Raw genomic sequence first — 111,540 nt, 5'->3', positions numbered from 1 at the left:
GGGGTGCGGGCACCGCGCTGCTGGACGTGGACCAGGAGGCGGCCGAGCAGGTCATTCGGAATGACGCGGTCCTCGACCAGCTTCGTTGGGACATCGAGGCGGCCGTTCCGGAGCTGCTCGCCCGGCAGCAGCCGGTCGCCTCGGACCTGCGCCTGGTGCTCTGCGCCATCCGGATCGCGGCCGACCTTGAGCGGATGGGCGACCTCGCCGTCCACATTGCCAAGGTCGTGCAGATGCGGTACCCGGTCATGGTCGTCCCTCCGCCAGCGGCTGCCGTGGTGACGGAGATGGCCGAAGCGGCGGCGCGGATCGCGGAGAAGGCCTCGACCGTGCTCGCCACCCGTGATCCGCTGACCGCCATGCAGATCGGGCTCGACGACGACGAGGTCGACACCGCCCAGTCGCGTCTGTTGTCGCTCCTGTTGGCCAGTTGGCAGTACGGGGTGGAGAGCGCCATCGACCTTGCCCTGGTCGGCCGCTACTACGAGCGGTACGCGGACCACGCGGTCAACGTGGCGCGTCAGGTTGTCTACCTGGTCACCGGCACGATTCGGCTCTAGGCCGGTCGCGCGTCGGCGCCGGTCTCGCAGACCCGTTCGCGCGTCGGCGCCGGTCTCGCAGACCCGGGCGGGCGCAGACCGGGCGGGGCGCTTGGGCGTGCCCCGGACCTTGGGGCTGCGATAGGGACATCTGGGGAGCCGGTGGTCGGAACGTCACAATACTGATGTTCCCGGCCACGATTTTCGTCGTGGAGTTCACTTTTCGTTCACTTAGCGCCGGTCGCGCGGCTACCTGGGCCTTCTACCTTGACTTCTCGTACGGCCCGGACGGGCTGGCACACCCCGATAGAGAGGCTTTCTGGTGAACCGCAACGTGCTTTCGCGGCGTGTCCTCGCCGGCACCGCGCTCGCCGCGCTCGCGCTTACCGGCTGCAGCAGCAACAACGAAAGCGCCGATGGTGGCGAGCAGCTTTCGGGTGAGGTCAAGGTCAACGGCTCCAGCACGGTCGCTCCGCTGAGCGAGGCCGCGGCCACCTTCTACCGGGAGGTCCAGAGCGGCGTCAACGTCTCCGTCGGCACCTCTGGCACCGGTGGCGGCTTCGAGCGGTTCTGCAAGGGGGAGACCGACCTCTCGGATGCCTCCCGTCCGATCAAGGAGTCGGAGATCGAGGCCTGCGAGGCGGCCGGGATCCAGTTCAAGGAACTGGTCGTCGCCAACGACGCCCTCACGGTGGTCGTCAGCAAGGAGAACGACTGGGCCGACTGCCTCACGGTTGACCAGCTCAAGGCGATCTGGGAGCCGAACTCCAAGGTCGCCAACTGGAACCAGGTCGACCCCAGCTTCCCGGACGAGCCGCTGAAGCTCTTCGGCCCGGGCACCGACTCCGGCACCTTCGACTACTTCACCGACGAGATCAACGGTGAGGAGGGCGCCAGCCGTACCGACTACACCGCGTCGGAGAACGACAACGTGGTCGTGCAGGGCGTCGCCGGCACCAAGGGAGGCCTGGGCTACTTCGGCTTCACCTACTTCGAGGAGAACGCGGACAAGCTCAAGGCGCTCAAGGTTGACGGTGGCTCCGGCTGCGTCGAGCCGAGCCTGAAGACCGCGCAGGAGAACTCCTACCAGCCGCTCTCCCGGCCGCTGTTCATCTACGTCAGCGACACCGCTGTCCAGAAGGAGCAGGTCGCGGACTTCGTCAACTTCTACATCGAGCGGATCGACGACATCGTCCTCGAGGCGAAGTACGTCCCGCTCACCGAGGAGCAGAAGAGCACCCTCCAGGCTGAGTTCGACGCCCTGAAGGCTGCGGCCTGACGTGTCCACCAGCACCTCGAACGCCGGTTCCGCCGCGGGCAGCGCCCTGCGGCGGGGCCGGCGTCGCCCCGTTGACAGCACCGTCAAGGTCCTGCTCGTCGCTGCCGCGTTGGTCTCGGTCGCCACCACGATCGGGATCGTCATCGCGTTGGTGCAACCGACGATCGGATTCTTCCAGCAGGTCAGTGTCGTTGAGTTCATCACCGGCACGAGCTGGACGCCGACCTTCGCGCAGAAGGCCTACGGCGTCCTGCCCCTCGTCGCCGCCACGCTGACGGTGACCGGCGTCGCGCTGACCATCGCCGTTCCGCTCGGCCTCGGCTCGGCGATCTACCTCTCGGAGTACGCCAACCCGCGTACCCGCAAGGTACTCAAGCCGATCATCGAACTGCTCGCCGGCGTGCCGACGGTCGTGTACGGCTTCGTCGCGCTCTTCGCGCTCAACCCGCTGCTGCAGAAGTGGTGGCCGACCGACAACGGGCCGGCCTTCCAGAACCTGCTCATCGCGGGTATCGCGATGGGCATCATGATCGTGCCGACCATCGCCAGCATCTCCGAGGACTCGATGGCCGCCGTTCCGCGCAGCCTGCGCGAGGGCGCGTACGCGCTGGCCTCCACGAAGATGCAGGTGTCCACCCGGGTGGTGGTGCCGGCGGCGATGTCCGGCATCGTCGCCGCGGTGGTCCTGGGGATCTCCCGCGCGGTGGGGGAAACCATGATCGTGACGATCGCGGGTGGCCTCACCTCTGACCGGATCGTCCTCAACCCGCTGGAGGGGGCGGCGACCATGACCGCCTTCATCGCCAACATCTCCTCGGGCGACATCCCGGTCGGGTCGCTCGACTACGACTCGGTCTTCGCCGTTGGTGCGCTGCTGTTCCTCATCACCTTCGCGCTGAACGCGGTGTCGATCCGGATGGTCCGTCGTTTCCGGGAGGTCTACGAGTGAGCACCCCCACCATCACCACCGAGACCCGACCGGATCCGTCCGCGTCGGGTAACGCGTTGACCCAGCGCCGGAGCCGGCCGGGCGAGGTCGCGTTCCGGCTGGCGATGCAGGCCTGCCTGCTGATCGCCTTCGGTGTCCTCGCCGCCCTGCTGACCTGGGTGCTCGTCAAGGGCTGGAACCGGCTGGATTCCCGGCTGTGGACCGAGATGCCCACCGGTCTGGTGAGCCGGCTGGACGGTGCTGGCGTACAGTCCGCGCTGGTCGGCACGCTATGGATCATCTCGTTGGTCGCGCTGATCTGCCTGCCGATCGGCATCCTGTCCGCGATCTACCTGGAGGAGTACGCGGACAACACCCGTTGGTACAACCGGCTGCTGGAGCTCAACATCCAGAACCTCGCCGGCGTACCATCGATCATCTTCGGTATCCTCGGCCTGGGGATCATCGCCCGGGCGCTCGGCCTCGGGTTCACGGTCATCACCGCGGCGATCGTGCTGTCGCTGTTGGTCCTGCCGGTGGTCATCATCGCCACCCGGGAGGCCATCCGGGCGGTACCGCAGTCGATCCGGCACGCCTCCTATGCCCTTGGTGCGACCAAGTGGCAGACCGTGTCGCGGCAGGTGCTGCCGTCGGCGGTTCCGGGGATCGCCACCGGGTCGATCCTGGCCCTGTCCCGTGCGATCGGGGAGGCCGCCCCGCTGATCGTTCTGGGCGCGGTCACCTTCATCACCTTCAACCCGGATGGGCTGGACAGCGGGTACACCGCGCTGCCGATCCAGATCTACACCTTCATCACCCGCTCGCAGTCGGAGTACACGGAGCTCGCTGCCGGTGCCATCGTCCTGCTGCTGGCGATTGTGCTCGCGATGAACTCGATCGCGATTTTCGTTCGTAACCGGTTCGAGAAGCGCTGGTGAGTAGTCCGATGACGGACCACCGGCTCCACCGTCCCACCCACCCCATCCAGAGGTGAGCACCGTGAACCCCACCGACACCACCAACCGGCCCGGCGTCAGCATCGCCGGCGTTGGCGCCCAGTCGACCGGAGCCCCCACGCCTGACGTGGCGGACCCGGTGATGGAGCTCTCCGGCGTCAGCGTGTACTACGGCGCCTACGAGGCCGTACGGGATACGTCAATGCCGATCCAGGAGAAGCAGATCACGGCGATGATCGGCCCTTCCGGGTGTGGCAAGTCGACCATCCTGCGGTCGTTGAACCGGATGAACGACCTCATCCCCGGAGCCCGTGTCTCCGGCTCGGTGACCTACCACGGCCAGGACCTGTACACCAAGGACGTTGACCCGATCGAGGTCCGGCGCCGCATCGGCATGGTCTTCCAGAAGCCGAACCCGTTCCCCAAGTCGATCTACGACAATGTGGCCTACGGGCCGCGGGTCACTGGTATGAAGGTCGCCAGCATGGACGACCTGGTGGAGAAGGCGCTGCGGGACGCCGCCCTCTGGGACGAGGTCAAGGACAAGCTCAAGACCAGCGGTCTGGCCCTCTCCGGCGGGCAGCAGCAGCGGCTCTGCATCGCCCGGACGATCGCCGTCCGGCCCGAGATCATCCTCATGGACGAGCCCTGCTCGGCGCTCGACCCGATCGCCACGGCGAAGATCGAGGACCTGATGTCGGAGCTGTCGAACGACTACACGATCGTCATCGTCACCCACAACATGCAGCAGGCAGCCCGGGTAAGCCACTACACGGCCTTCTTCACCGCCGAGGTGGACGAGCGGCAGGAGCGGCACGGTCGGCTGGTCGAGTTCAGCCAGACAGGCAAGCTCTTCACCAACCCAGCGGACAAGCGCACGGAAGACTACATCACCGGCCGCTTCGGCTGATCCCGCGGCCGGTGTCGATGAATAACGTCGTCGAGAACACCAGGGGTGACTACCGAGCGGAGGGACGCTTTCAACTGTTTGTGGTGGATGACGACACGGTTGCCGGCCCAGAGTTGGTGACGGAGTTATCTGCCCTCCGGGTGCACGGGCGCTACTTCCCGCACGCCGCCGAGGCGCTGCTGGCCGCTGGTGCCCTGCAACCGGACGCGGCTGTCGTGTCGGCTGGGATCACCACCATGGCCAGCACGGAGTTGGTCCGACTGCTGGTCGGGCAGGCCGGCATCCCCACCCTGGTCGGGGTGGGGGATGACGACGGGTCGGTGGTCGTCGGGGCGCTCCGGGCCGGCGCCACCGCCTGCGTCCGGCGGCCGTACCGGGTGGACGAGGTGGTGCCGATCCTGCGTGGGATCCGACCGGAGACCGCCGGCAGTCTGGATCCGCCGGTCGAGCTGGGCGGTCTGCGAATGGACCCGGCCACCTATGAGGTGACGCTGCACGGCCGGCCGGTGTCGTTGCCGTTGAAGGAGTTCCGGCTCCTGTACTTCTTCATGACGCATGCCGACCGGACGGTCAGCCGGGAGCAGCTGTTGTCGGCGGTGTGGGACGGGTCGACCGGGCAGAGCTCCAACACCCTCACGGTGCACATCAAGCGGCTTCGCAGGCGACTGGAGGCGGAGGGGGAGCCGCAGCCGCTCATCATCACGGTGCGAGGGCTGGGCTACCGGTTCACCCCACCGGAGCGTTAGCCCAGTTGGTAGTTGACATGCGCTGACCAGCGGGCGAAGCCGAGCCGCTCGTAGAGGGCCACCGCGGCGGTGTTGGACTCATCCACGTAGAGCATCACCCGGTCCAGGCCCCGCTGGTCTCGTAGGTATGTCAGCCCGGCCGCGGTGAGCGCTTTGCCGAGCCCTCCGCCGTGGGCGGCCGGGTCAACGCCCACCACGTACACCTCGCCGATGCGGGCGGAGCCGGGCCGGTCGTGGACCTTGGTCCAGTGGAAGCCGAGTAGCTGTCCCGCCCGGTCCACGGCGAGGAGGAAACCGGCCGCGTCGAACCATGGCTCGGCGCGGCGGGCCTGCAGGTCGGCGGCGGTCCACCGGCCCTGTTCCGGGTGGTCGGCGAAGGCCTTGGCGTTGAGCGCCAGCCAGGCGTCGTCGTCGGCCCCGGGCCGGTACGCGCGCAGGGTCACCCCGTCGGGCAGGGGTGGCTCCGGGATCGGGGCGGTGAGGGGCCGGCGGAGCTGCCAGAGCACCCGGGCTCGCCGGTAGTCCAGGTCCACGGCGAGCGCCGCCGCGGAGGGGTGGTCGCCGTGCGCCCAGGCGCGGAGCGGGCCGGTGACGGCCGCGCGTACGCCCCGGGCCAGGGCTCGTCCGGTTCCCCGGCGTCGGTACGCGGGGTGGACCGCCAACTCCACCCCGGTGCCGGCGGCGGGGTCGCTGGTGTCCAGGTGCGCGTACCCGGTCAAGGTGCCGTCAGCGGCGCGGGCGGTGAGGTGGCAGGTCGGTGCGTGCGGATCGCGGAGCCGGAGCAGGGTGTGCTCGTCGAAGGGGTCCGCGCCGTCGGCGTCCCCCGCGGCTCGGGCGAGTGCCAGCACGTCGGTGATCTCCGGTGGGTCGAGCCGGTCGGTCCGGACCACCCCGTCGGTGGCGGTTTCGGTGCTGTTCATCCGGTCACGTTAGCCCGGGCGCCGGTCAGGTGGCGTCGGGTGTAAGCCCTGTTACCAGGAACCGGGCGGTGAGCTCGGGCAGGATCCGGTTGAGGGCGTCCACGGTGTCCTCTCGGGGCCCACCCGCATCGTGCAGCAGCACGATCGAGCCGGGTTCCACCCCGTCGAGCACGGTGGTTGTGATGTGATCGGCGCCGGGGCTCTCCCAGTCCCGCGGGTCGATCGTCCAGTGCAGCGGGATCATTCCCAGCTCCTCGACCGCGGACACGATCGAGTAGGTCCAGGCGCCGCCGGGCTGGCGGTAGTACGTGATGGGGGCGTTGGGGACGGCGGCGTGGATCGCGTTGCTGGTCCGGATCAGGTCTGACCGGATCTCGTCCGGCGACCGGGAGCCGAGGGCGATGTCGTGGTTCCAGGTGTGGTTGCACAGGGTGTGCCCGTCGGCCACGATCGCCTGTACCAACTCCGGGTAGGCGCTGGCGTTTTCGCCGGTAACGCAGAAGGTGGCGGTGACCCCGTACGCCCGCAGGGAGCTGAGGACGTGTGGGGTGTACTGGGGGTCCGGCCCGTCGTCGAAGGTCAGGGCCACGGCTGAGGTTTCGGTGGTGCGCTGGGTGCCCTCGTCGTAGTAGTCGCTACTCGGGGTGGGCTCTGGAGCGGCTGCGGTGTCGCCGTCGCGCTCCCGCGCTGTCGTGGTGCCGTCGTCCGACGGGGCGGGCTGGTCGGGCGAGTGCGGCGTGGTGGCGTTGCTGGTGTGCGGGTCTCCCGTCGGCGCTAGGCCGCGCCCGATCGCGAACGCGGAGCCGAGCAGCGCGATCACGACGACTGCCGCGATGGCGAGGGAGCGGGTGGCTGGGGTGAGCTGCCTCAGCCCGCCCATTCGGGTGGGATCGCCGCCTTTCATCTGCACCGTATGTACCCCCGTACTTATCGGTAAGCGGGTCTAGAACATGAGGATAGTCCCGATTATTGGTAATAACCGGGCAAATAGTTAATAGAGGATCAGACGGGAATCGGGGCGGGCTCCGACTCCGGTAGCGCCCGGGCGGGCGGAACAACGAACTTGTAGCCGACCTGGCGGACGGTGCCGATCATCGACTCGTACTCGGAGCCGAGCTTGGCGCGCAGCCGTCGCACGTGCACGTCCACGGTGCGGGTCCCGCCGAAGTAGTCGTAGCCCCACACCTCGCGCAGCAGCTGGTCCCGGGTGAAGACCCGCCCCGGATGCTGCGCCAGGAACTTGAGCAGTTCGAACTCCTTGTATGTCAGGTCGAGGGGGCGGCCCTTCAGCTTCGCGGCGTAGGTGTCCGGATCGATGGTCAACTCGCCGGCCCGGATCGAGCTGTCGGTCCCCGTGGTGCTGTCCGCCAACCGGCCGATCACTAAGCGTAACCGGGCCTCGACCTCAGCCGGGCCGGCTGAGGCGAGGATTACATCATCGACGCCCCAGTCGGCGTTGAGTGCGATCAGCCCGGCCTCGGTGACGACCGCGAGCAGGGGCGCGTTGAGGCCGGTGGCGTGCAGCATGCGGCAGGTGTCCCGGGCCTCGCTCAGCTCGGAGCGGGCGTCGATCACCACGATGTCCGGGCTGGGGCCGGCGACCAGGGTGCGTACGTCGCGGGGGGCGGTGCGGACCGAGTGGGGTAGTAGGTCGAGCGCTGGCAGCACAGCGGATGGTTCACCTGCGCGTGCCGTCACCAGAAGCAGGATCTCCACGATCATCTCCGTCCCGGCGGCGCGGTGGCCGCGCGCGTCACCCAGCGCACGCTCCGCACTGAGGGCACTGGGGTACTGCGTGGTCCCGGCGTCACTGACGGGCGGGTAAACAGGTTGAGCCTAACCGATCGCCATGCGTCAACCTTCGGTGCAAATCTGTTTTGTCCGTTATACACATAACTGAGGGGTAGGTTTTAACGCCGCCGAAACCGTGCGCCCGCGGCGCCGGTGCGGTCTGGCACGATCGGTGGGTGCTTCCCTCCAGCAGGCCCGAGACCGGCCGTGAGCCCTGGCCCGAACAGCCCTCCAGCGGTCCGCCCGCGCCGCGGGCCGGGGGTGACGACGGGCGGCCGGAGCGCGGCGGCCCACGCCGAGCTCGACGGGACGGGGACCCGGGCCGCCGGGCACCGGGCGATCCCGGCGACGGCCTGGAGCAGGACGTGGAGGAAGTCCCGCCGATCGCGGTGCGTCGGTCGGTCGCGCTGGCCGTCGCCGGCTTCGCGGTGCTGCTCGGGATGGGCCTGGTGCTGGCGGCGCAGACCAGCGGCCCGGGGCACCGGCTACCGTTCACGGTCGTCATCGTCGGCGTCCAGGCGCTCTCGTTGCTGGCCTGGACGATGGCGTTTCGCCCACCGGCGCTGATGACGGTGGCCGGGGTGGGTGCCGCCGCCGCGATCGTCGCCGACACCGTCGCCGTCCGCAGTGATCCGGCCCGGCTGATGCCGCTGGTACAGGTCCTGCTGGTCGGCCTGGTCACTGCGGTCGTGGGGCAGTTCGTCCGGCGGGTTGACCGGGCGCAGGTTCTCGAATCGCTGCGCGGCACCGTGCTCATCGTCGCCGGGTCCGTCGCCCTCCCCACCATGATCGTGCTCACCCGGATCCCGATGGGCACCCAGGTCATCACGGTCTGCCTGGTCGCGGCCGGGGTCGCGCTCGCCGTCGCCCGGATCACCGACGCGTTCGCCGCCTGGCCCCGGCTGGCCCCCCAGGTGCCACGGGGCGCGGTCGGCGTGGTCGGCGGCGCCATGGTCGGCACCATGGTCAGTGCGCTCCTGGGTAGCTATCTCGTCACCCCGTTCACCCCGACCCGGGCTGCGATCATGGGGCTCGTCGCGGCGGTCGTCGCCGTCCTGGCCGACCTCGCCGTCGGGTTTGCGGAGGTGGGTCGGGAAATGGCCGGCGAGCCGACCCCCGGGTGGGCGATTCAGTACATCCAGGGTCCACTCACCGGCTTCGCCCTCGCCGCGCCGGCCGCGTACGTCCTGTGCAGGCTGGTCCTCTGAGCGGTCGGAGCGCCACGGTCCGGGTAACCTCGCCGCAGCGACAGCGGTGACAGGAGCGATGGCGGTACCGAGAGAGCGACGGCGGTGCCGGGGAGGACGACGGCGGTGACAGGAGCGATGACGGTGCCAGGAGGAGCTGTGACGACCGACGAGCGCCCGTACCAGGACGAACGCCCCCGATCCCGGCGTGGGCGGCGCATACTCGTCGTGCTCCTGGTCCTGCTTCTGGGCCTGGTCGGGCTGGTGGTGGTGGCCGACCGGGTGGCGGCGGGGGTCGCCGAACGTGCACTGACCGAACAGGTCCGCGAGGAGCTCGTCAAGGAGGGTGTTCAGGCCGGGCCGCCCGAGGTCGAGATCGGCGGCTTTCCCTTTGTCACCCAGGTCCTCGACGGCCGTTACGAGCGCATCTCCATCCGGCTCACTGAGGTCCGGGGATCAGTCCAGGGCAATGTGCTGGCCCTGCCGACCCTCGACATCGACGCCTACGACGTGACGGCCCCGCTGGACACCCTTCGGTCCGGACGGGGCGGGGTGACCGCCGGGAGTGTCACCGGCACCGGCACCATCAGCTACGAGAGCCTCGCGGCCCGGCTCGACCAGGAGGGGTTGCAGTTGGGGGAGCGGGACGGTCGACTCGCGGTGACCGCTCCGGTGGAGCTCCTCGGGCAGCGCGTGCCGGTCAGCGGTACCGCCGACATCACGATCGACCAGGGCCAGGTGTCGCTGCGGTTCACCGACCTGACCGCCGACGGCCTGCCGAACGGGTCGCTGGTCCGGGCGTTGCTGAGCACCTTCGCCGAGGGCATCTCCGTTGACCTGCCCCTGCCGGTGCTCCCGTTCGACCTCACCGTCAGTGAGGTCCGGCCGCTACCCGAAGGGCTGCAGGTCACCGCGGAGGCGGCCGAGGTGCCGATCCACGCGGCGAGCTGAGTCGAGTACGCGTCCCGGATGGTGGTTGAGCTGTGGCACGCGGCGACATCGCTGGTAGTCTCTCTGCCCATGGGGATGTTCCTCACCAAACGGCGCGCGGTCGACCTGTGCCGTGTGGCCGCCTGCCTGTGTCGCCCCGTCCGGTTGACGGCGGGGCTGTTCTCGGCCGCCTAACGCGGCCCCCCGGTGCCCAGGGTCTGCGCACCTGACTGGTGCCCCCTCCTGCGCCAACCCGTTTCGCCGTCGCACGAACCCGTGATCCCGATCCGAGCCATGGGTCCCGCGCGTGGTGGACCACTGAGGCACCATGACTTCCGCGCGCTGGCTCACCATCCATCCTCACCAGGAGTGATCTGATGAGTCGTGACACCGCACTCGTCTCGGCCGACTGGGCCGAGAAGAACCTCGAAACCCGGGGTGTCGTCTTCGTCGAGGTCGACGAGGACACCTCGGCCTACGACACCGGCCACCTGCCCGGTGCGATCAAATTGGACTGGAAGACCGACCTACAAGACCAGGTCCGCCGGGACTTTGTGAACAAGGACCAATTCGCGGCGCTGCTCTCCGAGCGGGGCATCGCCAACGACGACACCGTCGTCCTCTACGGCGGCAACAACAACTGGTTCGCCGCGTACGCGTACTGGTATTTCGCGCTCTACGGCCACCGTGAGGTCCGGCTGCTCGACGGCGGCCGCAAGAAGTGGGAGTTGGACGCCCGCCCGCTGACCACCGAGGTGGTGTCCCGTCCGGCGACGCGGTACGTGGCGCAGGAGCCGGACCACACCATCCGGGCGTTCCGCGACGAGGTGGTCGCCGCCATCGGTACGAAGAACCTGGTCGACGTGCGCAGCCCCGACGAGTACGCGGGACGCCTGCTCGCCCCCGCCCACCTCCCGCAGGAGCAGGCGCAGCGCGCGGGCCACGTGCCCACCGCGATCAGCGTGCCGTGGTCCAAGGCGGCCAACGAGGACGGCACCTTCAAGTCCGACCAGGAGCTGCGCGAGATCTACGCCGCGGCGGGGCTGGACGACAGCCGGGAAACCATCGCCTACTGCCGGATCGGTGAGCGCTCCTCGCACACCTGGTTCGTGCTCCAGGAGCTGCTCGGCCACCGGAACGTGAAGAACTACGACGGCTCCTGGACCGAGTACGGCTCACTGGTCGGCGTGCCGGTGGCGCTCGGCGACGAGCCCGGGGAGAAGTGAACGCCATGACTGCTTCGACTGCGGCCGGGTGCGCCGCCCCAGATCAGGCCGCCCCGCTGCCGGCCAGCCTCGACCTGGAGAAGGAGACCGTCATCACCGGCGTTGTCCGCGACGCTGCGGGTGAGCCGGTGACCGGTGCGTACGTCCGCCTGCTCGACTCCACCGACGAGTTCACCGCCGAGGTGGTCACCTCGTCGGCCGGACAGTTCCGCTTCTTCGCGGCGCCAGGCACGTGGCGACTGCGTGCGCTGTCTCGGCACGGCAACGGCGACCTCATCGTCACCGCCAGCCGGGGCATCAACGAGGCGATCGTCCCGGTCGCCGTCGACTAACCGACGCGTTGTCCGACTGCGGCCCGCTACCTTTGGTGGCGGGCCGCAGTCGTCCGGTCGCGTCGCGCGCGGCCGACGATGGGCTGGAGGAACCGTCGGGAACAGCCACCGTCGTGCTCGGGCCGCAGCCGGCAGCGCCAGCCGTGTTCCAGTAGCCGGTCGCAGAAGACCTGATGGTGTACGTCGGGCGCGCCGGTGACGGAGACGGTCGTCTCGCCGAGCACCAGCTCAGGCAGGAAGCCCAGGGAGCGGGCCAACGAACGGGCGAGTAGGCGTGCGCCGGCGAGGTCGTCGGCGCGCAGGGTCAAATGGACGACGAAGTGTGGTCGTTCGTCGGGGTCGGTCGCGGTCATGCCCGCACGCCCGGGGTGAACCGGGACTGCCAGTCGCGCAGCGCCCGCTTGATCCGGATGTTCTCGTCCCGGGTACTCCTCAGCTCGGTCTGCAGCGCGGACAGGTCCGCTGCGACCCGATAGAGAAAGAGTTCCACCTCGGACGCGTCGAGCCCCCGCCGGACCTGTGGGAACTGCTGCTGGCGTACCTGTTCGGGGGTCAACGGCCAGCGCGTCGTCGACCGGTGGTGCCCGCCCGCGTTGCCGGCGAACGACCGGTGGCGGTCCGCATCGCTGTCGGTGCCGGTGGGACGACCTACCTTCGCACCGGTCAGCGAGCCGGCGCGAGTAGCGGGCTGGCTCGGGGCGGGGCGGTTTCGCCAGTGACGGAAGCGTCGGAACGGGTTATGCACGTCAACCACCTCTCCGGACCGGACGGGCAGGGGTGAGCCGTGTCCAGCCCACCCCGACCGGGGAATCGGGCCTACTCGTTGCCACGCGAGGAGGACCTGTCGCTCAACTTATACAAGGAAGCCAAGATAGGCAAGGAACACCTTGAACTTGTCGTCCTTGTCTTTCTCGTGATCGAATCGGAGGTGCCACGCGAGGAGTGACATGCCAGCGACACCGGACTACATCCGGATCTCCGATGAGATCATTGATGACATCAGGTCGGGCCGATACACCGCGGGGGACAAGCTGCCCTCGATCGCTCAGCTCTGCGAGCGGTACCACGTAAGCCCGTCCACGATCCAGCTCGTCAACGTGCGACTGGAGGCACTGGAGGTGATCAACCGTCGCCAGGGCAAGGGCGTCTTCGTGACCGATCCGAAGACGTGGCTCCGTAAGCCCTGAATCACCGGGTTTCCCGGCCTTGGGTGAGGCGCGCGCCTTTCCGTCACCAGCCTCCAGCCCTGTAGGGATCGGGATCTGGAGTCAAGGCTCCGGTGAGCATCGGTTTGTGCGGTGTGGGATGCGTGATCGAATCAACGAGCCACGCGAGGAGCGCCATGCCTGCTGTACCGGATTACCTGAGAATCTCTAACCGAATCATGACGGAGGTCGAGAGCGGCAAGCTCAAGCCGGGTGAGAAGCTTCCGTCGATCGCCCAGCTCTGCGAGCTGCATCAGGTCGGCGCGTCCACGATCCGCCAGGTGTTCATCCGACTGGAGGCACTGGAGGTGATCAACCGTCGCCAGGGCAAGGGCGTCTTCGTGACCGATCCGAAGACGTGGCTCCGTAAACTCTGACCCGCAGGTGTCGCCGGCCGTCCCGGCGATAGTCAGGGCCCTGCTGGTGCCGGGTTCCTGCGGGGCCTGACTGCCGAGGCCAGACGGGCGTTCACCGCCGGTAGCGGCTCGTCGATCTACCGCTGGCGCGCGAGAGCGGCTCTGCTCACCATCCGAAGGCCCGAAAAGGTTCCCGTCCCGCGCCGGTGGGCGCGGGACGGGAAACCACGTGATGCCTGTTCAGGTTTTACCCGGCGCAGCCGGGCACGTCGCCGGAGCAGTTGTTCGGTCGGTTCTTGATCACGACAGTGCCGGTAGCGGTGTTCAGTACTACCGTGCCGTTCGCTTCGTTGAAGATGCCGCCGCCGTCGGTGATGGCGATGTTCTTGACGATCTTGGTGGTGAATAGGGTGAGTATGCCGTTGTCAGTGTTGTAGACGCCGCCGCCCAGGTCGGCCTGGTTGCCGGTGACGGTCGTGTTCCGCAGTACCAGCTCGGCGTCGTTGTAGATACCGCCGCCCTCGATGGTGGCGTAGTTATTTTTGATGACGCTGTCTTCGACGACCACGGCGGCATTCACATTTGTTGCCAGGCCGCCACCACGGGCTGTACTGGCCGTGTTGTTGGCGATGGTGACGGAATTGAGGGTGAGTTGGGTGTTGGTGTTCGCGAGGACACCGCCAGCCTCCCCGGCGTGGTTATCCGTTATATGGGTGGCCGTGACGATTCCGGTGCCAGCGCCGATGAACAGGCCGCCAACAGTGTCCTGGGCCTGATTGGCGACAATGGTGCTGTGATTGATCCGGACTGAGCCCAAGCTTTCCACTCCAGCCACAGCGACGGCGGTATTGGCGTGTACGCGGGACTTGCTGATTTCGAGCACGCCGGAGCTCGTGATGCCTCCGCCGTTGACGCCAGCAGAGTTGCGTCCGATTTTGGAGTTCTTGATTCGGGCGGTGCCGTTGTTGGCGATACCGCCACCTGAGGCATTGGTGATGTTGCGGGTGACGGTGCTGTGGTTGGTGGTCAATGCTCCGCCGGCGTTGACCAGGATTGCTCCGCCCGCACTGTCGGTCTGTCCGCCGGTGATGGTGAGTTTGTTGAGGGTGAGCTCGCCGCCGGTGTCAACGGTGATGATGCGGAATGGGTCGACGGCGGCGGCACGTTCGATGGTGGTGTGTTTGCCGCCGTTGAGGGTGATGGGGGCGGTGATGGTGGGTAGGCCGCTGCCGTCGAGGTCGGCGGTGAGTAGGTAGGTGCAGTCTTTGGCGAGGTCGAGCACGGCACCGCCGCGGGCGTTGGCGAGGGTGATCGCAGCGATGAGGGCGTCTGGGTCGCAGGGGATCGGGGTGCCCTTCGGCCTTGCCCCCTTCCTTCCCTCCTTCTTGTCGTCCTTGCCGCTGCCCCGATTGTCATGCTTGCCGCCGTCGCGTTTGCCGCGTTGGTCGTCAGCGGAGGGCCGTTCGTCCGCGGTACTGGGGGCGTGTTCGGCGTCGGCGGCGGCGGGGGCGGCAGCGACGCCGACGGTGGTGAGGGCCAGGCCGGTCATTGCGACCAGTCCGAGCGCCCACCATCGTGACCTCAACCGGTGCCCGTCGGGCCGAACAGAGTCGAGTTTGTGGGTGTGGTGCTGATGGTTCATCGCGGTCTCGGTGTCCTTCCCCGTCAACGACGAGGAGCCATCGACCCCGCACCTCGGGGCGGTGCTCCTCGGCTACCAGGCCGGCGGTAGCAACCACCTTGAGCTAACCCGACAACAAGTCACATCAAGACATGAAACCGTACAAACTACTCAAATGATTGCGGTGGCCGTCGCTGGCCACAGACCGCCCTGATGATCCACAACTACCTGACTCGCTGTCCGCATCATGCTCCCCGCCGTAGTCAGGGCCCTGCCGGCGCGGCTGGCATCGGTAGCCGAGTTCGTTCCTTCGTTGACGCCCTGCCGACCGCGGAACCCGGTCCTGCGTGGCCGTGGCACCGACCGGGTGGCCTGGACTCGCCCGTACGTCTACTCGGCTGACGTGTGCCGCAGGCCTACCGGGCGGCTGTGTCGCCCGACCAAGGGCCGGCGACCTAATGACTGGCTATGTCCGAAAAATAGCATAGAGATTGATAAGCGGACTCTAGTGGTAATGCCGGGGCGCTGCCCTCGGCGGCGGTCTATCGGACCGTTGCCGAGGAGATAGTGACAAATCGAACGTCCGTTTGAACATTGTGTGCTGCTTATCAGTGTGATCGTTCGCTACATTCACAGCCCTGACATTGATTTAGCCTCGGTCGGGGCTCTAGGATTTCGTCGACTTCGGTGTTCTCCCGTAGCTTCCGGTTGCCAGCGGCCAACCGCCGGCCAACCGGTGGAACAAGGAAGGGGGCGGCTATTGTTCGCCTATGCCGTTCGAGCCCCTTTCCACTATGGAGTCAGCCCTCTGGGGGCTGCTAGGTAGCTTCATCGTGGAAGCACTCGAACTCGGCGCTGCGTTGCGACGTGCGAAGACCCTGCCCTGGAAGCGCCCCGACGAACCAGGGCTCCCCGCCTACCTGGCCTCAGTCGTGCTTCGGCTCGCCGCTGGCGCGGGACTCGCCGCCCTCAGTGGAGCGGACGGGCGCCTGGCCAGCCCCTTAGCCGCCGGGCTCCTCGGCATCACCGCACCGCTACTGATCGAAAAAATTCTGCGCCAAGTTGACCTGGCGCCGACCGAAGCCGCCACACCACACCACCACTCGACATTACCCCTCAGTCGTTCCTTACCACCCCCGGTAGCAAAGGACCAGAAGCTGGCCTCAGGAGATGCGGATTCTTCCGATGTCGACTGACTCCTTCCGCCGTCAACTCGTGCTTGCGCTCGGTCGTTCCACCCCCGCCTTTCACGCACCACGAGTAGCCCGACCTGGCCGTCTAAGAAACCTCCTGGCTGCCCTGGCCCGACGTACCCCAGCCTTCACCAGCCAACAACCCGGTAGCCTGCCCAGCGCCGATCTCCGCCAGGACGACTCTCGTGTCGCCGACCTCCGCAAGAACGACCTGGCTGGCGCCGAGCCCAACAACAGGGATCTTCGCGAGGCCGACCTGGTCGGAGTCAACCTCGCCCGCGCCAACGTCGCCGGAGTCAACCTCACCGGTGCGAATCTCGCCGGTGTTGATCTTCGTGGCGCGGACCTCACCGACGTCGACCTCACCGGTGCGAATCTCGCCGGTGTTGATCTTCGTGGCGCGGACCTCACCGACGTCAACTTCACCGGCGCGCTCCTCATCGGTGCCAACCTCGCCGGTGCCAACCTCGCCGGTGCCAACCTCGCTGGGGTCGACCTGACCGCCGCCAACCTCCGCGGTGTTGACCTAGCCGGCGTCGACCTCGGTGGCGTCGAACTGGCCGCCGCCAACCTCACGGCGGCCGACCTTACGCAGGCCGATCTCACCGGCGCGTTTCTCATCGGTGCCGACCTCACCGGTGTTGACCTTGCCGGCGTCAACCTCGCCGGTGTTGACCTTCGCGGAGTCAATCTCACCGGCGTCAACCTCACCAGCGCCGACCTCCGTGAGGCCAACCTCGACCGCGCCAACCTCACCGGCGTCAACCTCTGTGAGGCCAACCTCTACGGTGCCGTTCTCACCAGCGCCAAACTTGCGGGGGCGCGGTGGGATTGGGCCACCATCTGGCCGCCCGAGCGGGCGGCGGAGATCTGGTTCCGGTCGGCGGAACGACCGGACCAACCGGGTGTCTACGTCGTGCTACCAGAAGCCGGCGGCCGGGATCGCCCACCCGTTGCCGTGGGACCGGGCACGTAGGCGTCGGCGTGGTCGCTGCCGCCGTCACAGACCGGCCTATCGAGGGGTCCGAGGCTGCGGCGGGCGGAAAAGCTGACCTCCCGATCCCTCAAGACTATTTTTGGTCGATACCGTCACCTGAACGGTACGACGTGTACAATGAGCCGGATTCGCTCACAATCGGACAGGTGTCCGAATCTTGGGCCAATCTTCGGGGAATGCTTGAGGATGACTCGAAGACTCTTGGTTATGGGCTTGTTTGGCTCGCTGATGTTCTGCGGGCAATAGGTGATGAGGCTGTGGGCTAACCACAAGCGAAACGACTGTTGACTTCGCAATCGTCAGTTGCGTGGGCGGCTCTCCTTCCGAAGTGGCACCCAGTTAGGAGTGGTGGCGGCTCTACTGGCCAGCCCGCGCCAGCCCGTCGGTGTCGGTGGCCGGCGACCCGCTCGGGCCGCCGGCCACCGACCTACTCAGATGCCGCTTGCCTTCGTGCAGTCCGACGACGGTTCCAGGCTGAAGTCGAGGGTTGCGACGAACCCGGCCTCAACCCGGATGCGGTCGAACTCCGGCACCCAACCGTCCTTGGCGACGATCACGTCGTAGCGGCCTTTGGGCAGCCAGACCGTGTACGTGCCGGAGGCGTCCGCCTTCAGCGTGAAGCCGGCGCCGCTGCCGGTCGCGTTCACCCGGACGGTGGCCGGTACGCCGACCGTCTCCCCGCCGCAGGTCACCCCGGTGACCGTGCCCTGGAGCTTGCCCCAGCTCCTCGGTGGAGACACGTTCATCTCCACCTTCACCGGCGCGGTCGGGTACGGCACGTCGGCCGCGAACGCCAGCTCGCCGCTGTAGCGACCGGGCTGCTCAACCCCGGCCTCGGCGGTGGCCGTGAGGGTCACCTGCACCTGGAGGGACTCGCCCGGCTCCAGGGTGAAGTTGGCCGGTGAGGTGCTCAGCCACGGCAGCTCCGCATCCTGGATGCACAACTCCAGCCCGCTGAGCCGTTCGGCCTCCGCCGATCCGACGAACGAGCTGGGTGAGCCGCCGATCCGGTAGGCCCCACACGCCGCGGCCCCCCGGTACCGGGCGAACTCGGCGTTCGGCAGGTCCTGCCAGGTGCCGGTCGCCGGGTCGTAGGCGATCGTCTGGTTCGTCACCGCGGTGGAGTCGTTGGTGACCCCGCCGGCCAGCACGAGCATCCCGCCGGCCGCGGCGTACGACGAACCCCACAGGTCCAGCGGCATGTCCGCGATCGGAGTCCAGGTGTCCGTCACCGGGTCGTACCGGTGGGCTACGGTCTCGGCGCCCGATCCACCGGCGCAGTACACCTGGGTGCCGAGGCCACCGCAGCTCATCCAGGAGACCGGGTGCGGGTAGGGGGCAACAGTGGCGAAGGTCGCGGCCTTCGGGTCGAACACCACCGTGTCGTCGGTCGCGGTGCAGCTCGAGTCGGTGCAGCCGCCCACCAGGTAGATCTTGTCAGCGACGACGGCGGTTCCGGGGGCGGCGGTTGGCGCGGGGTTGGTGACCCCGTCCAGAGTGCTCCAGGTTTCGCTGGCCGGGTCGAAGACATTCACCGTGGGGTCCGGGTCGGAGGTGCTGCCCCACCCGCCGGTCACGTAGATCTTGCCGCCGACCGTCGCGACGCCCGGCTTCGCCCGGGAGGTGGGTAGCGCCGGCAGGTCCAACCAGGAATCAGTGTCCGGGTCGTAGACCCAGGTCGCGCGCTCCGTGCCGGTGGCGCTACCGCCGCCGATCGAATACACCTTGCCGTCCAGGATGGTGGCGGAGTTGTCGAAGACCTCCGCCGGTAGGTCCGCTACCCGGGTCCAGCTGTTGTCCGCCGACTCGCCGACCTCCGCCGGTGCTCCGCCGTACGTGGTCCCGGTGCGGGCTGTGCTGAGGCCCTTCACCGTGACCTCGCGCAGCGGGGCCCCCGGCGCCTCCAACAGATCAAACCCGCCCGTCCGCTCCAACACCTCGACGTCGGCCGGGGCGGTACCGGTGTTCTTCACCGTCACCCGGGTGCTCCGGGTACTGCCGTACGGCTGGTGTGACTCCACCTCGGTCGGGGTGACCGTGAGTCTTCCGGCGGCGAGCGCGAAGTCGGCCCGGCGTACGTCGTCGGCGACGACCGTCACGTCCTGGTTGGCCACCGGGTACGGCGTCCGTTCCGCGGTGAACGGGTGCGTTCCGGTGAGACTGGAGAAGAGCCAGTAGAAGCCGTCCGACTCCGCCGGGTCGTCCGGCGTGCCGGCCGAGACAGCGCTCTCTTCGGGCTGATCAACGCTGGTCACCGTGACGCCGTTGAGGGGTGCGCCGGTGTTCTGGTCGCTGGTCGTGCCGACCACCAGGCCGCCGGGCACCGGAGTGCAGTTCCGGTTGGCCAGGATGACATCGTCGACCTGCCACCACCAGGCGAAGGTACCGGCGAAGCGGAACCGCACCTGGGCCTCCGACGCGCCGGCTGCCGGCGTCAACGGCACCTCCTCGACCCGCGGCCCGCGCAGGCTGCTGGTCTGGTGCCAGACGTTGGTCCAGGTCTCGCCGCCGTCGGTGGTGACGTCGATGTCGGCGCTGTCGTTGAGGCCGAGTGCCCGCCAGTCACTGTTGAAGCGCAGCACCGGTGCGGGGGTCCCGGAGAGATCCACCGTCGGGCTCACCAGGTCGGTGTCCTGACTGTTGCCGAGGCCGAGCTCATCGCTGTCGATGATCGCGAAGCCGCCGCTGCCGCCGGTCAGGTTGCCCCGTTCGCCGAGGTCTTCGAAGGTCCAACCGCCCTCCTCGGTGCGGTTGACCACCGACCAGCCCTCCGGCGCGGTGCTGTCGGCGAAGTCCTCCGTCAGGAGCGGGTCGTCGTAGCTGCCGCTGTAGCCGGCCGCCGTGCAGGATTCCGCAACCCGAACGGCCATGTCGACAGTGGTGGCGTCGCCACCGACCGGTACCTCCCGGGTCACCGTTCGGTAGTCCGGGTACTGCGGGGTGGCGGTGATCGAGTAGGTGTTGTCGCCGGCCACAGTGGCCGACCACTCTCCCGTTACCGGGTCGGTGAAGACCGGGTCGCCCGGCTTGCCGGCGATGTCGATCTTCGCGTAGAGCGGCCAGCCGTGTCCGGAGCCGTCGGTAACCTGACCGCTCACCGTGACCATGGGGCTCGCGACGAGCGTGAAGTCTCGGGTCACGGCCCCGCCCTCGTCCACGGTGAAGGTGTCCGACTGCGACTCGTAGCCGTACAAGGTGGCCGTCACCGTGGTCTCACCGGCCGGAACGGTCAGCGAGTACCGGCCGTCGGCGCCGGTGGTGGTGTCGCGGGTGCCGTCGTCGATGGTCACCCCGGCGATCGGCTCGCCGTCAGCGGCTGAGGTCACGGTGCCGGTGACCCGCCCGACCGGGCCGCGGGGGGCCTCGTTGACCGCCGTGTACGCGTCGAGTCGGCCTTCGCCGAAGACGTTGTTGTCGGCCGCGGTCCCGCCGCAGGTGGTGTCATCGACATCGCGGGCGGTACGGTCCAGCAGCGCCTCGGTCGCCGGCAGGTCCCCACGGAGGCTGGGGGCGACCGACCAGATCAGCGCGGCCGTGGCGGCGACGTGTGGGGCCGCCATCGAGGTGCCGCTGAACGCGGAGTATCCGCCGCCGGCGACGCTGGAGCGCACGGCCACGCCTGGCGCGGCGATGTTCGGTTTGATCAACTCGGTGCCGGAGCCACGGCTGGAGAAGCCGGCGATGGCGCCGTTCGACCCGTACGCCCCGACGGCGTACGAACTCTCGTAGTCCCCGGGGGAGCCGGCGGTACCGCAGCTCGGGCCGCTGTTGCCGTTGGAGAAGACCGGGAGGATCCCGGCGGCCCGCCACGCGTCAACGGTCTGCTGGTACCAGGGGTCGTTGCCGCCGCCGCCCCACGAGTTGTTGACGATGTCGGGGCGCAACTCCGGGCGGGGGTTCTCGCCGTTGGCGTCGGTCGGGGCCAGGATCCACTGGCCGGAGGCGAGTAGCGCTGGGTCCGAGCAGGTGCGGAACTCGCAGCCCTTCGCCGCTATCCACCGGGCACCCGGTGCGACGCCGATCTGGTTGTCGGCCCCGTCGTCACCGACCATCGTGCCCATCGTGTGCGTGCCGTGGTCGTTGTTGTCGCAGGGCACCGAGTCGGAGCAGATGTCCGTCGGGTCGAACCAGTTGTAGGCGTGGTCGAAGCTGCCGCCGCCGAGGTTGCCCCGGTAGGAGTTGACGAGGGCGGGGTGGTCGTACTGCACGCCGGTGTCGATGTTGGCGATCACGATGCCTTCGCCGCGGTCGCCGAACTCGTCCCACACCTGGGGGGCGCCGATTTCGGCGACGCCCCACTCGATGGCGTCGGTGCGGGCCTCGGCCTCGGCGGGCGTCGGTTCGACCAACTGGCGGCTGCGGACCGGCTCGATCCGCTCGACCTCGGGTCGGTTCGCGATCTCGTCGATCAGGGCCCGGTCACCGTGGACCTGGATGGCGTTGGCGATCCAGTAGGAGGTGTGCGCCGCCTTCCGCGCGTCGAGCAGCCGCAGCAGGTCGGCTTGGGTGCGTTCGGCGGTGTTGGTCAGGAGTTGGTGGACCGCACGGGCCCGGTCGTCGGGCGTTTGCAGGGTCGCGGTGCCGGCGAGCGGTGCGGTTTCCCGTAGGTAGACCAGGAAACTGGTGCTGTCGCTGGTCTCCAGCAGTTCGGACGCGACAGTTGCCCGCTCCGATGCGCCAGACGGCGACGCAGCGAGCGCTGGCTGGGCGCTCAACCCCAGCAACAGCGCCCCGAACGCGACGGCCAGACGCCCCAGGCGTGACCGCGCGGATGGTCGTACGAACACGTGTCCTCCCCACGTCCGCGGGCCCGGGCTGTTCCGAGCCCGCGCCAGCCATGCTCGTGAAAACACCGACACTGATCAATACATTGTCTCAGTCAGTATTCGATCAGTGACTGGGCGCGCTTCTGGCCGTACGCTGACTCGGTGTTCAGCCGGACAATTTCTCGGCGGGTGATGCCCGTCGGTCAACGCGGGTGCCTGGGGAGGCAGCGTGTCTGAGCGGAAAGGTCCGATCGTGGTCTGTGTGAGCCCCGACATGGCTGTGCGCGAGCGCGTGCTGCGCCGCCTCGAAGGGGTGGGGCCGGTGTTGAGCTGTGCTGATCTCGCGGAGCTGCGGGCGATGCTCTTTCCTGAACCGTCGGTCACCGAGGAGCGGGGCATCGGTCCACCGGAGACCCCGGTCCGCTACGGCGAGCTGGTGGTCGACCCGCCGGCGCACCTGGTCACCTGGCGGGGGCATCCACTGGCGTTGACCCGTACCGAACGGCGGTTGTTGACCCGGTTGGTGACCCCGCCGGTCCGGCTCTGGAGTTACGAGCGACTCTTCGCCGCGGTCTGGGGCGGCGCCTACCTCGGCGACACCGCGATCCTGCACTCGGCGGTCAAGCGGCTCCGGCGCAAGCTGCGCCTGCTCTCCGGCGGCCCACGGGTGCTGACCGTGCGCGGGGTCGGCTACCGGCTCGTCCTGGGCTCCGACGACTCGGGCGGATAGTGCGGTCGCCCCGGCGGCGGCTGGCCCGCTCCGGGACATGACACGATGGCGCGGTGAGCGCAGTCCATCCGGGGTACGCCCCACCCTCCGGGCCTGATCGCCCGCCGTCCCGGTCGTGGATCCGGCGCTGGCTGCTCGTGGGCACGGCGGCCTGGGCGGTGCTGCTGGCGGGGCTGGCCTGGTGGTCGGCCCGCACCGACGAGCCCACGGTGCGGGAGCAACGCACGATTGAGCAGGCGTCGTCGGTGGTCAACGCGGCGGTCGGTCGGCTCGTCGCCGAGCTCGACGGCGCGGCGTGGGCGATGACCCCGTCCCGCGTGGAGCGGGGCTGCCGGGTCACCCCGGTCAGCGCGGGCGCCGAACTGACCCGCGGGATCGACGTCCTGGTCGCCGAGGGGGGCGAGCGCGAGCTGCTCAGCAAGGTCGCCGACGCCCTGCCGGCGCGATGGCGGGCCGGCGTTCGGGATGCCGCCGAGGGCCCGCTGCTGCGCGCCGACGCCGGTGAGTTCGTCCTGGTCGAGGGGGAGTCGACGAGTCCGGGTCGGGTTCGGTTCGCGGTGCTGACCGGCTGTCGCCCGACCGAGGCCGCGTTCGGCAACCTGCTACCCGAGACCCCGCCCGGACCAGCGCTGCGGGCCGCGTTGCAGGCGCTGGGCCGTCCGGTGCCAGCGCAGGTGGATCGGATTGGGACATCCTGCCCCGGCGGCGCGAAGGCCTGGACCGAGCGGGTGGCGGCCGGCCCCGAGCCGGCAGCACTGAGCGCCCTGGCCCCGTTGGCCGCCGCCGGCACCGTGGTGGTCGACACCCCCGAGGTGTACGCCTACCGGAGCGGCAGCGACCTGATCGTCGCCGACGCCACCGGCGACCAGCTGCACCTGGCGTTCTCCACCGGGTGTTCTGACTGACGAGGGCGTTTCCGCCCGGTACGCGGCGTCGGAGATTCGGCGGCTCACCTGAGGCCATGCGCGCGTCAGCCGCCGTGGGCGCTGTCGCGTGTCCTCATCACAGTGTGGGAAGTCGTCACTATGTGTCGGCTGAGTCTCCTAGCCTTTCGCGGATGACCAGCGATAATCTCCAATTCACGGTTCTGGGTTGTGCAACGCCATACCCGAGTGTGGACAATCCCTGTTCCGGCTACCTGGTGTCGGGTGGGGGCGCCCGGGTGTGGGTGGACGCGGGCAGCGGGACGCTGGCTCAGCTGCAACGACATGTCCGGCTGGACGAACTGGACGCGATCTGGATCTCGCACCTGCACGCTGATCACAGCGCCGACCTCCTGACCGCCTACTACGGGGCGCTGTACGCCGATATCCAGCTTGCGGCGCCGATCCCGTTGTACGGCCCGCCCGGCATCGCCGACCGATTGGCGCACTTCCTGACCAACACCGCGACCCGCAGCCCGATCGAATCCGCATTCGCCGTCGAGGAGCTACACGACGGGGATCGGGTGGCGGTCGGCGCGCTTACGTTGACCAGCCATGCGGTGGCACACGGTATCCCTGCCTTCGCTCTGCGTGTCGACGTTGGGGGGCGGTCGTTGGTGTACTCCGGGGATACAGCCCCCTGTCCTGGCCTGACGAGTCTGGCCAAAGGCTGCGATGTGCTGCTGTGTGAGGCCGAGAGCGCGCAGGCCCCGAGCGCGGGAGAACGGGTTCATCACACACCGGAAGATGCCGGTGACACTGCACGAGCGGCTGGGGTAAGGCGCCTGATCGTCACGCACATCGGGAGGTTCCTCACCCCACAACAGGCGGTGACACGTGCCTCGACTCGGTTCGACGGTCCCATCGACCACGCCGCCCCCGGTGCCACCCATTCGGTCGACTGAGCCGGCTCGCCGCGGCCCAGTAGGCGAGACCTCCGCTTTCGCCGCGGTTCCTCGTGCTGGCCACTGTCTTCCTGATCCCGGCCGTCGTCTGACGAAACCCGGACGTCCTACTCTGCGAGGTCGAGGGGGACCGTTATCGCCTGCGCCAAAGGATGACGTGACGCGGTAGGACGGCGTCGTGGAGCGCTAGTAGACGAGCGCGCGGGTCTCCTCGGCCATTACCTCTTCGACGAAGACCGCCGAGCCGGCGATCCGGACACCTGGCAGCACGTCGCCGGTTCCGATGTCCCGGCGGGCCGCGCACTGCGTGCAGGCGGTCACCCGGCCCGTCGCCAGGATCACGTGCAGTAGCTCGCCCAGCGGGGCCGAGTGCGGCAGCTCGAACTCCTGCGCCCGGCCGGGCAGCGCGAACCAGGTCGCCTCGCCGGTCAGCCAGAGCGAGACGTCAACTCCGGCAGCGGCTGCGGTGGCCGCAACCGTGAAGGCCTGCGCGCACCGCTCCGGGGAGTCCGCTCCGGCGGTGACCTTGATGACGAGGGTTCGGCCCACGAACGCCAGCATAGGATAGTCGCCGATGGTCACCGAGATAGGGTTCGTCAGTTTGCTGGTCGCCGCGCTGGGTGGGCTCGCCGGCGGCTTGGTCTACCTTGCCGTACGCATTTCGAGAGGGCAGTAGTGAGTGACGAGAATCCGCTTCAGCCGCCGTGGCTGAACGCGCCTCCGGTGGACCCGTACCCCTACGAGGAGAGCCACGACCTGCGTACCGGCCCCAAACTGCATCCCGCTCTGGACGGCCTGCTGCCGTACATCGGGGTGTGGCGGGGTCGGGGCCGGGGCGGCTATCCCACCATCGAGGATTTCGACTACGCGCAGGAGATCCGGATCAGCCACGACGGCCGACCGTTCCTCTGCTACGAGTCGCGGGCGTGGCTGCTGGACGAGCAGAGCCGCCCAGTCCGCCCGGCCGGGCGGGAGATGGGTTGGTGGCGGCCGGTGCTCGACCGTAACGGCCGGGCGACCAACGAGTGGGAGGCGCTGATGAGTACGCCCACCGGCGTGATGGAGCTGCACCTCGGCAAGCGCACCGGCACCCAGCTTGAGTTCGCCACCGACGCGGTGGTCCGCACCCCCACCGCGAAGGAGGTGACCGCCGGTCATCGGCTCTTCGGCATCGTGGAGGGTGCCCTGCTCTACGCGCAGGAGATGGCCGCGGTCGGCCACGGCCTCACCCCGCACCTGTCCGCCCGGCTGATCCGGGTGGGCGGCTAGGTCAGTCCGGCTGATCGGGGTGGGCGACGGAGACCAGCCGGCTGATCCGCGGCGGAGGTCATTCCGGTTGGTCGTCGTCGGGCGGGACGGGGAAGCCGAGTAGAGCCTGTAACCGCCGGGTGTAGGTCGACCGGGGCCGGCCGATGCCGTCCAGGACGCGGACCTCGACCAGGCCCCGGACCGACGAGCTGAACCAGACCGCGTCCGCGGCATGCAGCTCGGGCGGAGTCGCCAGCTGCTCGTGCGCGCCCAGCCCCACCTGTTCGGCATTGGCCAGCAGCCAGGCGGCGGTGGTGCCGGGTAGGACGCCGGCCGCGGCGGGTACCGTGCACAGCGCCCCGTCGGCGAACCAGAGGACGTTGGCGGTCGGCCCCTCCAGGACGTACCCGTCGGTGGAGGTCCAGAGCGCGTCGTCGACGCCGTTGCGGGACGCCCACCGGCGGGCGGCGTTGTGCACCGCGTACGACGTGGTCTTGCTGCCGGTGGGCAACCAGTCCAGGCCGGCGCGGCCGCGGGCTGGCACGCCCAGCGGCAGTGTCGCCACGGTGATCCCGTCCCGGCGGGCCGCCCGAGCCGATGGCGGTACCGGGGCCAGCGTGGCGTACACGGTGGGGGCCTCGCCGTCGGCCACGCCGCGGGTGCAGACCAGCCGCAGCGCCCCCTCAACCTCGGTGGGCCAGTCGAGGCAGATCTCCTCAAGCAGCGCGACCAGGGCATCGGTCGGCGGCAGGGTCAGCCCCATCACCGGGGCCGCCCTGGTCATCCGTTCCAGGTGCGCCTCCCGCAGCCAGGGCCGGCCCGCCCGCAGGTGCATCGTTTCAAAGAGGCCGTCACCGTGCAGGACGCCCAGGTCGTCGCCGCGCAGCACTGGCTCGGTGACCGGCACCTGGCCCCGCCCGAGCACCGCGATCCTCGCCGTCGTCATGGCCGCCGAGCATAGGGCCCAGGCGGGCTGCGCCGGGTGGGGTCCGGCCCGGCACCACCGACACGGGCGCCGGCAGAACGGGCCGGTAGGACGGGAGAGTGCTGTTCGGCCCGAGCGAACTATGCTTGGACCGTGTCCGAATCCTCCCTCGCGGAACTCCTCCGGGCCCGTGGGCTGCGCTTGACGGCGCAGCGGCAGCTTGTCCTCCAGGCGGTTTTGGATCTGGGGCACGCCACCCCGGAGCAGGTCCACACGGCCGTCCGGGAGGTGGCCGCCGGGGTCAACATCACTACCATCTACCGCACGCTGGAGCTGCTGGAGCGGCTCGGCCTGGTGACGCACACCCACCTCTCGCACGGCTCGCCGACCTTCCACGCGGCCGGCGAGGACCAGCACGTGCACCTGGTTTGCCGGGAGTGCGGCGCGATCGACGAGATCGATCCCGCCCTGCTGCGCCCGTTGGTCGACCAGCTTGCCGAGCAGCGGGGGTTCCGGGTGGACGTCGGCCATGTCTCCCTCTTCGGCCGCTGTAGTCGCTGTGCGAACGGGGAGCAGGAATGATCGACATTGCGGGCGCGGTCTCCGTCGAGAGCATCGACGAGGACAGCCGGGACCAACCGGAGCCGGCGCACGCCGCGGCGGGGGTCCGCTCGGTGGCGGCGCACTACGGGGATCCGCTGCGCGAGCAGCGCACCCTGGAGACGGCGGTCGGCCTGGTCGACCGTTCGCACCGGGGGGTGATCGCGGTGCCGGGCGAGGATCGCCTCGGCTGGCTGCACACGCTCACCACGCAGCACCTGGCGGACCTGCCCGCTGGGCAGGGCACCGAGTTGCTGGTGCTCTCCCCGCACGGGCACGTCGAGCAGCACGCGATGGTGGCCGAGGAGGGGGGTACGACCTGGCTGGACACCGAGCCGGGCGACACCGGTGGGCTGCTCGGGTATCTGGAGCGGATGCGCTTCTTCAGCAAGGTGGAGCCGCGCGACGTGACGCCGGAGCACGCCCTGCTCTCGCTGGTCGGCCCAGCGGCGGTGGACGCCGTGGCGACGCTCGGGGTCTCCGGTCTGGCGGAGCCGGATCTGCTCGAGGTGCCCGGCCCGAAGTTCCGGGCCGGCTCGGTGCCGCCCCGGTCGACGGTGCGCTACGACGTCCGTGCGCTACCGATCGGGGGCTGGGCCCGCCGTGGCCCGCTCGGCGTCGACCTGCTGGTGGCTCGGGAGGCGATGGGCCGGGTGGTGGCCGAGCTGCGCGGTGCGGACGTGCCGGTCGCCGGGCTCTGGGCGTACGAGGCGGTGCGGGTGGCCGCCCGTCGCCCTCGGGTCGGGCTGGACACGGACCACCGGAGCATTCCGGCGGAGGTGGGCCTGGTCGGGCCGGCCGTCCACCTGGAGAAGGGCTGCTACCGGGGGCAGGAGACGGTGGCCCGGGTGCACAACATGGGTCGGCCGCCGCGTCGACTGGTTCTCCTGCACCTGGACGGGGTGACCACGGACCAGCCACCGTCGGCCGGCACTCCGGTGACGCGGGATGGGCGTACGGTCGGCTTTGTCGGCACCGCCGTACACCACCACGAGCTGGGCCAGGTTGCCCTGGCGGTGGTCAAGCGCAACGTGCCCGACGACGCCCGACTGCTGGTCGGAGAGACCGCCGCGATGATCGATAGCTAGGGAAGCGCCCCGGTCGGACGTCGGTGACGGCGGAAGGGTTCAGGTCTACCGGCCGGCCAGCCGGAAAACTTCCGGCCGGCCGGCCGTCGATCGGGCGACTAGGATCCGGGCATGACGACAGGGACGTTGATCACGGTTGCCCCGACCGGGGCCGAGTCGGCCAAGGCCGAGGTGCCGGCGCTGCCGGTCACCCTCGATGAGCTGCTGCTGACCGCGAAGGAGTGCGAGGCCCTGGGCGCCTCCGTGGTCCACGTCCATATCCGGGACGGTGCGGCGCAGCCGACCCTCGACCAGCGGCGGCTGCGCGAGACCGTCGCGGCGCTTCGGGAGAGCACCGACCTGGTGGTGCAGCTCTCCTCGGGTGGCGCGGTGAGCGACCCGGAGGCCGACCGGCTCGCCGTGCTCGATGCCGCTCCAGACATGGCCTCCTGCACGATGGGCACGGTCAATTTCGGCACCGACGTGTTTCTCAACCGGTGGGAGTTCATCGTCGAGTTGCACACCCGGATGCAGGAGCGGGGCATCGTCCCGGAGTACGAGATCTTCGACCTGGGGCACCTCACCGCCCTGCAACGCCTGCTCGGCAAGTACGGCCTGCCGGCCGGTGGGCATGTGCACGTCGACCTCGTCCTGGGCGTGCCCGGCGGAATGCCCGGCACCCCCGCGGCCCTGGTGGCCGCCGAGCAGATGCTGCGGGACCTACCAGCCGGCACCACCTTCTCGGCGACCGGCGTCGGTCGGAGCACGATCCCGGTTCTGCTGGCCTCGCTCTCGGCAGGCGGACACCTCCGGGTGGGCATGGAGGACACGGTGACCTATGCCAAGGGGCAGCCGGTCGAGTCCAACATGCAGCTGGTGGCCCGCGCGGTCAGCTTTGCCCAGCTCGCTCAGCGCCCTCCGCTCACCACCGCCGAGGCCCGGGAACTGCTCGGCGTGCCCGCCCTTCGCCGGTAAGTGGCGTGTTGGGGGTCGCCCCCTGACGTCGCGTTCCTGATTCCCTGGTCACCCATCGGCTGGACGTTCCCGAAGGGCGGTAACGTCCAGCCCGTGGGAAAGACGTACGAGGGCGGCGTGCCGCTCGCTGAGGTGATCCGTTCGGGTTTCGTTGAGGGTGTGCATCGCGGGTCGGTGGTGGCGCTCGACGCGACGGGCGCGGCGGTGGCGAGGGTGGGGGATGTGACGTCGCCGATCTTCCCCCGATCGTCGAACAAGCCGTTGCAGACGGTGGGAATGATCCGGGCGGGCCTGCGGCTGGGCGACTCCGCTGACCTCGCCCTGGTCTCGGCCAGCCACGAGGGGGAGGACTTCCACCGGGCTCGGGTCGGTGGGTTGTTGGCGCGGGCCGGGCTCGACGAGTCCGCGTTGCACTGCCCGCCCGACCTGCCGGCGGACGACGCGGCGCGGGCGGCGGTGCTTCGCGCCGGCGGTGGCCCGACCCGGATCCAGATGAACTGCTCCGGAAAGCACACCGGAATGCTGCTGACCTGCCAGGCGGCGGGCTGGCCCGAGGAGGGGTACTGGCGCAGCGAGCATCCGTTGCAGGAGCGGTTGCGCGCGGCGGTGGAGGAGTTCACCGACGAGCCGCCGGCGGCGGTCGGGATCGACGGCTGTGGCGCGCCGGTGCTGGCCGTGTCGCTATCCGGCCTCGCCCTGGCATACCTGCGGCTGGTGCAGGCGGAGCCGGGCTCGCCGGAGCGGGCGGTGGCGGACTCGATCCGGGCGTATCCGGAGATCGTCGGCGGTACGCGGGCCGACGACAGCCGGGTGATGCGGGCCGTGCCGGGGCTGCTCGCCAAGATTGGGGTGGAGGGGGTCATCGCCGCGGCCGCCCCTGGCGTCGGTGCGGTGGCGTTGAAGATCGACGATGGCGCCGGCCGGGCCCGGATGCCGGTGCTGGTCTCCGCGCTGCGCCGGCTCGGGGTGACCGCACCGGCGTTGGCGGAGTTCGCTGAGGTCCCGCTCCTCGGCGGGGGGCGGCCGGTAGGCGCCGTCCGGTCGCTCTGGTGATCCGCCGGGGCGGAGGTCAGGGCGCTGCGGCCACGCTCGGGTGCTAACTCTGGCTAGCATTTTGCTTGCAGGAGTTAGCACCGCGAGCTAGCGTTGAGTTATGGCCAGTGGTAAAGACCTTCCCAACATCGGCGGGTTCATTCGTGACCTGCGCCGGAGTGCGAAGATCTCCCTCCGGCAACTGTCCGAGCAGGCGGGAGTCAGCAACCCGTACCTGAGTCAGATCGAGCGCGGGTTGCGCAAGCCCAGCGCGGAGGTGTTGCAGCAGCTCGCCAGTGCGCTGCGGGTCTCCACTCCGGCGATGTACCTGCGGGCCGGGTTGCTGGATGACCGGGAGGGGCAGGGCGTTCTCGCCGCGATAGCCGTGGACCCCGACCTGACCATGGCGCAGAAGCAGTCGCTCACCCAGATCTACGAGACGTTCCGTCGCGAGAACGCGCGGCTCGCGGAGGCGACCGCCGCCGCCGACGCGGCGTCGGCAGAGTCCGCGACCGGGCCGGTCACCACCGAGTCCGCGACCGGCCCGGTCACCACCGAATCGGTCGCCGCCGTACCCACCGTCGAGGCCGCAACCGGCACGGTTACCACCGAATCGGTTGCCAGCCCGCCCACCACCGAACCGGAGTCGAGCCCGGCTCGGCCGTCTGGGGCCTCCGCCGACCTGGCCAACATCGCGGTCACCGGCCCAACGACCACCGGGGGTACGCCGACCGGCGGTGCGTGAGTCGCACCGGCATCGACCCCGACTCCATTCCTGTCCCGACGCCAGTGCAGCAGTCCGCCCCGAAGGGCGACCCCGAAGCCGCCGACGCGGTCGAAGAGGAGAAATGATGACCAGTCAGCCTAAAACCAGTCGTATCCCCGCCCCCCTCTACGCCGCCGCCGGTGCCGGCGATCTGGCGTACCAGCAGCTGCGAAAGCTCCCCGCCGCGGTGAGTGAGCTGCGCAACCGGGTCGCTGCCGACCTCAGCACGGTAGACGGGGCCGAGCTGCGTCAGAAGGCTACCGAGACGTTGCGTACGGCGACCACTACCGCTGAGAACCTGCGCCGGCGGGCCGCCAGCGACCTGGACCTCAGCCGGCTTCGGGAGACCGCCACCCGCAACGCCGCCGTCGTGGTGGCCAGCGCTCAGGCTGCGCAGGAGCGGGCGGTCACCACCTACGGCGCGCTCGTCGGCCACGGGGAGCGGGTCGTCGGTGCTGGCGTGCTCGAGGCCGCCGACACGGTGAACACCGACATCGAGACGACCGAGCAGGCCCCGGCGCCCACCCCGGCGCAGCTCGCCGAGGCCGCCGAGGACAAGCCGGCGGCCGTCACGAAGCGTGCCACCAAGGCGGCCGGCAAGTCGGCCTCTTCGGCGACGAAGTCACCGCGTGCGACGAAGCAGACCCCGCCGGCTCACGACTGACCTGCGGCGACGGGCGAATGCCCGGTGACGCCGAAGACCCCGGAAGCGGCCTGACGGACGCCTCCGGGGTCTTCGGCATATGCTTGCCGGCATGGCCATCGCCGCGCCGTTCGCTTTTGAGGTTCGCTACGTTATTGAGCTGATCCTGCTCGTCTTCGCACTCATCGTGCAGGGAGTCGCCCTGGTACACGTCATCACCCAGCGGTCCGACGCGTTCGCCGCGGTCGGCACCCTCCCGAAGGGCGCCTGGGTGGCGATCCTCGCCGTCTGTCTGGTGCTCACCCTGCTCACCTCCGGCCGGCTCACCATCTTTGGCCTGATCGGCATCGCCGCTGGGTTGATCTACCTGCTTGACGTCCGGACGGGTCTGCGGGATCTCCGGGGTGGCCGGGGGAACTCCTGGTGAGAGGCTTCCGGTGGCCGCCCCCACCGGATGGTGGCCCCCGTACCTGGGGACCGGGGCCGAGTGCCCCCCGCACCGGTCGACCGGCACTGCCGGAGCCGGAGACCGAGCTGGTCACCACCCCGCACGGCGTCCACCTGGAGCAGTTGGTCACCGGCGCCGGCGATCCGGTCACCGTCTTCGCGCACGGTCTGGGCAGCGGCATCGCCACCACCCGTCCCTTCGGCAGTGGTGTTACCGGCCGCAGACTCTTCTTCCAGTTCCGTGGGCATGGTCGCTCCGCCGCCCCGACCGGGCCGTGGACGTACCACGATCTCGCGCGTGACCTGCGGTCGGTCGCCGATCGGGGCCTCGCGACCCGGGCCTTCGGCGCGAGCCTGGGCGCGGGTGCGCTCTGCCGGCTGCTCGCCGACAACCCGACGCGGTTCGACCGGTTGGTCTTCTATCTGCCGGCGGTGCTGGACCGGCCGCGGGGCGATGCCGCCCGCCGCCGGCTGACGGCACTGCTCGACGCACTCGGCAGTGGCGATGTCGGTCAGCTCGCGGAGGTGGTCCAGTTGGAGCTGCCACCGGCCGTCCGGAACACACCGGCTGGCTGGGCATACCTCCGGCAGCGCCTCGACCAGCTCACCCGGGACGGTCTCGGCTCGGGATTGGTCGGCCTGCCCGAATCGGTGCCGGTCCGCGACGCCACGGAACTCGCCGAGGTTACGGCACCGGCTCTGGTGATCGGGTGCGTCGGCGATGAGCTGCACCCGGTCGAGGTCGCCGAGCGGCTCGCCGCCGCGTTACCCCAGGCCACCCTGCACGTGTACGACCGGCCAGGGGTCCTCTGGGCCAAGCGCGCCGATCTCCGGGAGCGCATCTCCTCCTTCCTCAACGAGTAGTCCGGGGGCGCCTTAGCAACCCGCGCTGCGCTGGTCCTGCCGTCAGCGGAGCCGGGCGGGTCTGGACGGGTGCACTGGGTGCCCTCCTGTCCCGTACTGGAGTCATTTGACCGAACCTCACGTTGAGCCCACAATGATCCCGCATCGTCGCTGATGGTGACTCCCTTACCCGGGATCGGAGAGCATGACCGAATCGTCCAAACCCGGCGGTACCTCTGCCGACGAGAACGGCGTCCGCCTACCAGAGTGGCCACCGCTGGCGAGCTACGACGAGCCCACCGAGGTGCCAAGACGCGTCACCTCGAATCTGGACGACCCACCGCGTCCCGACGGCCCACCCCAGCCCGACAGTGGGTCCCAGTCGAACAGCGGATCACAGCCGGAGGACCCCGATCGCGGCGCGGGCAGCTCCGGACACCGGGCTCTCCGCCCGGTCAAGGGGCTGGCGGATGTTCGCCGTTCGATCCGGGCACGTCTGCGGAGCCAGGGCGTCGTCGTGGCGAGCTTCTTGGGGGTCATCCTGACCGCGGTCGCCTTGAACGCGTTCCAACGCGCACCGGCGGACCCATCGTCTCCGCTCGCCACCGACCCGGTCGGCAGCGCCGAAGCCAGGCCGACAGCCACGCCGTCGGATTCTTCGCCGGCCCAGTCCTCGCCCCTGCCCCCAACACCGACGCCCACCAGGACCTCGACCCCCATCGCGATGGCCGCGACCACGCCTCCGACGCCGTCCAACACCGCGACGCAGAACCCCGAGGCACCGACAGCTCCCATACCAGCTGAGCCGCCGACGCTTCCAGACCCGCCGGCAGCCTGCACGGCGACATACGCGGTTATCGAGTCGTGGCCGGGTGGCTTCAAGGGCGAGGTAAAGATCAAAAACAACACCTCCACCTCCTGGTCCGGGTGGAGAGTCGAGTGGACCTGGCCCAGCGGCCAGCAGATAACCGAGGTGTGGAACGGCTCGCACAGCAGCTCGGGAGCCTCGGTGACGGTGAGGAACATGTCGTACAACGGCACTCTGGCGCCGAACGGCACGACCACGTTCGGCTTCCTCGCCGATATCACCGGCACGAACCAGGCGCCGGCCATGACCTGCGCCAATCGCTGACGCGACCTAGGCTCGGCGACCATGAACGCATCCCCCGCTCTCGCCGCACCCCTGACCGGGGCGGCCGGCCGATTCTTCGCCGGTGTCGGCCTCTTCCTGCGTGGCATGGGCCTCTACCTTCGCAGCCCCGGCCTGATGCTGCTCGGCGTCCTACCGGCACTGATCTCTGGAGTGTTCTTCGTCGCCGCGTTCGGCACGCTCGTCTACTTCGTGGACGAACTGGCCGCGCTGGTCACGCCGTTCGCCGACGACTGGTCCGCCACCGGGCGAGGGCTGACGCGGGTAGCCGCCGGCTTGGCGCTGCTCGGGCTGGGTGGCCTGCTCACGGTGGTCGCGTTCACCGCCGTCACGCTGGTCATCGGGGACCCGTTCTACGAGAAGATCTCCGAACGGGTCGAGGACGATCTCGGCGGTACGCCCAACGCGGTGGACGTGCCGTTCTGGTCGTCGCTGTGGCACAGCCTCGTCGACTCACTGCGGCTGGTGGGGTTGGCGGTGCTGGTCGGCGTACCCCTCTTTGTCGCCGGCTTCATCCCGGTGGTCGGTCAGACCGTGGTGCCGGTACTCGGTGCGACCATCGGCGGTTGGCTCCTCGCGGTGGAGCTGGTCGGTGCCCCCTTCTACCGGCGTGGGCTGCGGTTGTCCGACCGACGGGCCGCCCTCCGGGCCGACCGGCCGACCGCGCTCGGCTTCGGGGTGGCGGTGTTCCTCAGCTTCCTGATCCCACTCGGCGCCGTGCTGCTCATGCCGGCGGCCGTCGCCGGCGCTGCCCTGCTGGCCCGCCGCGTGCTCGGTCAGCCCACCACTGTGGGACCGACGGGGACCACTCAGGACGGGGCGTGACGCGCGGTCGCTCAACTCGTCTCCCGGAGACAACTCCACTCGGCTGCGACGGGCCGGTAGCCGAGCCGTTCGTTGATCGCGAGCATCGGTTTGTTCGCCTCGTCATTGCCGGTGTACGCGACCGTCACCCCGTTGGCCGCGGCCCGACGTAGGGCACCCAGCTTCGCCGCCCTCGCGAGCCCTCGCCCCCGGTGCTCCGGCCGGGAAGCGGTGTAGTCCGACCACATCCGCGAACCGTCCCGCTTGACCAGGCTGATCGCCGCCAGGACGCCGTTGACCTCGACGCCGGTGCTGGCCTCCCGGTCCAGGCCGACGTTGTCCCACGTATCGGCCCGCCAGTGCTCGTAGGTGAGAGCGTCGACGGGGACGTCCCCCGGCTCGTCGGCGCTGGCGTCCCGCTCCACCTCGTACACGTGGCGGGGGTCAACCTCGGACAGTGGCACCAGCCGGGCGCCCGGGGGAACGGCCAGGGGTGGCAGGGCCGTCAGCTCAAGCGCGGAGAAGCGTTCCGCACGGCTGGGTAGGAAGCCGCGCCGCCGCGCGTACGGCAACGACTCGGGTAGCGCCCGTCCGCGCAGTAGCGGAAGCCGGAGCGGGGCGAGGTGGTCCAGGACGGCGGTCAGCAGCCCGCTGCCGATGCCGTGTCCCCGATGGTCGGGGTGGACGTGCAGGAGCGAGATCTCGCCGACACTTCGGGAGGAACTGGCATTGCGGAAGGTCGAGACCCAACCGACGATCTCGTCGTCCACCTCGGCGACGAAGGCGGACCAGTGCTGGCCCGGGCGTGGTTGGGACAGCATCTGACGGGTCGACTCCACCCCGCGAACCAGATGCGGGAAGAGCTGGGTGCGGAGCGCCACCACGGCGGGCGCGTCGTCGGGCTGCGCGGCACGGATCCTCACGCTGCGCGCACGGCGGCGACCGCCTCGACCTCGACGAGCTGCTCGGAGTAGCCGAGCGCGGCCACCCCGAGCAGGGTGCTGGGCGGGTCGTGATCGCCGAAGGCGTCCCGGACGACCTGCCAGGCGGTCACCAGGTCGGGTTGGTGCGCCGAAGCCACGTACACCGTGGTTTTGACGACATCGGTGAGGCGGGCGCCCGCTGCGGTGAGGGCGGTCTCCAGATTGGCCATCGCCTGCCGGGCCTGGGCGGCATGGTCACTGGGGGCAACCGTACGGCCATCCCCGTCGAGCGGGCACGCCCCGGCGGTGAAGACGAGGCGCGTTGCCGGCTCGACGGTACTGACGTACGCGTACTCGGCCTCGGCGAGGGAGGAGACGTGGCGGAGCTGGGGCATGACGTGACGGTAGTGCAGTCCCGAAGGTTGCTCGATCTGTTTTCGTCGGCGGGCTCAGGCGGAGTCGCGGAGGATCAGCTCGGTGGGGAGCACCAGCGCCGGTTCGATCGACTCACCGGCCGCGAGGCGCAGCAACTGGCGGGTCATTCGGCGGCCGATCTCCTGGATCGGCTGGCGGACGGTGCTCAGGGGCGGGTCGGTGTACGCGGCGGTCTCGATGTCGTCGAAACCGATCACCGCGACATCGTCGGGCACCCGTCGCCCCGTCGCGCGTAGCGTCCGCAGGGCGGCGTGTGCCATCAGGTCGGAGGCGGCGAAGATCGCGTCCAGGTCGGGGTGCGCGGCGAGGAGCTGCCAGGTCGCGGCCGCCCCCGACTCGCGGGTGAAGTCGCCGTACGCCACCCACTCCGGCAGCCCGGCCGGGGTTATCGCGGCCTGGTAGCCGGTCAGCCGTTCGATCCCGCCCACCATGTCCTGTGGGCCGGCGATGGTGGCGATGCGCCGCCGGCCGCTGTCGAGCAGATGTTGGACGGCCCGGTTCACCCCGCCGATGTGGTCAACGTCGACGTAGGGGACCGGGGTGTCGCCGAGCGGCCGACCGCTGCACACCACCGGTATGCCCAGCCGGGCCAGCCGGCCGGGGAGCGGGTCGGCGCCGTGTAGCGAGGCGAACAGCACCCCGTCAACGTGCCGGCCGGTGGTGTACCGCTCCACCCGCTCGTGTCCGGCCGGCGAACCGGCCAGCATCAGCACCAACTGTTTCTCCGCCGCCTCCAACTCCTGGGCGGCGCCGCGGATGATGCCGGGGAAGTACTGGTCGTCGGAGAAGACCCGGGTGGCCGCCTCCGGCATGACCAGCGCCACCGAGTCCGTTCGCTGGGTGACCAGGCTGCGCGCGGCCAGGTTCGGTACGTACCCCAGCTCGGTGACGGCTCGACGGACGGCCGCGCGGATCGGCTCGGCGACCGTGGTGGAGCCGTTTACCACCCGGGAGACGGTGGCTCGGGAGACACCGGCGCGGCGCGCCACCGCCTCGAGCGTCGGCCGTTGCGCCGTCGTCATTGTCCTCCCCGCTCAGAGCCCGTTCCGGGAAATCACCTGGTGGTACCAGCGGGCACTCGCCTTCGGTGTGCGTAGCTGGGTCCGGTAGTCGACGTGGACGATCCCGAAACGTTTCCGATAGCCCTCGGCCCACTCGAAGTTGTCCAACAACGACCATACGAGATAGCCGCGTAGGTCCACCCCACGGGCGATGGCCTCGTGCGCGGCGCGAAGGTGCCCGTCGAGGTAGGCGATCCGGTCGGTGTCGAACACCCCGCTGTCCCCCGCCGTCGCCGGCCGCTCCGGGCTCCCCGGAGGCGCGGCGTGGTCCGGGAAGGCCGCCCCGTTTTCGGTGATCATCAGCGGCACGCCCGGGTAGTCGGTGGCGAGGCGTTCCAGCAGCCGGGTGAGCCCGGCCGGCTCGATCATCCAACCCATGTCGGTCAGGGGCCCAGCGGGCGGCAGGAACTCCACCGCCCCGTCGGTGCCGGGAAACGCCCCGCCGCCGCCAGCCCCGTCCGGCTTACCAGCGACGTAGAGGGGCGCGTAGTAGTTGACGCCGAGTAGGTCGATCGGGGTGGCGATCACCTTCTCGTCGCCGTCCCGGAGGAACGCCGGCGGCACGATTCGGGCGACATGCTCCAGCACATCCTCCGGGTACGCGGCCCGGAACAGCGGGTCCAGGAAGATCCGATTGTGGAGCCCGTCGACCAGGCGTACCGCGGCGGCGTCGGCGGCGCTGTCCGGGTCGGCGGGGCGGACGTCGGCCGGGTTGAGCGTGATTCCGACGGTCGCCGCGCCGGCCGCGTGCAGCGCCCGGGCCGCCAGGCCGTGCCCGAGCAGCAGGTGGTGCACGGCGGTGAAGGCGGCCCCCGGGTCCGCGATGCCGGGGGCGTGCACCCCGTTGCCGTAGCCCAGGTATGCCGCGCACCACGGCTCGTTGAGGGTGGTCCAGGAGTTCACCCGGTCACCGAGCCTAGCGTGGACGGCGGCGGCGTACCCGGCGAAGTGCTCCGCGGTCTCCCGGGTGGCCCAACCGCCCTGGTCCTGCAGGGTCTGCGGCAGATCCCAGTGGTAGAGCGTGACCATCGGGTCGATCCCCCGGGCCAGCAGGGCGTCCACCAGGCGGTCGTAGAAGTCCAGCCCGCGCGGGTTGACCGGGCCGGTGCCGTCGGGCTGGACCCGGGGCCAGGACACCGAGAACCGGTACGTTTGGATCCCCAACCCGGCCATCAGCTCCACGTCGTCGGCGTACCGGTGGTAGTGGTCGCAGGCGACATCGCCGGTGTGGCCCTGGTAGACCTTGCCCGGCGTACGGCTGAAGGTGTCCCAGATCGACGGCCCCCGGCCGTCCTCGCGGGCCGCACCCTCGATCTGGTACGCCGCCGTGGCCGTGCCCCAGCGGAAGTTCGCCGGAAAGTGAAGCGCGCTCATAGGACAGCTCCCTCCGTTCGCGCAGCGTCTCCCGAGGCGTCACCCAATGTCAAGAAAGCGCTCTCCCTGGCCGGTTCGATCCATCCGACGGGGTGGAGAGCCGGGGGCGGCTCGGGCGTGAACAGCCCCCGGCCGAGCGTGGCGCCGGCTGCGGCCGGCGGCGTCAGCTGGTTCGGAGACCAGCCAGGAGCGCGCGCTCACCCGTCACCGCCAGGGTGTCGAAACTGACTCGCCCCCAGAGTGCGAGCAGCAGGTCGCTGGCGGTGCCGACGACCTGGACCCGGGCGTGGTGATCATGGTCATCGAAGATTGTGGCGGTGTCCAGCAGGGCAATCCCCTCGCCGCGCAACCGCAGGAACCACTCCTGTCCGGCGTCGGAGGCCGACAGGTGTACGACTCCGTGCCACTGCCCATGATCCGGACGTCGTCCGGCCGGCAGGCAGGTGTCGAGCACCTCGCTCACCCCGTCGGCTGCGAGCTTCGTCTCGATCGGGTCACCCGCACCGATGGCGAGCTGGGCGTCCCAGCGGTGCAGTGCCGTCTCGTGTGAGATCCGGCGCGGCCAGAAGCCGGCCTTCTTCGGCTGCGGCGCCCAGTTCCACGCCGGCGCCTCCGGATCCAGCGCGTCGAAACGCACCAGCAACTCGTCGTACGCCTGCTGCCACAGCTGAAGGTCGGTCTCGCCTGGACCTGGCTCCACCAACTCGGAGCGGAGAGACGGCGGGGTGACGGAGTTGGCCGACACGGTCCCGTGCACCCAGCGGTAGACGCTTGCCAGGTGCCGGGTCAGGTCGGTCACTGTCCAGCCGGGACAGGAGAGCACCGGAGCGTCGGCGGGTGCCTCGGCGATCGCCGCGGCGAAGGCCGGCCCCTCCGTCCGCAGCGCCCCGATCCAGAAGTCCTTCGTGCCATGCGTTCTGTTCATCGCCATCCTCCCGGGGGTGACCGGGCCACCAGTGGGTGCCGCGGCTACCCCTCAGCTTAGGGTGATGGGCGTGGCAGAGGTTCTCCAGTCGACATCCGGCACCCAACGCGACGCCGAGTGTCACTTGTCGCGATACACGACGCTGCGCCTCGGCGGCTGGGCGACCCGCGTGGTCACCGCCACCAGCGCCGATGACCTCGTCCGCGGGGTGCGGGAGGCCGGGGAGCGCGGCGAGCAGATCCTGGTCCTCGCCGGGGGCAGCAACGTGGTGATCGGCGACGCGGGCTTCCCGGGGACAGTGGTGTTGGTCCGGTCCCGGGGGCTGCAGGTCGTGGAGACCGACAATGACACCGTCACAGTGCGGGTCGAGGCCGGCGAGCCCTGGGACGATCTGGTCGCCCACACCGTGGCCAACGGGTGGTCCGGCCTGGAGTGCCTGTCCGGGATACCCGGCTCCACCGGCGCGACCCCGATCCAGAACGTCGGCGCGTACGGGCAGGATGTCGCCGAGACCATCACCGGGGTGCAGGTGTACGACCGGGTGGCCGGCACCACCGGTCGGATCGAGGCCCGCGACTGCGGGTTCAGCTACCGGTCCAGCATCTTCAGGTACAGCGACCGGTGGGTGGTGCTGTCGGTCGACTTCCGTCTCGCCCGGTCGCCGCTGTCCGGCCCGGTTCGCTACGCCGAACTGGCGCGGGCGCTCGACGTGGCGGTCGGTGACCGGGTGCCGCTGGCGAAGGCCCGTGCCGCCGTGCTGCGACTGCGTGCGGGCAAGGGGATGGTGCTCGACCCGAACGATCCGGACACCTGGTCGGTGGGTTCGTTCTTCACCAATCCGGTGCTGGACCAGGCCGACTACGAGCGGCTGCGGGAACGGGCTGGCGAGCTCGGCGAGCCCCCGTCCTGGCCCGGTGCCGACGGCACGGTGAAGGTCAGTGCCGCCTGGTTGATCGACAAGGCCGGTTTCGGCAAGGGCCATCCGGGCCCGGAAGGTGTCGTTACCATCTCCACCAAGCACACCCTGGCGTTGACCCACCGCTCCGGCACCGCCCGAACCGAGGATCTGGTGGGTCTGGCCCGCGAGATCCGCCACGGCGTGCAGGCTCGCTTCGATGTGACCCTGCACCCCGAACCAGTCTTGATCAACTGCGCCCTCTGACCCGGCCGGGCAACGGGCCAGCGGGGGCGTGCCGTCGCCCAGCGGGGAGTGCCGTCGCCCAGCGGCGGTCAGTGGGGCGCCACCGCCGCCCAGTCGATGGTGACCAGGCCCTGGCGCCAGCGGCGGGGTTGGTACGCCAGCGGCCAGCCCCCGGCGCGGACGGCGGTCACCGTACGCAGCCAGCGGTGACGGGGGCCGAAGGGAGCGTAGGGGGCGGCTGCCCGCCAGGCGTTCTCCAGGGCCTGGAGCAGGGCATGGATCGGCTCCCCGGCGACGTTGCGGTGGATCAGGGCTTTGGGGAGCCGTTCGGCGAGTCGGGCCGGGCTGTCCAGGGTGGTCAGCCGGGCACCCAGGGTCAGGGTGCGGGGGCCGCCCTCGTCGAGCAGCACCCACCCGCCGAGTCGCCCCAACTCGTCGCAGGTCCCCTCGACCAGCAGTCCACCCGGGGCGAGCGCGCCGGTCATCGTCGCCCAGGCGCCCGCCACCTCACCCTCGTCGTATTGGCGTAGCACGTTGAAGGCGCGGACCAGGGCGGGGCGGAGACCGGCCAACTCGAAGCCGCCCCGGGCGAAGGTGAGCCGGGGTGGGTCGGCGACCGGTTGGGCGGCGGCGACGCGGACCGGGTCGATCTCCAGCCCGACCACGCGTACGTCGGGGCGGACCGCGTGGGCCAGTCGGGAGCGCAGCTCGACGGCGGTGACCCCGGTGGCGCCGTAGCCCAGGTCCACCACGAGCGGGTCCGCTGCCGCCCGCAGCACGTCTCCGCAGGTGGCGGCGATCCAGTTGTCCACCCGGCGCAGCCGGTTCGGGTTCGTCGTCCCGCGGGTTACGACGCCGAGCGGGCGTCCTGCTGGCACCGCCACCACCTGGTCAACCGGCCCGGTGGACCTTGTGCTGCGCGGCCTGCGCCAACGGCCGGACCACCAGCCGGTCCACGTTCACGTGCTGCGGGCGGGTCGCGCACCAGGCGACACAGTCCGCCACGTCGTCGGCGACCAGCGGTTCGGACACCCCGGCGTAGACGGCGTCCGCCCGGTCGGCGTCCCCGCCGAAGCGGACCAGCGAGAACTCTTCGGTCCGTACCATCCCGGGGTCGATCTCGACGACCCGAACCGGCCGGCCGCACAGCTCCAGCCGCAGGGTGCCCGCGACCGCGGTCTGCGCGTGCTTGGCGGCGGCGTAGCCGCCCCCACCCTCGTACACGGTGAAGCCGGCGGTTGACGACACGACGATGATCGTGCCGGCTCCGGAGGAGACCAACGCCGGCAGGAGCGCCTGGGTGACCCGCAGTGTGCCCAGGACGTTCACGTCGTACATCCACTGCCAGTCACCGACCGCGCCGGTCTCCACCGGGTCCAGGCCGCGCGCTCCCCCGGCGTTGTTGACCAGCAGGGTGACCGGACCGGGGGCGGCCGCCGCCGCGGCGGCGAGGCGGGCCACCGACTCGTCCGAGGTCACGTCGCAGCCGACCGCGGTGGCCGAGCCGCCGTTGACTTCGACCTCCCGGACCAGGTCGGCGAGGCGGTCGGTACGCCGGGCGGCGGCCAGCACGTGGAACCCTTCGGCGGCGAGTCGGCGGACGGTGGCCGCCCCGATCCCGCTGGATGCTCCGGTGACGACAGCGACGGAAGTCATCCGCTCATTCTGACGCCGAGCCCGAGCGCGGGAGCGATGAGGTCCGTCACGCCCGGGGACGGCCGGGAGGAATTACCGAACCACGATCGGGAAGATGACACCCGGCGTGGAGGTTGACCGAGAGGCGCCGGTCGTGCGGGACGGCAACCGTGGCGGAAGGAGCGGACGTGACGGAACAGCACACCGGTGTCGGTCGTCAGCGGGGTTCCCGTCCGTGGCCCCGGCCCCGACGGATCGCGACCCTCTCCGTGCACACCTCGCCGCTGCACCAGCCCGGCACGGGGGACGCGGGCGGAATGAACGTCTACATCCTGGAAGTCGCCCGGCGGCTGGCCGAGGCGAACGTCGAGGTCGAGATCTTCACCCGTGCTACCGCCGCCGACCTGCCGCCGGTGGTAGAGATGGTGCCGGGCGTGCACGTCCGGCACATCACCGCCGGACCGTTGGGTGGGCTGACCAAGGAGGAGTTGCCCGGCCAGCTCTGCGCGTTCACCGCGGGGGTGCTGCGGGCCGAGGCCGCCCGGGCGGTGGGGCACTACGACCTCATCCACTCGCACTACTGGCTCTCCGGGCAGGTCGGCTGGCTGGCCAAGGAGCGTTGGGGGGTTCCGCTGGTGCACACCGCGCACACCCTTGCCAAGGTCAAGAACGCGCAACTCGCCGCCGGGGACCGGCCGGAGCCCAAGGCCCGGGTGATCGGCGAGGAGCAGGTGGTGGCCGAGGCCGATCGGCTGGTCGCCAACACCAAGACCGAGGCCGGTGACCTGATCGAGCGGTACGACGCCGACCCCACCCGGGTGGAGGTGGTCGAGCCCGGGGTGGATCTGGCCCGGTTCTGCCCCCCAGCCGGTGATCGTGCCCAGGGCCAGGTCCTCGCCCGTCGTCGCCTGGGCCTGCCCGAGCGGGGGTACGTGGTGGCATTTGTCGGCCGGATCCAGCCGCTCAAGGCACCCGACGTGCTGATCCGCGCGGCGGCGGCGCTGCGCCAGCGGGACCCGGCGCTCGCCGACGACATGACGGTGGTGGTTTGCGGCGGCCCCAGCGGCAGCGGGCTTGAGCGGCCGACTCGCCTGATCGAGCTGGCCGTCGAGTTGGGGATCTCCGATCGGGTTCGGTTTCTGCCGCCACAGACCGGTGACGACCTGCCCGCCCTGTACCGGGCGGCCGACCTGGTGGCGGTCCCGTCCTACAACGAGAGCTTCGGGCTGGTCGCGTTGGAGGCGCAGGCCTGTGGCACCCCGGTGGTGGCAGCCGCCGTCGGCGGTTTGATCACCGCGGTACGCGACGACGTCAGCGGGGTCCTGGTGGATGGCCACGACCCGGTCGCATGGGCCCATACGCTGGGTCGCCTGCTGCCGGACGCGGGGCGGCGCACGGCCCTGGCCCATGGCGCGCAACGCCACGCCCGCAGCTTCTCCTGGGATCGGACGGTGCGCGACCTGTTGGAGGTCTACGGCGAGGCTGTCGCCGCGTACCGAACCCGATCGTCGGACTTCGCCACCTGTGCCCGGTGAGCACCGATCGTCAGCGACGGAGGCCGGACCGGCGTGGGCCGCGGCTGGGCGTGAGCGGTCGTAGAGTGGGGCGGTGAACGGGAGAAGCGAGCTCGGGGCGTTGATCGAGTCGGTCTGCGCGGAGCGGGACCTGGCCTGGGAGGCCACCGGCCCGAACTCGTACGCGGTGACCCTGCCGGGCACCCACAAGCTGCGGACGATCTGCAACCTGATCATCGGTGAGTACGCGCTGCGAGTCGAGGCGTTCGTGATGCGCCAGCCCGACGAGCGCCGCGAGGAGCTGTGGGCGTGGCTGCTGCAGCGCAACGCCCGGATGTATGGGGTGTCGTTCTCCATCGACGCGGTCGGTGACGTCTACCTGACCGGCCGGGTCAATTCGGCAGGTGTGGACGCCGACGAGTTGGATCGGCTCTTTGGGTCGGTGCTCACGTACGCCGACGAGTCCTTCGACACGATGCTGGAGATCGGCTTCAGTAGTTCGATCCGGCGGGAGTGGGAGTGGCGGGTCAGGCGGGGCGAATCGACCGCCAACCTCGCGGCCTTCGCCCACCTGGTCGCGCCGGCTGACGGCGGGTCCGCGCCGGCCGCCGGGACGGCTGCTACCGGGAGCCCGACCGCGGGCGGTGCGACCGCTACCGGGAACCCGACCGCTGCCCCCGGGGATTCGACGCTGTCCTGACGGGTACGCCCCGGTGTGCGGTGCGGTACTGGGACCGGCCGCGCGCCGAGGACGGACTGGCGGAGGAGCGTTCCATGGCTCAGCGAAGCAGCGCAGGCCGCGGTGGTACGGCGACCCGGACCGCACGCCGGCCAGGAAACCAGACCCCGAACACGCCGGAGGTGTCCGAAAGCACGATCTCCCGGATGCGGGTGGACGAGATTCGGGGGCAGTTGCGCCAGCACGGCGTCTCCGGCACCTCCGCGCTGCGCAAGCCGGAGCTGGTGCGGACGCTGGTGAAGACCTTGCGGGCGGAGCGCCGATCGGGCGGGACGAAGGGGCCGGGCCGCCGGGCGACGTCCGGCGGGAGGTCGGCGGGTGGCGCCGCGGTGCGGACCGGGCCCCGTACCTCGCGGTCGGTGCGGTCCTCGCAGGTCATCGCCGCCCTGACCGACCGGCCGGAGCGTCCGGGCCGGAGCCTGGTTACCACGAACCACGAGGTGATCCGGCGGTGGGCGCGGGAGCGCAACGCGAAGCCGGCGACGATCCGGGGTACCGAGCGGGACGGCCGGGCTGGGGTGCTCACCTTCAACATGCCGGGGTTCCGGCAGAGCCCTCGGGTGCGCGAAATCACATGGCAGGAGTGGTTCCGGACCTTTGATCTGCGGAAGCTGAACTTGATCTATCAGGAGCGGCTGCGAGACGGCAGAATGAGCAACTTTTTCCGTACAGAGTCACCCGATCGGGAGGACGGATGAGTTGTTTGCCGGAGTTGTCGGCGGGTAGACCGCTGGTGGCCGGAGGGCGGGCCGGATCGCGGGGCAGCCGGTTTGTGACCGGTGAGACAGCCGGTCGATTTGTATCCGCATTCCGGGCGAACTAACTTTATTGCACCGTGCGACGCTCGGTTCCGTTCGGGGGAGCGGAGGATCAATCAGATCCGAGCATCGAGTGTGGCGCGGGGACGGGTGGAACAACACCGTTGGGGGACGGTGTCCACCTGTTGACCGGCGGCGTGAGCGGGCGCCGCTTACGGGGGTGAGTGTCGCCCGCCGCCGCCGGTCGTACGCAACGAAACGCCCATCGTGACGAACTCACGATGGGCGTTTCGCGTACCCGGAGGCCGTGCCGTCCAGCTTGCGGGCGCTCACCCCACCCCGGTCGCCTGCTGCTGCCCGACCGGGGCCGGCGGCGGTTGGTTGACTGCCCGCAGCGCGGCGGCCCGGCGCTCCCGGGCCGGTCCGGAGATCAGGTGCGCCACCGCCACCAGCCCGCCGAGCAGGGCACAGCCCAGCCAGAGGGTGGCGTTGCCGGCCCCCTCCCGGACGAGCCCGCCGAGCACCGGTGCAGTGGCGCCGGCGATCTGCCAGGAGAGCGAGAAGACCCCCTGGTAGCGGCCGCGTAGCTCACTCGGGGAGAGCTCGGCGATCAGGGTGGCGTTGGACGGCGAGTTGAGCATCTCGCCGACGGTCCAGATCAGCACGGTCAGCCCGTAGAACCAGGCGGTCTCGGCGAACGCGGTCAGCCCGAAACCGGCCCCGAGTACCACCGCCGACAGTGCCAACACATGGGACCGGCTACGGCCCTTGATCAACCGTGGCACGAAGAGCTGGCCCACCACGATCAGCACCCCGTTGAGTGCGATCACCGAGCCGTAGGTGGCGGGGCTCAGCCCCGAGTCGGCCATCGCGATCGGCAGCATCGAGATGTGCTGGAGCATGACTATCGCGGCGAAGAGGTTCAACGCCACGAACCCGAGGTAGATCCGGTCGGTCAGGATGACGCGCAGCGCCCCGGTCGGGGCCTTCGGCCCGCCGGTGGCGACCAGCGGTTGGCGGGTCTCGCCCACCTTGAGGAAGATGACCAGGGTCATGATCAGGGTGGTGACCGCGTCAACCACGAAGAGCAGCAGGTAGCCGGCCCCGGTCGCGAACCCCGCGAGGATCGCGGCGCAGGCGAAGCCGAGATTGATCGCCCAGTAGTTCAGGCTGAAGGCACGCAACCGGTCCTTCGCCGGCACCACGTCGATCATCATGGCGCCGAAGGCGGGCCGGGCGGCCTCGGCGAAGAGCCCGAGCAGGAGGGCGCCGAGCGCGATGGACCAGAGGCCCCGGGCGAAGCCGAGGGCGAGCATCATGCTCGCGGCGCCGAGGTGTGCGGTGAGCAGGGTGGGCCGGCGGCCCCACCGGTCTGCGAGCGTGCCGCCCACGGTGGTGCCCACCGCGCCGCCGACCCCCCACAGCCCCAGGACCAGGCCGGCCTGGGCGGCGGAGAAGCCCCGCTCCTGGGTGAGGTAGATGGCGAGGAAGATCAGGACGAACGAGCCGAGCCGGTTGATCAGGGTGCCGGTCCAGAGGTACCAGAAGGAGCGCGGGAGGCCACCGGCCGTCTCGACTAACCAACCTCGCATCGTTCGCACGCAACGCCCCGTTTCCGTAATGATCAGTTTCCGCGCAAGGCCTTACAAACTAGTGCTGGGGCGGAGCCCTCCGCCATCCGGTTTTTCCGTGCTGGTCAGCACCCCTTCCCGCGCGACGGGTGGGCCGGTGGGGGAGGATGGCCGACATGACTGCAAGTGAAGGGCCCACCATCGGGACGCTGGTCCTGCTGCGACACGGCGAGAGCGACTGGAACGCCAAGAACCTCTTCACCGGCTGGGTCGACGTGGACCTGACCGCCAAGGGAGAGGCCGAGGCGCGTCGTGGCGGCGAGCTGCTGCGGGAGCACAACCTGTCGCCGGATGTGGTACACACCAGCCTGTTGCGCCGGGCGATCCGCACCGCGGAGCTCGCGCTGGACACCGCCGACCGGCACTGGATCGCGGTGCGTCGGTCGTGGCGGCTCAACGAGCGCCACTACGGCGCCCTCCAGGGCAAGAACAAGAAGCAGACCCTCGACGAGTACGGCGAGGAGCAGTTCATGCGCTGGCGCCGCTCGTACGACTCGCCGCCGCCGCCGATCGCGGACGGAGACGAGTGGTCGCAGGTCGGTGACCCGCGCTACCGGCTGCTGCCGACCGAGCTGATGCCGCGGACGGAGTGCCTGAAGGACGTCTTCGAGCGGATGCTGCCGTACTGGTACGACTCGATCGTGCCGGACATCCTGGCTGGCCGGACCGTGCTGGTGGCCGCGCACGGCAACTCGCTACGCGCGTTGGTCAAGCATCTGGACCAGATCAGCGACGAGGCGATCGCGAAGCTGAACATCCCGACCGGGATCCCGCTGCGGTACGACCTCGACCCGCAGCTGCGTCCGATGACGCTCGGCGGCACCTACCTGGACCCGGCGGCGGCGCAGGAGGCCGCGGCGGCGGTGGCGAACCAGGGCCGCTGACGCGGGCCCGAGCGACCGCGCGGTACCGGGGCCCGGAGGGAACGCCCTGGTGAACGGGGTCGGACGGGGCGGTGAATACCCGCGGAAGTGAGGATGTTTCGTCCTGGTCTGTTCGGGTGCTGGGTTAACCAGGACCTAGGATCGCCCGGTGGAGTGGGTAGTGGTGGTCGTCGCGGTGGCCGCGGGACTGGTGGTCGGTGTGCTGCTGACCCGGCTGGTCCTGGCGCGCCGAGCTGGATCGACCGGGTTCGGGAGCCACCAGTCCGGCTCGCCTCGACTCGGTGGGAGGCACGCGAGCACCGACGGTTCGCCGTCCGGCCTCGGTCGCCGGACGATCGACTCCCTCCGGGTCGGCGTCGTGGTGCTCGCCGACGACGACGGGCCCGTCCTGGTCAATCCGGCAGCCCGGGCGATGGGCCTGCTCCGCGCCGGCGGCCCGCCGGGCACGGTCGTCGCCCATCCGTTGATTCGGACCCTCGCGGGGCAGGTGCGGCGGACCGGCGTACGTCGAGAGATCCAGCTGGACCTGCCCCGGGGTAGCGACGGTGTCGCCGCGGAGAATCCGCTCGGCGTGCATCTGCGGGCGATCGGCCTCGGCGGCGGCCACGTCGCCGTGGAAGCTGTTGACGTGACCGAGTCGCACCGGCTGGCCCGGGTCCGGCGAGACTTCGTGGCCAATGTGAGTCACGAGCTCAAGACCCCGATCGGGGCGCTCCAGCTCCTCGCCGAGGCGTTGCTGGACGCGACCGAGCCGGTCGACGAGGAGGAGCCGGACCTCTCCGAGGATCTGGCTGCCACTCGCCGGTTCGCCGAGCGGATCCGGCATGAGTCGACCCGGCTGGGTCGGTTGGTGCAGGAGTTGCTGGAGCTGACCCGGCTCCAGGGCGCGGACCCGCAGCCCGCGCCGGAGCCGGTCGCCGTGGACTGGGTGGTCGGCGAGGTGGTGGATCGGACCCGGACCGGCGCCAGCGCCCGCCGGATCGACGTGGTGGTGGACGGTGAGCGGGGACTGACGGTGTACGGCAGTGACACCCAGCTGGCCACCGCCGTGTCGAACCTGGTCGAGAACGCCATCAACTACTCGGGTGAGGACACTGCCGTCCGGGTCACCGCCCGGCGCGACGACGAACACGTCACGATCTCCGTCACCGACCAGGGCATCGGGATCGGCCCGGGCGACGTGGACCGGATCTTCGAGCGTTTCTACCGGGCCGACCAGGCCCGGTCCCGCGCTACCGGCGGCACCGGTCTCGGGCTCGCCATCGTCAAGCACATCGCCAGTAACCACGGCGGACGGGTGGAGGTCGCGAGCACTCCCGACGAGGGCTCGACGTTCACCCTCCGACTCCCCGCCCGCCCCCCGGACGATCTTTTGGTGATACCGCCCTCGGCTGAGATCGAGGCCGAACCGGCCGAGTCCCAGCAGACGTGACAGTTGAAAGGAAACGTTCGTTGAGCCGCGTTCTGGTGGTCGAGGACGAGGAGTCGTTCTCCGATGCCCTGTCCTACATGCTCCGTAAGGAGGGTTTCGAGGTTTCGGTTGCCGCGACTGGCACCTCCGCCCTCACCGAGTTCGATCGGACCGGTGCCGACATCGTGCTGCTCGACCTGATGCTGCCCGAGATGTCCGGCACTGAGGTGTGTCGGCAGCTCCGGCAGCGGTCGCACGTGCCGATCATCATGGTCACCGCTCGGGACAGCGAGATCGACAAGGTGGTCGGGTTGGAGATCGGCGCCGACGACTACGTGACGAAGCCGTACTCGCCGCGGGAACTCGTCGCCCGGATCCGTGCGGTGCTGCGCCGCAAGAGCGTCGAGACGGTGGAGACCGGCGCGGCGACGTTGGCCGCGGGCCTGGTTCGGATGGACATCGAACGGCACGTGGTCACGGTCGGCGGCGCCCCGGTGCAGCTGCCGTTGAAGGAGTTCGAGCTGCTGGAGTTGCTGCTGCGCAACGCCGGTCGGGTGCTCACCCGGGGCCAGCTGATCGATCGGGTCTGGGGGGCCGACTACGTCGGCGACACGAAGACCCTCGACGTGCACGTCAAGCGGCTGCGTTCCAAGGTCGAGCCGGAGCCGTCCGCTCCCCGTTACATCGTCACCGTGCGGGGCCTGGGCTACAAGTTCGAGCCGTGACCGGACGCCGGCGCTGGGCCCCGTCCCGCGCCGGCGTGGTGCGTGGTCAGTCCGGGTCGGCGGGGTGCGGGGCGACCAGCCCGCGGCGGGCGCGGGCGGCACACAGCGTGGCCAGCTCGGTGTACGCGGGCGCACCGATCAGGGCGGTCAGCTCGGGGGCGTACGAGACGTACATCGGTTCGGTCGCCACGTGCGCGTCCGGGGACGAGGTGCACCACCAGTCCAGGTCGTGCCCGCCGGCGCCCCAGCCGCGGCGGTCGAACTCCCCGAGCGTGGAGAGCAGCACCCTGGTGCCGTCCGGGCGCTGGACCCACTCCTGTTCGCGGCGGACCGGCAGCTGCCAGCAGACATCCGGCTTGTACTCCAGCGGGTGGACACCGTCGCGGAGCGCCTGGGCGTGCAGGGCGCAGCCCGCCCCGCCGGGAAAGTCGGCGTCGTTGAGGAAAACGCAGGGGCCGTCGGGCCGGGTGGCCGTCCGTCGGGCCGGTCTCTTCTCCTCAACCGTGTCGGTCTCGGTCCAGTTCTCAAAGCCCCGCCGGTGGTGCTGCCAGGTCCCCGGGGTCAGCCGCCTGACCGCCGACCGGACCCGCTGTTCGTCGTCGGAGTCGGTGAAGAACGCACCGTGTGAGCAGCAGCCGTCGGCGGGGCGGTCGGCGCTGATGCCGTGACAGCCACGCCCGTAGACGCAGGTCCACCGGGACAGCAGCCAGGTCAGGTCGGCCCGGATCAGGTGGGTGTCGTCGGCCGGGTCGCCGAATTCGATCCACTCCCGGGGGAAGTCCAGCGGGACCTCCCGGCCGCGTGGATCGTTCGGCCGGGTACGGAGCTCGATCTGCCCTCTCACCTGACCAGCGTACGCTTCGGCGGATGGCTGGCCCGGCGCGCCGCGGCCGGGTGTTGCCTCTAGGGTTTGCCTCATGCGGCTGGGCGTCCTTGATGTTGGATCCAACACGGTGCACCTGCTGGTGGTGGACGCGCACCGGGGCGCACACCCCTGGCCGGCGCACTCCGAGAAGGTGGTGCTACGACTGGCCGAGCAGATCGGTCCGGATGGCGCGCTCACCATCGCCGGTGCGGATTCCCTGGTGCGGGCGGTCGCGGCCGCGAAGGAGTCCGCGTTGGGGCTGGGCACCGACGATCTGATCGCGTTCGCCACCTCCGCGGTGCGGGACGCCACCAACTCGGTGGGGGTGTTGGCCCGGGTCCAGGCGGAGACCGGGGTTCGGCTGGAGGTCCTCACCGGCGCCGATGAGGCCCGGATGACCTTCCTCGCGGTGCGCCGCTGGTTCGGCTGGTCGGCCGGACGGCTGCTGGTGCTCGACATCGGTGGGGGCTCGCTAGAGATCGCGGCGGGCATCGACGAGGACCCGGACGCGGCGGTGTCGTTGCCGCTGGGCGCTGGCCGGCTCACCCGTCGCCAGCTCCGGGTCGCTGCGGGCAGTACTACCCCGCCCGGGGTCGAGCAGGTGGATCAGCTGCGGGCGTACGTGGACGGCCAGCTCGACGCGGTGGCCGGGGAGCTGAACAAGGTGGGCTGGGAGCGCCCGGTCGCCACCTCGAAGACCTTCCGGACCCTGGCCCGCCTCGCTGGGGCGGCCCCCTCCGGGGCCGGCGTCTGGGCCCGCCGTCGGCTCACCCGGGCCGGGCTACGGCAGGTGCTCGGGTTCATCCGGCACATTCCCCCGGCGCAGCTGGTCGAGCTGGGCGGGGTCAGCGCCGGCCGGGCGCATCAGCTGTTGGCCGGTGCGGTGGTCGCCGAGGCGGCGATGCGCCGGCTGGACATCAGCACACTGGAGATCTGCCCGTGGGCGTTGCGGGAGGGGGTGATCCTACGCCGCCTGGATCAGCTCGCACCGATGTGATGCTTCCTCGGCTTCCGCGGTATTTGCCGGGGTTCATCCTGAAGATCCCTCTCGGTGCCCGCTACTCTCGATGCTGTGTCCTCCCGAGTTCCGGTTCTCCTATCCACCTCGTCGGTCTTCCCCGAGCGGACCGCGGCGGCTTTTCAGCTGGCTGCGACGCTCGGCTACGACGGTGTCGAGGTGATGGTCTGGACCGATGCCGTCAGCCAGGACGCTGACGCCCTGACCGGGCTCGCCAAGCACTACGGCGTGCCGGTGCTCGCCGTGCACGCCCCGTGTCTGCTGGTTACCCAGCGGGTGTGGAGCGCCGACCCGTGGGAGCGGTTGCGCCGATCCGGGGAGCTGGCCGAGGCGCTGGGCGCGCCGACCGTGGTGGTGCACCCCCCGTTCACCTGGCAGCGGGACTACGCCCGCAACTTCGCCGAGGGCTTGGCCGAGGTCTCCGGGCGGTTCAGTGGCATCAGCTTCCCGGTCGAGAACATGTATCCGGTGCGGATGGCGGGGCGGCGGTTCGTCCCGTACGCCCCGGGGTGGGACCCGACGGTGACGGGATACCCCACCTACACCCTTGACCTGTCGCACTGCGCCGCATCCCACACCGACGCGCTGGAGCTGGCCGACCGGATGGGCGCCGGCCTGGCCCACGTTCACCTGGGCGATGGCACCGGTGAGGGGCGCGACGAGCATCTCGTCCCCGGGCGAGGGACCCAGCCCTGCGCCGAGCTACTGCGCTCGCTCGCCGGCCGAGGCTTCACCGGCTCGGTGGCGGTGGAGGTGTCAACCCGGCGGGCGAAGGGCCGCGCAGTCCGGGAGGCGGACCTACGGGCGGCGTTGGCCTTCGCCCGTCAGCACCTCGACGACCTCCCGGCCGCAACCCCCGCCGGGCCGGAACCGGCACGGCCGGGCGACGGGGAAGCCGGAGCCTAGCCGGCGGCGCGTCCCCGGCGGAAGGTCGACGCTCAGCTGATCGCGGTCAGGTTGTCGGCCGGGGCGGCGGACTGCGCCGCCACCGTGACCCGGTCGCGGATCGCGGCCCGCTTGCGGGCCCGGTGCGCCGCCACGTGGGAGCGGGTGGCGCAGCGCTCCGAGCAGAACCGCCGGCAGCAGTTCGACGAGGTGTCCAGATAGACGTTGCCGCACCGCTCGTCCGCACAGACCCCGAAGCGGGCGCTGCCGTATTCACAGAGCCACACCGACAGCCCCCAGACCGCACCGGCCAGGTACTCCGCACTCACCGAGGCGCCGCGGCTGGTGACGTGCATGTGCCAGTCACTGGAGTCATGCCCGGAGATGCGCGGCTGCACCGGGTACGCCTCCAACAGGGCGTTCAACTCGGCGACGGCTTGGATGTCCCGTCCCGACGTACCGTATTCGAAGACGTCACGAAGTCGCTTCTGCGCCCGTCGGAAGATGGTGAGATCTCGCTCCGACACCGCGTCCCGCATCCACGCGATGTCCTCGGGGAAGAGCGAACGGAGGGCGTCGAGGTCGTCCAGCCGGATATTGATCAGATCAACTCCGGTCCGGGCGTACGCGTCGAAGTTCACGTCACCCACCGTAGACGACTTCCCGGGCATCCGACGTGTCGATGTAGCGCGATGTGACAGCACCGCCATTTTGCTGCTATGAGCGCTACTCTTCAGCCCATGCTTCGTACCGTAATTCTCGCTGCGGCCCGGTCATCGCGGTGCGAGCGGCTCGTGGCGACATCCCCCTTCACTCGGAACGTGGTGCACCGGTTCGTCGCCGGCCCCCGGCCCGAGGACGCGTTGCGGGTGACCCGCGCCCTCGTCGCCGACGGGCTCACGGTCACCCTCGACAACCTCGGTGAGGACACGGTCACACCCGAGCAGGCCAGCGCCGTTCGTGACGAGTACCTCGACCTGCTGGCGGCGCTCGCCGCCGACGGGCTCACCCCCGCCGCGGAGGTGAGCGTCAAGCTCTCCGCGCTCGGGCAGACCTTCGACGAGCAGCTCGCCTACGACAACGCCCGGGCGATCTGCGCGGCGGCCGAGGCCGGGGGCACCACGGTCACCCTCGACATGGAGGACCACACCACGACCGATTCCACTCTGGACATCCTGGACAAGCTGCGCGCGGATTATCCGTCCACTGGGGCGGTACTCCAGGCGTATCTGCGCCGGACCGAGTCCGACTGCCGGCAGCTGGCCGGCGCCGGTTCCCGGGTTCGGCTCTGCAAGGGCGCGTACCGGGAGCCCGAATCGGTGGCCTACCAGTCCGCCCGGGACGTGGACCGGTCCTACGTACGCTGCCTGAGTATTCTGCTGGCCGGGGCCGGCTACCCGATGCTCGCCACGCACGACCCCCGCCTGATCGCGATCGGCGAGGACCGGGCCCGCTGGTTCGACCGGGGGCCGGACCAGTTCGAGTTCCAGATGCTCTACGGCATCCGCTCCGCCGATCAGGCCCGCCTGATCGGCGACGGATACACCGTGCGCTCGTACGTGCCGTACGGCGAGGAGTGGTTCGGCTATCTCATGCGTCGGCTGGCCGAGCGCCCCGCCAATCTGGGGTTTCTCGCCCACGCCCTGATGGGCCGGTAGCCAGGCCTGGTGGGCCGGTAGCCGAGCCTGGTGGGCCGGTGGTCACGCCCGCGGCGGCAGTCATGATCTACCGGTGTCGGGCCCCGACGAGGGCCCTGACACACTGGTGCCCGCTCCCAGCACGGAGCCCCGGTCCGCGTCCGGAAGCGGCTCGGGGCGCTCGTCCGGTGGCACCGGTGGCGCCACCGGCGCCACCGGGCTCCGTGGGGCCGAGCGGCGCTGCCCGGCGGCTGAGGCGGTCCGTCCGGACTCCGCTGGTATGAATCAGTACGGTTTGTCCGAAGGGTTCGCGCCGGTCACATCGGCCCCGTTACCGTACTGGTAACACGCGCGTCGCCGGTCCGGCGGAAGCCCCGTCGGGATAGCACGCGCCGGGCATGGGATGGGTCGGTGAGCCATGGCCGGGTTGCGGTCCGACGGCCAGCTGTCGGGGGTCAGGTTCCTCACCGTCGCCGAGGTGGCGACGGTCATGCGGGTGTCGAAGATGACGGTCTACCGTTTGGTGCACAGCGGCGAACTCGCCGCCGTCCGGGTCGGCCGGTCGTTTCGCGTCCCCGAGCACGCGGTGCACGAGTACCTGCGCGGGGCCTTCCAGGAAACTGCCTGAGTCGGCGTTCGCGGGCGGGAAGCGGCCGTGATGACCAGCATCGAGGGGCCGCGTTGGTCCTGCTGATGCCTCCCGGCTACCCTGGACCCGACCGTGACCACAGATGCGCTCCGCCGCCCGTCCCGCAGGTCCGGTCCGTTGTCCGCAAGCGGATGCCGGTGTCATCCGGTCCGCCCCGCACATTGCATCGAAAGGCTGTCGTATGGGCTCGGTGGTCAAGAAGCGCCGCAAGCGCATGGCTAAGAAGAAGCACCGCAAGCTGCTGCGCAAGACCCGCGTCCAGCGTCGCCGTCTCGGCAAGTGAGTCGGTGCCGGGCTGGGCCCGGCACCGTCATCACGTGCCAGCTGTCGACCCTCGGAGGCTTAGGTGATCAAGCCGCGGATGTTCCGGCTCGATCCCGCCTGCCGGGGACGGTGTGCGGCATGACCCCCGGTGGCCCCTCCGGTGCCCCGGGGGTCGTTGTCGTGACCGGGGTCAGCCGCTACCTTGGCGCGCACGTCGCCGCGCGGCTCGCCGCCGACCCGCGGGTCGGGCGGGTTATCGGAGTCGATCCACCCGCGGCAGGTGGGGAGCTCACCGACCTGCTCAACGGGGTCGAGCGGGTCCGGGTGGACGCGGGTTCGATCGGCGGCCTCCTCGCCGACCTCGACGTTGACGCCGTCGTGCACCTGGCCCTGATCAGTGCTCCCGACCCACAGCACGGGGGCCGCGCGGCCATGAAGGAACAGAACATCATCGGCACGATGCAGCTGCTGGCCGCCGCGCAGCACGCGCCCCGGCTGCGCAAGCTCGTCGTCCGCTCCTCGACCGCCGCCTATGGCGCGTCCTTCCGTGACCCGGCGGTCTTCACCGAGGAGACCGAGCCGCGGGAGGTACCGCGCGGTGGCTTCGGCCGGGACATCCTGGACATCGAGGGGTACGTGCGTGGGTTTCGCCGCCGCCGCCCCGACGTGACCGCCACCGTGCTGCGGTTCGCGCCGTTCATCGGCTCGACCGCCGACACCACGCTCACCCGCTACTTCGCCCAACCGCTGGTGCCCACCGTGTTCGGCCGCGACCCGCGGCTGCAGTTCCTGCACTTCGAGGACGCGCTGGAGGTGCTGCACCGCTCGGTCGTGCGGGACCATCCCGGCACCTACAACGTCGCCGGCTCCGGGGTGCTGGCGCTCTCCCAGGCCATTCGACGGGCTGGCCGGGTCGCGGTGCCGGTGCTGGAGCCGGGCCTCTCCGGGGCGGCCGCGCTGGCCCGTACGCTCGGCTTCGGCCGCTACGGGTTGGACCAGGTCGACCTCTTCGTACACGGTCGGGTCGTGGACACCAGCCGGCTCCAGCGGGAGTACGGCTTCACCCCACGCTCGACCGCCGCCGCCTTCGACGACTTCATCCGCGCCCACCGCAACGGGATCGTGGTGACCCGGGAACGCCTCGCCGCCGCTGAGCAGCTGGTGCTCGATGGGGTCCGGCAGGTCCGCTCCGCTGCCGCTGGGGAGCAGTCGTGACCGCCGGGATGCTCTCCGAACAGCCCGGCGATCACTGGGACCGGAAGGTGGCGAGCGGGCTGGCGTTTCTGCGTGGACGCCTCGCCGGCGACTACGAGATCGACGAGTTCGGCTTCGACCCGCAGCTCACCAGGTCCGTGTTTCATCCGCTGGTGCGGCTGCTCTACCGCGACTGGTTCCGCACCGAGGTCACCGGGCTGGAGCATGTGCCCGACGCGGGAGCCGGCCTCGTGGTGGGCAACCACTCCGGCACGGTGGCCCTGGACGCGCTGATCCTCTCGGCGATGATCCACGACCAGCACCCGCAGCACCGGTTTCTCCGCCTGCTCGGCGCGGACCTCGTCTTCCGGGTTCCGGTGGTGTCGGCGGTCGCCCGCAAGGGCGGCGGCACGGTCGCCTGCAACCCGGACGCCGAGCGGCTGCTCGACTCCGGTGAGTTGGTCGGCGTCTTCCCCGAGGGCTTCAAGGGCGTCGGCAAGCTGTACGCGGAGCGCTACAAGCTACAACGATTCGGTCGGGGCGGCTTCGTCTCCGCGGCGTTGCGTACGGGAACCCCGATCGTGCCGGTGGCGATTGTCGGGGGCGAGGAGACCTACCCGATGCTCGCCGATGTTAAGCCCCTCGCCCGACTGCTGAAGCTGCCGTACTTCCCCGTCACGCCGACCTTCCCCTGGCTCGGCCCGCTGGGCATGGTGCCGCTGCCGAGCAAGTGGCTGATCGAGTTCTGCCCGCCGATCATCACCGAGCACCTGACCGACTCGGCCGATGACCCGCTGGTCGTGTTCAACCTCGCTGACCAGGTGCGGGAGACCATTCAGCAGACCCTGCACCGGCTGCTGGAGCAGCGGCCGGACCCGTTCGGCCCCTGACCGGGGGCGCCACCGGCGGCGAGCCCGGGGCGGGCAAATGCGGTTGCGATCGACCGGTGCCCTCGTACGGTGCTCGTTGTGCGGAGAGTCGTCGAGGCGGTCGCGCCAGCTCGGTTGGGCAGTGGGTTCCGTTGGTTGCTGGCCTCGTCGTGGGCGACGAACCTGAGCGACGGGATCGCGGTGGCGGCCGGGCCGCTGCTGGTGGCGTCGTTGACCACCAACCCGTTCCTGGTCGCGCTGGCGGCCCTGCTGCGTTGGGCGCCGCAGCTGGTGTTCGGCCTCTGGGCCGGCGTGCTCTCCGATCGTCTCGACCGGCGGCGGATCGTGCTGGTGGCGAACGCGGTCCGGGTCGGCGCGCTGGGCGTGTTGGTCGGGGCGTTGGTGACCGACCGGGTATCGGTGCCGGTGGTGCTGCTGACGCTGGCACTGCTCGCCGCTGCCGAGGTGTTCGTGGACAACACGACCGGGACGCTGACGCCGATGCTGGTGCGTCGGGAGGACCTGGCGATCGCCAACGCCCGCGTCCTGGCCGGGGTCATCACGCTGAACAAACTGGCCGGCCCGGCGCTCGGGGCCGTCCTCTTCGCGGCCGGTCGGTCCTGGCCCTTCGCCACCAACACGGTTTTCCTCGCGGCCGGACTGCTGTTGGTGTCCCGGGTGTCGCTGCCGCCGCGGGAGCGGGAATCGGCGGGCCAGCCCCGTGATCTGCGCAGTGACATCGGGGCGGGGTTCCGCTTGGCGGTCCGTCATCCGGCCGTTCGGACGCTCTGCCTGACCGCCCTGTTCTTCAACATCACCTACGGCGCCGCCTGGTCCATCCTGGTGCTCTACGCCGAGGCGCGGCTCGGCCTCGGCGCCGTCGGCTTCGGCCTGATCAATACGGCGATGGCGGCCGGCGGGCTGCTCGCCACCGTCGGGTACGGCTGGCTCACCCGCCGGGTGAGCCTCGGGGGCGTCATGCGGGCCGGGCTGATCATCGAAACCCTCACCCACCTCGGTCTCGCCGTCACCACCTCGCCCTGGGTCGCCTCGGGCATCCTCTTCGTTTTCGGGGCGCACGCGTTCGCCTGGGGCGCCACCGCCCTGACCATTCGGCAGCGGGCGGTTCCGATCTATTTCCAGGGTCGGGTCAGCAGCATCTACACCATGAGTGGGTTCGGCGGGCTGGTGGTCGGCGCGGCGCTCGGCGGCCCACTGGTCACCCTGCTCGGGATGACCGGTCCATTCTGGTTCGCCTTCGCCGGCTCGGCGCTGCTCGTCGGTGGGCTGTGGCGTCAGTTCGGCCACCTCGCCCACACCGACGACCCGACGCCAACCCTGGTTCCGGCCGACTCAACCGCCCGGTGACGGCGACGGGAGCGCGTTGGCGGGGGAGCTCACGTCCGGACGGACGAGCGGCGGCGGTGCCGCGCCAGCCCCGCGGTGACCGCTCCGGCGACCAGCCCGACGGCGGCGGTGGACGGGACGGCGATCTTGACCGCCCGGCGCCCGGTACGGAAGTCCCGTACCTCCCATCCGCGTCGGCGGGCCTCCCGCAGCAGCGCGGAATCCGGGTTGACGGCGACCCCTCGGCCGGTCGCGGCGAGCATCGGCAGATCGTTGGCGGAGTCGCTGTAGGCGGTGCAGCGGGAGAGATCCAGCCCTTCCGCCGCGGCGAGCCGGGTCACCGCCTCCGCCTTCGCGGGCCCGTGCATCAGGTCGCCGACCAGCCGTCCCGTGTAGGCGCCGTCAACCACCTCGGCCACCGTTCCGATGGCACCGGTGAGCCCCAGCCGGGCGGCGATCACCCGGCCGATCTCCACCGGCGCGGCGCTGACCAGCCAAACCCGTTGCCCGGCGTCGAGGTGGTCCTGAGCGAGCCGCCGCGCGCCGGCCCAGATCCGGGGCGCCATCAGCTCGTCGAAGATCTCCTCGGCGAGGCGCTCCACTTCCTCCACCTGCCAGCCCTCGACGAACGCGAGCGCGGCCTCCTTGACCTGCGACATGTCGCCGACATGCTCGGTGGCGAGTACCCGGAACCGCAGCTGCTGCCAGGCGAAGCGGAGTAGGTCGCTGGTGGTGACGTAGTTGCGCGCGGCGAGTCCGCGGGCGAACCAGTAGATCGATGCTCCTTGCATCAAGGTGTTGTCCACGTCGAAGAAGGCAGCCGCGGCCCGATCCGGCGGCGGGGTCGGTGCACCGGCGGCCGAACTCCCCGCGGGGAGGGGACTGCGGGTGTCGGTGCTCACCGGCACCTTTCGGCTGGCCACGCGCTCCCCCTCCGGACGACCGGCGCATTCTGCGCCACCTGGCGAGGGTAGCCGGGTGGTGCACCGGGGCGGGCCCGCAACGAGGCAATCGACCCAGGTGTGCCGTGGCCCGTCGCCGGTCGTTGGCTCCGTGGATGGAGTGGGGTCGGCCCGCCTCGGCCGGCGTCAGCGGTTGGCGGGGCAGCTCGCCGGCGTGGGACCGAGCGTGTCGCTGCCGTTCGGCGCGGGCAGGCCACAGTCGATGGCGGCGCGCAGCGCGCCCGAGCGCTCAAGGGCGTCTCCGAGGAGCGCGAGTGAGTGCTCGGTGCGGTCACGGTCGGCGCGGGGCCGGTCGCCCACAAGCTCGCTGACCGCCGTACGCTGCGCGGCGACGAAGGCGTCAACCACGTCCAGTGCTGTCCGGTCGGAGGCCTGCACCGCGGCGGTGGTGAGCAGGCGTACGCCCTGGCGGGTGTCGGCGTCCATATCGTCCAGGACCCCGCTGTAACCGGCCCGGTCGTCGCGCAGTTGGGCCGCCTCGCTCAGGCGGGTCCGCGCGAAGTCCAGGAAGAGCTGCCCCCGGCTGTGGTCCGAGCCGGTCAACGCGAGCTGCGCACGCTCGGTCGACCGCTTCATCCCGTACAGCGCGTCGCCCGGTACCGCGTTCTCACTGGCCGCGGAGATGCCGGAGACGGCGACGGCGCCGGTCGCGATGCCGATCAGGATCGCACCGCGGGCCCGGGCTCGCCGCGCGGTAACGGCGGGGAGCAGGGGGGAGCGGTGTGGCGCCGGGCGTTTTTCGGTCTGGTCGGTGGTGGCCGCCGGGGCGGGTCGGCCGAGGCCCTCGCGTTCGGCGGTGGCCAGCAGCATCGCCCGTAGGCCGGTCCGGAACTCGGCACTGACCTCGACCGTCGGGGCAGCGTCACCAACTTGGTGCCCGACCGCGACGAGGTCGGTGAGCTTTTCGTCAACCCGAGATCGGACGTGGTGTCGTCGGCCGCCGTTCGCTTCGTCGAGTAGTTGCGCGAAACGCCTGGCGCGCCGACGGGAGACAAAGAGGTCGCTGTTCACCGCTGGCACCTCCCTCGCTGGGCGCGGCCGGTTGGCCGCGATCGTCACCGACGACCGAGGACGGTGGGCGTCGCGGGAGGCTCGGGGCCGGCGGTGGGGCCGGAACCGAGAACCCGGGGGACGCCGGGACTGCATCGGTCGCACCCGGATGAACGCGCCGCGCCGGGTCGGGGTTACGGGGCCAGTGGTGGAGAAAAAGCCCGGAAAGTGATGGATGTCATCGGAGCTCGACCTGCCTGGGCGTCACCGCCGCCGCCAGCGTGGTTATGCCCGGAAGCCGTCCGGGAGTAGTCGGGCGAGGGCGCGAACCGCCCGGTACTGCAGGGCCTTGATCGCGCCCTCGTTCTTGCCCATGGCCCGCGCCGTCTCCGCCACCGAGAAGCCTTGGAGGAAGCGGAGCACAATGCACTCCTGCTGCTCCGGGTTGAGCTGCTTGACCGCGCCGAGCAGGGTGACGTTGGTGATGTGCTCGACCACGGCCGCCTCCGGGCTGCCTTCCGGCCCCCGGTCTTCGCGTTCGGCGTCGAGGACGTCGCCGGTGGTTACCTCGAGCCGGTAACGGCCGGACTTAAAGTGGTCCGCCACCAGGTTGCGGGCGATCGTCACCAGCCAGGCCCCGAGGTCTCGGCCCTGCCAGGTGAAGCTACCGATTCGCTTCAGCGCCCGGAGGAAGGTGTCGGAGGTGAGGTCCTCCGCCAGCTGGCGGTTACCGACCCGGAAGTAGACGAACCGGAAGACGGTGTCCACGTACCGGTCGTAGATCAGGCCGAAGGCTTCGGCCTCCCCGGCCTGTGCGCGCTCGACCAGGGCCCAGATCTCGGTGGCCGGGTCGGACGGGTCGGGACGGCTCGGAAAGCCGGTGGCGGGTGTGCTGGCGGGCAGCGCGGGGAGCACCGCCGTGTCGGTGCCGGCGGAGTCGGCGCTGGCGGGTGGGTCGGCGCTCCGGCGGCCCTGTACGGGCATGGCCGGCCGGGCTGGCGAGGCCACCCGGGCCTCGATCGGTTTGGCGTTCGCGCCCGGTGGCCCGCTCCGGGCGGGGGTTTCGTTGGGATGCGGACGGCTGCGTACCCCGTTGTCGCTCCGGGCGGCGAGCCGGCCGTCATCCCGGGGCCCGCGGGGTGTCAGCCGTTCATTCGTCGCGGATCGGGCGGGCGGGTCACCCAGGCCGATTGGCCGCTGCGCGTAGCCGAACGTCGTCATCGGGGCACCTCCGTCCCGCGGCCCGGGTCCCCGGTGAGGTGGGGTCGGTCGGGCACGCATGGTGTGGCTGGGGGCGTTGCCGGTGCGCGGCAGCTCCCCTTGAGGTGCTGGTCCAATGCGCTGTCGGGCACGGGGGCCTCCTCGGGCTGAGGGGTTGTCGACTCACGGAAAACGGGGTGAGCTGACCCGAGTGATGATAAGGGTCAACGTCACCCGCGCGTGGCAAGTCCGTTACACAGGGCCAAAGTATTTCTGGTCGAGTCGCACTGCTGCCGGACCAGTTGTCCGTCGTGTGCGGTTGACTTTCGGATTCCCCGGTGTTTGGGGGAGACGCCCAGGTGGGTCGGGGTGTGGATGATCGCGGCAAGGTGGGTGCCGGCTGGCCGGAGGGGACGAGATGGCGGCAGCGGTCGCCCGTGGTGGCAGGTGGAAGGTGCCACTGGGTCTCACGGCAGGTGACGGTTGATCTCGCGGTACGTGACGGTTAAGTCCCATGGGTAGGACGGGCCGAGGGAGGTCCCGATGCCCGGCGCGCCGCCGGTAGACGCCCCGTGTGCTCTCTCGGCGCCGGTGCGGGCGGTCGTTGTCCGCTGTGCCAAACTCGACGGCTGGGCAGGAGGTGGCCGGCGTCGGTGTGAACGCTTCCCGCGCGAGGTGAAGCTGGTGCTCGCCGGTCACCGAGGTGTGGCGCAGGGCGGTACTGGGTGTGCCGCATCTCGCCAACGGCGAAACTGTCCACGCGTACGCGCCGCAAGACCCTGCTCCGGTCGTCGGGCCGGGGCCGTCCCCACGGAGGAGACCGATGCGTGAACCCCGCCTCACCCTGCTCACCCGGCCTGGTTGCCACCTCTGCGAAGACGCGAAGGCGGCGCTGGAACGGGTGGTGTCGGTCACCAACGACCGGTGGGTGGAGAAGGACGTCACCAACGATGTGGAGCTGGAGCGCGAGTACGGGGACCGGCTGCCGGTGGTGCTGCTCGACGGCAAGGAGCACGGCTACTGGCGGGTCGAGGAGGAGCGGTTGCTCCGCGATCTGACCACTCCTCAGCTCTGAGGCTGCCAGGTAGGGTGCGGCGATGAGTTCTGCGCACCCGCACCTGGTCTGGGACTGGAACGGAACCCTGCTCAACGATCTGGACCTGATCGTGGCTTCGACCAATGTCGCCTTCGCCAGCGTCGGTGGGCCGGCGGTGACCGCCGACGAGCATCGGGTTCGGTTTCGCCGACCGATCGCGGACTACTACGCCGAGGTGCTCGGGCAGGCCGTGGACGAGGCGGCGTTCGGCCAGCTGGACAAGATCTTCCACGAGGCGTACCTGGACGGGCTGACCACCTGCGCGCTGGCGCATGACGCGGTGGACGCGATTTCGTCCTGGCCCGGAAGCCAGTCGTTGCTGTCCATGTGGTTCCACGAGGCTCTGGTGCCGACCGTGCAGACCTACGGGCTGACCAAGCACTTCCTGCGGGTCGACGGGCTCCGGACCGAGGTCGGTGGGGACCGGAAGGCCGAGTCACTGACCCGGCACCTGGCCGAGCTGGGGCAGGACGGCCGGGATGTGGTGCTGATCGGCGACTCGCTCGACGACGCCGAAGCGGCCCGATCGGTCGGGGGCCGCGCGGTCCTCTACGCCGGGGGCCTCACCGACCCCGCCCGGCTGCGGGCCTCCGGCCATCCGGTCGCGGAGACCCTCACCGAGGCGGTCGCGCTGGCCCACCTGCATTGATCATGCGCTTGCCTCAGCCGCGGAGGTAGGCCAGGACAGCGCGGACCCGGCGGTGCTGCTCGACGTCCGGCGGGAGGTCGAGCTTGGTGAAGATGTTGCGGACGTGCTTCTCGACCGCGCCGTCGGTCACCACCAGCGTGCGGGCGATCGCGGTGTTGGAGTGGCCCTCGGCCATCAAACCCAGTACCTCACGTTCGCGCGGGGTCAGGTCCCGCAGCGGATCGTCGCGGCGGCGGCGGGCGAAGAGCTGAGTGATCACCTCGGGGTCGAGGACGGTGCCCCCGGCGGCGACCCGGTCCAGCGCGTCGAGGAACTCGCCGATCGCGGCCACCCGGTCCTTGAGTAGGTAGCCGACCCCGGCCCCGGTGGCCAGCAGGTCGTCGGCGTAGGAGACCTCGACGTACTGGGAGAGCACCAGGATCGGCGTCGCCGGCACCAGAGCACGTGCCTGCACGGCGGCTCGGAGCCCTTCGTCGGTGTGCGACGGCGGCATTCGTACGTCAACGATCGACACGTCGGGGCGGTGGGTGACCACCGCCTGCACCAGGGCGTCGCCGTCACCGACGGCGGCCGCCACCTGATGGCCGCGTTCGGTGAGGAGTCGGATCAGCCCTTCTCGGAGCAGGACGGCGTCATCAGCGATCACGATCCGCATGGCTGCGTTCCTACCACTTTCCGGTCGTCGCGGGGAGTTCGGCGCGGATCTCGGTGGGGCCGCCGGCGGGGCTGGTCACGTGGAGTTGCCCGCCGGCGGCCCGGACCCGATCCGCGATGCCGACCAGCCCGTGCCCCTTGGCCAGGTGTGCGCCGCCCTGGCCGTCGTCGTCGATGCCCACCCGAAGTCGCCGTCCGGCCCGTTCCACGAGTACCCGGCACTCGGTGGCCCGGCTGTGCTTGGCGACGTTGGTGAGCGCCTCGGCGACCACGAAGTACGCGGTGCTCTCCACGGCCGGGTCGAGCCGGCCGCCGGGCTCGCCGAGCCCGGCGTCAACCTGTAGCTCGATCGGGATCAGCCCGCGTCCGGCCAGCGCCGCGAGGGCGCTCGGTAGCCCACGGTCAACCAGGATGGGCGGTGCGATGCCCCGGGACAGCGCACGCAGCTCGGTGAGGGTCTCCCGGGTCTGGTCAACCGCCTCGTCGAGGGTGTGCCCGGCCGCTACCGGATTGTTGGAGAGCTGCTCGCGGGCCCGGCTGAGATCCATCGCGAGTCGGACCAGCCGTTGCTGTGGCCCGTCGTGGATGTCGCGCTCCAGCTTGCGCAGCGCGTGCGCCTCGGCGGAGGCGAACGCGCGTTTTTGTTCTTCGAGGGTGGTGATCCGATTTCGTAGCTCGGCCACGCCGGTGAGTAGGGCGCGGGCCAGGCCACCCTCGGTCCGCGCGCACGCGCGGGCCACCAGCGGCAGGGTGAGCAGGGCGAAGAGACCGATGGCGGTGTACAGGAAGATCCGGGCGCCGGCACCGTCACCCATCCCGAGGAGCTCACTGAGGGAAGTGCTGTCCGGGCCGTGCGGCAGATACCGGTCATATATCGGGTAGCAGACGCCGGCGAGCGCCACGGACCACCAACTGACCAGGATGGCGAAGGCGGGAGCCGCCACCAGCAGCTTGCTGAACGCGTGGAGCAGGTCGAGCCAGGACTGCGGATCGCGTACCGGCGCCAGGGCCCGGCCCCAGAAGCCGGCATTCGGATCGGGGCTCCGGTAGACCGGGCGGATCCGGGGCATGCTCAGCACCGAGGGCAGCCAGAGTCGTTCGAGGTCGGCCAGGACGCGGACGGCGTAGAGCGTTCCGGTCAGGATCGGCAGGCCCAGCGTGGTCACCAGCAGGCCGAGGCTGAGGGAGATCCCGGTGGCGGCCAGGACGATGCCGACCAGGGCGAGGGGCAGGCCGGAGAGGACGTAGCCGGAGTCGCGCAGGAGCTGGCGGAGCAGGGTGCGCGGCGGGCTGGAGGTGGGGGTGGCGGCCACGCGTGCAGCGGTCATCCCCCGAGGCTAGGCAGTTAGACCGAAGCCACCCATCCTGCCCGCCGCCGAAATTCTGGAGGTGCTGGCGCTACCACCCTGGGGAGAGCGCGCGGTGCTATCACGCCGGTCGGGAAGTGGGGGCGACGCGCCCCCGTGTGATTGGTCAGAGAAGTCGTAATTGAGTAATAATCGCCGGACGGCGTGGGCGGAGTCGAGACATTGATCTTGTGGAACGGGGGGACGGGTGGAGTCGCGTCGTGGGCGACCAAGATCGCGATTTGTGCGTGTCTTCACAAGCGCTTACTCTGTAGTTCCGACCCGCCCCGCTAGCACAGCCGGTCTCCTCGGTGGCCAGCGGGAGTCCCGACCCGGCCCGGCGGAGTTGGCCCAGGATCCCACTGCACGGAGTTTCATGAGTCAGCACCGTCCGCCCGGCGCGCCCGAACGCCCGGTCGCCGTGCCGGCGTTGCCGGACCTGCCGGAGGCGACCGTCGCCCGACTTCCCGAGTACCTCCGCGCCCTGCATAACCTGGCTGAAAACGGTCACGAGACAGTTTCCAGCGAATGGTTGGCCACGGCCGCGGGAGTAAACTCCGCCAAGCTCCGCAAGGATCTGTCGCACCTTGGTTCCTACGGCACCCGGGGTGTCGGCTACGACGTAGCCCTGCTGATCGATCAGATCGAGTACGTTCTGGGGCTCACTCAGCGCCGGTCGGTCGCCCTGGTCGGGGTGGGTAATCTCGGTCATGCCCTCGCTGGCTACGACGGTTTCGCCACCCGTGGCTTCCGCATCGCCGCGCTCTTTGACGCCGACCCCGGCCGGGTCGGTGAGGAGATCAACGGTCTGGTCGTCCAACATGTGGACGAGCTGTCCCGGGTCGCCACCGAGGAGTCGATCGCGATCGGCGTGATCGCCACCCCGGCCGCCGCCGCGCAGCGGGTCGCCGACCGCCTGGTCGCCGGCGGAGTGACCAGCATCCTGAACTTCGCGCCCTGCGTGCTTACGGTGCCGGACGGGGTTGACGTCCGTAAGGTCGACCTCGCCATCGAGCTGCAGATCCTGTCCTTCCACGAGCACCGCAAGGCATCCCAGACCGCACTCCCCGCCGCCGGCGAGGCCGCCCTCCCCTCATTGCCGGGTAACCTCGCCGCCACCAACCCCCAGGAGGCGATCGGCACGTGAAACTGCTCGTCGTCGGCGCGTCTTACCGCACCGCCCCGGTCGCCGCCCTGGAGCGACTCGCGGTCGCCCCCGCCGACCTCCCCCGTGTCCTGACCCACCTGGCGGCGCAGCCGTACGTGAGTGAGGCGGTGCTCGTCTCCACCTGTAACCGGGTGGAGGTATACGCCGTCGTATCCGGGTTCCACGGCGGCCTGGGTGACATCTGCGCCGTCCTGGCCGAGTCGACCGGCTGCCAGCCGGCGGCCCTCGCCGACCACCTGTACGTGCACTTCGACGTCGCGGCGGTCAACCACGTCTTCCGGGTCGTCACCGGGCTGGACTCCATGGTTGTGGGCGAGGCCCAGATCCTCGGCCAGCTCCGCGACGCGTACCACCGGGCAGCTGAGGCCGACACCGTTGGCCGCCTGCTGCACGAGCTGATGCAGCAGGCGCTCCGGGTGGGGAAGCGGGCCCACTCCGAGACCGGCATCGACCGGGCCGGGCAGAGCGTCGTCACGGCCGCGCTCGGCCTCGCCACCGAGCTGCTCGACAGTGACCTAGCCGGCCGTCCCGCGCTGGTCGTGGGGGCGGGAGCGATGGGCTCGCTGGGCGTGGCCACCCTCACTCGGTCGGGTGCCGGTCCGGTCACCGTGACCAACCGGGGCGCCGACCGAGCCGCCCGGCTGGCCGGGTCGTACGGCGCGACCGCCGTTCCGATCGCCGACCTCACCGAGACGATTTCCACAGTGGATATCGTAGTGGCTGCCACGGCCGCCCCCGAGGCGGTCCTCACCCGCGCGGTGGTGACTGCGGCACTCGCTGGTCGGGATCCATCCCGGGGGCCGCTGGTCCTGCTGGACCTGGCTGTCCCGCGGGACGTCGAGCCGGGCGTGGCCGACCTGCCCGGCGTCCAGGTGATCGACATCGACCGGATGGCGGCACTGGTCGCCGACGGCCCCGTCGCCGCCGACGTCGCCGCGGCGGAGCAGATCGTCGCCGCCGAGGTCAACGCCTTCCTCACCTGGCTGCGGGGAGCTGACGTCGCGCCGACCGTGGCCGCCCTGCGGGGCCGTGCTGACGACGTGGTCACGGCCGAGTTGGGCCGGCTCGCCCAGCGTTGTCCGGACCTGACCGACAACCAGCGGGCCGAGGTCGCCCGGACGGTGCACCGGGTCGTCCAGCGGCTGCTGCACCAGCCGACCGTACGGGTCCGCCAGCTCGCTGCCGAGCCCGGCGGCGACCAGTACGCGGCGCTGCTGCGCGAGCTCTTCGACCTGGAGGTGTCGCAGACCTCCCCGGTCGGCACCGTGCCCGATGTGATGGCGCCCGACGTTGACCCCCAAATCGGCGGTGACGCCGAGCCGCTCCCCACCGGAGGTGAGTGATGAAGGTCCCCCTACGCCTCGGTACTCGGGGCAGCGCCCTGGCCATGGCCCAGTCCGGGCAGGTCGCGGCGGCCCTCACCGCGGCCACCGGCACCCCGGTGGAGCTGGTCGAGGTGGTGACCACCGGTGACCGCTCCGCGGCCCCGGTGCACCGGCTCGGTGTCGGCGTGTTCGTCTCCGCGCTGCGGGACGCCCTCGCCGCGGGCACCATCGACTTCGCGGTGCACTCGTACAAGGACCTGCCGACCGCGGCGGCCCCCGGCCTGTACGTCGCCGCCGTCCCGGCCCGGCAGGACCCGCGGGACGCGCTGGTGGCCACCGGCGGTCGTACCCTCGCCGAGCTGCCGCCCGGCGCCCGGGTCGGCACCGGTGCGCTGCGTCGCATCGCCCAGCTGCACGCGCTCGGGCTTCAGCTTGAGGTCCAGCCGATCCGGGGTAACGTCGGTACCCGGCTGGCGCGCGTGCTCGGGCCGGAGGCCGACCTGGACGCGGTGGTCCTGGCGCGGGCCGGGCTGGCCCGCCTGGATCGCACCGACACGATCACCGAGACGCTCGACCCGATGCTGATGCTGCCCGCTCCCGCCCAGGGCGCGCTGGCGGTGGAGTGCCGGTCCGACGATTCGGCTCTGGTCGAGCTGCTCACGGTACTCGACCACGCACCGTCCCGCGCCACGGTCGTCGCGGAGCGGGCGCTGCTCGCCACCCTGGAGGCCGGGTGCAGTGCCCCGGTCGCCGCCTACGCCGAACTCGCCGAAGGCGACGTCGGTGAAGAGATCTACCTGCGCGGGGCGGTGATCAGTCCGGACGGCACTCGTGACCTCCGGCTGTCCCGCACCGGAACGCCCGCCGACGCGGTGGAGATCGGTAAGGCCCTCGCCACCGATCTGCTCGACCTCGGCGCCGACTCGATCCTCGGCCAGCAACGGAACCTTGGCCCGGGGACCCAGCAATTTGGGAGCACAGTATGACCCGCACCCGTAAGCCCGTAGGCCGCATCGCGTTCGTCGGGGCCGGTCCCGGCGATCCGGGCCTGCTGACCCGCCGGGGATACGACGCCCTGGTCAGCGCCGACCAGGTGGTATACGACCGGGGAGTCCCCGAGGCGTTGCTCGATGTCGTCCGGGCGCAGGCGAAGCAGGAGGCTCAGCTAACCCTGGCCGAGGGCGGATCGGGCGACGTGGCGAAGGCTCTGATCTCGGCGGCCCGCTCCGGGCTGAACGCGGTGCACCTGGTCGCCGGTGACCCGTTTGGACACGAGGCGGTGGTCCGGGAGGTGCAGGCGGTCGCCCGGACCGCCGGCCAGTTCGAGGTGGTCCCGGGCGTCGGCCAGGCTGAGGGAGTGGCGACCTATGCGGGTGTGCCGCTGCCCGGGGTCCGGACGGCGGCCGACGTCGAGGACGTCACCACGCTCGACTTCGAGGCGCTGGCCGCCGCCGTCATCCGGGGACCGTTGGCCCTCGCGGTGGACGCCGGGGATCTCGCCGCGATCCGGGATGGGTTGCTCGCCGCCGGAGTCGACGACGCGACCGTGGTCGGTGTGACCGGCGACGGCACCGGCGAGACCCAGTACACGACCACGTCAACGGTGGACTCCTTCGTCGCGGCGGCGCTCGGGTTCACCGGCCGGGTGGTGCTCACCCTCGGCGAGGGCGTCGGCCAGCGGGACAAGCTCAGCTGGTGGGAGAACCGCCCGCTGTACGGCTGGAAGGTGCTCGTCCCACGGACCAAGGAGCAGGCGGGGGTGATGAGCGCCCGACTGCGCGCATACGGCGCGATCCCCTGCGAGGTGCCGACCATCGCGGTCGAGCCGCCGCGTACCCCCGCGCAGATGGAGCGGGCGGTCAAGGGACTGGTCGACGGCCGGTACGCCTGGGTGATCTTCACGTCGGTGAACGCGGTCCGGGCGGTCTGGGAGAAGTTCGCCGAGCACGGCCTCGACGCCCGGCACTTCGGCGGCGTGAAGATCGCCTGCATCGGCGACGCGACCGCCGACGCGGTGCGCGCCTTCGGGATCCGGCCGGAGCTGATCCCCGCCGGGGAGCAGTCCTCGGAGGGGCTGCTGGCCGAGTTCTCGCCGCACGACGAGGTACTCGACCCGGTTGGTCGGGTGCTGCTGCCGCGCGCCGACATCGCCACCGAGACGCTCGCCGCCGGGCTCACCGAGCGCGGCTGGGAGGTTGACGACGTGACCGCCTACCGGACGGTTCGGGCGGCTCCGCCGCCGGCCGAGATCCGCGACGCGATCAAGTCGGGTGGGTTCGACGCGGTGCTCTTCACCTCGTCGTCCACGGTCCGGAATCTGGTCGGCATCGCCGGGAAGCCGCACGCGCGCACCGTTGTTGCGGTTATTGGGCCCAAGACGGCGGAGACCGCCACCGAGTTCGGCCTTCGGGTTGACGTGCAGCCACCGCACGCCTCGGTCCCCGACCTGGTGGAGGCGCTGGCCGGCTACGCCGTCGAGCTGCGCGAGAAGCTCGCCGCGATGCCGGCGAAGCAGCGGCGCGGCTCGAAGGTGCAGGGGCCGACCGCCCTCCGGTTCCGCTGACCCTGGAGGACCCGTGCCATATCCCGAGCATCGACCCCGGCGGCTGCGTCGCAGCCCGGCCCTGCGGCGGCTGGTCGCCGAGACCCGCGTCGACCCGGCCGAGTTGGTCGTACCGTTGTTCGTCAAGGAGGGGCTGACCGAGCCCCGGTCCGTGCCGTCCCTGCCGGGGGTGCTCCAGCACTCCCGGGAGTCGCTGCGCAAGGCCGCGGTCGCGGCGGTCCAGGCCGGAGTTGGCGGGATCATGCTCTTCGGGGTGCCGGCTGACCGGGACGAGCTTGGCTCCGGTGGGGCCAACCCGAACGGCATCCTGAACGCCGCCATCCGGGACGTCGTCTCCGAGGTGGGCGACGCCACCGTGGTGATGAGCGACCTCTGCCTGGACGAGTTCACCTCGCACGGCCACTGCGGTGTGTTGGCGTCCGACGGGTCGGTGGCGAACGACGCCACCCTCGCCGCGTACGCCGAGATGGCGGTGGCGCAGGCGCAGGCCGGGGTGCACGTGGTCGGGCCGTCCGGAATGATGGACGGTCAGGTCGGCGTGGTCCGGCGGGCGTTGGACGCCGCCGGCCACCAGGACGTGGCCATCCTCGCCTACACGGCGAAGTACGCGTCCGCGTTCTTCGGCCCGTTCCGGGACGCGGTGGAGTCGACGCTGGACGGCGACCGTCGGACCTACCAGCAGGATCCGGCGAACCTGCGGGAGTCCCTGCGCGAGGTGGCGCTGGACGTGGCCGAGGGCGCCGACATGGTGATGGTCAAGCCGGCGCTGCCGTACCTCGACGTGGTCGCCGCGGTCCGGGCCGCCGTTGACGTGCCGGTCGCCGCCTACCAGGTCTCCGGCGAGTACGCGATGGTCGAGGCGGCTGCCGCGAACGGCTGGATCGACCGCGAGCAGACGATGCTGGAGACGCTCACCTCGATCCGTCGCGCCGGAGCGCAGCTCATCCTCACCTACTGGGCGGTCGAGGCCGCGCAGCTGCTGCGCCAGCGCTACTGACGCCGCCGCGCCCGGCCGGCCCGCCGCCGGCAGCCGGGTCCGCAGCACCGCAACGGCCCGCCGGCCCGGTACTCGACCGGGCCGGCGGGCCGTGCCGCTTCCAAGGCCGCCGGTGCGGACTTCTTCAAGTCGGCCGGTCGCCGGTGGCGACGTCGGTGGCGGCCGAGGTCGCCGGCGGCGATGTCAGTGGCGGCCGAGGTCGCCGGCGGCGATGTCAGTGGCGGCCGAGGTCGCCGGCGGCGACGTCAGTGGCGGTCAGTCGTCGTTGACGATGGTCCCGGTGCCGAACGGATCGGCGATCCGGAGCCCAGGGCCCCCCACCACCAGCAGAGTCAACCTCTCGTCGGTCTCTCGCTTCCGGTCGCCGTGCACCGACACCGGGAAGGTCAGCGTTGTCTGACCCGCCGGCAGCGTCTGGCAACCGGCGTACGACCGGTAGTCAACGCCCGGCCGGGCGCTTCGACCCAGGGTCAGGGCGCAGAGCAGGGTCGGCTCGGAGAGGGGACGCGAGACGGTGACGGTGAAGGTCAGCTCGCTGCGGCCCCGATCGCCCTCGACCACCGAGGCGTCGGCGACGGTCAGCGTCGGGCGGGACCGGAACCGGGCCACCTGCGGATCGTGGTCGCTGGCGCCGCGCGAGCCGTCCCCCGCGTAATCCGCCGGCCAGTCGGCGTTGATGTGCGCGGCCCGCATCTGCACCAGATCAGCGTGGAGCGCCGCGGTGACGAAGAGGTGGTCCAGCGTCTGGGCCTGGCCGGCGAAGCTGTACGAGTAGGCGGACGACGGCGCGTCGGCGAGCAGATCATCCCAGAGGTTGCGCAGCCCCGCCTCGTACAGGGGAGCGAGCTGGTCCGACGGGGTCGGGTCCGCGGCCGTCGCGATCGGATCGTCGGGACGGGGAAAGACGTTCAGGTCCCCGCCGAACACCACTCGGGCGTCCGGGTCCGCCGCCGTGACCGCGGAGACGATCGCCGCGCCGTACGCCGCCTGCTCCCGGCGCTGCCCCACCCGGCGGTCGGGGCCGGACGAGTAGTGGTTGCTGGCCGCCCAGAGCGTCAGCCGTTCTCCCGAACCGGGGGCGGCCTCGATGGTGAACCGGCCGAGCTGCGGTGCACGGGTGAAGACGTTGTCGCCGTCCTTGCCGGTGCTGGTGTCCACGTCGGGCGGCAGGACCGCGTTGAGTGCCTTGGGATTCTGCACATCGGCGTTGGACGGCAGCCCGGGCGCGCGGTACTGGACGGTCGGGGTGGCGCCGAGTAGTGGATCGTCGGCGGTCGCCTCGGCCAGCGCGACCCGGTCGGTGCGGTAGAGGAAGGCCGAGGTGATGCCCCGGGCGTCGGCGCCGCTGCGGTCGTAGGCCGCCGCGTAGGCCGGGCCTCCGTTGTCGGCGATGGTCAGCGCGAGCTCCTGGAGCGAGTCCGGAGCGCCGTCGGCGTCGTCGGTGTTACCGCAGACCAGCGTGCCGCCGTCAACCACGCAGATGTCCTGGTCCTCGGTCTCCTGGACCAGGATCAGGTCGGGGGAGTGCAGGTCGTTGGTGATCTGGTCGGCGAGCGCGGCGAGTTGGTCCCGGTACGCCTGCTCGCTGCCCGGCACGTAGTCGAACGGCGGTCGTACGCCGGCGCAGCCGTCGTTCCCGGCGAAGTCGCAGCCGTCGAAGGGGTCGTCGCGGAAGTCGTAGAGGTTCTCCACGTTGTACGCGGCGACCGCGTACTCCGTTGACCGCTGGGCCGGCTGCGGCGGGTGGTTCGTCGCCGGGTCGGTGCCGGCCGCGAAAGCCGCGGACTCGACCTGGACGCCGTACTTCTGGAACGAGTAGTAGAGGCCGCCCACCGCGTCGGCGGTCAGCGTGTCGAAGGTGCGTGCCGGTGGGAGCAGCGTGGTGTTGTCGCCGCTGGCGGCCTTGACGCCCAGGCTGCCCAGCATGATCCGCTGGCCGTTGCCGTCGTCGAAGATCTCGGTGGGGTCGTTGTCCAGCGGGTGGGCGTCGCGGAACACCCGGCGGGTGTCCGGGTCGCTCCGGTCCAGGAGCGGGTCATCCCGGTCGACCAGCCAGGTCTCGGCGTCGGCGCTGGAGGCGAAGACGGTGCGCCCGCTCACGGTCTGACTGTCCGCGCGAACCCGCAGCCGGGCCCCCTCGTGCCGCTCCCAGAAGCGCTCCGCGTCGGCCAGGTCGGCCGGGGGTACCGCGTCGGTCACCGCGACCACCTGGTCCACGTCCAGCCCGGTGGAGATCCGCCGGACCAGCGAGGCGCTGGAGAGCTGCGTCATGTGGTAGTACTCGGAGACCCGGGCGTGGAGCACCACCTCGTCGCCGACGGTCGGCACGTAACCGCCGATGAGCGACGTGTTCGAGCCCATGAAGACGAAGATGCCGTCGGAGCTGGCGGGGTCGCCGTCGGTCGCGTCGGCGCGGCTCTGGAGGAAGAACCCGTGCTGGTCCTGGCCGGCGGAGTCGCGGGCGAGGGTGCGCTGGGTGACCACTCCGCGGACGTCGTACCGCACGCTGCTGGCACCGTTGCCGCTGGCCGGCGCGAGCGGCGAGCGGTCGGTGCCACCCTCCTCGGCGTCGGTGGTCGGGCCCTGCACCTCGCCGACCGTCAGCTCCCGGGTGGCCTGCACCGGCAGGGTGCAGGTCGCGGTGGTGCCGTCGGTGTCGGTCGCCGTCAGGACCACCGAGTACGCCCCGGCGGCCAGGTCGGCGCTTGCGCTGACGGTGGCCCGGGCGGTGCCACCGACCGCTCCGGCCGGGGTGAACTCCGTCCGGCTGATCGCGCCGGTGGCCGGCGTCGGGGAGACTGACGTGACCGCCAGGTCGACGATCTCATCGTCCGGGTCGGTCGCGGTGACCTCCCGGGACGCCGCGGTGCCCGCCGGCGTGACCAGGGGATCGCCGCAGCTGACGGTGGCGGGGATGTCTACCGGACCGTCGCCGAGGTGGTGCGCGCCGAGCCCGTCCACCGTGTCGGTGTCGAAGCCGGCCCACTCGGTGGCCGGGTCGAAGCTGTCACCGGGGTCGGTGTCACCCGAGGCGATGCTGCTGAGCCGGCGGAGGGTGTGGTTGGCGGTGCTGGTCAGGCCGGTGCCCCACCCGCTGCCCGGATCAACGCCCACCTGGCCGATCGCGTCGAGTACGGTGCCGTCGCGGCGCAGCACGACCGCGTCGTCGCCGTTGAAGAGTCCGGCACCGGTGACCTGGTCGGCCTGGGCGAGGATCGCCGCGTTCGCCGATGAGTGGGCGAAGACGAAGACGTCTCCCGCCGCAACCGTGCCGGTCAGGGCGATGGTGCTCGGCGTGGTGGAGCCGTTGAAGTAGAGCAGCAGTTGGTAGCCGCCGGTGGCGAGGTCGACCGGGGCGCCGGTGCCGTTGAAGAGCTCGATCGCCTTGTTGTTGGACGAGCCTTCGACGTACTCGGAGATGAACAGGTCGGTTGGGGCGGCGCTGGCGGCCTGGGGCGTGACCCCGACGGCCGCGAGGCTCGCGGTAGCGGTGACGGTGGCGAAGACGGCGAGTGCCCGACGCGGGCGCATGGAGCCTCCACGGTGGGTGGATGGGAACGAGCGAAGGTTAGAGGGTGCGCCCTACCTCGCTCTATCCTCTGAAGGGCCCGATGGTGAATTATTGGCGCGTGGCGTCGCGTCGGTGCACCAACTCGGCAACGTCAACGCTGTACTCGTACCACTCCCGGTCAGGGCGGTAGCCCAGCTCGGCGTTGACCTTCAGCATCGCCTCGTTGTCCTGCGCGTTCCAGGTCTGCACCTCGGTGAGCATCGGCTCGGCCGAGCGTAGCTCCAACAGCATCCGGGCCTTCATCGCCCGGTCGATGTCGTGCCCGCGGTGCGCCGGTACGACGATCGTGTCGTACTGGTCGGCCCGGGTCGGATGCTGCGCCGGCACCACCACCTCGGTCAGCCCGGCTACCTCCCCGGTCTGCTTGTGCAGCGCGAGGACGATGTACGGGGTCATCCCCCGTCGGTGCAGGCAGTCGAGGCTGTCCCGGAGCCGCTGTGGGTCGTATGAGCTGGGGCGGAGCTCGCCCTCCTCGACGTCGCGCGCCTCCGCCTTGGCCCGCGCGTACGCGTCGATGAGCTGGTCGGGCAGCCCGCCGGGATGGAACTGGATGTCGTACCCCGAGCTGACGCCGTCGGCGGTCCTGCCCAGCTCCGCCCAGTCCACTCCGGCCAGGTGGAGCACGCTGCGGGTTTCGACGAACTCTCGGGTGAAGCCGAGCGCCTGGAAGAAGGCGACGGCCGGGGTGTCGCCGACCACCTCCACGCCGATCGTCTGAAACCCCTCCTGGTAGACCCGGCGGGCAGCGGCCAGGACCAGCTCGCGGCCGAGACCGCTGCGGCGCGCCGACGGGTGCACCAGCACCTCAAGCACGCCGATGCTGCCGAGCAGGAGCACGTTGACCATCCCCGGTATGGCCACCCCGCCGGGCCCGACCGGGTCGGCCTCGGCCACCCAGGCGATTCGTCGTTCGCCCGGCATCATCTCGGTCAGATACTCCCGCAGGAAGCTCCCCTGCCAGGGCGGGTCCTGCGGCAGATCGGCGGCGAGGACCGCGTTCAACGTGTCCAGCAGGGACACCATCTCGGCGGACGACGCGGCCTTAAGATCACATTCGCGCATCATCACCCGTCTAGCTTGCCGCCTACCGCTGCTCGGGGGAAGTAGGGGAGTCCCCGGAAACGTGGATGATCACGTCAGCCCCGGCTTGCCTGCCCGTACTGGTTGGCCTTGTCGAAGACGTCCTGGGCGTACTGCCGCACGTTGTTGTACGACAGGATGGCGTTCCACCAGTCGGTGCCGGTGGTCAGGTTCCGGCCGCCCTTGCACAGGTAGTTGGCGGCGGCCATGGCGGCGTCGTCGATGTCGTGTGGGTCCTTGCGGCCGTCGTTGTCCGCGTCGGCCCCGATCTCCTCCCAGGTGGTCGGAATGAACTGCATCGGCCCGATCGCCCGGTCGTAGGTGGTGTCCTGGTCCAGCGCGCCGCGGTCGGTGTCGCGGATCAGCATCCGTCCGCCCTGCCCGTCCAGTGGCAGGCCGATGATCTCCGGGGCCGCCCGCCCATCCGTGCCGAGCCGGGCGTTGTTGGCCTGCCCGTGCGCCGACTCGACGTGCCCGATCGCGGCGAGCGTGGTCCAGCGCAGGCCGCAGCTGGGGTTGGTCTGGGCGAGGACCAGTTCGGCGTAGCCGTAGGCCTGTAACGCGACCGGTGCGATGCCGACCTTCGCGCCGGTCTGGGCTGCCCAACTCGTGAGCGTGTCGGCGGGACGGCCGAGGTTGGGGGGTGGGGCGGTCAACGTGGCGTCGGAGGGGGGCAGGGCGCCGGCGGATGACAGTCCGTCCGGCGCGGACTGCGTCGCGCCGGCGATGGCGCCAGCGTCGTCCTGGCCGGGGCGCACCACGGCGGGCAACAGCAGGGCGCCGGCCGCCACGGTCGCCGCGACCAGGAGCAGCAGGAAGCCGCCAGGGAGGGTGAGCTGGCCGCTGGGGCGGCGCGACCAGCGGTGGATCGATCGTGCTGCGCCGACCGCCAATCGGGTGGGTGAGACCCGGAGGGCGTGCGCGAAGGGGACCCGGCGGCGCCGGGCGCTCGCGGGCCGGGTCGGCTCCGCCGGCTCGGTGGGACTTGACGGCTCCTTCTCGTTGGCGGGGTCAGCCTTGGTGGGACTTGACGGCTTGTCCTCGTCGGCGGGGCCAGCGCTGGTGGGACTTGACGGCTTGTTCTTGTTGGCCGGGTCAGCGTCGGGGTGGGAGGGTGCGTTGGAATCTGTCGCCGTACCGGTGGGGTCGACCCGCGTCAGCTCTGCGTCTGGGTCCGTCTGCGGTTGCCGCCACGGTCGGCGCGGCCGGGGCACCGGCCCGGGCCGTCGACCGGCGGCCACGCCGGATCCACTCTGCGCTCCCCCACCCGGTATGGCCGGGCGCAGGGGCCGGAGGGTCTGGTTCTCCTCGCCGTCCACCACCAGTCGAGTATTACCCATGTTCGGTTGGTCGTCCGGAGCGGTCGTAGGCTGCAAGCATGCCCCGATACGAGTTCCGTTGCCGCGTCTGCGGCGGCACCTTCGAGGTCAATCGGCCGATGGCCCGGGCCGCTGAGCCGGCCCGCTGCCCGCAGGGGCACGACGAGACGGTCAAACTCCTTTCCACCGTCGCGACAATTGGCCGTAGCGGATTTGGCGGTAACGCTCCCAGCGCAGGTGGGGGCTGCTGCGGCGGGGGCTGCGGCTGCTAAACCGGTTTCGATTCGTCAACGTCTCACCCGCGCTTGCCGACGCCGGCGCGGAGTGGCACTTTGGAGCAGAACCGGGCCGTCATTCTCGCGATATGTGACGGACTGGATTCAGGCAGCATGAACCAGACGTCCTGGGCGGAGGTTCCACGCATGTCGCCACGGATCCACCTCCCGACCGGGTGGGTGACCTTCGTCTTCACCGACATTGAGGGCTCCACCCGGCTGGCCCAACTGCTCGGGCCGGACTACCGGCCAGTGCTGCGGGAACACCGGCGCCTACTGCGCCGGACCATCGTCGCCACCAAGGGGGCGGAGCTGCTCACCGAGGGTGACTCGTTCTTCCTGGCCTTTGCCGACGCGTCCGCCGCGCTGACCGCCTGCCTGGCCGCCCAACGTGCCCTGACCAGCTACGACTGGCCAACCCCGGACGCCACCCCGCGGGTGCGGATGGGGCTGCACACCGGGTGGGCGGAGCCCCGTGACGGCGAGTACGTGAGCGCGGAGGTGCACCGGGCCGCTCGGATCGCCGCCGCTGCGCACGGTGGACAAGTGCTCTGCTCCGCGGCGACCGCGCGGCACGCCCACCCGTTGCCCGGCGGCGCCTCCCTACTCGACCTGGGCCTGCACCGACTGCGTGGCTTCGACGACCGGGAACGCCTCTTCCAGCTGACCGCCGCCGATCTGGAGCAGCAGTTCCCGCGTCCACGCACCGCGGACGCGGCGGCGCACAACCTGCCTACCCCGGTTACCTCGTTCGTTGGTCGGCAGGCCGAGTGGGCCGAGCTGCGCCGGTTGGTGGAGAGCTACCGCCTGGTCACGGTGGTCGGCGCGGGGGGATCCGGCAAGACCCGGCTGGCGGTGGAGCTCGCCGCCGACCTGGTCGAGTCCCATCCGGACGGTGTCTGGTTCGTTGATCTCGCCACGGTGGCAGAGCCGGGGCTGGTGGCGTACGCGGTCGCTGCCGGGCTCGGCCTCCGTCCGGAACCGGGCCGCTCGATGGTGGACACCCTGGTGGAGTACGCCGCTGCCCGCCGGATGCTGATGCTGCTGGACACCGGGGACGCCCAGTTGTCGGCGTCCGCCCAGGTGATCTCCCAGCTGCTCGCCGGTGGGGTGGGGGTGCGGGTGCTCGCGACCAGCCGGGAGTCGTTCGGACTTCCCGGCGAGGTGGTGTGGCGAATTCCTCCACTCTCGGTCGACCCACCGGTGGCCGGAGCGGAGAGCGACGCGGTTGCCCTGCTGCTCGATCGCGCCACGGCGGCACGGGGCGGCCGGCGGCCCGACCCGGCGGAGTGGGTGGACCTACGCCGGGTCGTACGGCGATTGGATGGCCTGCCGCTCGCCATCGAACTGGCCGCTGCCCGGCTGCGGGTGCTCTCGGTCGGGCAGCTCGCCGACCGTCTCGACGACGTTCTGGGCGCCCTCGACGCCGGCCGGGGTGATTCCGAGACCGGGCTTGCCGTGCGGCATTACAGCATGCGGGCGAACCTCCGCTGGTCGTACCAGCAGCTGGACCCGGGGGCGGCCCGGCTGCTGCGCTGGCTGGCGGTGTTCGCCGGGCCGGTGGATCTGGCAGCGGTGGAGTGGCTGTTGGACGGCGACCAGCTCGATCCGCTGTCGGTGCTGGTGGAGAAGTCGATGGTGTTGGCCGAGCCGGAGATCGGTGGTAGCACCTATCGGATGCTCGACCCGATCCGCGCCTACGCGGCCGGCCGGTTGGTGGCGGCGGGTGAGGAGCCGGCGGCGCGGAATCGACACGTGGCCTGGTCCGCACACGCGTTACAGCGGTTGGGCTTGGGGCCGGACGGCCGGCCGGTAACGCTCTCGCTGCACGCGTTCGACCCGCTCGCCGGGGAGTTGCGAGCCGCGCTTCGTTGGTGCGCGACGGGCGGTAGCGCCCGGGCGGGGCTCGCGCTCGTCGTCGGGATGGACCAGTGGTGGCGGGAGCGGGGCCTGGCCGGGAAGGGCCGGCTCTGGTTGTCCCGGCTGTATGACCGGAGCGTCGAGACCGGTGAGCGCATCCCGGACGTGGAGCTGGCGGCGGCGCGTCACGCGCATTCGCTGCATGCGGGGGCGGACGGCGACTTCGGCGCGGAGCTGCGCCTGTCGGAGCAGGCGGAGACGGTGGCCCGCCGGGCCGGCGATGCCGGACTGCTGGCCCGGGTGCTGGCCAGCCGGGCGGCTCCCCTGGTTGACCTGGGGCAGTTCGCCGAGGCGGAACAGGTGTGCCGGGAGGTCATTGACTGGGCACAGCGGCAGGAGGTGGTGGACGACGCCCTCTTCGCCGTCCTCAGCCTGGCGGAGTTGCTGTGGCGTCGGGGTGCCTTGGACGAGGCGGCGGAGCTGCTCGGCGCGGCCCGCCCGGTCGAGGCGGGACGCCCGGTGGAACGGGGCCGCCGGACGGTGGACATGCTGCTTGGCCTGGTGGCGCTCGCTCGGGGTGACCTGATCGCCGCGCACGAGCACCTGTTGGCCTCGCTGCGGTCCCGGATGGCGCACGGTTTCCACCGCCGTGCCTGTGACACGATGCAGGCGATCGCGGTGCGTTGTGCCGCGGGGGGCGATCCGTTGACCGCCGCCCGTCTCTTCGGCGCGGCCCAGGCGCGGGGGGCCGCCCTGGGCGCGGTGCCGGGCATCAACGGCGAGTACCTTGCGCGGTGGCAGGCGCAGGTGCGCGCGGCGCTCGGCGATGTCAGCTTCGACCGGACGTACGGTGAGGGCGCGGGGTTGGGCCTTCGAGAGGCGGCGGCGGTTGCCCTCGGCGTCGAACACCCGGACCTGGCCGCTGATTCGACCCGTTTCGCCGCTGGAGTCGCCCCATCCGCGCTGACCAGCCCCTTGGAGCGGCCACTTCGCGCCCCGAGTGCGCCCGATCCCACCCGGGTCGGTCCCGAGCCCGACTGAGCTCAGGCGAAGAAGCGGGCCAGGTGGGCTGGGGTGGGGGCGGGCCCATCGGGCGGTAGGAGGGTCAGGTCGGCGAAGATGCTGGCCCCGTCACAGCCGGCGTGCAGGGGGTACCAGCGCGGAGCGTCCGGCGGGCGTTGGAAGCAGATGCCCTTGATGGTCTGGATGTCGAGCAGCCGTACGTGGGTGGGGTCGGCGACCGCGTTGACATGTCCCCACCAGGGACTCATCACGTGCAGGACGCCACCGGGTCGGAGCACCCGGTGCGCCTCGTCCACCAACGGCAAAAAGTCGATCAGGTGCTCCAGGATGTGGACGGCGAAGAAGACGTCCACCGAGTTGTCGGCCAGCGGCAGGGTTCGCGACAGGTCGGCTACCGCATCGACCCCGACCGCGGGGTAGATGTCCAGGCCCAGGTTGTCCGGCCACTGCTTGGTCCCCCCGCAGCCCAGGTCCACCACGACCGGATTCCGGTCCCCGACCCGGACCCGGGCCCAGATGGCCAGGACCCCGGCGAGCCGGCCGACCCGGTCCCGCACCAGACGTAGGTCCTCCGGCTCCGCGACCTCTCCGGTCAGGTGGGCTACGCCCCGGTCGAATTCCACCTCGACAGCAAGATCGCGCAGCCGGCTGTCGTGCCGCGCCTGGTCTGTCCAGGCCTCGGCGAGGAATTCGTCAACCGCCCGCAGCCGTTGGGCTGAGGGCGGGTTCACTGTCAGCGCGACCATGGCCCACCTCCGGCGGCCCGTTACCCGGAAATCGCCCCGGTATGCCCCTGTCTCGTCCGGCGGAGACCGGCCGTGGATCGCTTCGGGTTCCCGCCCTCGGTCGGTGAACCTATCCTCAACCGGTAGGCCGGCAGGCTCCGTCCGGATGGTGTGCCCACCGTGGCGGTGGTGCCGGTGGTGGTGGCAGGGTGCCGACACGACAGGTGAGGGGGGTGGGTCGGATGGATCTGCTGGCCGAGTATCGACGGGCGACCCGGTGCTTCGAAGCTGGGGACCCGTCCGAAGCGGCTCGGCTGCTCGAACCCATCCTCGCGGCCGAGCCCGGCAACACCGCCGTGCGTCAACTGCTGGCCCGGGCGTACTTCTCCTCGGCGCAGCTCAGCCGCGCCGAGGAGCAGCTACGCGAGCTGGTTGATCGGGACCCGAGTGACCACTACGCCCACCACGTGTTGGGTCGGACGCTGGAGCGGCTGAACCGGCCGGTCGACGCGCTGCGGCATCTGCGGATCGCGGCGGCGATGCACCACGGCAACGCGGACTATCAGGCGGCGTTGCGCCGGGTGCAGGCCCGGGTCGGTCGCTGACCCTTACCGGGCGGCCCCTCGCCCGCCCCGACACCTACGATGGTGCTGGCAGAGGAGTCGACATGGCGGAGGCCCGGCGGTGAAGCTGAAGCTGGACCTACACGACATCTACAACCGGGGCGCCGACATCGACCGGGCCCTGCGCGGCATCATTGATGAGGCGGTGGCGAAGAAGGCCACCCTGGTAGAGATCATTCCAGGCAAGGGGTCCGGCCAGCTCAAGAAGCGGGTGCTCCGGTTCCTTGATCAGAAGGACGTCAAGGCGCTCTACCATCGGGTGGAGAAGGACTCGAAGAACTTCGGCCGGCTATTCGTGCACTTCCGCTGGAAGTAGTGACGGAACGCTGCCCGGGGCGCTCTGCCTGATTGCCTTGCGGTGATCGTCGTAGGTGGGCCAGCCAGCCGTCGGCCCAGTCGAGATGCGGGCAGCACTTGTTCGCGCACCGGGGGCAGGTCCGCCCTTCCCAGTGGCTACGGATGATCATTTCGATTCCGCGAAACACCAGGTCCAGGTCCAGGTCTCCCGGCTCGAAGGCGCTGGTTGTGGGGTGGTCGGGTTCCGCCCGCTAGCACCAGTCGACAAACCTCTCCCTGAGGTCCGGCCTGGTGCCGTTGAGCCGGGATAGCTGATCAGATGCCTCGGCCAGGAGCTTGCCCTGGTGGGCCAGCAGGGCTGACCTCCTGCCGCGATACTCATCCAACAACGCGAGCCGGGCGGGCTGGCAGGGCCAGTCGGCGCCGCAGGCCCGGCACCGCCAGAGCGGGCGCATGGGGTCGTGTGCGCGGATCACGGTCGGCTCCCGCCCGCGTGGTGGTCACGTAGGCAGCGCTTGAGGTCACCACACTGGGGGCACCAACTGCCCGAACGGCTTTTGGTCACCAGGCCCAGGACCACGCCAACGGCGAGCCCAACGACGACGGCGATAGCAGCGACAACCATCGACGTCCCCTCAGTTTCGCCTGTCGGCGCTTCGGGCAGGCGGCTGGTGCGCGGTCACCAGCGGCCTCCGTTGGCTCGCCACTGCTGCGCCGGGGTGAGCCAACCGACGCGGCCTACCTGCGGGTTGGCGACGGTGGGCTGGGTCATCCACGTCGGCAGATTGACCGGCCGGACCGGGCTCGGTGCTGCCAGGCGGTACGGGGGGTTCGCGCCGCGCGGCCTGACCGTGCGGTGCGTTCCGGCCGCATGGTGCGGCGGTACCGGCGGATTGCTTTTCCGGCGGCTGAACCAGCGGACACGCATTTCGACCTCCTCTAAGAATGGGATGGCGTTGCACCCGGCGCGCTCCGCACCGGGACCGTTGCGGCACCCGAACCGTTATGGGGCGGACAAAGTGAGGCGAGGCCTGACCTGCGGAGGGTGTCCTCGGCCCGAGTCTGCGAGCGGTGTCGTCGGCGGAGCGGTAGCGAAGGGCCGGGTCCTCACCTCAGGCTTTCGAATACCACAGCGGCAACAACGAGCGTCACCACAAGCACCGCCGACAGCTTCTGCCGGTTCGTGGGTGGGTTTGGGCCCAGGGGCGACTCGCTCGCACCCAGTGGTCATCGGTCAGTGGGGCTGCTGCCGAGATCATCATCAGCATTGACGCTCCTAGAGTCCAAGTAGCTCCCGGCGGGGTGGACAGAGCATTACCCGGAGCAATCAAGGTCGCAACACTCCAAGCGAAATTCTCGCAGAAATATTTACACCGGCCCATAGGGTGTGCATCATGTGGATGAAGTGAGACGGATCGGCGGGCAAACTGAGACGTGAGGGATGGTGACGTGACGAGCGTCGGATCAAGCGTGCCAAGACGGGAACTCGGCCGGTATCTGAAACAGGCTCGCGAAGAGGCCGGATGGCCCCTTGAAACGGCTGCAAAACAGCTTGAATGGAGCAGGGCGCGCATGTATCGCATCGAAGGGGGGCAGACATCTGTCCGCACCCACGATGTCGAGCTGATGTGTCGCCTCTACGGCACCTCGGACGAAATCCGTCAGGTCCTGGTGGGACTGGCAGGTGAAAGCAAAGCGCGGGGGTGGTGGCAGGCATACGGGGATGCCATCCCCGACTGGTTTGAGCTGTACGTAGGCATGGAAGCAGCAGCCGATCGGCTACGCCAGTACGAACCGGCGCTCGTGCCGGGGCTACTCCAAACGCGGGAGTACGCGGAGCGCGTCCTACGTTCCAAGCCTGGCATCGAACCGGCGGAGGTGGCCCAAGCGGTATCGGTCCGGCTCGAACGACAGCAACTTTTGACGCGTGGGGTTCCCCGTGCACCGAAGCTCGACGTTGTGCTGGGTGAGGCCGTACTACGGCAGCGCGCGCCGGAGATGCCGGCGCAGCTTCAACACCTTGTAGACACCACGATGCGGGAGGGCGTCACGATTCGGGTAGTGCCGATTGTGACCGCCCCCCACCATGTGTCACTCGCTGGCGGATTCGTGATCGTGGACTTTCCGACGCGGGGCACACGCCCCGCCGAGCCAACGACCGTCTACTCTGAGTCGCTAACCGGGGCCCTGTACTTGGAGAAGGCCCGGGAGGTAGCCGCATACGCTGAGGCCTGGGTGGCGCTCGACGGGGTTGCACTAGACCCTATCCGCTCGGCAGACCTCATCAAGCAAGCACTCAAGGAGCATCAGTGAGCAATCTGATCGGTGCAAAGTGGCACAAGAGCAGCCGGAGCGGCAGCACCGGTGGCAACTGCGTCGAGGTTGCCAGCAACCTTCCCGGCGTCGTCGGCGTTCGCGACAGCAAGGACCCCACCGGACCGGCTCTGGTGTTCGGTCCGGAGGCGTGGCGGGCGTTTGTACAGCACGCCCGGCGCTGAGAAGCAAACGCTTAAGCCCCGGCGCGTCAAGGCCGGGGCTTGAGCTTTTCTGGGCCCTCAGGGTTTGCCCGCCGAAGAAACCGACAATGGCGTTCAAGCATCGATCGTGCTGGTGCCTGACCCGGTGGTTGCGCTGTGGTCGTGGGCGCCGGAACGCCCGCCAGCGACTTTAGGGCGGATGCGCGAAACCGCTGGTGGAAGTAGTGACGGAACAACTGAGTCGATCCGCCCCGGGGGGTCCGCTATCGTGCGCTCGTCCGACGCGTAATCCACGGGGGAGTCACGATGAAACTGAGCGGCGCACTGCTCGCGCTGGGTCTGACCGGTGGCCTGCTCCTTGCTGCCGGTTGCACTCGGGCGACGGAGCCCACGCGTACCGAGAGTCCGGCCCCGGCGGACACCGTCGCTCCGTCTCCAACACCGGATGTCCGCGGCGAGTTGGTCGCGGCGCTGCAGCGGTCTCAGGAGGCTGCCCACCGGTATGCGGTGCGCGGCAGCCTGCCCGAAGGGCGAAGCGTGGAGGGCAGCGGTGCCCTCGACCTGGATCAGCAGCGCTTCCGGGCCACGATCTCGGTCACCGGCGGGGAACACCCGTCGGGGGGGAGCCGGGTCGTCGTTGGCACCGACAGTTACCAGCGGCCGTCCGACGACGAGGAGTGGGTGCACGTCGATCTGAAGCGGGTGGAGCCGGACGATCTATTCGTGGGCTTCGACTGGGCCGACCCGACCGGAATGACGGCGTTCACCTCGTCGATCGTCTCGGCGCAGCGCACCGGCACCCACACCTACACCGGCCGGTTCGAGCCCAGTGGCAGAGGCATCAAGTCGTTCCTCCCCGTGGGTGCCCCGAGCATCGTCTCGATCGCCATGCCCCCGTCGCCCTTCACGATCACCACTGACGACCAGGGCTGGGTTACCTCGATCGAGGTGGAGCTGACCCCCGGCGACGGCCCGAAGGTGACGATGACCACCACGATGAGTGATCATGGGGAGCCGTTGGAGATCAACGCGCCCGCACGTTCCGTTGAGGCCGCTGACTTTTACTATCGCGAGTGACAGCGACTTGGCGGTTCGGTCCGTCCGGCCGAACCCCTCGACCACGGCAGGAAAGGCGCCGGTGCTCCCGGCCCGGCTGCCGCCGTCGGTCAACGTGGATTTCCCGGATGAGCCCGGCGCGCACTGGGAGGCGGTAGAACGGGGACATGAGGAAGGGTGGCCCGGGAGGCGGTCGAGAAGCGACGTCCGTCCCGTGACTGAGAACCTGTTCGACGAGGTCGGCACGCTCCTGCGTACGGCGGCCGACCAGGTTGTGCTGCCTCTGTTCCGCCGGCTGGACGAAGCCGATATCGAGGAGAAGGCCCCCGGTGACCTCGTTACCGTCGCCGACCGGCGGGCGGAGGAGCTGATCTCGGCGGGGCTGCGCCGGCTGCGGCCCGACTCGGTGGTGGTCGGCGAGGAGGCCGTCGCCGAGGACCCGGAGCTGCTACGGCACCTGGACCGGGCTGGTCCGGTGTGGCTGGTGGACCCGATCGACGGCACCAGTAACTTCGCTGCCGGTCGCCCGCCGTTCGTGTTGATGGTGGCCCTGCTGATCGACGGGGAACCGAGCGCCGCGTGGGTGTTCGACCCATTGGTCGGCACACTCGCTGCCACCCGCCCCGGAGCGGGGGCGTACGTGAACGGCCGTGCGGTGCGTACGGCCGGAGCGCCGGCTGACCTGGGCCGGCTACGGGGTGCGGCGATGTCTCGCTACCTGCCGGCGGCCCTGCGTCCGCGGGTGGAGGCGGCCGGTGCCCGGTTGGGCGAGCTCCTGCCCGGCCAGCACTGCGCCGGGCGGGAGTATCTGGATCTGCTCCTCGGGGTGCAGCAGTTCGTGCTCTACGGGCACACCCTGCCCTGGGACCACGTACCCGGCACCCATCTGGTCCGGGCCGCCGGTGGGGTCGCCCGGCGCTTCGACGGAGCTGATTACCACCCCGGGGTCGAGGGGCAGGGCCTGCTCGTCGCGGCGGATGAGCGGGTCTGGGCGGCGGTCCAGGAGGCGTTCTTCGGCGGATCGTGACGGTGTGCGCTACCCGCCGTCACGCTCCGATCGGTGTGTGATGACATGCGCTACCCAGCGTCAGCCCGCATCGCGCCAGCCGATTTTGAGGGGTCCTCACAGCCGCGCTCGGTCCGGTATTGTGGCCGACGGTCTCCGCCCGCTGGCCGCCGTGCGGCGCCGGTGGGACCGCCGACCAGCGGGTCGTGGGGGCTGACGGCAGCCGGGAAGGATCCACCGTGCGCATAGTTCTGCCCCGCGAGGGTTCCCGTCCGCTGACTGTCCTCGTGGCGGCGGCGGTGGCGGTGGCGGTGCTCCTCGGCGCCGTGCCGGCTCAGGCCGAGCCCAATGAGGGCGGCAGCGAGAAGTTGCGAGCTGCGCTGACGGCCGCCGCCAAAGCGCACATCGACGCCACCGCCGAGCTGAAGAACTCCAAGCGTCGGCAGAAGGAGCTGACCACGGAGCTGGAGGCGGTCGAGGTGCGGCTGACGGACCTGACCGCCCAGGTGGGCGAGGTGGCCGCGCAGTCGTACCGGTTGGGTCGAATCGGCCCGATGGCGACATTGTTGGAGAGCGCGTCGCCCGACGAGTTCCTGAATCGGGCGATGAATCTGGACGTGATGGCCCGGCGGGACGGCCGTCGGGTGCGCGAGCTGACCGAGGTCCGGGAGACGGCGGAGAACGCCAAGATCGCGATTGACTCCGAGATCCGCGAGCAGGAGAAGCAGCTCGACGTCTTGGCCAAGAACAAGAAGAAGGCGGAGGCGGCGCTTGCCGCGGTCAGCTCGGGTGGCGGCTCCGGGTTCGGTGGCGGTTCGGCCAGTGCCGCGTCGGCGCCCCGAAACTCGGACGGCTCCTGGCCGTCGGAGTCCTGCTCGGTCAACGACCCGACCACCTCAGGCTGTATCTCTCCGCGCACCCTACACATGCTCAAGCAGTCGCAGGCGAACGGTTTCAAACGGCACGTCTCCTGTTACCGCAGCGGTGGCAGTGGCGAGCACCCGAAGGGGAAGGCCTGTGACTTCTCCGCCGCCCCTGGTGGGTTCGAGGACGTCACGGCGACCGGCGGCGACAAGGCGTACGGTGACCAGCTGGCAACCTACCTGAAGAACAACGCGAGCCGACTCGGCGTGATGTACGTCATCTGGTATCGACAAATATGGATGCCTAATACCGGTTGGCGAGCATATAGCGGCGGCGGGAGCCCCGCCGCTGATCACACCAATCACGTTCATGTTTCGATGTACTGACTCGGCCGGCCAGCCTCGCTGCGTACTATCGCGCGGGTGAACTCTGCCTCGTCCCAGACTCCCGTCCGGTCGGCCCGACCCGGGTCGGCGACTGGTCCAGCCCTGCCCAAGGGGCTGGCCGCGTTTCTGGTCTTCTTCTCCAGCGGCGCGGTTCTGGTGCTGGAGACGGCCGCGTTGCGCCTGGTCGGTCCGTACGTCGGGGTGACCCTCCAGGTGACCAGCTCGGTGATCGGCATCGCGTTGGCCGCGATCGCGTACGGGGCGTGGGCCGGCGGGTGGCTGGCGGACCGCCGGGACCCGCGTACCCTGTTGGCCCCGGCGCTGGTGCTGGCCGGTATCGCCACCGCGGTGACCCTGCCGGCGGTCCGGTACGCCGGGGAGGTGCTGCGGGGCGGGGCGGCCTCCGCGATCCTGCTGCTCGTCGCGCTGGCTGTCTTCGTGCCGGCGATGCTGCTGTCGGCGGTCACCCCGATGGTGGTCAAACTCCAGCTGTCCGACCTGCGCCGTACCGGCCAGGTCGTCGGCCGGCTCTCCTCGATCGGCACCCTGGGTGCGGTCACCGCCACCCTGGTCACCGGCTTCGTGTTGGTGGCCGCACTGCCCAGCACGGTGATCCTGCTCGGCCTGGCGGTCTCCCTGGGACTGAGCGGGGTGATCCTCGGCGGGTGGCTCCGGCGGACGGCGGGCGAGCAGCTGACCGGCCCGGCCCGGGTGTCGGCCAGCCTGGCGGTGCTCGGCCTGCTCGGCGCCGGTCTGACCACGGTCGCCCCGAACCCGTGTGACATCGAGACGGCCTACCACTGCGCCCGCGTCGAGACCGACCCGGGCCGGGCGAGCGGGCGCACGCTGCTGCTCAACTCGGCCCGGCACTCGTACGTGGACCTGGCCGACCCGACCCACCTGGAGTTCGCGTACACCCGGTGGATCGGGGCGGTCGCCGATGTCATCGCCCCGGCGGGTCGTCGGCTGGACGCGCTGCACCTGGGCGGAGGTGGTTTCACCGTGCCGCGGTATCTGACCGCCACCCGTCCGGGCACCGAGAACGTGGTTTTCGAGATTGACGGCGGGCTGGTCGAGCTGGGCGAGGAGAAGCTCGGCGTGCGGCAGGGGCCGGAGCTGCGCGCGGAGGTGGGGGACGCCCGGATGTTGGTCGCGGCGGAGGCGGCGGAGAGCCAGGATCTGGTGGTGGGGGACGCGTTCGGGCATCTGGTGGTGCCGTGGCACCTCACCACCCGGGAGATGGCCGCCGAGGTCCGTCGGGTGATTCGTCCCGGCGGCGGGTACGTGCAGAACGTCATCGACTATCCGCCCCTGCGCTTCATCCGCAGTGAGGTCGCCACGGTCGCGGCCGAGTTCCGGCAGGTGGCCCTGATCGCTCCGCCGGCCGCGCTCGCCGGTGAGCAGGGCTCCAACTTTGTCATTGTCGCCTCGGACGCGCCGTTGCCGCTGGCCGCGGTCCGGGAGCGGCTGAACGAGGTTGACCCGGGCGCGGTCGTGTTGGACGGCGCGGCGCTGCAGGAGTTTGTCGGCGACGCCTTGGTGTTGACCGACGACTACGCCCCGGTGGACCAGCTACTCGCGACCGCGTGATCCCCGCCGGCTGGCCGGCTCGCCGCGGTCAGCTGAGCGCGGCGAACGACTGCACCTGCTCGATGCTGCCCTCCACGATCAGCATGCTGCCAGCGGCCAGTACGGTCTCGTCGGTGGCCGCCTGGAACCGATTCCCGGCCGGTTTCGCCGCCACCACCCGTACTCCGTGGCGGTCCTCCGGGTTCAGCTCGTGCAGCCGGCGGCCGGTGAGGCTCTCCGGGGTGCGGACCTTGGCGATCGCGAAGTCGTCGCCGAACTCCATGAAGTCCAGCATCCGGCTGACGATGAGATGGGCCAGCCGTTCGCCGGCCTCCGCCTCGGGGAAGATCACGTGGTGCGCACCGACCGAGGTGAGGATCTTCGCGTGCTCCGGCGAGCGGGCCCGCGCCCAGATCTGCGGTATCCCCAGGTCGACGAGGGCTAGGACGGACAGGATGCTCGCCTCCATCGAGGCGCCGATGGATACCACGGCGCGTTCGAGGTCCTCCGCGCCGAGCTGTCGCAGGGCCCCCTCTTCGGTGGCATCGGCCTGTGCCACCCGGTCGATTCGGTTGGCCCACCGCTGCACCCGCTCCGCATCATGGTCGATGGCGAGGACCGGATGGTCGAGTTGCACGAGCGTGTCGGCGACCTGGGAGCCGAAGCGTCCGAGCCCCACCACGATGACCCCGCTGTGTTTGTCTGCCCTAGCCGACAATGGGTTGCTCCTCCGGGTAGCGGTACAGCCGTCGTCGGGTGTTCAGCGCGAGTGCCGACCCCAGGGTCAGTGGCCCGACCCGGCCGATAAACATAAGGACAATAAGTACATATTGTCCACTGTCGGGCAGGTCGGGGGCGATACCCAGGGAGAGGCCCGCCGTGCTGAAGGCCGAGGTCACCTCGAAGAGCGCCACGTGGTGGGGCGTCCCCTCGGTCAGCAGGATCAACGTCACCGTGCCGACGACCACGATGGCCACGCCAAGCAACGCAACCGTGACCGCCTGCCGCTGGCTGGCCGTGGCGACCCGGCGGTGGCGGATGGTGACATCCGGCTCACCCCGCAGTTCGGCCCAGATCACGAAGGCGAGGAGGAAGAAGGTGCTGACCTTGATGCCGCCGGCGGTGCTGGCGCTCCCGCCGCCAATGAACATCAATGCGATGATCGCCGGGATGGCCTCCTCGCCGAGCGCCTCGATGTTGATCACGTTGAAGCCGCCGGTACGAAAGAACGCGTTCTGGGCGAACGCGGCGAGGAGCTTCTCCGGCCACGGGTAGATGCCCAGCGTGAATGGGTTGGACCACTCGGCGGCCAGGAGGGCGAGGAAGCCAACGACCAGCAGGGTCACGCCGCCCCAGATGGTGAGCTTGGTGGAGATCGACCAGTGCGCCGGGCGCCGCCGACCACGGACGGCCTCGAACAGGGCCGGGAAGCCGAGCCCGCCGAGCAGCGCCCCGAACGCCATCGGCAGGACGAGCCAGGCGTCGCCGGAGAGCCCGATCAGCCCGTCGCTGTAGAGGGTGAAGCCGCCGTTGTTGAAGGCCTGTACGGCGTGGAAGAGGCCGACCCAGAGCGCCTCGCCGAAGGGGTAGTCGTACCGACCCCACAGGCGCAGGGTCAGGATGACGGTGATGATCGCTTCGACGGTCAGTGAGATGGCGGCGATCCGAAACAGCAGCCGGCGGACGTCGCCGAGGCCGAACTGGGCGGTCTCGGCCTGCACGAGTAGCCGGTTACGCAGCCCGAGGCGGTGGGATACCACCAGGACGACCAGGGTGGCGCCGGTCACGATGCCGAGGCCGCCGATCTGGGTGAGGATGGTGATCACCGCCAGGCCGAAGTCGTTCCAGTAGTTCGGCGTGTCCACCACGGCCAGGCCGGTCACCGAGACCGCGGAGGCCGAGGTGAAGAGCGCGGTGACGAATGGCGTGTGCCGCTGCTGGCCGGTCGCCCACGGCAGCATCAGCGTGAGGGTGCCGATGAGGACCGTGGCGCCGAACCCGATCGGCACCAGCCGAACGGGACGCCGCAACAGCCATTGCACCCGACAATCTTCACTTTTCGCCGTCGATAGTGGGGTGGAAACGGCAGTCAGGAAGGCCAACCTGCGACGAGAAGCCGACTTTCTGTGAGCGTTCAGGTCAACCTGTGGGCGGCGGCCCCCGGGCGTGGTGCGTACCCCGCTAACCTCCTGAGCGACGGTGGCTTCGGAGGGGGATGGCGCATGGGCGAGCGGCTGGCCGTGGTCAGTGGCGGCGGCACCGGAATCGGCGCGGCCACCGCGGAGGCGCTCGCCGTGGACGGTTTCGACGTGCTCGTCGTGGGCCGGCGGGAGGAGACGCTGCGGGCCACCACGGCTCGACTCTCCTGGGATCTCGCCCGACCCGGTGCGGTGCGGGCGGTGGTGGCGGACCTGACCGACCCGCAGCAGGTTCCCCGGGTGGTCGAGGCGGTCGAAGGCCGAGCGGTGGACGCGGTCGTCAACAACGCCGGGGGCTACCTCGGTGGGGAGGCCGAAACGCTGGTCGGGATCGCCGAGCAGTGGCGGGCCAATCTCGAGGCGAACGTTCTCACCGCCGTCCTGCTCACCGAGGCGCTGCGGCCAGCGCTGCGCCGCCCCGGTGGCCGGGTGATTCTGGTCAGCTCGATCGCGGCGCAGCGGGGCGGAGGTGGGCCGTACTCGGCGGCGAAGGCCGCCCTGCACGGCTGGGCGTACGACTTGGCGGTGCGGCTCGGGCCGGAGCAGATCACCGTCAACGTGGTCAGCCCCGGGTACGTCGCGGACACCGAGTTCTTCGGTGGCCGGATGACCCCCGAGGGACACGCCCGGCGGGTTGCGGACACGCTGGTGGGGCGCGCCGGCACCCCGGACGACATCGCCGCGGCGGTCCGCTACCTCGCCGGCCCGTCCGCCGGCTACGTCACCGGGCAGGTCCTCGGCGTCAACGGCGGGTCGGTCCTGGGCCGGTGACGGCGGCGGACCCTCGCCGCCGTCCGCTCACTCGCCCAGGATCTCGTACGCCACATCCGGCGCCGGCGTCGCGTCGCCAGTGGGGGAAGCGATCGCCGGGGCGATGCCGTAGTCGTAGTAACGCACCAGGAACTCGGCGGCCGGCTGCTCGTCAACGGCGGGGATTTCCATCGTCAGCGTGTCGAGGTGTCCGTCGCTTCCGACCACCGCGGTGAACGGGATCGATGTGGCCTGTTCGCCCAACGCGGCGACATCCACCTCAGCCACCGCTTCGGCGATCTCCGGCCCAGCGGTCAGGTCGACCGTGCCGGTGTACGCGCCATCGGCCTGCTGCTGTACCGCATCGGCCGCCCGTATGATCACGCCGGCGTTGCCGATGTCGGCGCTGTCATACACCTGCGGGTTCGAGAGCTTGCTCTGGTCAAGCTCCATCCACTGGCGCGGCAACTCAAGTAGTTCGTTCAGCTCGGCCGCGTCCTCGAAGTGCACCCTCAACCAGGAGCGTTGGTCAACCACCCGGAAGGACATCGCCAGGCTGAAATCGGCCTTGTTCTCGGACTCGGACTCGGACTCGGACTCGGCCTCGGCTTCGTTCTCGGACTCGGCGTCGGCCGGGGCGATGTTCAGTTCCATCCCCTTGCCGGTCGGGTCGACGGCCCCGGTGATCCGCCTGCCGACGGCGTCTACGCCGGAGAAGCGGAACGCCGGTGTCTTCTCGCCCGGCACCGCAGCGAGCAGGGCGTCCTTCGGGGTGGGGGGCGGTGGCGGCTCGCTACTAACCAATCCGCACCCGGTCAGCAGAACACCGGCGGCCAGGACGGTGGCTGAGCCGACGGTGACCCGCCGGGCCAGGGGGGTGGCGCAGGTTCGCCGCGTCATGCGTGCTGCCTCTCCAGCTGAGGGGACTGCCACAGTCGATCCTCACATAGCCGGGTAGGCCGACGGCCGCCGGCCAGCGCGGGGGGCACTGGTAGAAATGCCGGATGAGCCAGGATCGAACGGCGGTACGCGAGCAGGCTGAGGCAGTCCTGCAGCGGTTGGCCGGAGCGCACGCCCGGCTCCGTGAGGACCAGTGGCGGGCGATTGAGGCGCTGGTGGTAGACCGACGGCGGGTGCTCTGCGTCCAGCGCACCGGTTGGGGTAAGTCGGCGGTCTACTTCGTCGCCACCGCGTTGCTGCGGACGGCCGGCGAGCACGGACCGACGGTGATCGTCTCCCCGTTGCTGGCGTTGATGCGCAACCAGGTCGACGCGGCCGCCCGGGCCGGGATCCGAGCCCGGACCATCAACTCCGCGAACCTCGACGAGTGGGACGAGATCACCGGGGAGATCCACGCGGGGGCGGTGGACGTGCTCCTGATCAGTCCGGAACGGCTGAATAACCCGGACTTCCGGGACGCCGTACTGCCGAAGCTGGCCGCCACCACCGGGCTGCTCGTGGTGGACGAGGCACACTGTGTCTCCGACTGGGGGCACGACTTCCGCCCCGACTATCGCCGGCTGCGTACGTTCCTCGGTAACCTGCCGGCCGGTACGCCGGTGCTCGCCACCACGGCAACCGCCAACGCCCGGGTCACCCAGGATGTCGCCGAGCAGCTCGGTGCGGCGTCCCGGCCCGGTGCGGCGTCTGGGCCCGATGCGCAGCCCGAGACCCTGGTGCTGCGGGGCAGCCTGGACCGGGAGTCACTGCGACTCGGTGTGGTTGACCTGCCCGGCCCGGCGCACCGGCTGGCCTGGCTCGCCGACCACCTGGATGAACTCCCCGGCTCTGGCATCATCTACACGCTGACGGTGGCCGCGGCGGCGGAGACCGCCGAGTTCCTCCGGTCCCGGGGCTACTCCGTGGCCTCGTACACCGGCCAGGCCGACGACGCGGATCGCCGCGCCGCCGAGCAGGATCTTCTCGACAACAAGATCAAGGCGCTGGTGGCAACGAGCGCGCTCGGTATGGGTTTCGACAAGCCCGACCTCGGGTTCGTGGTACACCTCGGCGCGCCACCGTCGCCGATCGCGTACTACCAGCAGGTCGGCCGGGCCGGCCGCGCCGTCGCCCACGCCGAGGTGCTGCTGCTGCCCGGTGGTGCCGAGGACGCCGCGATCTGGCGATACTTCGCCGCGCTGGCCTTCCCGCCAGAGGATCAGGTGCGGTCGGTGTTGGCCGCCCTGTCCACCGACCGTCCCCGCTCCACGCCGGCGCTTGAGCCGATCGTGGACCTGCGTCGTACCCGGTTGGAGCTGATGCTCAAGGTTCTGGACGTTGACGGTGCGGTCCGCCGGGTACGCGGTGGCTGGATCGCCACCGGCGAACCCTGGACCTACGACGAGGCCCGGTTGCGTCGGGTCGCCGCGGCCCGCACCGCCGAGCAGGCGGCGATGCGGGAGTACAAGACCACCGCCGGCTGCCGTCTTCGCTATCTGCGGGAGTGCCTGGACGACGCGGGGGCAACCGACTGTGGGCGATGCGATCGATGTGCCGCACCGACCTTCGCCGCGGAGCTGTCCGAGGACACCCTACGGGTGGCCGAGGCCTTCCTCGGTCGCTCCGGTGTCGGGATCGCCCCCAAAAAGCTCTGGCCGACCGGCCTGGCCGCGGTGGATGTCCCGCTCCGGGGGCGGATCGCCCTCCCGGAGCAGGCGCTGCCAGGTCGGGCCGTCGGGCGCCTGACCGACCTCGGCTGGGGCGGGCGGTTGCGCGAACTCGTCGGGCCGGACACGGCCGACGTGGAGGCGCCCGACGACGTGGTCGCCGCCGTGGTGGAGGTGCTCCGGGAATGGGCGCATGGGACCGACCCCTGGCCGCGTCGCCCCGTCGGGGTGGTCGCGGTCGGCTCCCGTCACACGCGACTGGTCGCCTCGCTCGCCGGGCGGATCGCCGCGGTGGGGCGAATGCCACTGCTCGGCACCGTCGCGGTGGCCGCCGGGGGCGGCGCACGCGGCAACAGCGCCCAACGGGTACGCGCCCTGTACGACTCGGTGACCCTGTCGTCGGAGCTGACCGGTGCCCTGGCCGGACTGGCCGGGCCGGTGCTGCTCGTTGACGATTTCGTCGACTCGGGGTGGACCATGACGATGGTGGCCCGGGAGCTGCGTCGGGCGGGAGCGCCCGAGGTGCTTCCGCTCGCCCTGGCGGTCGCCGGTTGACAGCTCAGTCCGGTTGGTGGATCGGCCGCTGGGCCAGGTAGCGAAGCAGGTCCCGGATGTGGTGTTTCTCCTCGACCGACACCGCCGGGTCGGCGAGGCGCTCAAGGATCGCCCGGATATCCGCCTCGAGGGGGCCGTCGTTGTCGCACCGAGGCGTGGGGCCGGCCTCCGGCAGGCCGAGAGCGCGGAAGGCGGCGGCGACGGGTAGGCCGAGCGCGACGCAGAAGCCCTGCACCTTGGCCAACTCGGGGTAGTCGTGCCAGTCACCGGCGAGCCAGCGGAAGACGGTGGAACGGCCGATCCCGGTCTGGGTCGCCAGGTCGGTCACCGTCCAGCCGCGCTCGGCGCGGGCATTGTCGATGGCGCGCCGGACGAAGCGGGCGAATGCTACCTGTGCGGTTCCCTTTCCCGAAACCATCCCAGCTGATCTTCCTCCCCTCGGCCTGGTGCGGCCTTCGCGTCATCGAGAATCGACACTCGACGGTGCGTGGTTCGAGGGTAGTACGGCGGCCGCGGTTGGGGACTGGCCACTGTGGATGAAGTCAGCCGGTCGGGTCGGTGGTGCGTACCTGGCGGCTGGTCGTACTGGTTGCCGTCGCGCCAGCCGGCTCGCCGAGCAGGGTCGCTAGCCGCGGCGTGACCCGCCAACCGTCGACCAGGTTCCGGTACTGCGACCAGTGCTCACCAGTCGGGGGCGCCCCGGTGTGGCGGGCTCGGATGAGTAGGTTGCGCGGCGTGTGGCGGGAGTCGACGAACTCGATCACCTCGGCCCGGTAGCCGTGCAGCCGTAACAGCCCGGCCCGGACCGCGTCGGTGAGCACGTCGGCGAAGCGCTCGCGGAGGATGCCCTGCCGGGTCAACAGCTCGTACGGGGGTGGAGTGGGATCGGAGCGAAGCTGGGCGGCGAGGTCGTGATGGCAACAGGGAGCCGCGAGCACCCAGCGGGACCCCCACCGCACCGCCCGCGCGAGCGCCTCGTCGGTGGCGGTGTCGCAGGCGTGCAGGGCCAGCACCAGATCGGGGTCGGGCCCAACGGCCGCGTCGGTGATCGTTCCCGCCACGAAACGCACCTGATCGGCCCAACCCAGCCGCCGGGCCAGCTCGGTGTTGCGTTGGCGCTGGTCCTCGCGGATGTCCACGCCGACCAGGTGGACATCGATGCCCTGTTGGGTCAACCAGCGGTACGCGGCGAAGGTCAGGTAGGCGTTTCCGCAGCCCAGATCGGCGACGCGCAGTGGGCCGCGGAGCCCGTCCGGGAGCGTCGCGGCGAGCGCGCGCAGAAAGGCGTCCACCTGCCGCCGCTTGGCCGCCGACCCACCGATCACGGTGAAGATCGGGTCACCGGGATCGAGTAGGTGGGCCTTCGTCCGGTCGTGCCCGACCGGCTCGGCTACCGGCGGGGCCGCCGTGCGGTGAACCTGTGCCGCACCGGACTTTGTGACTCGGAGCTGCAGGGTCGTCGTTGCGGTTTCGACGTGCCAGTTGCCGAAGGGTTCGGCCAGCAACGCGTCCACCGCCGCCTCCGCTTCCGCGCCTCGGGCGAGGTTGCGGGTAAGGGGCGCACTCCCGTTCGCGGTGATGACCTGCAGGCGGGGTCCGGACCTGAGGGTGACCGGCCGTAGCTCCGCACGGTGTACCGACGGGCGAAGCCCCCGGCGATGCCCGGCGGCCACCGCCCGGTTGAGCCCGGCGCCGAGCAGCAGGGTCCGCACTTCGGCGAGCGCGGCGGGCAGGGGTTCCGGCATGGTGTCATCCTCCGGGGTGGGCGGGGTGGGCGCTCAGTTGGCTGAGCGCGCGACGTCCCCCGCTGGTGTCAGCGAGGGACGTCGGCAGTGGCGCGGCATGCTCAGTCGGCGGTTGGCTCGACCACCGTGCCGGTGTTGGTTGTCTTGGCCGCCGTGCCGGTGTTGGTCTTGGCCGCCGTGCTGGTGTCGGAGCCACCGCCGCGGCGCCGCCGACGACGTCGTGGCTTCGGCGCCGCACTGCCCGACGAGTCGGCGGTGGCCGCTTCGCTGGTCTCGGCGGCCGGCACCGCGGGCTCGCCCGGGGTGACCACCTCGCCGTCCCGGCGGCGGCGCCGCCGGCGGGGGGTGCGCTCCGCGGCCTCGCCCGGCTCGGTGGTGGTACCAGCGCCAGCACCGGCGTCGCCGCCGCGGCCCCGGCGGCGATCCCGGCCGGTGCCCCGGCGGGTTCCGCGACCGTCGCCGCGGCGGGACCGTCCGCCGAGGTCCTCCTCGGCCTCGGCGGAGAGCCCGGCCCGGGTTCGCGCGCCGGTGGGCAGAGTGCCGGTGACCTCTGGGGAGATGTCCAGCTCGGCGTAGAGATGCGGGGAGGTGTGGTAGGTCTCTGGCGGCTCCGGCATCTCCAGGCCGAGGGTCTTGTCGATGATTCGCCAGCGGGGCATGTCGTCCCAGTCGACGAAGGTCACCGCGACGCCGCTCGCCCCCGCCCGGCCGGTCCGGCCGATCCGGTGGGTGTACGTGTCCTGGTCTTCCGGGCAGTCGTAGTTGAGGACGTGCGTAACGCCGCTGACATCAATGCCCCGGGCGGCCACGTCGGTGGCGACCAGGGTGTCGATCTTGCCGGTGCGGAAGGCGCGCAGTGCCCGCTCTCGGGCGCCCTGGCCGAGGTCGCCATGGACGGCAGCCACGGCGAAGCCACGGAAGTCCAGATCCGCCGCGACCCGGTCGGCCGCACGCTTGGTCCGGGTGAAGATCATGGTCAGCCCGCGCCCCTTGGCCTGGAGGATCCGCGCCACAATCTCGATCTTGTTGAGGGAGTGGGTGCGGTAGGCCAGCTGTTGGGTCTGCGGTGAAGGGCCGGTCTCGGCGGTGTGCCCGGCGTGAATCGTCATCGGTCGGCGCAGGAAGCGCCGGGACAGTGCGACGATCGGGTCCGGCATCGTGGCCGAGAAGAGCATCGTCTGCCGCTCTTCCGGCAGCATCGCCAGGATCTTCTCGACATCGTCGAGGAAGCCCAGGTCCAGCATCCGGTCGGCCTCGTCCAGGACGAGCGCGCGGACCCGGTCCAGCTGCAGCTGCTTCTGCTTGGCCAGGTCGAGCAGGCGGCCGGGGGTGCCGACCAGGATCTCCACACCCGTGCGGAGCGCCTCGATCTGCGGTTCGTACGCCACCCCGCCGTAGATCGGCAGCACCCGGACACCACGGGTACTGCCCGCGGCCTTGAGGTCCTTGGCGACCTGGATGCCCAGCTCGCGGGTGGGTACGACGACCAGCGCCTGTGGGGTGCCGTCGCCGCCCTCGGCGGGCGCGAAGACCCGCTCCAGCAGCGGCACGCCGAAGCCGAGGGTCTTGCCGGTGCCGGTCGGGGCCTGGCCGATCAGGTCGACGCCGCGCAGCGCGATCGGCAGCGCGTACTCCTGGATGGCGAAGGCCCGGGTGATCCCGGCGGCCTTCAGCGCGTCAACGGTCTCTTGCCGGGCGCCCAACTCGGCGAAGGTGGGCGCTTCCGGGCGTACCGGTGCGGTGGCGGCGAGTTCGGTGCCGTCCATGAGGTTGTGGGTGAGTTCGCTCATCTCGATTCGGGGGTGCCCTCTCGTGGGTGCGCCCCGTTGAGTCCTCGAGGCGCGGACGGTGTGGCGCGGGCCACACGGTCGGGTGGCGAAATCGCCGAGCCGGACCGGGCCGCACGCGCGCCGCGGGCCGGCTGCGACCAGATCGAAACGGGAACTAATCGATCGTTGGACCAGATCGATTGTTGGACCAGATCGAGATCGAACGTCGGTCGGTGCCCACGGCAACTGTTCTATTCTACCTGAACCTCCCCGGCGCTGTTTAGATTCCGGCAGGTGGAGCCGGGAAAGGCCGGGGCGAGCCGACATCGAGCAGCAGGTGGCCGGCCCGCCGTGCACCGAGCGGCCCTCGGGTGGATCGAGGCCCCTTGCCGGGTAGCCACGACTGCCGGATGGTCACGACTGTGGGGGTGGTCACGGCCGAGGGTGGCCACGGTTGGGCGAGGCGGCACCAGTCGTCCCGCTGGCCCCGGGCGGATCGAGGGTTTCCCAGGGCTGGCTCGCCGCTATCCAGCGCCCTGCGCGCGATGTATGGCATCGCGTGCCGCCGGCCGGGCACACGTACGCCACGGCAAGTGCCTCGGCACCTGCCGTGGCAGGACTCTGGTCAGCGAACGGTGAACCCGACTGCCCGGGCGGACGCCTCGGCGATCTCGACGTAGGCGACCTTGTCGACCGGGACGATGACCCGTCGCCCCTTCTCGTCGGTGAGGGAGAGGGTGCCGCCGTCGCCGGCGATGGCGTCGGTCACGATCCGCTCGATCTCGGCCGGCGACTGTGCGCTCTCCAGAACCAGCTCGCGCGGCGCGTACTGCACGCCGATCTTGACCTCCACTGTGCCTCCTCCACTGGGGCGAGAATGCCGCCTTGCGAAGGCTATCCGATCACGGCGGCGGCGGTCAGGCTGACTCACCTTGCAGTGGAAAGCTCGCGATGCCTCGCCAGGAGAGCGCGGCGACCAACGCCTCCGCCTCCGCCTTGGCCACCTGCCGCCCGCTGGCCAGCCAGAACTGTGCCGCCGTCTCGGCCGCCCCGACCAGGCCGGACGCGAGCAACTCGGCGCGGGCCCGGCTGACACCGGTATCCGAGATGATCGTGTCGGTGATCGCCGCGATGCAGCCCTGCTCGACCCGTTCGACCCGCTGGCGTACCGCGGGGTCGTTGCGCAGGTCGGACTCGAAGACCAGGCGGAACGCCTCGCTCTCGTGGTCAACGAAGTCGAAGTACGCGCGGACCGAGGCGCTCACCCGCTCCTTGTTGTCGAGGGTCCCGCGCATCGCTTCCTGCACCTTGGCCACGAACGTGTCGCAGTGGGTGTCAAGTAGCGCCAGGTAGAGCTCCATCTTGCCGGGGAAGTGCTGGTACAGCACCGGCTTGGAGACCCCCGCGCGTTCGGCGATGTCGTCCATCGCGGCTGCGTGGTAGCCCTGTGCGACGAACACCTCCTGCGCCGCAGCGAGCAGCTGTCTACGGCGGGCGGAACGGGGCAGGCGGGTGGGCCGGCCGGCGGTCTGGGTGCCGTTCCCCACAGCGGTCATGGGAGCCTCCGAGTTCTTCATACGAGCTGGCATATCACCCGAACCGGTCAAGGATTACCGCCTGTCCCGGAATTGGCCCGCCGCCGTAACTTATCGCCACTGTCACCACACGGTAGCCTCAGCGGGGGCGACCAAGGAGCGCGCGGTGAGTGATGCAGAGCAACCCGGTGCCGCCACCCCGGGAGAGCACGGTGACGAGACCGGTCCACAGCCGGCGCACTCCCGTTCTGACGGTCCGTGGGTTCCCCCCACCGGAGGCTGGGCGCTGGATTCGACCACACCCCGGCGCCGGTCTGCCTCGCCTGCTGGTTGGGCCGACTCCTCTCCGCGTCATGGCGACCTGCCAGCTCCGCTGCCCGGCGCGGCCGAGGCCGGTTCCTGGCCGCACCGCACCGGATACCGGACCAATGGTCACCCATATCGACACCCCGAGCCGGAGCTGCCGGCCAGCCGGCCCGGTCCGGTTAGCGCGCCGCCGGGTCGTTTCGGCGTGCCAGCCCAGGAAGCGGGCGGAGGTCGGTCGACGGTGCCCGTGCCCGCGACTGAGCCGCCGCCCGCGCTGGCCGGAGGCCGGTCATCCGAGGTTGGCCGGGACGACCGGCCAGACCCGTCCGCCGAGTCCGGCCCCCGGCCGGTGGTCGACCAGCCCACACCGCTGCCGGAGGGCCGGTCCGGCCCGATCTCGGGGGCCGGGTGGCCCGTACAGCCTGGCACCGAGTCGCCGCCGCCCGGCCACTGGGCTCGGGCGGAATCGGATGGATGGGACGAACTGGAGCCACTGGGGCGCCGGGCTCGGGCGGAACCGGACGGATGGGACGAACCGGAGCCACTGGGGCGCCGGGCTCGGGCGGAACCGGATGGGTGGGACGAATCGGAGCCGGCCGGCCGGCGGTTCCAGGGTGGGACTCCGCGGGACGCGGCGGGGGAGCAGCGGGGGTCCTCCGGGCGCCGATTTCGTCCGGACCCGGACGCGACCGAGGCGGACGAGGATCGCCAACCGAGCACTCAGCGTCCTGCCTGGGCGGCCGAGCCGCAGCGGGCCTACGAGCCGGTCCGGGCCGAGCCGGGTCATCGCTCCGGGAGCCGGCCGAAGCATCAGTCCACCACCGAGCCGGCGCACCAGCCGCCGGAGGCCCCCGCGCCCTGGGTCGCGGCGCAGGCGGCCGAGCCGGCGCCGTCGGCCGACGTCGACCGACCGCCGGCGGCGTCCGCGATGTTGCCGCAGCGTGTCCCTGCTGAGCCGGATGTGCCGGTTGGGTCGGAGCTGACAGCTGCCGAGGCGCCCACCCAGACCCCGGAACTCGCCCGGATCGCCACCCACCTCCGCCGCGCCGACGAGCCCGTTGGGCTGCGCGAACGTCCAGAGGTCTTCGACGTGGACGTCATTCTCGGTGCGGTCCGTGAGGTGGCCGGTGTCCGTGACGCGGCGTTGCGCCGTACCAAGTCCGGCGCACACAGCCTTCGATTGGAGCTCGCCGACGGTGCCGACCCGGCCGAGGTGAGTCGGCACGTCGCCCGGCTCCTCCAGGAACGAATGGGTCTCGCCGCCGCCCCGCAGAATATGCCCGAGGGGCCCGCCGACGTGGTGTCGTCCGCCCACCGGCAGCCGGACGGGCCCACCCACGACCGGCCGGCGGCACGGGCTGGCCTGCCGTCGCGGAACGAGCGCCGGGATGCGGCCCGGTCGGAACCGCCGCGCCGCCGATGGCACTCCGGCGGACCGCAACGGGTCCGGCCCGCCACCGTGGACCGGCCGGCCACCCCGGTCAGCGGGGCCGCCGACGGCCCGGCGACAGCCGAGACGTCGTACGGCGGGGGGCAGGTCGGCGCGACCGAGCTCGCCCCGTCCCGCCCGCTCGACACGGGTGGTCGGCCCGGACCTCGGGTGGTGCTCGACCACGTGCAGGTGAGCACCTTCGGCCTCGACGCGACCGTCGAGGTCCGCCTGCTCACCGCCGGGTCACCCGCCACCGGCTACGCGACCGGGCCGGCGGTGGACGGCTACATGCTGCGGCTCAGCGCGGCGGCCGCCGCCGCCGCGGTGGACCAGCTGTTGCGTGCGCCGGGGCCACAGCCGGACCGAGGGCGCTGCTTCGTCGAGCACGCCACCTTGGTGCCGCTGGGCAACTGCGAGGTCGCGACGGTCGTGGTGTTGCTGGTCTGCGAAGGTTGGGTCGAGCAGCTCGCCGGCTCCGCGCTGGTCGCCGGCGACCCCCGGCAAGCGGTCGTACGGGCCACCCTGGCCGCGGTGAATCGTCGCCTCGAGGCGTTGCTCGCCGACACCGGGAACGCCGGATAGCGCACCCACTCCGCCGGCCGGTCCCCGGGCCGGCGGATTATTCCCGTTCCCGCAGTTCGGGCGACGTGTCCCCGCTCATGGCCACCGGCCGGCCCGGCGAGCGACAATGGCGCGGTTCGCCACTGCCGACCCAAGGGGAGTTCACCGTGTCGCTGCCCCCGCTCGTCGAGCCCGCCGCCGAGCTAACCGTTGACGAGATCCGTCGCTACTCGCGCCACCTGATCATCCCGGACGTCGGGGTCGAGGGGCAGAAGCGGTTGAAGAACGCACGGGTGCTCTGTGTGGGTGCCGGTGGTCTCGGTTCTCCGGCGCTGATGTACCTCGCCGCTGCCGGCGTGGGCACGCTCGGCATCGTCGACTTCGACACCGTTGACGAATCCAACCTCCAACGTCAGATCATCCACGGCGTCTCCGATGTCGGCCGGGCCAAGGCCGAGTCCGCCTCCGCCAGCATCCGTGAGATCAACCCACTGGTCGAGGTGAAGATCCACAACACCGCGTTGGACCGGGACAACGTTCGGGAGATCTTCGCCCAGTACGACCTGATCGTGGACGGCACCGACAACTTCGCCACCCGGTACCTGGTCAACGACGCGGCGGTGCTGCTCGGCAAGCCGTACGTGTGGGGGTCCATCTACCGGTTCGACGGGCAGGCGTCGGTGTTCTGGGCCGAGCACGGCCCCTGCTACCGCTGCCTCTACCCGGAGCCGCCCCCGCCCGGCATGGTGCCCTCCTGCGCGGAGGGCGGCGTGCTCGGCGTGCTCTGCGCGTCGATCGGCTCGATTCAGGTGAACGAGGCGATCAAGCTCCTCGCCGGTGTCGGTGAGCCGTTGGTCGGTCGACTCATGGTCTACGACGCCCTGGAGATGAGTTACCGCAAGATCAAGGTCTGGAAGGACCCAAACTGCGCGCTCTGCGGCGAGAATCCCACGGTCACCGACCTACTGGCCGACTACGAGGACTTCTGCGGTGCGGTGTCGGTCGAGGCGCAGGAGGCCGCGGCGGACGCGACGATCACCGCGGCCGAGCTGAAGGCGTGGCAGGACGCCGGCAAGGAGCTCTTCCTGGTTGACGTGCGGGAGCCGGCCGAGTTCGAGATCGTCCGGATTCCGGGCGCCACGCTGATCCCCAAGGGGGAGATCATCTCCGGGCAGGCGCTGGTCAAGCTCCCGCAGGACCGGCAGATCGTGCTGCACTGCAAGTCTGGCGTCCGGTCCGCGGAGGCGCTCGCCGCGCTGAAATCCGCTGGCTTCCGGGACGCGGTGCACCTCCAGGGGGGAGTCCTCTCCTGGATCAAGCAGGTGGATCCGTCGTTGCCCGCGTACTGATCGGGCCGGAGGTGGCCCGGGTGGGAACGCCCGGTGCTCGACGTTGCGGCGAGCACCGGGCGGCGGAGGGCGGGGCAGCGGGTGGCCGAAGCCCTGGAGCCGCGTCGCGTCTGCCCAGGTAGCGTGACCGCCGTGGTGGATATCGAGGCCGCGATCGGCTACGTGGTGGCGCGGGGAGACGTGGTGGAGCGTGCCCGGCTTGCCCGAATGCGCACGGGTGCATCGCCCGCCGAGGAGGTGCTCGCCGTCGCCGAGGCCGGGCAACTGCCGGCGGGCGGCTGGCCGGCATACGTCGAGGGGGAGAACGCCTCCGTTGACGCGACCTGTTTTCGCCTCGGCGAGCTTGACGACCTCGGTGCCCTCGGCCGGCCGGCGGCCCGGCGGGCGCTGGACTGGCTCGCCGCGCGCCAACTACCGGAGGGGGGCTGGGAAGAGGACGCCGCGTTGGCCGACACCGCCCCCGAGTGGGCCCGACCGGGGGACCCGGAGGCGGGTTTCTACCTGACGGCGAGCGCGGCGTTCTGGCTCAGCGTCGCCGGCCTGGACGCTCGGGCGGCCGGGCCGTTGGACGCTCGGGTCGGTGGGGCGTACGCGGGCGTCGTGCACGGCGCCGCGCTCTCCCTCGTGGCCCGCCTGAACCCGGACGGGATCTGGCCATCGTTCCTCGCCGCCGGGTGGCTGAGTGCGGCGGTGCTGTTCCGGCAGGAGATGTGCCAGGAGTCCGCCCGGATCCAGGTGGCGCTCGCCGAGCGGATCGGCGACATGAACCCGACCAACGTCGCCTGGCTGGCCGCGACGCTGCGCCGGGTCGGCGTGGACCCACAGGACTGGGTCCTGGTGCGCGCCCGCCACCGGCTCGCCGAGACCCAGCGCAGCGACGGGGGCTGGGAGAGTGCGGACGGGCACCAGTTCGACGTCCACGCGACGTTGACCGCGATCCGCGCCTGCCGTTGACCGCTCAGCTCGGGCGCCCTCGGTGCTGCCCCGTCCAGATTTCGCCGCCGGGACACCGGCCTCGGGCCGGCGACGGTCAGCGTAGCTGACCGTCGCCGGTGACCACGTACTTCGTGCTGGTCAGCTCCGGCAACCCCATCGGCCCGCGGGCGTGCAGCTTCTGGGTGGAGATGCCGATCTCGGCACCGAAGCCGAACTCACCGCCGTCGGTGAACCGGGTGGAGGCGTTCACCATCACCGCCGCCGCGTCAACCCGGGCCACGAAATCGCGGGCGGCCGACTGGGAGTCGGTCACGATCGCCTCGGTGTGGCCGGTCCCGTACCGCTGGATGTGGGCGACCGCCGCGTCCAGCGACTCGACGACGGCGACCGAGATATCCGCCGACAGGTACTCGGTGGCGTAGTCCTCGTCGGTGGCCGGTAGCACCGCGGTCGAGTACCGAGCGACCTGCGGGCAGCCGTGTACGGTCACCCCGGCCGCGGCGAACGCGGCCAGCGCCGGGGGCAGAAAGGCGTCCGCGACCGCGGTGTGCACCAGCAGCGACTCGGCCGTGTTGCAGGTGGAGAGGCGCTGGGTCTTCGAGTTCAGGGCGATCGAGACGGCCTTTGCCACGTCCGCGGCGGCATCAACGTAGACGTGACAATTGCCCACCCCGGTCTCGATCACCGGGACGGTTGACTCCTCGACAACGGTGCGGATCAGCGCCGCACCGCCGCGCGGGATCAGGACGTCAACCAGGCCCCGGGCGCGCATCAGCTCCTTCACCGACTCGTGCGTCGTGGCGTCGAGAAGCTGCACCGAGTCCGCTGGCAGGCCGGTGTCGGCGACCGCGTCCCGCAGCACCGAGACCAGCGCGGCGTTCGACCGGGCCGCGGAGGAGGAGCCCCGCAGCAGCACCGCGTTGCCGGATTTCAGACAGATGCCGGCCGCGTCGACGGTGACGTTCGGTCGCGCCTCGTAGACGATCCCCACCACCCCGAACGGCACCCGAAGCTGCCGCAGCTGTAGGCCGTTGGGGAGGGTCGAACCCCGGACCACCTCGCCGACCGGGTCGGGGAGCGCGGCCATCTGGCGGAGCGCGTCGGCGATGCCGGCCACCCGCGGCGGGTCGAGGGCGAGCCGGTCCAAGCTGGCCGTGCTCAGCCCGCCGGCACGTCCGGCGGTGAGGTCCGCGTTGTTGGCGGCCAGGATCTCGGCGGTCCGCGCCACCAGCGCGTCGGCCATCGCGTGCAGCGCGGCATCCTTGCCAGCCCGGGTGGCGACGGCCAACTCGGCCGCTGCCGTCCGGGCTCGTCGTGCCTGCTCGACCACGCTCATCTGCACTCCTTGGGATCTGGGGACGGACTCGTGCCGGGCCGGCCTTGGCCGGCGCCCAGCCTTACAACAGCACCAGGTCGTCGCAGTGGACGACCTCCCGTTCGTAGCCGGGGCCGAGGGCCGTGGCGAGCTCAGCGGTGGAGCGTCCGAGCAGGCCGGGCAACTCCACCGCGTCGTAGTTGACCAGCCCGCGGGCCACCGGCACCCCGTCGGCGTCAACCAGGTCAACCGGATCGCCCGCGGTGAAGGCCCCCCGTACCGCGGTGATCCCCGCGGGTAGCAGCGACTTGCGTCGGTTGACGACGGCCGCGACCGCGCCCGGGTCCAACTGCAGCCGGCCGCGCGGTGCGGTGGCGTGCGCCAGCCAGAACAGCCGGGCGGCCGGCCGGCGTTGCCCGGGGTGGAAGAGCGTGCCGACCGGTTTGCCGTCCAGCGCCGCGGCCGCCTGGTCGGCGGAGGTCAGGACCACCGGGATGCCGAAGCCGGTGGCGATCCGGGCTGCCTCCACCTTGGTCACCATGCCTCCGGTGCCGACCCCGGCCCGGCCGGCGCCGCCGATCGCCACCCCGGACAGGTCCCCCTCGTCGTGGACCTCGGCGATCCGGGTCGATCCGGGGCGGGCCGGATCGCCGGTCCAGAGCGCGTCCACATCCGAGAGCAGCAGGAGCAGATCGGCGTCGACCAGAGCAGCCACCAGGGCGGCGAGCCGATCGTTGTCGCCGAACCGGATCTCCTCGGTGGCGACCGTGTCGTTCTCGTTGACGATCGGCACCGCGCCCAGGTCGAGTAGCTTGCGCAGGGTCCGGTACGCGTTGCGGTAGTGCGCCCGTCGGGTCAGGTCGTCCACGGTGAGCAGGACCTGACCGACGGTGCGCCGGTGCCGGGCGAAGGCGGCGGCGTACCGGCGGATCAGCAGCCCCTGGCCGACGCTGGCGGCGGCCTGCTGGGTGGCCAGGTCCCGGGGACGGCGGGTCAGCCCCAGTGGGGCCAGCCCCGCGGCGATCGCGCCGGAGGAGACCAGCACGACCTCCCGGCCCTCGGCGGCGAGCGCGCCGAGGGTGTCCACGAGCGCGTCCACCCGCCCGTCATCCAGGCCGCCGACGGCCGTGGTCAACGAGGAAGAACCGATCTTGACGACCACCCGCCGAGCCGCCGTCACCTTGTCACGCACCCGCCCATTCTGCGATGTCGGTCGGTCAACCCCCGGCCGGGTTCCCATATCGTGGCGCTTCGTGGAACCCGAGGAGTACGTCGAGGCGGTGCTGGAACTGGTCGAGCGCATCCCGCCCGGCCGGGCGATGTCGTACGGGGCGGTGGCCGACGCGCTCGCCGAACGTTCGGGGCGGGCGTCGCCCCGGCTGGTCGGGTCGATCCTGGCGCGCCACGGTGGGGGTGTGCCCTGGCATCGCGTGGTGAACTCGGCCGGCCGGCTGCCGCCCGGGCATGAGCTCTCGGCCCGAGCCCGGCTGCTCGCCGAGGGGACACCGCTGCGCGGCGACCGGGTTGACCTGCGGGCGGCGGGCTGGTCGCCGGAGTAGGGGATGTGACCGTCGCCATACTTGTGAGTAATATTCGGCGCCATGGACGCGCCGCCGGCTGGAACCGGTCCACCTGCTGCTGGCTCCACCGCCCGCCCGGCGCCGGTCGGCCACCCTGCCGGTCTCCCCGGCGGTGAGGCGCTGCCCCGCCGGGTGCACCTGGGCTACGCCACCGGGTCGCTGGCCACCGGGGCCTTCGGCACCGTGCCCGGGCTGCTGCTGCTGCCCTACCTGACCGACACGCTGGGCGTGACGGCGGGAATCGCCGCCCTGCTCGTGCTGCTGCCGAAGGCGTGGGACGTGCTGGTCAACCCGGTCGCCGGCCGGATCTCCGACCGCACCCGCTCCCGGTGGGGGGCCCGCCGCCCGTACCTCCTCGGCGCCGGGATCGCGCTCGCCGGCTGCTTCGCCGCGATCTTCGCAGCGCCGTTCGGCGCCGGGGCGGCGGCCGGCGGCTACGTGGCGTTGGCCTTCCTGGCCACCGCGACCGCGTTCGCCTTCTTCCAGGTTCCGTACGTGGCGATGCCGGCCGAGCTGACCACCGGCTACACCGAGCGCACCCGGTTGATGACCTGGCGGATCGCGGTGCTGGCGCTGGCCATCCTGGTCTCCGGCGCGGTGGCGCCGCTGGTGCGGGACGCGGGCGGCGGCGGTATCGCCGGGCACCGCTGGATGGGGCTCTTCGTCGCCGGCCTGATCCTGCTGGGCGCGGTCGGGGCGTTCGTGGGCACCCGGTCCGCGCCGGTCGGCATCGTGCAGGAGAGCGAGCCGTCGTTGCGGGTCCAACTCGCGACCGCCGGCCGTAACCGGCCGTTCCGGGTGCTCCTGGTCTGCTTCGTGATCCAGTCCGCCGGGGTGGCGACGATCCTGGCCGGGGTGAACTACTTCGCCACCCAGATCCTGCGCAACCCGGAGAGCGGGCCCACCGTCCTGTTCGCCTGCTTCGTCGGGCCGGCGCTGTTGGTCATGCCGCTGTGGAGCCGGGTCGGGCAGCGGTTCGGCAAGCGCACCGGGCTGGTCACCGCCGCGCTCCTCTTCGCCGCCGGTGCGCTGGCCCTGGTCACCGCCGAGGTGCTCCCCGCCGTCGGGATCTACCTGCTGGTCGCGTTGGTCGGCGTCGGGTACGCCGGCCAGCAGGTCTTCGCCCTCGCCATGTTGCCCGACTGCATCGCCTACGACGAGGTTCGCACCGGCCGGCGGCAGGCGGGCGTCTTCACCGGGGTGTGGACCGCCGGGGAGACCTTCGGGTTGGCGCTGGGGCCGGGCATCTTCGGGCTGGTGCTCCAGCTCTCCGGCTACCTCCCGTCGGACACCGGAGCCGCCGCGACCCAGCCGGATTCCGCCCGGCTCGGCATCCTCCTCGGCTTCACCGTCCTCCCCGCCATCATGGTCGGTGCCGCCACCCTGCTGCTGCGCCCCTACTCCCTCACCCCCGCTGATCTCGATGTCGTCACGGAGGAGCTACCTTCTCGCGAATCCGGACCTTCGGCGGCGACCACGGTCGCCGACACCCACGGAAAGGGCACCACTGAATGAGCGACGAAGCGGGGCTGCCCGCCCACGGACTGCCGGCGGAGCGCGTTCTGGCCGGAATCCGGGCACTGCGCAGCGGGGACCGGCCCACCCACGGCGGGCGGCTGTTCGCGTACGTCTACGACCCGGCGGTTCCCGGGCTGGATGAGCTGACCGCCGCCGCGCACGCGGAGAGCGCCCACGTCAACGGCCTCGACCCGACCGCCTTCCCGTCCCTGCTCGCGATGGAGAACGCGTTGGTCGGTGCCGCCGCCCAGCTACTCGGGGGCGGGCCCGGCACCGCTGCGCCGGACGTGGTGGGCTCGGTCACCGGCGGGGGCACCGAATCGCTGATCCTGGCGGTGAAGGCGGCCCGGGACGCCCACCCCGAGATCACCGAACCGCGGATCGTGATGCCGGTCACCGCCCACGCCGCGTTCGCCAAAGCCGGCCACTACCTGCGGGTGGCCGTGGACATGGTGCCGGTGTCGGCGGAGACCCTGCGTCCCGACCCGGCCGCCATCGCCGCCGCGATCCGCCCCGAAACCGTGCTGGTCGTCGCCTCCGCCCCGGGATACGCCCACGGGGTCATCGACCCGGTCACCGAGATCGCGGCGGTCGCCGCCGACGCCGGGGTGCGCTGCCACGTGGACGCCTGCTTCGGTGGCTGGGCCCTGCCCTGGCTCCGCCGCCTCGGCGAACCGGTGCCGGCGTTCGACTTCGCCGTACCCGGGGTCACCTCGATCTCGGTCGACCTGCACAAGTACGCATACGCCCCGAAGGGCGTGTCGATCCTGCTGCACCGGGACCCGGAGCTGCGCAAGCCGCAGTACTTCGTGCACGCCGACTGGCCCGGCTACACGATGATCAACCCGGTGATCGCCTCCACCCGCTCCGGCGGGCCGATCGCCGCCGCCTACGCGACCCTGCGGCACCTGGGCGAGGACGGCTACCTACGGCTGGCGGCGGCGACCCGGGACGCGGTGCGGGAGCTGGCCGACGTCGTCCGGGCTGCGGGCGGGCTGCGGCTCGTGGCCGAGCCCGAGTCGACCGTGATCTGCTTCACCGCGACCGATCCGGAGCTGGACCTCTTCGTGCTGGTAGACGAGTTGGCCGCGCGGGGTTGGCACACCCAACCGCAGCTCGCCTACGCCGGCCTGCCGCGCACCGTGCACCTGACGGTGACCGCGTCGGTGGCACCGGCGGTGGCGAAGTTCGGTGTTGACCTGGCCGACGCCGTCGCGGCGACCCGGGCGGCCGGGCCGGTCACGCTTCCGGCGGAACTGCTCGCCCTCGCCCGATCACTGACTCCGGAAGGGCTGACCCCGGACCTGGTCGCCGGCCTGGCCGGCGGGCTCGGTCTCGGCCTGGGCGAGACGGCGGACGCCGGGTCGGCTGAGCCGGTGCCCGACCGGATGGCCGTGGTGAACACCCTGCTCGAAGCGGTGCCGGCGGCGTTGCAGGAGCGCCTGCTCATGGAGTTCGTCGGCCTGCTGCAACGACCCAC

General features: G+C 70.8%; 108 protein-coding genes and 2 pseudogenes (2 of these 110 running past the window's edge). 71 read left to right on the top strand and 39 right to left on the bottom strand.

Features of this window, described 5'->3' with window-relative positions; all coding sequences use genetic code 11:
* The 6 genes from phoU to SALPAC3_RS0112620 form a co-directional block, all read left to right on the top strand.
* Positions 1-560 carry the 3' portion of a phosphate signaling complex protein PhoU gene (phoU, locus tag SALPAC3_RS0112650; RefSeq protein WP_018221602.1) on the top strand. The gene continues 85 nt to the left of window position 1, outside the view, so the window shows 560 of its 645 coding nt (coding positions 86-645); its start codon lies beyond the left edge, outside the window; the stop codon is at positions 558-560.
* 301 nt (positions 561-861) lie between these two features.
* The gene (locus SALPAC3_RS0112640; RefSeq protein ID WP_018221600.1) at positions 862-1,818 is read left to right on the top strand and encodes a PstS family phosphate ABC transporter substrate-binding protein; all 957 of its coding nucleotides are present in this window, start codon (positions 862-864) and stop codon (positions 1,816-1,818) included.
* A gap of 1 nt (position 1,819) precedes the next feature.
* Positions 1,820-2,767, top strand: coding sequence for a phosphate ABC transporter permease subunit PstC (gene pstC, locus SALPAC3_RS0112635; protein WP_018221599.1), 948 nt, complete (start codon positions 1,820-1,822; stop codon positions 2,765-2,767).
* Positions 2,764-3,684 (top strand): phosphate ABC transporter permease PstA, encoded by a 921-nt coding sequence (pstA, locus tag SALPAC3_RS0112630; RefSeq protein WP_018221598.1) that lies wholly within the window; start codon positions 2,764-2,766, stop codon positions 3,682-3,684. The genes pstC and pstA overlap by 4 nt, the downstream gene beginning before the upstream one ends.
* A 61-nt stretch (positions 3,685-3,745) precedes the next feature.
* Positions 3,746-4,612 carry a phosphate ABC transporter ATP-binding protein PstB gene (gene pstB, locus SALPAC3_RS0112625; protein WP_018221597.1) on the top strand — a complete coding sequence of 289 codons (867 nt, stop codon included), beginning with the start codon at positions 3,746-3,748 and terminating at the stop codon, positions 4,610-4,612.
* 17 nt (positions 4,613-4,629) lie between these two features.
* Positions 4,630-5,358: a winged helix-turn-helix transcriptional regulator gene (locus SALPAC3_RS0112620; protein WP_018221596.1), complete on the top strand. Its 729-nt coding sequence runs from the start codon at positions 4,630-4,632 to the stop codon at positions 5,356-5,358.
* Here SALPAC3_RS0112620 and mshD read toward each other — a convergent pair.
* The 3 genes from mshD to SALPAC3_RS0112605 form a co-directional block, all read right to left on the bottom strand.
* Positions 5,355-6,278: a mycothiol synthase gene (mshD, locus tag SALPAC3_RS0112615; RefSeq protein WP_018221595.1), complete on the bottom strand. Its 924-nt coding sequence runs from the start codon at positions 6,276-6,278 to the stop codon at positions 5,355-5,357. The two genes, SALPAC3_RS0112620 and mshD, sit on opposite strands and share 4 nt — an antisense overlap.
* Before the next feature lie 25 nt (positions 6,279-6,303).
* Positions 6,304-7,158, bottom strand: coding sequence for a polysaccharide deacetylase family protein (locus tag SALPAC3_RS0112610; RefSeq protein ID WP_018221594.1), 855 nt, complete (start codon positions 7,156-7,158; stop codon positions 6,304-6,306).
* Positions 7,159-7,280: 122 nt separating this feature from the next.
* The gene (locus tag SALPAC3_RS0112605; RefSeq protein WP_018221593.1) at positions 7,281-8,000 is read right to left on the bottom strand and encodes a winged helix-turn-helix transcriptional regulator; all 720 of its coding nucleotides are present in this window, start codon (positions 7,998-8,000) and stop codon (positions 7,281-7,283) included.
* A gap of 245 nt (positions 8,001-8,245) precedes the next feature.
* Here SALPAC3_RS0112605 and SALPAC3_RS0112600 point away from each other — a divergent pair, with 245 nt between their 5' ends.
* The 5 genes from SALPAC3_RS0112600 to SALPAC3_RS0112580 all read left to right on the top strand — a co-directional run bounded on the left by SALPAC3_RS0112600 (position 8,246) and on the right by SALPAC3_RS0112580 (position 11,744).
* Positions 8,246-9,277 carry a hypothetical protein gene (locus tag SALPAC3_RS0112600; RefSeq protein ID WP_026185509.1) on the top strand — a complete coding sequence of 344 codons (1,032 nt, stop codon included), beginning with the start codon at positions 8,246-8,248 and terminating at the stop codon, positions 9,275-9,277.
* Positions 9,278-9,415: 138 nt separating this feature from the next.
* Complete coding sequence (locus tag SALPAC3_RS0112595; protein ID WP_018221591.1) at positions 9,416-10,207, top strand: LmeA family phospholipid-binding protein; 792 nt, start codon at positions 9,416-9,418, stop codon at positions 10,205-10,207.
* 18 nt (positions 10,208-10,225) lie between these two features.
* Positions 10,226-10,381: an Ms5788A family Cys-rich leader peptide gene (locus SALPAC3_RS29205; protein ID WP_018221590.1), complete on the top strand. Its 156-nt coding sequence runs from the start codon at positions 10,226-10,228 to the stop codon at positions 10,379-10,381.
* 182 nt (positions 10,382-10,563) lie between these two features.
* The gene (locus SALPAC3_RS0112585; protein WP_018221589.1) at positions 10,564-11,412 is read left to right on the top strand and encodes a sulfurtransferase; all 849 of its coding nucleotides are present in this window, start codon (positions 10,564-10,566) and stop codon (positions 11,410-11,412) included.
* Positions 11,409-11,744, top strand: a complete 336-nt coding sequence (locus SALPAC3_RS0112580; protein WP_018221588.1) for a DUF1416 domain-containing protein — start codon at positions 11,409-11,411, stop codon at positions 11,742-11,744. Before SALPAC3_RS0112585 ends, SALPAC3_RS0112580 begins: the two co-directional genes overlap by 4 nt.
* Positions 11,745-11,770: 26 nt before the next feature.
* Here SALPAC3_RS0112580 and SALPAC3_RS0112575 read toward each other — a convergent pair whose 3' ends face one another.
* Positions 11,771-12,097, bottom strand: a complete 327-nt coding sequence (locus SALPAC3_RS0112575; protein WP_018221587.1) for a hypothetical protein — start codon at positions 12,095-12,097, stop codon at positions 11,771-11,773.
* The gene (locus SALPAC3_RS0112570; protein WP_018221586.1) at positions 12,094-12,498 is read right to left on the bottom strand and encodes a DivIVA domain-containing protein; all 405 of its coding nucleotides are present in this window, start codon (positions 12,496-12,498) and stop codon (positions 12,094-12,096) included. Before SALPAC3_RS0112570 ends, SALPAC3_RS0112575 begins: the two co-directional genes overlap by 4 nt.
* A gap of 193 nt (positions 12,499-12,691) precedes the next feature.
* Here SALPAC3_RS0112570 and SALPAC3_RS0112560 point away from each other — a divergent pair, with 193 nt between their 5' ends.
* Together SALPAC3_RS0112560 and SALPAC3_RS0112555 are read left to right on the top strand one after the other, a co-directional pair.
* Positions 12,692-12,931, top strand: coding sequence for a winged helix-turn-helix domain-containing protein (locus SALPAC3_RS0112560; RefSeq protein ID WP_018221584.1), 240 nt, complete (start codon positions 12,692-12,694; stop codon positions 12,929-12,931).
* A 155-nt stretch (positions 12,932-13,086) separates the two neighbouring features.
* Positions 13,087-13,326: a winged helix-turn-helix domain-containing protein gene (locus SALPAC3_RS0112555; protein ID WP_026185508.1), complete on the top strand. Its 240-nt coding sequence runs from the start codon at positions 13,087-13,089 to the stop codon at positions 13,324-13,326.
* A gap of 226 nt (positions 13,327-13,552) precedes the next feature.
* On the opposite strand, the gene SALPAC3_RS0112550 is transcribed toward SALPAC3_RS0112555, so the two are convergent.
* Positions 13,553-14,947: an autotransporter outer membrane beta-barrel domain-containing protein gene (locus tag SALPAC3_RS0112550; RefSeq protein ID WP_018221582.1), complete on the bottom strand. Its 1,395-nt coding sequence runs from the start codon at positions 14,945-14,947 to the stop codon at positions 13,553-13,555.
* A 749-nt stretch (positions 14,948-15,696) separates the two neighbouring features.
* Between SALPAC3_RS0112550 and SALPAC3_RS27110 the strand changes: the two genes are divergently transcribed.
* Both SALPAC3_RS27110 and SALPAC3_RS25760 read left to right on the top strand, forming a co-directional pair.
* Positions 15,697-16,122 carry a hypothetical protein gene (locus SALPAC3_RS27110; RefSeq protein ID WP_033668039.1) on the top strand — a complete coding sequence of 142 codons (426 nt, stop codon included), beginning with the start codon at positions 15,697-15,699 and terminating at the stop codon, positions 16,120-16,122.
* On the top strand, positions 16,112-17,095 hold the full coding sequence (locus tag SALPAC3_RS25760) for a pentapeptide repeat-containing protein (protein WP_232430501.1): 984 nt from the start codon (positions 16,112-16,114) through the stop codon (positions 17,093-17,095). The genes SALPAC3_RS27110 and SALPAC3_RS25760 overlap by 11 nt, the downstream gene beginning before the upstream one ends.
* Positions 17,096-17,547: 452 nt before the next feature.
* Here the strand turns inward: SALPAC3_RS25760 and SALPAC3_RS0112540 are convergent, their stop codons facing one another.
* On the bottom strand, positions 17,548-21,903 hold the full coding sequence (locus tag SALPAC3_RS0112540; RefSeq protein WP_018221580.1) for a S8 family serine peptidase: 4,356 nt from the start codon (positions 21,901-21,903) through the stop codon (positions 17,548-17,550).
* Positions 21,904-22,156: 253 nt separating this feature from the next.
* On the opposite strand from SALPAC3_RS0112540, the gene SALPAC3_RS0112535 reads away from it, so the two are divergent.
* From SALPAC3_RS0112535 to SALPAC3_RS0112525, 3 genes are all read left to right on the top strand, one after another.
* Positions 22,157-22,612 carry a winged helix-turn-helix domain-containing protein gene (locus SALPAC3_RS0112535; RefSeq protein ID WP_018221579.1) on the top strand — a complete coding sequence of 152 codons (456 nt, stop codon included), beginning with the start codon at positions 22,157-22,159 and terminating at the stop codon, positions 22,610-22,612.
* 53 nt (positions 22,613-22,665) lie between these two features.
* Entirely contained in the window at positions 22,666-23,517 is an 852-nt protein-coding gene (locus SALPAC3_RS0112530; RefSeq protein ID WP_026185504.1) for a hypothetical protein, read from the top strand.
* Positions 23,518-23,669: 152 nt separating this feature from the next.
* Entirely contained in the window at positions 23,670-24,440 is a 771-nt protein-coding gene (locus tag SALPAC3_RS0112525; RefSeq protein ID WP_026185503.1) for an MBL fold metallo-hydrolase, read from the top strand.
* Between the two features lie 186 nt (positions 24,441-24,626).
* Here the strand turns inward: SALPAC3_RS0112525 and SALPAC3_RS0112520 are convergent, their stop codons facing one another.
* Entirely contained in the window at positions 24,627-25,001 is a 375-nt protein-coding gene (locus tag SALPAC3_RS0112520) for a DsrE family protein (protein WP_018221576.1), read from the bottom strand.
* A gap of 13 nt (positions 25,002-25,014) precedes the next feature.
* On the opposite strand from SALPAC3_RS0112520, the gene mtfM reads away from it, so the two are divergent.
* The gene (gene mtfM / locus SALPAC3_RS29075) at positions 25,015-25,116 is read left to right on the top strand and encodes a small membrane protein MtfM (protein ID WP_018221575.1); all 102 of its coding nucleotides are present in this window, start codon (positions 25,015-25,017) and stop codon (positions 25,114-25,116) included.
* Positions 25,116-25,709, top strand: a complete 594-nt coding sequence (locus SALPAC3_RS0112510; protein WP_018221574.1) for a nitrobindin family protein — start codon at positions 25,116-25,118, stop codon at positions 25,707-25,709. The genes mtfM and SALPAC3_RS0112510 overlap by 1 nt, the downstream gene beginning before the upstream one ends.
* Before the next feature lie 58 nt (positions 25,710-25,767).
* Here the strand turns inward: SALPAC3_RS0112510 and SALPAC3_RS0112505 are convergent, their stop codons facing one another.
* Positions 25,768-26,634, bottom strand: coding sequence for an aminotransferase class IV (locus tag SALPAC3_RS0112505; RefSeq protein ID WP_026185502.1), 867 nt, complete (start codon positions 26,632-26,634; stop codon positions 25,768-25,770).
* 132 nt (positions 26,635-26,766) lie between these two features.
* On the opposite strand from SALPAC3_RS0112505, the gene SALPAC3_RS0112500 reads away from it, so the two are divergent.
* The 10 genes from SALPAC3_RS0112500 to SALPAC3_RS0112450 all read left to right on the top strand — a co-directional run bounded on the left by SALPAC3_RS0112500 (position 26,767) and on the right by SALPAC3_RS0112450 (position 34,961).
* Positions 26,767-27,195 (top strand): Fur family transcriptional regulator, encoded by a 429-nt coding sequence (locus tag SALPAC3_RS0112500; RefSeq protein ID WP_018221572.1) that lies wholly within the window; start codon positions 26,767-26,769, stop codon positions 27,193-27,195.
* Positions 27,192-28,301 (top strand): CAF17-like 4Fe-4S cluster assembly/insertion protein YgfZ, encoded by a 1,110-nt coding sequence (ygfZ, locus tag SALPAC3_RS0112495; RefSeq protein ID WP_018221571.1) that lies wholly within the window; start codon positions 27,192-27,194, stop codon positions 28,299-28,301. The genes SALPAC3_RS0112500 and ygfZ overlap by 4 nt, the downstream gene beginning before the upstream one ends.
* Before the next feature lie 111 nt (positions 28,302-28,412).
* Positions 28,413-29,255: a beta-keto acid cleavage family enzyme gene (locus SALPAC3_RS0112490; RefSeq protein WP_018811585.1), complete on the top strand. Its 843-nt coding sequence runs from the start codon at positions 28,413-28,415 to the stop codon at positions 29,253-29,255.
* Positions 29,256-29,348: 93 nt separating this feature from the next.
* Complete coding sequence (locus tag SALPAC3_RS0112485) at positions 29,349-30,308, top strand: asparaginase (protein WP_018221569.1); 960 nt, start codon at positions 29,349-29,351, stop codon at positions 30,306-30,308.
* Between the two features lie 100 nt (positions 30,309-30,408).
* Positions 30,409-31,032 (top strand): helix-turn-helix domain-containing protein, encoded by a 624-nt coding sequence (locus tag SALPAC3_RS0112480; RefSeq protein ID WP_018221568.1) that lies wholly within the window; start codon positions 30,409-30,411, stop codon positions 31,030-31,032.
* 106 nt (positions 31,033-31,138) lie between these two features.
* Positions 31,139-31,717: a hypothetical protein gene (locus SALPAC3_RS0112475; RefSeq protein WP_018221567.1), complete on the top strand. Its 579-nt coding sequence runs from the start codon at positions 31,139-31,141 to the stop codon at positions 31,715-31,717.
* A gap of 91 nt (positions 31,718-31,808) precedes the next feature.
* The gene (locus SALPAC3_RS0112470) at positions 31,809-32,123 is read left to right on the top strand and encodes a DUF2516 family protein (protein ID WP_026185501.1); all 315 of its coding nucleotides are present in this window, start codon (positions 31,809-31,811) and stop codon (positions 32,121-32,123) included.
* Entirely contained in the window at positions 32,120-33,007 is an 888-nt protein-coding gene (locus SALPAC3_RS0112465) for an alpha/beta fold hydrolase (RefSeq protein WP_018221565.1), read from the top strand. Before SALPAC3_RS0112470 ends, SALPAC3_RS0112465 begins: the two co-directional genes overlap by 4 nt.
* Positions 33,008-33,191: 184 nt before the next feature.
* Positions 33,192-34,118: a cellulose binding domain-containing protein gene (locus SALPAC3_RS29200; RefSeq protein ID WP_080635171.1), complete on the top strand. Its 927-nt coding sequence runs from the start codon at positions 33,192-33,194 to the stop codon at positions 34,116-34,118.
* A 21-nt stretch (positions 34,119-34,139) separates the two neighbouring features.
* Positions 34,140-34,961 carry an EI24 domain-containing protein gene (locus tag SALPAC3_RS0112450; protein ID WP_018221564.1) on the top strand — a complete coding sequence of 274 codons (822 nt, stop codon included), beginning with the start codon at positions 34,140-34,142 and terminating at the stop codon, positions 34,959-34,961.
* 11 nt (positions 34,962-34,972) lie between these two features.
* Here the strand turns inward: SALPAC3_RS0112450 and SALPAC3_RS0112445 are convergent, their stop codons facing one another.
* The 5 genes from SALPAC3_RS0112445 to SALPAC3_RS0112425 all read right to left on the bottom strand — a co-directional run bounded on the left by SALPAC3_RS0112445 (position 34,973) and on the right by SALPAC3_RS0112425 (position 39,658).
* The gene (locus tag SALPAC3_RS0112445; RefSeq protein ID WP_018221563.1) at positions 34,973-35,863 is read right to left on the bottom strand and encodes a GNAT family N-acetyltransferase; all 891 of its coding nucleotides are present in this window, start codon (positions 35,861-35,863) and stop codon (positions 34,973-34,975) included.
* Complete coding sequence (locus tag SALPAC3_RS0112440; protein ID WP_018221562.1) at positions 35,860-36,258, bottom strand: RidA family protein; 399 nt, start codon at positions 36,256-36,258, stop codon at positions 35,860-35,862. The genes SALPAC3_RS0112445 and SALPAC3_RS0112440 overlap by 4 nt, the downstream gene beginning before the upstream one ends.
* Positions 36,259-36,312: 54 nt before the next feature.
* Positions 36,313-37,320 (bottom strand): LacI family DNA-binding transcriptional regulator, encoded by a 1,008-nt coding sequence (locus SALPAC3_RS0112435; protein ID WP_018221561.1) that lies wholly within the window; start codon positions 37,318-37,320, stop codon positions 36,313-36,315.
* A 12-nt stretch (positions 37,321-37,332) separates the two neighbouring features.
* The gene (locus SALPAC3_RS0112430) at positions 37,333-38,733 is read right to left on the bottom strand and encodes a GH1 family beta-glucosidase (RefSeq protein ID WP_018221560.1); all 1,401 of its coding nucleotides are present in this window, start codon (positions 38,731-38,733) and stop codon (positions 37,333-37,335) included.
* Between the two features lie 163 nt (positions 38,734-38,896).
* On the bottom strand, positions 38,897-39,658 hold the full coding sequence (locus tag SALPAC3_RS0112425) for a maleylpyruvate isomerase family mycothiol-dependent enzyme (RefSeq protein ID WP_018221559.1): 762 nt from the start codon (positions 39,656-39,658) through the stop codon (positions 38,897-38,899).
* 64 nt (positions 39,659-39,722) lie between these two features.
* Between SALPAC3_RS0112425 and SALPAC3_RS0112420 the strand changes: the two genes are divergently transcribed.
* Positions 39,723-40,820: a UDP-N-acetylmuramate dehydrogenase gene (locus SALPAC3_RS0112420; protein WP_018221558.1), complete on the top strand. Its 1,098-nt coding sequence runs from the start codon at positions 39,723-39,725 to the stop codon at positions 40,818-40,820.
* Positions 40,821-40,888: 68 nt separating this feature from the next.
* On the opposite strand, the gene SALPAC3_RS0112415 is transcribed toward SALPAC3_RS0112420, so the two are convergent.
* Together SALPAC3_RS0112415 and SALPAC3_RS0112410 are read right to left on the bottom strand one after the other, a co-directional pair.
* Entirely contained in the window at positions 40,889-41,686 is a 798-nt protein-coding gene (locus tag SALPAC3_RS0112415; protein WP_018221557.1) for a class I SAM-dependent methyltransferase, read from the bottom strand.
* 4 nt (positions 41,687-41,690) lie between these two features.
* On the bottom strand, positions 41,691-42,455 hold the full coding sequence (locus SALPAC3_RS0112410) for an SDR family NAD(P)-dependent oxidoreductase (protein ID WP_018221556.1): 765 nt from the start codon (positions 42,453-42,455) through the stop codon (positions 41,691-41,693).
* Positions 42,456-42,622: 167 nt separating this feature from the next.
* Here SALPAC3_RS0112410 and mshA point away from each other — a divergent pair, with 167 nt between their 5' ends.
* From mshA to SALPAC3_RS0112395, 3 genes are all read left to right on the top strand, one after another.
* A complete protein-coding gene (gene mshA / locus SALPAC3_RS0112405; protein ID WP_018221555.1) occupies positions 42,623-43,969 on the top strand; it encodes a D-inositol-3-phosphate glycosyltransferase in 1,347 nt (448 codons plus the stop codon).
* A 73-nt stretch (positions 43,970-44,042) separates the two neighbouring features.
* On the top strand, positions 44,043-44,648 hold the full coding sequence (locus SALPAC3_RS0112400; protein WP_018221554.1) for a type III secretion system chaperone family protein: 606 nt from the start codon (positions 44,043-44,045) through the stop codon (positions 44,646-44,648).
* A gap of 74 nt (positions 44,649-44,722) precedes the next feature.
* Positions 44,723-45,385: a hypothetical protein gene (locus tag SALPAC3_RS0112395; RefSeq protein WP_026185499.1), complete on the top strand. Its 663-nt coding sequence runs from the start codon at positions 44,723-44,725 to the stop codon at positions 45,383-45,385.
* Between the two features lie 389 nt (positions 45,386-45,774).
* Here the strand turns inward: SALPAC3_RS0112395 and SALPAC3_RS0112390 are convergent, their stop codons facing one another.
* Positions 45,775-47,037 (bottom strand): MDR family MFS transporter, encoded by a 1,263-nt coding sequence (locus SALPAC3_RS0112390; RefSeq protein ID WP_018221551.1) that lies wholly within the window; start codon positions 47,035-47,037, stop codon positions 45,775-45,777.
* Positions 47,038-47,192: 155 nt separating this feature from the next.
* On the opposite strand from SALPAC3_RS0112390, the gene SALPAC3_RS0112385 reads away from it, so the two are divergent.
* The 3 genes from SALPAC3_RS0112385 to SALPAC3_RS0112375 all read left to right on the top strand — a co-directional run bounded on the left by SALPAC3_RS0112385 (position 47,193) and on the right by SALPAC3_RS0112375 (position 50,096).
* Entirely contained in the window at positions 47,193-47,960 is a 768-nt protein-coding gene (locus SALPAC3_RS0112385) for a phosphoglyceromutase (protein ID WP_026185497.1), read from the top strand.
* A gap of 148 nt (positions 47,961-48,108) precedes the next feature.
* Complete coding sequence (locus SALPAC3_RS0112380; protein ID WP_026185496.1) at positions 48,109-49,392, top strand: sensor histidine kinase; 1,284 nt, start codon at positions 48,109-48,111, stop codon at positions 49,390-49,392.
* A 20-nt stretch (positions 49,393-49,412) separates the two neighbouring features.
* On the top strand, positions 49,413-50,096 hold the full coding sequence (locus SALPAC3_RS0112375) for a response regulator transcription factor (RefSeq protein WP_026185495.1): 684 nt from the start codon (positions 49,413-49,415) through the stop codon (positions 50,094-50,096).
* 46 nt (positions 50,097-50,142) lie between these two features.
* Here SALPAC3_RS0112375 and SALPAC3_RS0112370 read toward each other — a convergent pair whose 3' ends face one another.
* A complete protein-coding gene (locus SALPAC3_RS0112370; protein WP_018221547.1) occupies positions 50,143-50,940 on the bottom strand; it encodes a DUF3109 family protein in 798 nt (265 codons plus the stop codon).
* 73 nt (positions 50,941-51,013) lie between these two features.
* Here SALPAC3_RS0112370 and SALPAC3_RS0112365 point away from each other — a divergent pair, with 73 nt between their 5' ends.
* On the top strand, positions 51,014-51,958 hold the full coding sequence (locus tag SALPAC3_RS0112365) for a Ppx/GppA phosphatase family protein (RefSeq protein WP_018221546.1): 945 nt from the start codon (positions 51,014-51,016) through the stop codon (positions 51,956-51,958).
* A 75-nt stretch (positions 51,959-52,033) separates the two neighbouring features.
* Complete coding sequence (locus SALPAC3_RS0112360) at positions 52,034-52,885, top strand: sugar phosphate isomerase/epimerase family protein (protein WP_018221545.1); 852 nt, start codon at positions 52,034-52,036, stop codon at positions 52,883-52,885.
* Positions 52,886-52,917: 32 nt separating this feature from the next.
* On the opposite strand, the gene SALPAC3_RS0112355 is transcribed toward SALPAC3_RS0112360, so the two are convergent.
* Positions 52,918-53,505, bottom strand: coding sequence for a CGNR zinc finger domain-containing protein (locus tag SALPAC3_RS0112355; RefSeq protein ID WP_018221544.1), 588 nt, complete (start codon positions 53,503-53,505; stop codon positions 52,918-52,920).
* Between the two features lie 99 nt (positions 53,506-53,604).
* On the opposite strand from SALPAC3_RS0112355, the gene SALPAC3_RS0112350 reads away from it, so the two are divergent.
* From SALPAC3_RS0112350 to SALPAC3_RS0112325, 7 genes and pseudogenes are all read left to right on the top strand, one after another.
* Positions 53,605-54,522: a proline dehydrogenase family protein gene (locus tag SALPAC3_RS0112350; RefSeq protein WP_026185494.1), complete on the top strand. Its 918-nt coding sequence runs from the start codon at positions 53,605-53,607 to the stop codon at positions 54,520-54,522.
* 55 nt (positions 54,523-54,577) lie between these two features.
* Positions 54,578-54,739: pseudogene (locus tag SALPAC3_RS27755) on the top strand (ABC transporter ATP-binding protein); the annotation flags it as partial.
* Positions 54,740-54,919: 180 nt separating this feature from the next.
* Positions 54,920-55,129 carry a helix-turn-helix domain-containing protein gene (locus tag SALPAC3_RS0112345; protein WP_018221542.1) on the top strand — a complete coding sequence of 70 codons (210 nt, stop codon included), beginning with the start codon at positions 54,920-54,922 and terminating at the stop codon, positions 55,127-55,129.
* A gap of 202 nt (positions 55,130-55,331) precedes the next feature.
* Positions 55,332-55,433, top strand: coding sequence for a 30S ribosomal protein bS22 (locus SALPAC3_RS27095; protein WP_007465623.1), 102 nt, complete (start codon positions 55,332-55,334; stop codon positions 55,431-55,433).
* A gap of 119 nt (positions 55,434-55,552) precedes the next feature.
* Complete coding sequence (locus tag SALPAC3_RS0112335; protein ID WP_018221541.1) at positions 55,553-56,629, top strand: NAD-dependent epimerase/dehydratase family protein; 1,077 nt, start codon at positions 55,553-55,555, stop codon at positions 56,627-56,629.
* A gap of 8 nt (positions 56,630-56,637) precedes the next feature.
* Positions 56,638-57,498, top strand: coding sequence for a lysophospholipid acyltransferase family protein (locus tag SALPAC3_RS0112330; RefSeq protein ID WP_085981343.1), 861 nt, complete (start codon positions 56,638-56,640; stop codon positions 57,496-57,498).
* Positions 57,499-57,567: 69 nt separating this feature from the next.
* The gene (locus tag SALPAC3_RS0112325) at positions 57,568-58,845 is read left to right on the top strand and encodes an MFS transporter (protein ID WP_033662302.1); all 1,278 of its coding nucleotides are present in this window, start codon (positions 57,568-57,570) and stop codon (positions 58,843-58,845) included.
* A gap of 29 nt (positions 58,846-58,874) precedes the next feature.
* Here the strand turns inward: SALPAC3_RS0112325 and SALPAC3_RS0112320 are convergent, their stop codons facing one another.
* From SALPAC3_RS0112320 to SALPAC3_RS0112310, 3 genes are all read right to left on the bottom strand, one after another.
* On the bottom strand, positions 58,875-59,747 hold the full coding sequence (locus SALPAC3_RS0112320) for an HAD family hydrolase (protein WP_018221538.1): 873 nt from the start codon (positions 59,745-59,747) through the stop codon (positions 58,875-58,877).
* 165 nt (positions 59,748-59,912) lie between these two features.
* On the bottom strand, positions 59,913-60,797 hold the full coding sequence (locus SALPAC3_RS0112315) for a DUF5667 domain-containing protein (protein WP_018221537.1): 885 nt from the start codon (positions 60,795-60,797) through the stop codon (positions 59,913-59,915).
* 264 nt (positions 60,798-61,061) lie between these two features.
* Positions 61,062-61,997, bottom strand: coding sequence for an ECF subfamily RNA polymerase sigma factor, BldN family (locus SALPAC3_RS0112310; protein ID WP_018221536.1), 936 nt, complete (start codon positions 61,995-61,997; stop codon positions 61,062-61,064).
* An 802-nt stretch (positions 61,998-62,799) separates the two neighbouring features.
* Between SALPAC3_RS0112310 and SALPAC3_RS0112305 the strand changes: the two genes are divergently transcribed.
* A complete protein-coding gene (locus SALPAC3_RS0112305; protein ID WP_018221535.1) occupies positions 62,800-63,051 on the top strand; it encodes a glutaredoxin family protein in 252 nt (83 codons plus the stop codon).
* A 22-nt stretch (positions 63,052-63,073) separates the two neighbouring features.
* Positions 63,074-63,721, top strand: coding sequence for an HAD family hydrolase (locus SALPAC3_RS0112300; protein WP_018221534.1), 648 nt, complete (start codon positions 63,074-63,076; stop codon positions 63,719-63,721).
* Positions 63,722-63,734: 13 nt separating this feature from the next.
* Here the strand turns inward: SALPAC3_RS0112300 and SALPAC3_RS0112295 are convergent, their stop codons facing one another.
* Both SALPAC3_RS0112295 and SALPAC3_RS0112290 read right to left on the bottom strand, forming a co-directional pair.
* Positions 63,735-64,376, bottom strand: coding sequence for a response regulator transcription factor (locus SALPAC3_RS0112295; protein ID WP_018221533.1), 642 nt, complete (start codon positions 64,374-64,376; stop codon positions 63,735-63,737).
* A gap of 10 nt (positions 64,377-64,386) precedes the next feature.
* Positions 64,387-65,703: a sensor histidine kinase gene (locus tag SALPAC3_RS0112290; RefSeq protein ID WP_018811559.1), complete on the bottom strand. Its 1,317-nt coding sequence runs from the start codon at positions 65,701-65,703 to the stop codon at positions 64,387-64,389.
* Between the two features lie 394 nt (positions 65,704-66,097).
* Here SALPAC3_RS0112290 and SALPAC3_RS0112285 point away from each other — a divergent pair, with 394 nt between their 5' ends.
* Genes SALPAC3_RS0112285 through hemB form a run of 5 tightly spaced genes read left to right on the top strand, consistent with a single transcriptional unit; the run spans position 66,098 to position 71,774 of the window.
* Positions 66,098-66,868: a redox-sensing transcriptional repressor Rex gene (locus SALPAC3_RS0112285; protein WP_018221531.1), complete on the top strand. Its 771-nt coding sequence runs from the start codon at positions 66,098-66,100 to the stop codon at positions 66,866-66,868.
* Positions 66,865-68,232: a glutamyl-tRNA reductase gene (locus SALPAC3_RS0112280; protein ID WP_018221530.1), complete on the top strand. Its 1,368-nt coding sequence runs from the start codon at positions 66,865-66,867 to the stop codon at positions 68,230-68,232. Before SALPAC3_RS0112285 ends, SALPAC3_RS0112280 begins: the two co-directional genes overlap by 4 nt.
* Positions 68,232-69,200, top strand: a complete 969-nt coding sequence (hemC, locus tag SALPAC3_RS0112275) for a hydroxymethylbilane synthase (protein WP_018221529.1) — start codon at positions 68,232-68,234, stop codon at positions 69,198-69,200. Before SALPAC3_RS0112280 ends, hemC begins: the two co-directional genes overlap by 1 nt.
* Positions 69,197-70,777, top strand: a complete 1,581-nt coding sequence (locus tag SALPAC3_RS0112270) for a bifunctional uroporphyrinogen-III C-methyltransferase/uroporphyrinogen-III synthase (RefSeq protein WP_018221528.1) — start codon at positions 69,197-69,199, stop codon at positions 70,775-70,777. Before hemC ends, SALPAC3_RS0112270 begins: the two co-directional genes overlap by 4 nt.
* A gap of 13 nt (positions 70,778-70,790) precedes the next feature.
* A complete protein-coding gene (hemB, locus tag SALPAC3_RS0112265; RefSeq protein ID WP_018221527.1) occupies positions 70,791-71,774 on the top strand; it encodes a porphobilinogen synthase in 984 nt (327 codons plus the stop codon).
* A 255-nt stretch (positions 71,775-72,029) separates the two neighbouring features.
* On the opposite strand, the gene SALPAC3_RS0112260 is transcribed toward hemB, so the two are convergent.
* From SALPAC3_RS0112260 to SALPAC3_RS0112250, 3 genes are all read right to left on the bottom strand, one after another.
* Positions 72,030-75,305, bottom strand: a complete 3,276-nt coding sequence (locus SALPAC3_RS0112260) for a lamin tail domain-containing protein (RefSeq protein WP_018221526.1) — start codon at positions 75,303-75,305, stop codon at positions 72,030-72,032.
* Between the two features lie 88 nt (positions 75,306-75,393).
* Positions 75,394-76,410: a GNAT family N-acetyltransferase gene (locus SALPAC3_RS0112255; protein WP_018221525.1), complete on the bottom strand. Its 1,017-nt coding sequence runs from the start codon at positions 76,408-76,410 to the stop codon at positions 75,394-75,396.
* A gap of 71 nt (positions 76,411-76,481) precedes the next feature.
* Positions 76,482-77,765 (bottom strand): lytic murein transglycosylase, encoded by a 1,284-nt coding sequence (locus SALPAC3_RS0112250; RefSeq protein ID WP_196233944.1) that lies wholly within the window; start codon positions 77,763-77,765, stop codon positions 76,482-76,484.
* Positions 77,766-77,803: 38 nt separating this feature from the next.
* Between SALPAC3_RS0112250 and SALPAC3_RS27085 the strand changes: the two genes are divergently transcribed.
* Both SALPAC3_RS27085 and SALPAC3_RS0112240 read left to right on the top strand, forming a co-directional pair.
* A complete protein-coding gene (locus SALPAC3_RS27085) occupies positions 77,804-78,016 on the top strand; it encodes an FmdB family zinc ribbon protein (RefSeq protein WP_026185493.1) in 213 nt (70 codons plus the stop codon).
* 117 nt (positions 78,017-78,133) lie between these two features.
* Positions 78,134-80,920 (top strand): ATP-binding protein, encoded by a 2,787-nt coding sequence (locus SALPAC3_RS0112240; RefSeq protein ID WP_018221523.1) that lies wholly within the window; start codon positions 78,134-78,136, stop codon positions 80,918-80,920.
* Positions 80,921-80,922: 2 nt separating this feature from the next.
* On the opposite strand, the gene SALPAC3_RS0112235 is transcribed toward SALPAC3_RS0112240, so the two are convergent.
* Complete coding sequence (locus SALPAC3_RS0112235; RefSeq protein WP_018221522.1) at positions 80,923-81,648, bottom strand: methyltransferase domain-containing protein; 726 nt, start codon at positions 81,646-81,648, stop codon at positions 80,923-80,925.
* Between the two features lie 221 nt (positions 81,649-81,869).
* Between SALPAC3_RS0112235 and SALPAC3_RS0112230 the strand changes: the two genes are divergently transcribed.
* Both SALPAC3_RS0112230 and SALPAC3_RS0112225 read left to right on the top strand, forming a co-directional pair.
* Positions 81,870-82,232, top strand: a complete 363-nt coding sequence (locus SALPAC3_RS0112230) for a tetratricopeptide repeat protein (RefSeq protein ID WP_018811550.1) — start codon at positions 81,870-81,872, stop codon at positions 82,230-82,232.
* A 79-nt stretch (positions 82,233-82,311) separates the two neighbouring features.
* Positions 82,312-82,566, top strand: a complete 255-nt coding sequence (locus SALPAC3_RS0112225) for a Smr/MutS family protein (RefSeq protein WP_018221520.1) — start codon at positions 82,312-82,314, stop codon at positions 82,564-82,566.
* 34 nt (positions 82,567-82,600) lie between these two features.
* Here SALPAC3_RS0112225 and SALPAC3_RS27080 read toward each other — a convergent pair.
* Positions 82,601-83,002: pseudogene (locus SALPAC3_RS27080) on the bottom strand (flavin reductase); the annotation flags it as partial.
* Between the two features lie 994 nt (positions 83,003-83,996).
* On the opposite strand from SALPAC3_RS27080, the gene SALPAC3_RS0112215 reads away from it, so the two are divergent.
* The 6 genes from SALPAC3_RS0112215 to SALPAC3_RS0112190 all read left to right on the top strand — a co-directional run bounded on the left by SALPAC3_RS0112215 (position 83,997) and on the right by SALPAC3_RS0112190 (position 89,926).
* Positions 83,997-84,860 carry a helix-turn-helix domain-containing protein gene (locus tag SALPAC3_RS0112215; protein WP_080635258.1) on the top strand — a complete coding sequence of 288 codons (864 nt, stop codon included), beginning with the start codon at positions 83,997-83,999 and terminating at the stop codon, positions 84,858-84,860.
* Positions 84,857-85,045 carry a DUF397 domain-containing protein gene (locus tag SALPAC3_RS0112210; protein WP_018221516.1) on the top strand — a complete coding sequence of 63 codons (189 nt, stop codon included), beginning with the start codon at positions 84,857-84,859 and terminating at the stop codon, positions 85,043-85,045. Before SALPAC3_RS0112215 ends, SALPAC3_RS0112210 begins: the two co-directional genes overlap by 4 nt.
* A gap of 285 nt (positions 85,046-85,330) precedes the next feature.
* Positions 85,331-86,101: a hypothetical protein gene (locus tag SALPAC3_RS0112205; protein ID WP_018221515.1), complete on the top strand. Its 771-nt coding sequence runs from the start codon at positions 85,331-85,333 to the stop codon at positions 86,099-86,101.
* 193 nt (positions 86,102-86,294) lie between these two features.
* On the top strand, positions 86,295-87,107 hold the full coding sequence (locus SALPAC3_RS0112200; protein ID WP_018221514.1) for an inositol monophosphatase family protein: 813 nt from the start codon (positions 86,295-86,297) through the stop codon (positions 87,105-87,107).
* Between the two features lie 218 nt (positions 87,108-87,325).
* The gene (locus SALPAC3_RS0112195; RefSeq protein ID WP_018221513.1) at positions 87,326-88,336 is read left to right on the top strand and encodes a coiled-coil domain-containing protein; all 1,011 of its coding nucleotides are present in this window, start codon (positions 87,326-87,328) and stop codon (positions 88,334-88,336) included.
* 36 nt (positions 88,337-88,372) lie between these two features.
* Entirely contained in the window at positions 88,373-89,926 is a 1,554-nt protein-coding gene (locus SALPAC3_RS0112190; protein ID WP_018221512.1) for a fused MFS/spermidine synthase, read from the top strand.
* Between the two features lie 28 nt (positions 89,927-89,954).
* On the opposite strand, the gene SALPAC3_RS0112185 is transcribed toward SALPAC3_RS0112190, so the two are convergent.
* Both SALPAC3_RS0112185 and SALPAC3_RS0112180 read right to left on the bottom strand, forming a co-directional pair.
* A complete protein-coding gene (locus SALPAC3_RS0112185) occupies positions 89,955-90,623 on the bottom strand; it encodes a potassium channel family protein (protein WP_026185491.1) in 669 nt (222 codons plus the stop codon).
* Positions 90,613-91,947, bottom strand: a complete 1,335-nt coding sequence (locus SALPAC3_RS0112180; protein WP_018221510.1) for a TrkH family potassium uptake protein — start codon at positions 91,945-91,947, stop codon at positions 90,613-90,615. Before SALPAC3_RS0112180 ends, SALPAC3_RS0112185 begins: the two co-directional genes overlap by 11 nt.
* 180 nt (positions 91,948-92,127) lie before the next feature.
* Here SALPAC3_RS0112180 and SALPAC3_RS0112170 point away from each other — a divergent pair, with 180 nt between their 5' ends.
* Positions 92,128-92,874, top strand: a complete 747-nt coding sequence (locus SALPAC3_RS0112170) for an SDR family NAD(P)-dependent oxidoreductase (protein WP_018221509.1) — start codon at positions 92,128-92,130, stop codon at positions 92,872-92,874.
* 27 nt (positions 92,875-92,901) lie between these two features.
* Here SALPAC3_RS0112170 and SALPAC3_RS0112165 read toward each other — a convergent pair whose 3' ends face one another.
* Entirely contained in the window at positions 92,902-93,753 is an 852-nt protein-coding gene (locus SALPAC3_RS0112165) for a hypothetical protein (protein WP_018221508.1), read from the bottom strand.
* Between the two features lie 104 nt (positions 93,754-93,857).
* Between SALPAC3_RS0112165 and SALPAC3_RS0112160 the strand changes: the two genes are divergently transcribed.
* On the top strand, positions 93,858-96,014 hold the full coding sequence (locus tag SALPAC3_RS0112160; protein WP_018221507.1) for a DEAD/DEAH box helicase: 2,157 nt from the start codon (positions 93,858-93,860) through the stop codon (positions 96,012-96,014).
* A gap of 4 nt (positions 96,015-96,018) precedes the next feature.
* On the opposite strand, the gene SALPAC3_RS0112155 is transcribed toward SALPAC3_RS0112160, so the two are convergent.
* From SALPAC3_RS0112155 to SALPAC3_RS0112135, 5 genes are all read right to left on the bottom strand, one after another.
* Positions 96,019-96,432, bottom strand: a complete 414-nt coding sequence (locus SALPAC3_RS0112155; protein WP_018221506.1) for a helix-turn-helix domain-containing protein — start codon at positions 96,430-96,432, stop codon at positions 96,019-96,021.
* Positions 96,433-96,556: 124 nt separating this feature from the next.
* Positions 96,557-97,759, bottom strand: coding sequence for a class I SAM-dependent methyltransferase (locus SALPAC3_RS0112150; RefSeq protein WP_018221505.1), 1,203 nt, complete (start codon positions 97,757-97,759; stop codon positions 96,557-96,559).
* Between the two features lie 101 nt (positions 97,760-97,860).
* A complete protein-coding gene (locus tag SALPAC3_RS0112145) occupies positions 97,861-99,549 on the bottom strand; it encodes a DEAD/DEAH box helicase (protein ID WP_018221504.1) in 1,689 nt (562 codons plus the stop codon).
* A gap of 604 nt (positions 99,550-100,153) precedes the next feature.
* A complete protein-coding gene (locus SALPAC3_RS0112140; RefSeq protein WP_018221503.1) occupies positions 100,154-100,381 on the bottom strand; it encodes a DUF3107 domain-containing protein in 228 nt (75 codons plus the stop codon).
* Positions 100,382-100,445: 64 nt separating this feature from the next.
* Positions 100,446-101,105 (bottom strand): TetR/AcrR family transcriptional regulator, encoded by a 660-nt coding sequence (locus SALPAC3_RS0112135; RefSeq protein ID WP_018221502.1) that lies wholly within the window; start codon positions 101,103-101,105, stop codon positions 100,446-100,448.
* Between the two features lie 469 nt (positions 101,106-101,574).
* Between SALPAC3_RS0112135 and SALPAC3_RS0112130 the strand changes: the two genes are divergently transcribed.
* From SALPAC3_RS0112130 to SALPAC3_RS0112120, 3 genes are all read left to right on the top strand, one after another.
* Positions 101,575-103,383, top strand: a complete 1,809-nt coding sequence (locus tag SALPAC3_RS0112130) for a hypothetical protein (RefSeq protein ID WP_050563694.1) — start codon at positions 101,575-101,577, stop codon at positions 103,381-103,383.
* A gap of 77 nt (positions 103,384-103,460) precedes the next feature.
* Positions 103,461-104,711, top strand: coding sequence for an adenylyltransferase/sulfurtransferase MoeZ (gene moeZ, locus SALPAC3_RS0112125; RefSeq protein ID WP_018221501.1), 1,251 nt, complete (start codon positions 103,461-103,463; stop codon positions 104,709-104,711).
* A 123-nt stretch (positions 104,712-104,834) separates the two neighbouring features.
* The gene (locus SALPAC3_RS0112120; protein WP_018221500.1) at positions 104,835-105,665 is read left to right on the top strand and encodes a prenyltransferase/squalene oxidase repeat-containing protein; all 831 of its coding nucleotides are present in this window, start codon (positions 104,835-104,837) and stop codon (positions 105,663-105,665) included.
* 76 nt (positions 105,666-105,741) lie between these two features.
* Here SALPAC3_RS0112120 and SALPAC3_RS0112115 read toward each other — a convergent pair whose 3' ends face one another.
* The gene (locus SALPAC3_RS0112115; protein ID WP_018221499.1) at positions 105,742-106,983 is read right to left on the bottom strand and encodes a glutamate-5-semialdehyde dehydrogenase; all 1,242 of its coding nucleotides are present in this window, start codon (positions 106,981-106,983) and stop codon (positions 105,742-105,744) included.
* Positions 106,984-107,044: 61 nt separating this feature from the next.
* A complete protein-coding gene (gene proB, locus SALPAC3_RS0112110; RefSeq protein WP_050563693.1) occupies positions 107,045-108,202 on the bottom strand; it encodes a glutamate 5-kinase in 1,158 nt (385 codons plus the stop codon).
* A 13-nt stretch (positions 108,203-108,215) separates the two neighbouring features.
* Here proB and SALPAC3_RS0112105 point away from each other — a divergent pair, with 13 nt between their 5' ends.
* The 3 genes in view from SALPAC3_RS0112105 to SALPAC3_RS0112095 are tightly spaced (at most 42 nt apart) and all read left to right on the top strand, a layout consistent with a single transcriptional unit that may run on beyond the window.
* Entirely contained in the window at positions 108,216-108,521 is a 306-nt protein-coding gene (locus tag SALPAC3_RS0112105; protein ID WP_018218192.1) for an MGMT family protein, read from the top strand.
* A 42-nt stretch (positions 108,522-108,563) separates the two neighbouring features.
* Positions 108,564-110,057, top strand: a complete 1,494-nt coding sequence (locus SALPAC3_RS0112100) for an MFS transporter (protein ID WP_026185489.1) — start codon at positions 108,564-108,566, stop codon at positions 110,055-110,057.
* Positions 110,054-111,540 carry the 5' portion of a pyridoxal phosphate-dependent decarboxylase family protein gene (locus SALPAC3_RS0112095; RefSeq protein WP_018221496.1) on the top strand. The gene runs 16 nt beyond the window's last position, so 1,487 of the gene's 1,503 nt are visible here — the first part of the coding sequence; its start codon is at positions 110,054-110,056; its stop codon lies beyond the right edge, outside the window. Before SALPAC3_RS0112100 ends, SALPAC3_RS0112095 begins: the two co-directional genes overlap by 4 nt.

Source organism: Salinispora pacifica DSM 45544 (assembly GCF_000378845.1).
GTDB classification, from domain to species: Bacteria; Actinomycetota; Actinomycetes; order Mycobacteriales; family Micromonosporaceae; genus Micromonospora; species Micromonospora pacifica.
Note: the sequence above shows the minus strand (reverse complement) of the source record. Positions and strands in the feature narration are given on the sequence as shown.

What these genes read in the sequence shown, in the direction of transcription:
- SALPAC3_RS0112620 (WP_018221596.1), top strand. Translation starts at nt 4,630, where the DNA reads ATGAATAACGTCGTCGAGAACACCAGGGGTGACTACCGAGCGGAGGGA.
- SALPAC3_RS0112255 (WP_018221525.1), bottom strand. Translation starts at nt 76,410, where the DNA reads ATGATGCGCGAATGTGATCTTAAGGCCGCGTCGTCCGCCGAGATGGTG.
- SALPAC3_RS27085 (WP_026185493.1), top strand. Translation starts at nt 77,804, where the DNA reads ATGCCCCGATACGAGTTCCGTTGCCGCGTCTGCGGCGGCACCTTCGAG.
- SALPAC3_RS0112585 (WP_018221589.1), top strand. Translation starts at nt 10,564, where the DNA reads ATGAGTCGTGACACCGCACTCGTCTCGGCCGACTGGGCCGAGAAGAAC.
- SALPAC3_RS0112475 (WP_018221567.1), top strand. Translation starts at nt 31,139, where the DNA reads ATGACCAGTCAGCCTAAAACCAGTCGTATCCCCGCCCCCCTCTACGCC.
- mshD (WP_018221595.1), bottom strand. Translation starts at nt 6,278, where the DNA reads ATGAACAGCACCGAAACCGCCACCGACGGGGTGGTCCGGACCGACCGG.
- SALPAC3_RS0112300 (WP_018221534.1), top strand. Translation starts at nt 63,074, where the DNA reads ATGAGTTCTGCGCACCCGCACCTGGTCTGGGACTGGAACGGAACCCTG.
- SALPAC3_RS0112235 (WP_018221522.1), bottom strand. Translation starts at nt 81,648, where the DNA reads ATGGTCGCGCTGACAGTGAACCCGCCCTCAGCCCAACGGCTGCGGGCG.
- SALPAC3_RS0112290 (WP_018811559.1), bottom strand. Translation starts at nt 65,703, where the DNA reads ATGACCGCTGCACGCGTGGCCGCCACCCCCACCTCCAGCCCGCCGCGC.
- SALPAC3_RS0112155 (WP_018221506.1), bottom strand. Translation starts at nt 96,432, where the DNA reads ATGGTTTCGGGAAAGGGAACCGCACAGGTAGCATTCGCCCGCTTCGTC.
- SALPAC3_RS0112305 (WP_018221535.1), top strand. Translation starts at nt 62,800, where the DNA reads ATGCGTGAACCCCGCCTCACCCTGCTCACCCGGCCTGGTTGCCACCTC.
- SALPAC3_RS0112165 (WP_018221508.1), bottom strand. Translation starts at nt 93,753, where the DNA reads ATGACGCGGCGAACCTGCGCCACCCCCCTGGCCCGGCGGGTCACCGTC.
- SALPAC3_RS0112420 (WP_018221558.1), top strand. Translation starts at nt 39,723, where the DNA reads ATGGGCGTGGCAGAGGTTCTCCAGTCGACATCCGGCACCCAACGCGAC.
- ygfZ (WP_018221571.1), top strand. Translation starts at nt 27,192, where the DNA reads ATGATCGACATTGCGGGCGCGGTCTCCGTCGAGAGCATCGACGAGGAC.
- SALPAC3_RS29200 (WP_080635171.1), top strand. Translation starts at nt 33,192, where the DNA reads ATGACCGAATCGTCCAAACCCGGCGGTACCTCTGCCGACGAGAACGGC.
- SALPAC3_RS0112505 (WP_026185502.1), bottom strand. Translation starts at nt 26,634, where the DNA reads ATGACGACGGCGAGGATCGCGGTGCTCGGGCGGGGCCAGGTGCCGGTC.
- SALPAC3_RS0112430 (WP_018221560.1), bottom strand. Translation starts at nt 38,733, where the DNA reads ATGAGCGCGCTTCACTTTCCGGCGAACTTCCGCTGGGGCACGGCCACG.
- SALPAC3_RS0112520 (WP_018221576.1), bottom strand. Translation starts at nt 25,001, where the DNA reads ATGCTGGCGTTCGTGGGCCGAACCCTCGTCATCAAGGTCACCGCCGGA.
- SALPAC3_RS0112285 (WP_018221531.1), top strand. Translation starts at nt 66,098, where the DNA reads ATGAGTCAGCACCGTCCGCCCGGCGCGCCCGAACGCCCGGTCGCCGTG.
- SALPAC3_RS0112145 (WP_018221504.1), bottom strand. Translation starts at nt 99,549, where the DNA reads ATGAGCGAACTCACCCACAACCTCATGGACGGCACCGAACTCGCCGCC.
- SALPAC3_RS0112605 (WP_018221593.1), bottom strand. Translation starts at nt 8,000, where the DNA reads ATGATCGTGGAGATCCTGCTTCTGGTGACGGCACGCGCAGGTGAACCA.
- SALPAC3_RS0112535 (WP_018221579.1), top strand. Translation starts at nt 22,157, where the DNA reads ATGGCTGTGCGCGAGCGCGTGCTGCGCCGCCTCGAAGGGGTGGGGCCG.
- SALPAC3_RS0112310 (WP_018221536.1), bottom strand. Translation starts at nt 61,997, where the DNA reads ATGACGACGTTCGGCTACGCGCAGCGGCCAATCGGCCTGGGTGACCCG.
- SALPAC3_RS0112395 (WP_026185499.1), top strand. Translation starts at nt 44,723, where the DNA reads ATGGCTCAGCGAAGCAGCGCAGGCCGCGGTGGTACGGCGACCCGGACC.
- SALPAC3_RS0112490 (WP_018811585.1), top strand. Translation starts at nt 28,413, where the DNA reads ATGACGACAGGGACGTTGATCACGGTTGCCCCGACCGGGGCCGAGTCG.
- SALPAC3_RS25760 (WP_232430501.1), top strand. Translation starts at nt 16,112, where the DNA reads ATGTCGACTGACTCCTTCCGCCGTCAACTCGTGCTTGCGCTCGGTCGT.
- proB (WP_050563693.1), bottom strand. Translation starts at nt 108,202, where the DNA reads ATGGGAACCCGGCCGGGGGTTGACCGACCGACATCGCAGAATGGGCGG.
- SALPAC3_RS0112260 (WP_018221526.1), bottom strand. Translation starts at nt 75,305, where the DNA reads ATGCGCCCGCGTCGGGCACTCGCCGTCTTCGCCACCGTCACCGCTACC.
- SALPAC3_RS0112525 (WP_026185503.1), top strand. Translation starts at nt 23,670, where the DNA reads ATGACCAGCGATAATCTCCAATTCACGGTTCTGGGTTGTGCAACGCCA.
- SALPAC3_RS0112470 (WP_026185501.1), top strand. Translation starts at nt 31,809, where the DNA reads ATGGCCATCGCCGCGCCGTTCGCTTTTGAGGTTCGCTACGTTATTGAG.
- SALPAC3_RS0112345 (WP_018221542.1), top strand. Translation starts at nt 54,920, where the DNA reads ATGGCCGGGTTGCGGTCCGACGGCCAGCTGTCGGGGGTCAGGTTCCTC.
- SALPAC3_RS0112170 (WP_018221509.1), top strand. Translation starts at nt 92,128, where the DNA reads ATGGGCGAGCGGCTGGCCGTGGTCAGTGGCGGCGGCACCGGAATCGGC.
- SALPAC3_RS0112100 (WP_026185489.1), top strand. Translation starts at nt 108,564, where the DNA reads ATGGACGCGCCGCCGGCTGGAACCGGTCCACCTGCTGCTGGCTCCACC.
- SALPAC3_RS0112150 (WP_018221505.1), bottom strand. Translation starts at nt 97,759, where the DNA reads ATGCCGGAACCCCTGCCCGCCGCGCTCGCCGAAGTGCGGACCCTGCTG.
- SALPAC3_RS0112390 (WP_018221551.1), bottom strand. Translation starts at nt 47,037, where the DNA reads ATGCGAGGTTGGTTAGTCGAGACGGCCGGTGGCCTCCCGCGCTCCTTC.
- SALPAC3_RS29205 (WP_018221590.1), top strand. Translation starts at nt 10,226, where the DNA reads ATGGTGGTTGAGCTGTGGCACGCGGCGACATCGCTGGTAGTCTCTCTG.
- SALPAC3_RS0112425 (WP_018221559.1), bottom strand. Translation starts at nt 39,658, where the DNA reads ATGAACAGAACGCATGGCACGAAGGACTTCTGGATCGGGGCGCTGCGG.
- SALPAC3_RS0112410 (WP_018221556.1), bottom strand. Translation starts at nt 42,455, where the DNA reads ATGACTTCCGTCGCTGTCGTCACCGGAGCATCCAGCGGGATCGGGGCG.
- SALPAC3_RS0112365 (WP_018221546.1), top strand. Translation starts at nt 51,014, where the DNA reads ATGCGGCTGGGCGTCCTTGATGTTGGATCCAACACGGTGCACCTGCTG.
- SALPAC3_RS27095 (WP_007465623.1), top strand. Translation starts at nt 55,332, where the DNA reads ATGGGCTCGGTGGTCAAGAAGCGCCGCAAGCGCATGGCTAAGAAGAAG.
- hemC (WP_018221529.1), top strand. Translation starts at nt 68,232, where the DNA reads ATGAAGGTCCCCCTACGCCTCGGTACTCGGGGCAGCGCCCTGGCCATG.
- SALPAC3_RS0112295 (WP_018221533.1), bottom strand. Translation starts at nt 64,376, where the DNA reads ATGCGGATCGTGATCGCTGATGACGCCGTCCTGCTCCGAGAAGGGCTG.
- SALPAC3_RS0112560 (WP_018221584.1), top strand. Translation starts at nt 12,692, where the DNA reads ATGCCAGCGACACCGGACTACATCCGGATCTCCGATGAGATCATTGAT.
- SALPAC3_RS0112250 (WP_196233944.1), bottom strand. Translation starts at nt 77,765, where the DNA reads ATGGGTAATACTCGACTGGTGGTGGACGGCGAGGAGAACCAGACCCTC.
- SALPAC3_RS0112575 (WP_018221587.1), bottom strand. Translation starts at nt 12,097, where the DNA reads ATGACCGCGACCGACCCCGACGAACGACCACACTTCGTCGTCCATTTG.
- SALPAC3_RS0112480 (WP_018221568.1), top strand. Translation starts at nt 30,409, where the DNA reads ATGGCCAGTGGTAAAGACCTTCCCAACATCGGCGGGTTCATTCGTGAC.
- SALPAC3_RS0112440 (WP_018221562.1), bottom strand. Translation starts at nt 36,258, where the DNA reads ATGCCCCAGCTCCGCCACGTCTCCTCCCTCGCCGAGGCCGAGTACGCG.
- mtfM (WP_018221575.1), top strand. Translation starts at nt 25,015, where the DNA reads ATGGTCACCGAGATAGGGTTCGTCAGTTTGCTGGTCGCCGCGCTGGGT.
- SALPAC3_RS0112135 (WP_018221502.1), bottom strand. Translation starts at nt 101,105, where the DNA reads ATGAAGAACTCGGAGGCTCCCATGACCGCTGTGGGGAACGGCACCCAG.
- SALPAC3_RS0112450 (WP_018221564.1), top strand. Translation starts at nt 34,140, where the DNA reads ATGAACGCATCCCCCGCTCTCGCCGCACCCCTGACCGGGGCGGCCGGC.
- SALPAC3_RS0112335 (WP_018221541.1), top strand. Translation starts at nt 55,553, where the DNA reads ATGACCCCCGGTGGCCCCTCCGGTGCCCCGGGGGTCGTTGTCGTGACC.
- SALPAC3_RS0112330 (WP_085981343.1), top strand. Translation starts at nt 56,638, where the DNA reads ATGCTCTCCGAACAGCCCGGCGATCACTGGGACCGGAAGGTGGCGAGC.
- moeZ (WP_018221501.1), top strand. Translation starts at nt 103,461, where the DNA reads ATGGCCACCGGCCGGCCCGGCGAGCGACAATGGCGCGGTTCGCCACTG.
- SALPAC3_RS0112230 (WP_018811550.1), top strand. Translation starts at nt 81,870, where the DNA reads ATGGATCTGCTGGCCGAGTATCGACGGGCGACCCGGTGCTTCGAAGCT.
- SALPAC3_RS0112385 (WP_026185497.1), top strand. Translation starts at nt 47,193, where the DNA reads ATGACTGCAAGTGAAGGGCCCACCATCGGGACGCTGGTCCTGCTGCGA.
- SALPAC3_RS0112115 (WP_018221499.1), bottom strand. Translation starts at nt 106,983, where the DNA reads ATGAGCGTGGTCGAGCAGGCACGACGAGCCCGGACGGCAGCGGCCGAG.
- SALPAC3_RS0112550 (WP_018221582.1), bottom strand. Translation starts at nt 14,947, where the DNA reads ATGAACCATCAGCACCACACCCACAAACTCGACTCTGTTCGGCCCGAC.
- SALPAC3_RS0112270 (WP_018221528.1), top strand. Translation starts at nt 69,197, where the DNA reads ATGACCCGCACCCGTAAGCCCGTAGGCCGCATCGCGTTCGTCGGGGCC.
- SALPAC3_RS0112610 (WP_018221594.1), bottom strand. Translation starts at nt 7,158, where the DNA reads ATGGGCGGGCTGAGGCAGCTCACCCCAGCCACCCGCTCCCTCGCCATC.
- SALPAC3_RS0112350 (WP_026185494.1), top strand. Translation starts at nt 53,605, where the DNA reads ATGCTTCGTACCGTAATTCTCGCTGCGGCCCGGTCATCGCGGTGCGAG.
- SALPAC3_RS0112205 (WP_018221515.1), top strand. Translation starts at nt 85,331, where the DNA reads ATGAAACTGAGCGGCGCACTGCTCGCGCTGGGTCTGACCGGTGGCCTG.
- SALPAC3_RS0112555 (WP_026185508.1), top strand. Translation starts at nt 13,087, where the DNA reads ATGCCTGCTGTACCGGATTACCTGAGAATCTCTAACCGAATCATGACG.
- SALPAC3_RS0112160 (WP_018221507.1), top strand. Translation starts at nt 93,858, where the DNA reads ATGAGCCAGGATCGAACGGCGGTACGCGAGCAGGCTGAGGCAGTCCTG.
- SALPAC3_RS0112240 (WP_018221523.1), top strand. Translation starts at nt 78,134, where the DNA reads ATGAACCAGACGTCCTGGGCGGAGGTTCCACGCATGTCGCCACGGATC.
- SALPAC3_RS27110 (WP_033668039.1), top strand. Translation starts at nt 15,697, where the DNA reads ATGCCGTTCGAGCCCCTTTCCACTATGGAGTCAGCCCTCTGGGGGCTG.
- SALPAC3_RS0112435 (WP_018221561.1), bottom strand. Translation starts at nt 37,320, where the DNA reads ATGACGACGGCGCAACGGCCGACGCTCGAGGCGGTGGCGCGCCGCGCC.